Raw genomic sequence first — 112,571 nt, 5'->3', positions numbered from 1 at the left:
CGTTGTCACGACGCTCGAACCCACGGTCGTCACGACGCTCGAAGGAACGGCCACCACGGTCGTCACGACGGTCGTCCCGGCGGTCGTCACGGCGGAAGCCGCCACGGTCGTCACGACGCTCGAAGGAACGGCCACCACGGTCGTTGTCACGACGCTCGAACCCACGGTCGTCACGACGCTCGAAGGAGCGGCCACCGCGGTCGTCACGACGGTCGTCACGGCGGAAGCCGCCACGGTCGTCCCGGCGGTCCCGGTCACGGTTGAAGCCGCCCCGGTCGTCACGACGCTCGAAGGAACGGCCACCACGGTCGTTGTCACGACGGTCGTCGCGGCGGAAGCCACCACGGTCGCCACCCCGGTCGTCACGGCGCTCACGGCGCTCGTACGAGGAGGAGGACGACGCCGTACGCTCCTCGCGCTCGGCCCGGTCGACGTCCTGCGCCGCCGGCTGCTCCGGCACCGAGACCTCGGCGACGGACTGCGACGCCTCGGCCTGAGCCTCGGCAACCGCCGCCTCCGGGTCCTCGCCGCGCTCGCGGGCGACCCGGGCGACGAGGCGGTCGGCATCCTCGCGCAGCTCGGTCGCGCGGCGCTGCGCCCGCTCCAGCTCCTTGGTCAGCTGGGCGACCTCGCGCTCGGCCTGCTGGGCGGCGTTGCCCGCGGACTCGGCCTGGACCTCGGTCATCGACCGGGCGCCGGTGATCTCGGCGACCTCCGGCTCGAAGGCGGTGCCGCCCTGGATGATGTGGCGCCCGGCGTCGACGCCGGCGTCCTCCATGAGGCGGAAGATCTGGCGGCGCTGGTGCGGGAGGGAGAGGGAGACCACGGTGCCCGTGCGGCCGGCGCGGGCCGTGCGGCCGGCGCGGTGCAGGTAGTCCTTGTGGTCGCCGGCGGGGTCGACGTTGAGGACCAGGTCGATCCCGTCGACGTGGATGCCTCGCGCGGCCACATCGGTGGCGACCAGGACGTTGACGTAACCGTCCTTAAAGTCCGCCAGCGTCCGGGTACGGGCGCCCTGGGTCATGCCGCCGTGCAGCGCGTCGGCCTTCACACCGGCGTCGCGCAGCTGCTCGGCGACGCGGTCGGCCCCCAGCTGGGTGCGGACGAAGATGATCGTGCGGCCCTTGCGGGAGGCGATCGCGGCCGTGACCGGCGCCTTGTCCTTGGGCTTCACGATGAGGATGTGGTGGGACATCGTCGTGACCGCGCCCTGCGCCGCGTCGACCTCGTGGCTGACCGGGGCGTTGAGGTACCGGTCGACGAGGGTCTTGATCTCGTTCTCCATCGTCGCGGAGAAGAGCATGCGCTGACCGCCGGCCGGGACCTGGTCCAGCAGCTCGGTGACCTCGGGCATGAAGCCCAGGTCGGACATCTGGTCGGCCTCGTCGAGGACGGCGATCTGCACGTTCTCGAGGGAGCAGGCACCGCGGTTGATGATGTCGCGGAGGCGGCCGGGGGTGGCGACCAGGATGTCGACGCCGCGCTCGAGGGCGTAGATCTGGTTGCCCATCGACGTGCCGCCGCAGACGACCTTCATCTTCAGGCCGACGACGTCGCCGTACGGCTGCAGCGCGTCCGCGACCTGCATGGCGAGCTCACGGGTCGGCGTGAGGATGACGGCGCGCGGCTTGCGCTTCTCGGTGCGACCGCCGGCCAGCGTGGCCAGGGTCGGCAGACCGAAGGAGAGGGTCTTGCCGGAGCCGGTGCGGCCACGGCCGAGGATGTCCTTGCCGGCCAGGGCGTCCGGGATGGTCGCGGCCTGGATCGGGAAGGGGGTGGTCACGCCGTTCTGGGCGAGCTTGCGCACGACGCCCTCGGGGAGGCCGAGGTCCGCGAAGGTGAGCTGCGGGGCCTCGGTCGTCGTCTCGGTCTCGGCGACGGCCTCGACGGTCGTCTCGGCAACCGTCTCGACGCTCTCGGCGTCGATGGGGTTCTCGCCGTTCTCGGGCACGACGACGTGATCAGTACTGGAAATGGACATGCGAATGCGAAACCTTCCGGAGTCTCGTCGGCACGCGCCCGTCAACTCCGTGTTTCGCAAACGACCGCCTCAATGCGGTCAGCCACGGCAAGGGAGAGTACGCGCCACACGGCGCGCTCTGCATTGGCGCCGGGCAAATGGGATCAAACGATCTGCCACCATACGCACCCTCCACCCCCCAGCGCAAATCCGACCCCATAACCGCAGGTCAGGAAGGCTTCCCCGCCTTGGAAACCATGGCCATCCCGGCCGTCGTGGCCATCACGGCGCCGGCGATCCCGCCTCCGGCGCCGGTTCCCGCTGCACCATCTGCGGACCGGTCTCCTCGTGTGCCGACGACGACGGCTCCGCGATCGTCGGGTCCGGCGACACCGGCGGCTGCGGCGACGGCTCCTTGGTCGGCTCCGGCGGTGGAGTGGTCCTCGTCGGGCTCGGCTGCGCCCCGGTCGGCGACGGCTCCCCCGGCTTCACGGTCTGCCCCGGCCCGGCGTCCGCCGACGCGCCCGGGCTCGCGCCCGCCGACGGCGAGGCCGACGGGGACGAAGACTCCCCGTCCTTCCCCTTGCCGTCCTTGCCGTGCCCGTGCTCACCGCCACCCGCCGACCCGCCGTACCCGGCACCGCCGCCGGAGACGGCCTGTCCGCCGTCCGGCGCCGCACCGCCTCGCTGCCCCGCCGAGTGCGACGGCCTGGCCCGGCTTCCGTCGTCGGCCCCCACACTCATGCAGCCGGCGGCAGCGGCCACGGCCATGACCGTCACGGCCAGGCGGACGGGTACGTACAAGGGGCGCACGGGAGCCACCTCCGGGTGGGCGAAGAAGTCAAAGTGCCCAACTCCCGCCGCCCACAAGAAGACACGCGCCCACCGGCCGTACCCGAGCGGGTCCCGTCAGCCGTACCCGAGCGCGTGCAGCCGCGCGTCGTCGATGCCGAAATGGTGGGCAATGCGGCGGACGCTTGGCCCGTCGTGACCATGGCCTGGCATGAGCCGACGGCTCCCAAGCGGGTCCACGACGCTTATGCGGCCCTCCGGGAGGGTCTGGACGTGGTGGCCTCCGGGAGGAGTTCCAGGGGCTGCGGGCGGCCGACGAACGCCAGGAGCGAGAGCGGCGGGAGGCGCACGCGGCCCACCTGGCGGGTGGGCCGGCCCCCAAGGCGTACAAGCGCGCCGGGGCCGCGCCTACCCCACCACGGGCCGAGTCCAGGACAATGGCTCTGTGCTGGAAATGACGCGTGACAGGTTCGAAGAACTGGTGAGTGAGGCCCTGGACCAGATCCCGCCGGAGCTGACGCGGGTCATGGACAACGTGGCCGTCTTCGTGGAGGACGAGCCGTCCGCCGACGACCCGGAGCTACTGGGCCTGTACGAGGGGACCCCGCTCACGGAGCGCGGGGAGTGGTACGCGGGGGTCCTCCCCGACCGGATCACGATCTACATGGGCCCGACCCTGCGCTACTGCGAGACGCCGGAGGACGCGGTCCACGAAGTCGCCGTGACGGTCGTCCACGAGGTGGCGCACCACTTCGGTATCGAGGACGCCCGGCTCCACGAACTGGGCTGGGGCTGACTCCCCGGCCCACCGTGCCACCAACCCTCAGCCCTTGACCAAGGGCGATACCTGACCTGAGCGACCGGTCATCGGGTTGCCCGAAGATCAACAAAGAGGCAGCTCCGGCGGAATCCGGTCGAGCGCCCCGGCGACCAGTTCCTCGAACTCCTCGCGCGTCATCTCCAGCACACGGCCATTGTCCGGTACGACGGCCCCGTAAGCCCCGTCCGAGAGTCGCGCGCTCCTCCGCATACCCGCCCCCGGCCGTGGGCATACGGGACCAATGGTCCGCGTCCCCGTCCGCGTCCGTGTCCCCGTCGCCGCCCTGAACCGCATCCGCAGGGCGCCCCACGCCCTGTCCCGCCGCCGAACCCGCCACCGCCCCCAGCCGGTCGTCGAGCTCGTCCCCCAGCCGCGCCCCTGGGCCCGCGCCCTGGGCCTGGTGACCGTGGTCCTCGCCGGGGCCTGGCTGGGGCTGCTGATCGTGGGGAACGTGCGGGTCCCGGTGGGCCCCATGGACACCACGATGACCCTGCGCCCCTCCCTCACCGGCGGCACGAAGATCAACGTCTCCCCGCTGGGCGCGCTGAGCCTGGACAGCCATGTCGCGCCCGTCCGGCTGGACGTGAACGTCGACCAGCTCGACCCGGTCCGCTCCCAGGCCCTGGTCGACCACCCCGAGCGCATCACGGGCCTCCAGGACGAGGTCACCCGGGACGTGGAGCACGGCACGCTCGACCTGGCCGTACGCTCCTGCGTCGCCGTGGTCTCCGGCGCCACGGCCCTCGGTCTCGCGGTCTACCGCCGCCCCCGCCGCGCCCTCGCGGCCGGCGGACTGGCCCTGGCCCTGCTCGCGGCCTGCGGCGGGACCGCGTACGCCACCTGGAACCCGAAGTCGGTCCTGGAGCCGAGGTTCTCGGGCCTGCTGTCCTCCGCGCCCTCCCTGGTGGGCAACGCACGCAGCATCGTCACCGAGTTCGACGTCTACCAGCAGGAGTTGGCGCGCCTGGTGACGAACGTGACGAAGCTGTACGACGTCACGTCCACGCTGCCCACCTACTCGCCGGACCCGGGCACCATCCGCGTCCTGCACGTCTCCGACATTCACCTCAACCCGGCGAGCTGGAAGATCATCGCCTCGCTGGTGGAGCAGTACAAGGTGAACGTGATCGTCGACTCCGGCGACACCATGGACCACGGCACGGCGGCGGAGAACGGCTTCCTGGACCCGATCGCGGACCTCGGCGCTCCCTATGTGTGGGTCCGCGGCAACCACGACTCCCTCCTCACCCAGCGCTACCTGGGGCGGATGAAGAACGTGCACGTCCTCGACGAGGGCCGCGCCGAGACCGTCGCGGGCCTGCGCTTCGCGGGCATCGGCGACCCGCAGTTCACGCCGGACCGCTCGACGCAGCCGGGCGGCGGCGCGGCGGAGGAGCTGGCGGGGGCCCGACTTGCCGCGGCCCTGCGCGACCAGAAGGCCGCGGGCACCCCGGTCGACGTGGCCATCGCCCACGAGCCCTCCGCGGCCCGCGGGACGGACGGCGAGGTGCCCCTCGTCCTGGCCGGCCATCTGCACCACGAGGGGACGGAGGTCATGAAGTACGGCACCCGGCTCCGGGTGGAGGGCTCGACGGGCGGCAGCGGGCTGCGGGCCGTGGAAGGCAAGTACCCCGACCCGATCGAGGCATCGATCCTCTACTTCGACCGCGACACCCAGCGCCTCCAGGCCTGGGACGAGATCAAACTGGGCGGCCTGGGCCTGACGACGGCCGAGGTCAGCCGCCACCTCCCGGAGGAGAACCAGCCGGGGGCGATCCAGTCACCGACACCGTCCCCGAGCGAGTCCCCCAGCCCGTCCGCAACCCCCTCCGCCACCGCCCCGTAAACCGTTTTGGCGATACCTCCCGCCATCCCATATGCTTCTCACGTCCCCGACGCGCTGAGAAGCGCCCAGGCGGGCCGATAGCCCTCATCGTCTAGCGGCCTAGGACGCCGCCCTTTCAAGGCGGTAGCACGGGTTCGAATCCCGTTGGGGGCACGCAGTACGGTGTGCGACACTTACGTTCGCTGGTTCGCACACAACAGCATGGTCCTGTGGAGCAGTTTGGAGTGCTCGCCACCCTGTCAAGGTGGAGGCCGCGGGTTCAAATCCCGTCAGGACCGCTGAGGTTTCTTCGGAAGCCTCGTGGCTGGGTAGCTCAGTTGGTACGAGCGATCGCCTGAAAAGCGATAGGTCGCCGGTTCGACCCCGGCCCCAGCCACAAGCCAAGGGCCCCGTCCATTCGGATGGGGCCCTTGTCGTATACCCGCACGCCCCTTCGCACGGCGCGGCGCAAGCCCTGACCTGCGCCACGCGCCGGAGGCAATAAGGGTTCGCCACGGATTTCTCCGGGATGAGATCCTGGATCGCGTATGTCTACGCACCCTGCCCCCGCCCTCGGCGCCCTCGCCCCCCGCCTGACCGAGCTGTCCCTGCGCGACGCGCACCGGCTCGGGCGCAGGCTCGAGGGTGCGCGCAAGATCCGTAAGCCGGAGGCCCGCGCCGCCGTCCTCGCCGAGATCGAGGCGGAGGTCGCGAAGGCCGAGCAGCGGATGGGCGAGCGGCGCGCCCGCGTGCCGGCCGTCACCTACCCCGAGCAGCTGCCGGTCAGCCAGAAGAAGGACGAGATCGCGGCCGCCATCCGTGATCACCAGGTCGTCATCGTCGCCGGTGAGACCGGGTCCGGAAAGACCACGCAGATTCCCAAGATCTGCATGGAGCTGGGGCGTGGCGTGCGCGGCATGATCGGGCACACCCAGCCCCGCCGGATCGCCGCCCGTACCGTCGCCGAGCGGGTCGCCGAGGAACTGCGAGCCCCCCTCGGGGAGGCCGTCGGCTGGAAGGTCCGGTTCACCGACCAGGTGAGCCCGGACGCCACCTTCGTCAAGCTCATGACGGACGGCATCCTGCTCGCCGAGATCCAGACCGACCGCGAGCTGCGCGCCTACGACACGATCATCATCGACGAGGCCCACGAGCGGTCCCTCAACATCGACTTCCTGCTCGGCTACCTCGCCCAGCTGCTGCCCAAGCGCCCCGACCTCAAGGTCGTCATCACCTCGGCGACCATCGACCCCGAGCGCTTCTCCCGGCACTTCGGCGACGCCCCGATCGTCGAGGTCAGCGGCCGTACGTATCCGGTCGAGGTGCGCTACCGCCCCCTCCTGGAGGAGGACGGCGACGACTCCGACCGCGACCAGATCACCGCGATCTGCGATGCCGTCGAGGAGCTCCAGGGAGAGGGCAAGGGCGACATCCTCGTCTTCCTCTCCGGCGAGAGGGAGATCCGGGACACGGCCGACGCGCTGGTCAAGAAGAACTACCGGTTCACCGAGGTCCTCCCCCTCTACGCCCGGCTCTCCCACGCCGAGCAGCACCGCGTCTTCCAGCCTCACACCGGCCGCAGGATCGTTCTCGCGACCAACGTCGCCGAGACCTCGCTGACGGTCCCGGGCATCAAGTACGTCATCGACCCCGGCTTCGCCCGTATCTCCCGGTACAGCCACCGCACCAAGGTCCAGCGGCTTCCCATCGAGGCCGTCTCCCAGGCCAGCGCCAACCAGCGCAAGGGCCGCTGCGGTCGTACGTCCGACGGCATCTGCATCCGGCTGTACTCCGAGGACGACTTCCTCACCCGGCCGGAGTTCACGGACGCGGAGATCCTCCGTACGAACCTCGCCTCCGTCATCCTCCAGATGACCGCGGCCGGCCTCGGCGACATCGAGAAGTTCCCCTTCATCGACCCGCCGGACCACCGCAACATCCGCGACGGTGTGCAGTTGCTGCAGGAGCTGGGCGCCCTCGATCCCGCGCAGAAGGACGTACGCAAGCGGCTCACCGACACCGGCCGCAAGCTCGCCCAGCTGCCCGTCGACCCCCGGCTGGCCCGTATGGTCCTGGAGGCCGACAAGAACGGCTGCGTCCGTGAGGTCATGGTGATAGCGGCCGCGCTCTCCATCCAGGACCCGCGCGAGCGCCCCGCCGACAAGCAGACCCAGGCCGACCAGCAGCACGCCCGCTTCAAGGACGAGACGAGCGACTTCCTCGCCTTCCTCAACCTCTGGCGCTACATCCGCGAGCAGCAGAAGGAGAGGGGTTCCTCCGCCTTCCGTCGGATGTGCAAGCAGGAGTACCTGAACTTCCTGCGCATCCGTGAGTGGCAGGACATCTACACGCAGCTGCGCACGGTCGCCAAGCAGATGGGGATCCATCTCAACGAGGACGACGCCCCCGAGCACAGCGTGCACGTCTCGCTCCTCGCCGGCCTCCTCTCCCACATCGGGATGAAGGACGTGAAGGAGGCCGGGGGCGAGGGCGGGAGGAACACGGGCAAGAACGAGTACCTGGGCGCCCGCAGCGCCAAGTTCGCGATCTTCCCCGGCTCGGCCCTCTTCAAGAAGCCCCCGCGCTTCGTGATGTCGGCGGAGCTGGTGGAGACGAGCCGCCTCTGGGCCCGCGTCAACGCGAAGATCGAGCCGGAGTGGATCGAGCCGCTCGCCGAGCACCTCCTCAAGCGCACGTACAGCGAGCCGCACTGGGAGAAGGACCAGGCGGCCGTGATGGCGTACGAGAAGGTCACGCTGTACGGCGTGCCGATCATCGCCCAGCGGAAGGTCAACTACGGGCGGATCGATCCGGAGACGTCCCGCGAACTTTTCATTCGCAATGCCCTCGTCGAGGGCGACTGGCGCACGCACCACAAGTTCTTCGCCGACAACCGCAAGCTCCTCACCGAGGTCGAGGAGCTGGAGCACCGCGCCCGGCGCAGGGACATCCTGGTCGACGACGACACCCTCTTCGACTTCTACGACCAGCGGGTCCCCGAACACGTCGTGTCGGGCGCCCACTTCGACTCCTGGTGGAAGCACAAGCGGAACGAGCAGCCCGACTTCCTCGACTTCGAGCGGGAGATGCTCATCCGGGAGTCGGCGGAGGCTGTCACCAAGGCCGACTATCCGGACTCCTGGCGGCAGGGGCCGCTGAAGTTCCGCGTCACCTACCAGTTCGAGCCGGGCGCGGACGCCGACGGTGTGACCGTGCACATCCCGCTCCAGGTCCTCAACCAGGTCACGGACGAGGGCTTCGACTGGCAGATCCCGGGCCTGCGCGAGGAAGTGGTGACGGAGCTCATCCGTTCCCTCCCCAAGCCGATCCGCCGCAACTACGTGCCCGCGCCGAACTACGCGAAGGCGTTCCTGGAGCGGGCGGTGCCGTTGCAGGAGCCGCTCACCACCACCATGGCCCGTGAGCTGAAGCGCATGGTCGGCGTCCCCTTCGAGGCCGACGACTTCGACTGGGCCAGGGTCCCCGACCACCTGAAGATCACCTTCCGGATCGTCGACGAGCGGCGCCGCAAGCTGGCCGAGGACAAGGCTCTGGAGCCCTTGAAGCTCCGGCTCAAGCCGAAGGCCCGCCAGGCCCTCTCCCAGGCCGCGGCGGCCACCGCCGAGCGCCAGGGCGGCGGAGCCATCGAGCGGACGGGCCTGACCGACTGGACCATCGGCACGCTCACCCGCGTCTTCGAGACCCGTCGCGCCGGCCAGCCGGTGAAGGCGTACCCGGCGCTGGTCGACGACGGCGACACGGTTTCCGTACGCCTCTTCGACACGGAGGCGGAACAGGCCGAAGCCATGTGGAAGGGCACGCGGCGCCTGATCCTCCGTAACATCCCGGTGAACCCGGCGAAGTTCGCGTCCGAGAAGCTGACGAACGCCCAGAAGCTCGCCCTTTCGGCGAACCCGCACGGCTCGATCCAGGCCCTGTTCGACGACTGCGCGATGGCTGCGGCGGACAAGCTGATCGGCGACTTCGGGGGTCCGGCGTGGGACGAGGAGTCGCACCGGAAGCTGTACGACAAGGTGCGCTCCGAGATCGTCGACACGACGGTCCGTACGGTCGGGCAGGTGCAGCAGGTGCTGGCCGCCTGGCAGGCCTGTGAGCGCCGCCTGAAGGGCGTACGCAGCCCCGTCCTCCTGGCAAACCTCCAGGACGTACGCAAGCAGCTGGACGCCCTCGTGAAGCCCGGCTTCGTCACGGCGGCCGGGCTGCGGCGCCTGCCCGACCTGATGCGCTACCTGGTCGCCGTCGATCGCCGCCTACAGCAGATGCCGACCAGCGTCCAGCGGGACACGACCCGTATGGAGAAGGTCCACGAGATGCAGGACGAGTACGCGTGGCTGCTGGAGCAGATGCCCCAGGGCCGCCCGGTCCCCTCCTCGGTCCTGGACATCCGCTGGATGATCGAGGAGCTCCGGGTCAGCTATTTCGCCCACGCACTGGGCACGGCGTACCCCGTCTCCGACAAGCGGATCGTGAAGGCGATCGACGCGGAGATTCCGTGACGGCACCTGCACGCTGGGTGAGTTCGACCAGGGGGCTCACCCTCCTGTACAGTCCTTCTCGCAGCGCAACGCAGGAAAGCGCCGCGAAACCTGGTCCTGTGGAGCAGTTTGGAGTGCTCGCCACCCTGTCAAGGTGGAGGCCGCGGGTTCAAATCCCGTCAGGACCGCATAGATCGACTGAGGCCCGCGCCCAACATGGGATGCGGGCCTCAGTCATTCCCACCGCCCCCACCCGGACAGGGCGGAGGCCGCGCCCGCGGCGCAGCCGCAATCGGGGACAGCGCAACCCGTCAGGGCCGCACAGATCGACCCAGGCCCGCACCCAACATGGGATGCGGGCCTCAGTCATTCCCGGCAGTGCCGCATGGGACCCGAGGGCCCTGGTCCTGCGAGCCGGGCCCACCCTCGCGCGTCCACGTCCCGCCTTCTGGCGCGGCCGCGCAGGCCCCGGGCGCCGACGCCGTCTTGACGCCGTCACATCCGCCCAGTACCCAGGGAGCAGGGCCCCCTTCCCCGCACGGCCCCGGAGGTGGCGTATGGCGGCGTCGTCGGCCAGGCATGAGACGCGGGCGTTGCTCCGTGCGCATCTGGCGGCCGCGTCGTCCTACCGGCACCTGACCCGCCACTGCCCCGTCTGTCACCGCCTGCTGCGGCTGGCGATGGACGCGGCTCCCCAGGGCGCGGAGGACGCCACGGAGGCCGTCGAGGACGAAAGCCCTGCCACGGCATGACCAGCGCCGGCGCGCCTCCTTTAGCCCACATGAGCCAGAGGCAACAAGGAGTTCGGCGTGTGACGGGTGTCACCGCATGAGTTTTTGAAAGCGCGGTACTTACCCCGCTCCTACAACTGTTCAATTTAATATGTGCAATTGCACTGGTGTCGGCAGCCGTACACAGGAGATGCGACACGCCTCCCCAGACTCCGACAAGGCCGCTCACAGACCGGCCGTCAGCACGCGGCCCGGACATCACGCGGGCATCACCCGGGAACCACCCGGGCACTACCGGGCCACGCCAGGACACCGGCAAGGCGCCGCCGGGGCACCGCCAGAGCACAAAAAAAGATCGCGCTGGACCCGGCGGAGTCCAGCGCGATCCACGACGCACCCTGTTCAGTTGCCTGACCGCTTGGGCGGGGGGCCTGTTGGGGCAGGACCCGCGTCGCTTGGAGCTGTGGTGTCGGGCGCCTCGGCGGGTTGGGGGGCCTGCCGGTTTGCCCGGTATTCAGTTGTTCGGGCTGTTCAGGCCTCGCTGCGCTGCTGCGGGATGCCCGCGAGCAGCGCGCGGACCTCAGCCTCGCGGTAACGGCGGTGCCCGCCGAGCGTGCGGATGGACGTGAGCTTGCCGGCCTTCGCCCACCGCGTGACCGTCTTGGGGTCGACGCGGAACATGGTGGCGACCTCAGCCGGGGTCAGCAGCGGCTCGGCATCAGGGGTGCGAGCGGTCATGAGCGGCCTCCTCGGGAGAACCGAACCTTCTCGGTTCTTTCCTCTAAATTCTGCACCTTGACCCGCGTTGCCCGAAATGGCGGACGCGAGTCGAGTCGGTTATAGGACGAACGGCTTGTCCTCGGCACTACAACTACACCATCTGTCCAGCCGCGTCGGCCAAACCGATGGAATTGCCCTCCCAGGTGTTCATCAGCGACGGAAGCCGATGGACCATGCCATAGCGGACAGTCACGCCACTGTGACGATCAGTCACAGTGGCGATCAGGAGTCACCAGACCCCCTAAAGCACGCAATACCGAGAATCCGCCCACAGTGGAGCACAGTTGGACAGACGGAGCCCTCCCCGGACTCCTTGTCCTATTTTGGCACGAGGAGGGGCAAGGGATGCAAGAGACGGGTACGTGCGATCTGTCACGCTTGACACAAACGCCCGGATCGGGACCTACGTCCCGTCAGTTCCTCGAAGTCCGGTAGACCGTACGTCGTTCGCAGCGCTCTCGGGCCGTGACGTACGTCACCCGCGTAACGCCTGTCACATCGTCAGTTCGCCGAACGCCGGTCCCGTACCGACCGCCACCGCTCCACGAGCCGGACGTACGCCTCGCCCGCCGCGGCCCCGTCGCCACGCCGCAGCGCCTCGATCCCCTCGGCCACGTCCGCCGCCGAGTGGTCGCCCTCCAGCTCGCCGGCCGGCAGGACGTGCACCAGCCCGCCGTAGTCCAGCTCCACCAGCGAGCGCGGATGGAACTCCTCCAACCAGCGCCCCACGTCCACCAGCCCGTCGATGAGCGGCCCCTCGTCCATGCCCTCCTTGAGGGCGCGCAGTCCCCGTGCCACCCGGCGCCGCGCCTGCACCATCGGCGTGCGGTAACGCAGCACGGGCGACTCGTCCTCGGCGGCGCCGGCCCCCTTGTCGTACTCCCGCTCCTCGTCGGAGACGAGCACGAACCAGCTCAGCGGCACCTGCCAGGTCGCCGTGCGGATCCAGGGGCGGGCGTCGGGGTTGCGGGCGAGCCAGCGCTCGTAGTCCTGGGCGGCCTGGCCGCGCACGAGCGGCGGGAGCACGGCGTCCAGGACCGTCCTCGGCAACTCCTCGGGCAGCTCCTCCAGCGCCTGCCAGCCGCGCAGCCGGGTGCGCCAGGGGCAGACGCAGAGCACTCCCTCCACGTCGAGCACGAACCCGTCCCCGCTCTCGTGCACCGGCACCGGGATCGGCGGGGTGGGCAGCAGGTCGGCCAGCGAGCGGCGCAACTCGTCCTGGTAGGAAGGGCGCTCCGCACGCCGGGCGTAGCGCGCCCAGTGACTTCGCTCCGGTTCCGGGAAGGCGGCCAGCGGTTCGTAGACGCGTAGATAGCTCGCGTACGGGACGATCACCGAGGACACCTTGGGCACGCCTGCTCCATCCCCCACGGACCGACCGGGAAACCTGCGGAACTCGCACACAAACACGCGGGAAAACTATGCAAATGGTCGCACGGCCGTACTCCGGGGGTAGGTGATCCTCAGCACTGCGCGGCCGGCGGGCACGGGCAGGCTCTACCCTCATGCCACAGCGCCCGCCACCTGTACGGGAGCTGGTCTCCGACCGCCGCTACTTACCCAGGAGTCACCACAGTGACCGATGTAACCGGCGCGCATGCTGATGTACTGCACACCCTGTTCCACTCGGACCAGGGGGGTCATGAGCAAGTCGTGCTCTGCCAGGACCGCGCCAGCGGCCTCAAGGCCGTCATCGCCATCCACTCCACCGCCCTGGGCCCCGCCCTCGGTGGTACGCGCTTCTACCCGTACGCGACCGAGGCGGAGGCCGTCGCCGACGCCCTGAACCTCGCGCGCGGGATGTCGTACAAGAACGCCATGGCCGGCTTGGACCACGGCGGCGGCAAGGCCGTGATCATCGGTGACCCCGACAGGATCAAGACGGAGGAGCTGCTCCTCGCCTACGGCCGTTTCGTCGCCTCGCTCGGCGGCCGGTACGTCACCGCCTGCGACGTCGGCACGTACGTCGCCGACATGGACGTCATCGCGCGCGAGTGCCGCTGGACCACCGGGCGCTCCCCCGAAAAGGGCGGCGCCGGCGACTCGTCGGTCCTGACCGCCTTCGGGGTCTACCAGGGCATGCGGGCCTCCGCCCAGCACCTGTGGGGCGACCCCTCGCTGCGCGACCGCACGGTCGGCATCGCGGGCGTCGGCAAGGTCGGGCACCACCTGGTGGAGCACCTGCGGGCGGAGGGCGCCCAGGTCGTGATCACGGACGTGCGCGCGGACGCCGTACAGCGGATCCTCGACAGGCACCCGGAGGGCGTGTCCGCCGTGGCCGACACCGACGCGCTGATCCGGATCGAGGGCCTCGACATCTACGCCCCCTGCGCGCTCGGCGGGGCGCTGAACGACGCCACCGTGCCGGCGCTGACCGCCAGGATCGTCTGCGGTGCGGCCAACAACCAGCTCGCCCACCCGGGTGTGGAGAAGGACCTCGCCGACCGCGGGATCCTCTACGCGCCGGACTACGTGGTGAACGCCGGCGGGGTCATCCAGGTCGCCGACGAGCTGCACGGTTTTGACTTCGAGCGGTGCAAGGCGAAGGCCGCGAAGATCTTCGACACCACGCTGGCCATCTTCGCACGTGCGAAGGCGGACGGGATTCCGCCGGCCGCCGCGGCCGACCGGATCGCCGAGCAGCGGATGGCCGAGGCACGTTCAGCACACTGACGCGGGGGCACACTGAGAGTGTGCTCACGGGTTCGAGCGGTACCCGTCGGCGGGAACTTCGAGAGAACTCTCACGTCCACCGGCGGGTCGTGCTCGGATAAGTGGTTAAAATCGCCACTGACCAGCGAGGACAGGGCGCCTCGAAGGTCCTGCGCACACGCGCTTCCTGCGGGCGACGTACCGTATGGGCGCGGGCTCAGGTACCGTGGAAGCCCTACGGACCGGCCTCTCTACGGAGAGTCCGTTCCGGATCATGAACGCGTGTCAGACTCTGGGGCCGTCGAGCCCCGTCACCGAGGGGGTCGAGCCATGGGGCGCGGCCGGGCCAAGGCCAAGCAGACGAAGGTCGCCCGCCAGCTGAAGTACAACAGCGGTGGGACTGACCTGTCGCGTCTGGCCAGCGAGCTGGGCGCATCGACTTCGAGCCAGCCGCCGAACGGCGAGCCGTTCGAGGACGACGACGAAGAAGACGACCCGTACGCGCAGTACGCGGATCTGTACAACGACGACGATGAGGACGAGGACGACGAGTCCGGTCCTTCGTCGCAACAACGTCGCGGCGCTTGACGCAGCAGCGCCTCCTGCAGTTTCCGCGGCTCCCGTAGCAACTGCACTTCACCCGGTCCGGGGCATCAGCGCCGGACCGGGTTTCGCGCTGTCGTCTCTGGGGCTGTCGCATCTGGGCTGCCGTGGGTCCGGGACTTCCGTGTCTCGGACCCACGTCTCTTGGTCTGCCGTCGCTCGGACCGCCGTCGCGCGGACCGCCGTGCCTCAGGCCGCGTAGTCGCCGACCAGCTCGGCGCCCGTCGCGTGGTCGCCCCGGTCCGTGATCTCACCGGCGACCCAGGCCTCGACCCCACGGTCGGCCAGCGTCGCCAGGGCCACGTCGGCCGACTCCTCGGGCACGATCGCGATCATGCCGACGCCCATGTTCAGGGTCTTCTCCAGCTCCAGGCGCTCGACGTCGCCGGTCTTCCCGACGAGGTCGAAGATCGGCGCCGGCGTCCAGGTGGAGCGGTCGACGATCGCGTGCAGGCCGTCCGGGATGACGCGGGCCAGGTTGGCGGCGAGTCCGCCGCCCGTGACGTGCGAGAAGGCGTGCACGTCGACGGTGCGGGTCAGGGCCAGGCAGTCCAGCGAGTAGATCTTGGTGGGCTCCAGGAGCTCCTCGCCCAGCGTGCGGCCGAGCTCCTCGATCCGCGCGTCCAGCGACAGGCCCGCCTGGTTCAGCAGGACGTGCCGGACGAGCGAGTACCCGTTCGAGTGAAGCCCGGACGCCGCCATGGCGATCACGGCGTCACCCTCGCGGATGCGGTCCGCGCCGAGCAGCCGGTCGGCCTCCACAACGCCCGTACCGGCGCCGGCGACGTCGAAGTCGTCCGCGCCCAGCAGGCCGGGGTGTTCGGCCGTCTCACCGCCCACCAGGGCGCAGCCGGCCAGCACACAGCCCTCGGCGATGCCCTTGACGATGGCGGCCACCCGCTCGGGGTGGACCTTGCCGACGCAGATGTAGTCGGTCATGAACAGCGGCTCGGCGCCACACACGACGATGTCGTCCATGACCATCGCGACCAGGTCGTGGCCGATGGTGTCGTACACGCCCAGCTGCCGGGCGATGTCGACCTTCGTGCCGACGCCGTCCGTGGCGGAGGCGAGCAGCGGACGCTCGTAGCGCTTGAGGGCGGAGGCGTCGAAGAGGCCGGCGAAGCCGCCGATGCCACCGAGGACCTCGGGGCGCTGGGCCTTCTTCACCCACTCCTTCATCAGCTCTACGGCGCGGTCGCCCGCTTCGATGTCGACGCCCGCGGCTGCGTAGCTGGCACCAGTTGTCTCAGACATGGCGGTGAGAACTTTCGTGTCGTACGGCAGGTATGACGAGCTCTACGGGCGACGGATCGCGTCGGTCGCGGCCGTGGCGGCCGGTCCGGCGGCCAGCTCGGTCTCCAGGAGCTGCTTGCCGAGCAGTTCGGGGTCCGGGAGATCCATCGGGTACTCGCCGTCGAAGCAGGCGCGGCAGAGGTTCGGCTTGGCGATGGTGGTCGCCTCGATCATGCCGTCGATGGAGATGTACGCCAGGGAGTCGGCGCCCAGCGAGGTGCCGATCTCTTCGATGGTCATGCCGTTGGCGATGAGCTCGGCGCGGGTGGCGAAGTCGATGCCGAAGAAGCAGGGCCACTTCACGGGCGGGGACGAGATCCGGATGTGGACCTCGGCCGCGCCCGCCTCGCGGAGCATGCGGACCAGGGCGCGCTGGGTGTTGCCGCGCACGATCGAGTCGTCGACGACGACCAGACGCTTGCCCTTGATGACTTCCTTGAGGGGGTTCAGCTTCAGGCGGATGCCCAGCTGGCGGATGGTCTGCGACGGCTGGATGAAGGTCCGGCCGACGTACGCGTTCTTGACCAGGCCGGCGCCGAAGGGGATCCCGGAGGCCTCCGCGTAGCCGATGGCGGCCGGAGTGCCGGACTCCGGGGTCGCTATGACGAGATCCGCCTCGGCCGGGGCTTCCTTCGCCAGCCGGCGGCCCATCTCGACCCGGGAGAGGTAGACGTTGCGGCCGGCGATGTCGGTGTCCGGGCGGGCCAGGTACACGTACTCGAAGACGCAGCCCTTGGGCTTCGCTTCCGCGAATCGGGAGGTGCGCAGGCCGTTCTCGTCGATCGCCACGAACTCGCCCGGCTCGATCTCGCGGACGTAAGCGGCGCCGCAGATGTCCAGGGCGGCGGACTCGGAGGCGACGACCCAGCCGCGCTCCAGGCGGCCGAGGACCAGCGGGCGGATGCCCTGCGGGTCGCGGGCGGCGTAGAGGGTGTGCTCGTCCATGAAGACGAGGCTGAAGGCGCCCTTGACCTTCGGGAGGACCGCGTGGGCGGCCTCCTCGATGGTCAGCGGCTTGCCGTCGGCGTCGACCTGGGCCGCGAGGAGCGCGGTGAGCAGGTCGGTGTCGTTGGTGGCGGCCACGCGGGTGGAGCGGCCGTTGGTGTCCTTCGGCAGGTCGGCGACCATTTCGGCGAGCTGCGCCGTGTTCACCAGGTTGCCGTTGTGACCGAGCGCGATGGAGCCGTGCGCGGTGGCGCGGAACGTCGGCTGGGCGTTCTCCCACACGGAGGCGCCGGTGGTCGAGTAGCGGGCGTGTCCGACCGCGATATGACCCTGGAGCGAACCGAGCGAGGTCTCGTCGAAGACCTGGGAGACGAGGCCCATGTCCTTGAAGACGAGGATCTGGGAGCCGTTACTGACCGCGATTCCCGCGGATTCCTGACCCCGATGCTGGAGGGCGTAGAGCCCGAAGTAAGTGAGCTTGGCGACCTCTTCGCCGGGAGCCCAGACACCGAAGACGCCGCAAGCGTCCTGGGGGCCTTTCTCACCGGGGAGCAGATCATGACTGAGTCGACCGTCACCACGTGGCACGCCACCGAGTGTAGGCGAGATCGACCACTGGTCCGAATTGGGGATACCCGGCGCTCATGGATCACTCATCCGCGACCGCTTGTAGGGTTGCGCCGTTTTAGCTGGTCAGCGTGGGGGTGCGGCGATCCGGTCGGTGACCGACAGGGCCGCCCGGGGGCCTCGGCGGCGCCCGTTTCCGTATGCCCGAGTGAGGCGTCGCACATCTTCCGGTGGTGGACCGGGCCGGTTACCGCTATGCCATCAGCGGCAGTAGTCCCCCGAGGTCCGCCCGCTCCCCGCTCGCGCTGACCTTCGCCTCGTCGACCGCGTCCTTCCACGCCACCCGCCCGGTCGCCAGCCGGATCCAGGTCAGGGGGTCGGTCTCGACGACATTGGGCGGGGTGCCGCGGGTGTGCCGGGGGCCTGCCACGCACTGCACCACGGCGTACGGCGGCACGCGCACCTCGGTGGAGCCGCCGGGCGCTTTGACGGCGAGCGCGTCGGCGAGCAGCCGCGTGCAGGCGGCCAGGGCCTGCCGGTCGTAGGGGATGTCGAGTCCCGGGACGGCCGCGTCGAGGTCGTCGGTGTGGACGACCAGCTCGACGGTACGGGTGACGAGGTAGTCGTCGAGGGACATCGCGCCGGCGCTGGTGGCGAGCAGCCGGGTGCCGGGGTGTGCGGCGAGGAGGGTGCGGAGGCTGTCGTCGACGTCGGCGAGGTAGGCGTCGAGGTCGGGATGGTCGGCGGCGAGCCGCTGGGTGAAGTCGGCGATGGCCGAGGAGTTGGCGGCGGTCCTGAAGGGCCAGTCGAGCGGGGTCGCGTCCGCCGTGGCCGGCTCGGGCTGGTCCAGGGCCCGGTGGACGGCCGTGACCGCCATGCCGAGGTGGGCGACGAGGTCCCGTACGGTCCACTCGCCGAGCCGGGTGGGGAGCGCGAACTGCTCGGGGGTGAGGGTGCGGACGGCGTCCCGCACGTTCGCGAACTGGGCGAGGGCCGCCGTACGGATCCTGTCAGGGTCGTACGTCCTGGTGCGCTTCTTGGCCGGAGGCATGGGCGCGAGCCTATGCCTTGACGGCGTAGCCCCTCAGCCCGTTTTCGACCAGGTCGAAGGCGGCGCGGACGCGTTCCGGGGCGTCGGCGGCGATGGCGTCGATGTCCTCGCCCTCGGCGAGCCGGCGATGGTGTACCTCGACGAGGACGTTGCGGGCGGAGCTCAGGTTGGCGGCGGCGATGGTGGCGAGCATCAGGTCGCCGGTCTCCTCGGCAAGCAGGGCGGCCATTCCCCGGGCGCCCTTCTGCATGGCGAGGAAGGCGCGCTCCATCAGGGCGGGCGTCTCCACGACCAGTTTGCGCAGCTGGTAGGAGATCGGATCGCCGTGCAGGCCGATCCGCCACCATCGCCCCCACCCGCTGCCCCACCACCCTTCAGGGGGACCGGGTTAGGAGGCCCGTGGCCGTACGTCATCTGTGGCAATCAGAGGCAATCACCCGTGAGTGTGATCGGCGGCGAAACCCACCCAGCGCCGCCGGGACCTGGCGACACTGGCCTTTGCCTGGAAGGGGGTGCAACATGACGGTTATGGCCGAGCGCACGTCTCAGATGTCGGTGGAGGAGTTCGAAACGATCGCCTCCGCCGCTCCCGAGACCGTCACGTTGGAGTTCATCAACGGACGGATCGGGGTCAAGAAGGTGGCAGACGGAGACCACGACACCATCGTGACCTGGCTGGCCCGGCGCTGTATGCAGACCAGGCCCGACCTGGACCTGTATCAGGGCCGAGGGCTCCGGGTGGAGGCGTACCGAGAGGGACGGGTGAAACCGGATGCGGTGCTCGCGCCCGAGGCCCACTTCGCGGGACACGGTGAGTGGGCCGACCCGGACGGGGCGCTCATGGTCGTCGAGGTCACCTCGTACGACTCGGACACCGACCGACGGGACCGGCACGAGAAGCCGACCGCGTACGGCCAGTCCGGGATCCCCCTGTACCTCTTGATCGACCGGGACTCCTGCACAGTCACGGTGCACAGCGGCCCAGACCGGCAGATCGGTGGCTACCGCACCGTCCAGACCGCGAAGTTCGGCGAGAAGGTGCTCGTCCCGGACCCGATCGGTATCGAGCTCGACACGGAGATCCTCAAGAACTACGTCCGATGAGCCGAGAAGGTCCCGCCCGTTGCACACGGGCGGGACCTTCGTCGTCGTATTCGACGTCGTATTCGACCGACTACGCCAGCAGCGCCGGGATCGTCCCCTCGTGCGCCTCGCGCAGCTCCTCCAGGCCGAGGCTGAACTCGCCCTGGATCTCCACCGAGTCACCGTCCACGACACCGATGCGAGCCACCGGCAGGCCCCGCGCCCCGCACATGTCGTTGAAGCGGACCTCCTCCGAGCGCGGAACGGCGACGACCGCACGGCCCGCCGACTCCGAGAAGAGGAAGGTGAAGGCGTCGAGCCCGTCCGGTACCACCAGACGCGCGCCCTTGCCGCCGAGCAGCGCCGACTCGACCACGGCCTGGATCAGACCGCCGTCGGACAGGTCGTGCGCGGCGTCGATCATTCCGTCGCGGGAGGCGGCGATCAGGATCTCGCCGAGCAGGCGCTCGCGCTCCAGGTCGACCTTGGGCGGCAGCCCGCCGAGGTGGTCGTGGACGACCTGCGACCAGGCCGACCCGCCGAACTCCTCGCGGGTGTCGCCGAGGAGGTAGAGCAGCTGGCCCTCTTCCTGGAAGGCGACGGGCGTGCGGCGGGCGACGTCGTCGATGACGCCCAGCACGGCCACGACCGGCGTGGGGTGGATGGCCGCCTCGCCCGTCTGGTTGTAGAGCGAGACGTTGCCGCCGGTCACCGGGGTGCCCAGCTGCTGGCAGGCGTCGGCGAGACCACGGATGGCCTCCGCGAACTGCCACATGACGGCCGGGTCCTCGGGCGAGCCGAAGTTCAGGCAGTCGGAGACCGCAAGGGGCTTGGCGCCGGTGGTGGCGACGTTGCGGTACGCCTCCGACAGGGCCAGCTGCGCGCCCGCGTACGGGTCGAGCTTCGCGTACCGGCCGTTGCCGTCGGTCGCGATGGCGACGCCGAGCCCGCTCTCCTCGTCGATGCGGATCATCCCGGAGTCCTCGGGCTGGGCGAGAACCGTGTTGCCCTGCACGAAGTGGTCGTACTGGGAGGTGATCCACTTCTTGGAAGCCTGGTTCGGGGAGGCCACCAGCTTCAGGACCTGGTCCTTCAGCTCGTCGCTCGTCGCCGGCCGGGGCAGCTTGTTCGCGTCGTCGGCCTGGAGCTCGTCCTGCCAGGACGGGCGGGCGTACGGACGCTCGTAGACCGGGCCCTCATGGGCGACGGTCCGCGGGTCGACGTCGACGATCTTGCCGCCGTGCCAGTAGATCTCGAGGCGGTCGCCGTCGGTCACCTCGCCGATGACGGTGGCGATGACGTCCCACTTCTCGCAGATCTCGAGGAACCGGTCGACCTTCTCCGGCTCGACGACCGCGCACATGCGTTCCTGCGACTCGCTCATGAGGATTTCCTCGGGCGAGAGGGTCGAGTCGCGCAGCGGTACGTCGTCCAGGATGACGCGCATGCCGCCGGAGCCGTTGGAGGCGAGCTCGGACGTGGCGCAGGACAGACCGGCCGCGCCCAGGTCCTGGATGCCGACGACCAGCTTCTCCTTGAAGGCCTCCAGGGTGCACTCGATGAGGAGCTTCTCCTGGAAGGGGTCGCCGACCTGGACGGCGGGACGCTTGGACGGCTTGGCGTCGTCGAAGGTCTCGGAGGCCAGGATGGAGGCGCCGCCGATGCCGTCGCCGCCCGTGCGGGCCCCGTACAGGATGACCTTGTTGCCGGTGCCGGACGCCTTCGCGAGGTGGATGTCCTCGTGCCGCATGACACCGATGGCACCGGCGTTGACCAGCGGGTTGCCCTGGTAGCAGGCGTCGAAGACGACCTCGCCGCCGATGTTCGGCAGGCCGAGGCAGTTGCCGTAGCCGCCGATGCCGGCGACGACACCGGGCAGGACGCGCTTGGTGTCGGGGTGATCGGCCGCACCGAAGCGGAGCGGGTCGACGACCGCGACCGGGCGCGCGCCCATCGCGATGATGTCGCGCACGATGCCGCCGACGCCGGTCGCGGCGCCCTGGTAGGGCTCGACGTACGACGGGTGGTTGTGCGACTCGACCTTGAAGGTGACCGCGTAGCCCTGGCCGACGTCGACGACACCGGCGTTCTCGCCGATGCCCACGAGCAGCGCATCGGACTGGGGGGCCTTCTCGCCGAACTGGCGGAGGTGGACCTTCGAGGACTTGTACGAGCAGTGCTCGGACCACATGACCGAGTACATGGCGAGCTCGGCACCGGTGGGCCGGCGGCCGAGGATCTCCACGACCCGCTCGTACTCGTCCTTCTTCAGACCGAGTTCGGCCCAGGGCAGCTCGACGTCGGGGGTCGCGGCCGCGTGCTCGACCGTGTCCAGAGGCGTCCGGCTCATGCGTTGACCAGCTTCTTGAGGATCGAGGTGAAGAACGGGAGGCCGTCGGTGCGGCCGGACCCGATGAGCGGCTCGACGGCGTGCTCCGGGTGCGGCATGAGGCCTACGACGTTGCCGGCCTCGTTGGTGATCCCGGCGATGTCGCGGAGCGAGCCGTTCGGGTTGCCGTATCCATCAGCGGCTTCGCCGCGGACGACGTACCGGAAGACAACCCGCCCCTCCGCCTCCAGCTTGTCGAGCGTGTACTCGTCGGCGACGTACCGGCCGTCCATGTTCTTCAGCGGGATGTGGATCTCCTGGCCGGCCGTGTAGTCGGCGGTCCAGGCGGTGTCCGCGTTCTCCACCCGCAGCTTCTGGTCGCGGCAGATGAAGTGGAGGTGGTCGTTGCCGAGCATCCCGCCCGGGAGCAGGTGGGCCTCGGTGAGGATCTGGAAGCCGTTGCAGATGCCGAGGACCGGAAGGCCGGCCTTTGCCTGCTCGATGACGGTCTCCATCACCGGCGAGAAGCGGGAGATGGCCCCGGCGCGCAGATAGTCGCCGTAGGAGAAACCGCCGGGCAGCACCACGGCGTCGACCTGATGAAGGTCCTTGTCCTTGTGCCAGAGAGCAACCGGTTCGGCGCCCGCGAGGCGGATCGCGCGCTGGGTGTCCCGGTCGTCAAGGCTGCCCGGGAAAGTGACGACGCCAATACGAGCGGTCACTTCGCGGCCTCCGCGACTTCCTCCACCTTGACGGTGAAGTCCTCGATCACGGTGTTGGCGAGGAAGGATTCCGCAAGATCGTGGATGCGGGCGAGGGCGGCCTCGTCGACCGGCCCGTCAACTTCCAGTTCGAATCGCTTTCCCTGACGTACGTCGGAGATGCCTTCGAAACCCAGCCGCGGCAGTGCGCGCTGCACCGCCTGGCCCTGGGGGTCGAGGATCTCCGGCTTGAGCATGACGTCGACTACGACGCGTGCCACTGGCACTCCCGGTGTGTGGTGCTGAGCAGGTTCCTTCAGACTACCCGTACAAAATTTCTACGCGGGTAGAGTTGTAGGAAAGTACGTGACGCCCATCACGATCCCGCATCGGAGGGGTGCCCTCACGAAAATTTCCGGGAAAGATCCGGGATCTGCGCCCGGCACCTATTGCGCCAGGACACGCAGGGAGATTTAGTCGGGCTTCACATTGCAATGCCGGGCACTGTACAAATGAATTGGCAATAGCCGATACTTTGTCCAATAACAGGCGGACAGTCGGCATCTCCGAGGCGTCCTGGCACGTCATCGCAGAGATGTCGCACGAAGGGACCGATATTCGTGGCGCAGAAGGTCGTGGTCACTCTCTTTGACGACATCGACGGCTCGGAAGCGGCGGAAACGATCGCCTTCGGACTCGACGGCAAGTCGTACGAGATCGACCTGAATGAAGCCAACGCCAGGAAACTGCGCAAGGCGCTCGCCCCGTACGTGGACGCCGGCCGTAAGCGGTCGAAGTCGGGCAAGGCCTACCGGCAGACGGAGGTCGCCCCCGACCCGGCGGCCGTCCGGGCCTGGGCGCAGGCGAACAAGATGGACGTCCCCGCGCGCGGGCGGATCCCCAAGAAGGTCTACGAGGCGTTCGCCGAGGCTCAGTGAGGCCTCGGCCGACGGCCGGTCACTCGCCCCTCGGAACAACCGACTTGCGCTGCACCCCACCTGGTCAGCTAGAGTCTGGAGCACGCCGAGGGGCGAGGCCGAAAGGCCCCACCTCACGGAGTACATGCGGGTGTAGTTCAGTAGCAGAACATCCCCCTTCCAGGGGGAAGGCGCAGTGTGCAATTCCTGTCACCCGCTCTGCAGCATGGTCACAACCACCACTCTTGTGGATCAGGTAGGATGATGCTCGCGCCGATCGGTGAAAGCCGGTCGGAGGCAATGCGGACGTAGCTCAGTTGGTAGAGCGCAACCTTGCCAAGGTTGAGGTCGCGAGTTCGAGCCTCGTCGTCCGCTCCACGGAAACCCCGGTCATCGCGACCGGGGTTTTTTCGTGCCCCACCTCGCCTCCCCTCCCTCTCCCCCCGCTTCTGACATTTGCCATATGGACACCAACGAACACGAGCACGTGATCGAGGTCACCGACCGTCGAACTCTTGGAAGGGCTCACACGGCCGGCCGGGGGGCGGGTCCGCGTCCTGGGCCATGATCCCTACGCCGGCCGGGCCGCCGTACGGCCGCGGTTCGTCGCCTTCACCTCCGTCTTCTCCGTGTGGCTGCTCAACGCCGCCTACGAACTCGACGCGGCCCGCGAGACCCGCGCCCGGCTCGCCGTCGCCGAGGAACGGCTGCGGTCCGGGCAGGATCTGCACGACGTGATGGGGCGCAACCTGGCCGTGATCGCGCTGAAGAGCGAGCCGGCCGTGCAGTTGGCGCGGCACGGGCGGCCCGAGGCCATGGAGCAGATGATCGAGGTGCAGCGGATCGCGCAGGAGCCGCAGCGCGAGGTGCGGGATGTCGTACGCGGCTGTCGCGAGGCCGACCTGGGGGTCGAACTCGCGGGGGCACAGGGGGTGCTGACAGCGGCCTGGATCGCGTGCGAGGTGTCGGGGGAGACGGCCGGGCTGCCCGCCGAGGTGCAGTCGGCGCTCGGCTGAGTGGTGCGGTAGGCGACAACGAACGTGCTGCGACACGGGGACACCGGGCGGTGCACAGTGCGCCTACTGGTGCTGGAGGAACGGGTGGTGCTGACGGTGGAGAACGACGGGACGGCCACCGAGGAAGGCGGGGCCGGGGGCTCGGGACTCGCGGGGCTGCGGGAGCGGCTGCGGGCGGTGGACGGGACGCTGGAGGCGGGGCCGTCGGCGGGGACGGGTTCCGGCTGGTGGCGGAGGTGCCCCCGACCGCGGGAGCCGTGAGCGAGGTCACGGCGTGACGACTCCGGTACGGCTGCTGTTCGCCGACGACGAGCACCTCATCCGGGGCGCGCTCGCCGCGCCGCGCTCCCTGGAGGACGACCTGCCGATCGTCGCCGAGGTGGCCACCGGGCCCGAGGCGCCGGCCATGGCCCGGGCACACGAACCCGACGTCGCCGTCCTGAACCTCCGGACGCCCGGCGCCGACAATGTGAGGGTCGCCACATCGCTGCGGGCCGAACTTCCGTCCTGCCAGGTGCTGATCGTCACCAGACACGGGCGGCCCGGGCATCTGAAGCGGGCGCTTGCCGCAGGTGTGCGGGGATTCGTCCCGAAGACGGTCAGCGCGCAGCGGCTCGCGAGATCATCCGTACCGCGCACGCCGGAAACTGTTACATCGACCCCGAGTTGGCCGCCGCCGCCATCACCTCCAGGGACTTGGCGCTGACCTCGCGGGAGGCGGAGGTGCTGGAACTGGCGGCCGACGGGGCGCCCGTCGCGGAGATCGCCGAGCGGGCCGCGCTGTCGCAGGGGACCGTACGGAACTACCTGTCGTCGGCCGTCTCCGAGCCAGGGGCGGAGAACCGGCACACGCGGTGCGTCTCGCACGCGAGCGAGGTTGGGTATAGTTGGCCTCGCGCCACGGCGCACTGCGGACGTAGCTCAGTTGGTAGAGCGCAACCTTGCCAAGGTTGAGGTCGCGAGTTCGAGCCTCGTCGTCCGCTCCAGAGAAAAGCCCCCCGGCTCCGGCCGGGGGGCTTCTTTCTTTGCCGGTTCCACCGGCCTTACCAGCTGACACCCGTCAGTCGCTCGTACGCCTCCACGTACTTGGCGCGGGTCGCGTCCACGACGTGCTGCGGCAGCGCAGGCGGGGGCTGCTCGCTCCGGCGGTCCCAGCCGGACTCGGCGGAGGTCAGCCAGTCCCGGACGAACTGCTTGTCGTACGACGGCTGCGCCCGGCCCGGCTGCCACTGGTCGGCCGGCCAGAAGCGGGAGGAGTCCGGGGTGAGGACCTCGTCCGCGAGGACCAGGGTCTCCCCCTCGAAGCCGAACTCGAACTTCGTGTCCGCCAGGATGATCCCGCGGTCCCGGGCGATGTCGCGGGCGCGGCCGTAGACGGCGAGGGTCGCCTGGCGCAGCTGGGCGGCGGTGTCGGCGCCGACCTGGCGGGCGACCTCCTCGTACGACACGTTCTCGTCGTGCTCGCCGACCTCGGCCTTGGTGGCCGGGGTGAAGATCGGGGCGGGCAGTTCCGAGCCGTCGACCAGACCCTCGGGGAGGGCGAGGCCGCAGACGGTGCGGGACTCGTTGTACTCGAGCAGGCCCGAGCCGGTGAGGTAGCCGCGGGCCACGCACTCCACCGGGACCATCTGGAGGGACTTGCAGACCAGGGTGCGGCCGCGCCAGTCGGTGGGGGCGCCGGCGGGCAGTTCCGTGCTCAGGACATGGTTGGGGGCCAGGTCGGCGAGCTGGTCGAACCACCACAGAGAGAGCTGGGTGAGGATGCGGCCCTTGTCGGGGATCTCCGTGGGCAGCACCCAGTCATAGGCGGACATGCGGTCGCTGGCAACCATCACGAGGTCGCCCGCCTCGTTCTGGTACAGGTCGCGCACCTTGCCGGTGTGCAGATGTACCAGACCCGGAACCTGGATCGGCTCGGGCTTTTCGACGAATCCGGACACGGTTCCTCCCCGTGGTTCTGTCCAAGTGGCTCGATTGTCCCGTATGCGGGGACGGAGCCGGACAGCGGGTCAGCCGCGCTTGCAGATGCGGTCCAGGAGGTTGGCGGTGGCTCGCTGGACGCGGGGGTCGACGTGGCCCGGGCGGTCCAGGGCCGGTGACCAGGCGAACGTTCCCGACGCGAAGACCAGGGCGCCGGAGGGGGCGCGGTACAGGGACGTCTCCTGGTGGCGGAGGGCGCCGTCGTTGTCGGTGTACGGGGAGTGGGCGAGCAGGATGCGCTCGTCGTGGTCGGGGAGCGGGGTGCGCGGGAAGTAGCGGTCGGCCTCGCCCGCGACCAAGCCGTCGAGCTCGTCGCCCTCGTGTGCGCCGGTCGCGTCCCACAGCCAGTGGTCGGCGTTGCGGACGATCAGGGGGTGGGGCTCGGGGACCCGGCCCGCGTACTGGATGCCGACCAGCTGCTGCTCGGGGCGGTCGATCTCGCGCCACAGCGAGGGCTTGCCCGGCCCCTTGCGCTTGCGGCAGGTCAGCAGACGGTCGGGGACACCGGACGGGGAGGGGGCCAGCTCCACCTGCCAGTACATGGTGTTGGCGGAGAGGAAGACGAGCGAGGTGCCGTGCTCCCGGGCGAGTTCCACGGTGCGGCGCATGGCCGTCGACCAGTACTCGTCGTGGCCGGGGAAGACCAGGCCGCGGTAGCGGGTGGGGTCGACGCGGCCGGCGTGCAGGTCGCGGGCGTCGGCGTACGCGAGGTCGTAGCCGTAGCGCTCGGCCCAGCGGATGAAGTCGTAGGCGTGGCCGACGTGGAGCGGGAGGCCCGCGCCTGCGTACGGGCGGTCGAAGGAGACCGTCGTCGCGGCGTCGGCCTCGCCGAGGAGGCGGCCCTGCTCGTCCCAGGCGTGGTAGAGGCTGGCGCCGGTGTGGCCGTCCTCCGGATAGAGGTTGTAGGCCTGCCAGGTGATGTCGGGCAGGAGCAGCAGCAGGTCCGCGGGGTGGTGGTCGCGGACGGTGAACGGGATGTGGGAGCGGTAGCCGTCGGCGGTGGTGAGGACGGCGACGTACGCGCCGATGCTCCAGTGGGACGGGATCTGGAGCCGCCAGGACAGCCACCAGTGGTGGCAGGAGACCGTGCGGTCGGCGGTGAGCGGGGGCGGCTGGACGATGCCGGACAGCCGGGGGCTGGTGGTGATCTTGGCCGCGCCGTCACCGCTGTAGTGGCCGATGCGGTAGATGTCGACGGCGAATTCCTGGGGCGGGTCGACGGTGACATGGAAGTCGACGGCCTCGCCGGGGGTGACCGCTCCGGTGGAGATGAAGCCCTTGATCTGGCGGTGGACGTCGTCGGCGGAGCGCGGGCCGCCGACGGGGGCGGGGCGGGGGGCGGGGATCCGGGGGGTGCCCTGCTGCGCCGCGTGGCCCGGGGCCGGGTCGACGTACCAGGGGACTACGTGGCCGGTGTCGTCGAAGTACGTCTCGCTGCCTCGGAGCCAGGGAACGGGGCCCTGGCCGAAGGGGTCCGTCACGGCGTGCGCCAGTGCTCCCGACTCCCAGCGACGGATCTGCTCCGACCCCATGCCCGCTCCCCTCCCTCGCTCCCCCGGCTGTCGTATGTCGCAAGCGCATGCCATGTGCGCGTTCGGTCCCAGCACATCACATTACGCACGCATGTTGTCACTATTCGTTGCGAATTCGCCGAAAGTGGAACCGGGGGCTCCGACAGGAAAGTCAACGGCCGTCAGACCAGCCGTACCGGCTTCTCCGGCCGTATCCCGCACTCCACCAGCCACGTCCGCAGCGGTGCCGGGTTGCCGTCCTCTATGAGGCTCAGGACTCTCGGGGTCAGGTCGGTCGTGCGTTCGCCGCCGATCAGGAGGGAGGGGCCGTCGAGCCAGTCGAGGCCGGGGATCGCGCCGGCGGTGTCCATCGCGGCACAGCAGACCATCGCGGTGACGTGGTCGGCGAGAAGTTCGCGGGGGGTGCGCGGGGGCTGGAGGGGGAAGAGCGGGAGGGCGCCGTCGTCCCAGAGGGCCATGTCGGGACCCTGGCCCGCGGTACCGGCGGGCGGCTTCCGTGCCGTCGGGGTGTCGGCCTCTTCGCGGGCCAGTTCCGCGGTGAGCCCGGAGGCGAGCGCCATGCTCCGCTCGGTGCCGCCCCCCGGTGTCTCCTCGTCGCCCTCGGCGGCCATCGCCTCGTAGGGCTGCGGCGGGGGTTTCGGGGTGCTGGTGGCGCGAGTCGGGTCCGGGGCCGCCAGGTGGTCGAGTACGCGGGCCAGGGTGGGCCCGTCGCGGTGCGGTACGGTGCGGTCGGCGCAGCGGCGGACGCCCAGCGTGTCCAGGACACGGTGCAGGCGGGCGGCGTCGGTGCGCCACTTGCGGTCGACGACCTCGTCCGGGTACTCCTGCCAGTCCACCGGGGCCCAGTCCGGGCCGGGCTCGGCGGGGCCGCCGTGGAAGAGACGGGCGGCCAGCAGCGAGGCGGCCTCGTCCACCAGGCCGGGCTCTTCGAGCAGGTCGCAGGCGGGGCGCTCGCCCAGCCGGGAGGTGAAGCCCTCGGCGAGACGATCGCGGCGGGACAGCTCGGTGAGAGCGGCCACCACCCCCGCGTCCAGACGGGAGGGCCAGCGGCCCATCCGCCAGGCGGGCAGCGCGACCCGGGTCAGCAGGCGGTCCCAGCCCGCGTACGCCAGGCCCACCTGTTCCTGGGCGACGATCCTGAGTCCGTAGTCCACAGCCTGTGCACGCTCGGCGGCGGCCGCCGCCACGCCCCGCTCCATCAGCGTCGCGTGCTCCCGGCAGCCGCGCAGCAGCAGCCGGGCCACCCAGCCGATGCCCGCGCACACCACCCGGGACAGCGGGCAGCGGCCCGGGGTCGAGGCGACGGCCACCGCCGCGTCCAGGCCCCGCACGAAGCGACGGGCAGCGGCTATGTCCGGGTGCGCCGAAGGTCCCGTACCGGCGACGACCGGGGCGAGGACCGCGCGCAGTTCGCCGACACGCATCCACCACAGGAAGGGGGAGCCGATCACGAGGACGGTGGCGGCGGTGCGGCGGGGCGGCCTGCCCAGGGTGGCCATCTCGTCGCGGTCGTGGCCGTCCGGCGGCGGGGGCGGGCCGTGCGGCGGGTGGGTGCGGTCCTCCAGCCAGCTGTCGCAGTCCGGGGTGAGCGCTATGGCCGATGGCGCGGGGACGTCGAGGCGGTCGGCGAGGTCGCGCACCAGCCGGTACAGATCGGGCGCCGACTCCTCGGCGATCGGGACCGTCGGGCTGACGGCGGGACGGGCCCGGGCCACCACCAGCGCGATGACGCCGGCGGCGAGCAGCACAAGCACCGCGACGGGGGTCACGATCCAGCGGGCGAGATCCCAGCCCCGGCCCACCAGATGCCCGGTGGAACCGCCGGCCAGCAGGATCACCGCCACAGCGGCCGGCAGCAGGGCGACCGCCAGTGCCCGGCCACGGATGCGCAGCACGGCCAGGGCCCTCGAGCGCGCGGCCTGCGCGCCCACCTCCACACCGATCCCGGTCACGGCCGGACTCACCCCCTCCCCGCTGGCCTGGCTGTCCCGGCTCTCCCGGTTGTCCTGGTGAAGCTCACTCCCCCACTGTGGCACCCGCCACCGACATCGCAATGCCGGTGGGCCAAGTGCCCGAACGCTTGCGCCGCACCCTAGTTGGGGCTCCGGCCCCCGTCAGCCGGATAGGGCATCGGTCACTCGATGGAATGGCTTTGGTCAGAGGTGGATGACGGACAGCAAGGATCAGGCCCCGGATTCCTCCGGGGCCTGATTGACGGAAAAGTGATGAAAAAGGGGTGGTCAGCGGGGGTGGCCGGCGGGAGTGGTTACGCGCCCGCCGCCGCCTTCGCCGCGATGTCCGTACGGTGCTGGGAGCCGTCGAGCCCGATGCGGGAGACCGCCTGGTAGGCGCGGTCACGGGCCTCGGAGAGGTCCTTGCCGGTCGCGGTGACCGAGAGCACCCGGCCGCCCGCGCTGACCACGGCGTCGCCGTCATGCTTCGTGCCCGCGTGCAGGACGTACGCGTGGGGGGCGTCCTGGGCGGCCACCTCGTCGAGGCCGGTGATCGGGTCGCCGGTGCGCGGGGTGTCGGGGTAGTTGTGCGAGGCGACGACCACGGTGACGGAGGCGTCGTCGCTCCAGCGCAGCGGCGGCAGGTCGTGGAGGGTGCCGTTCGCCGAGGCCAGCAGGACACCGGCCAGCGGGGTCTTCAGGCGGGCCAGGACCACCTGGGTCTCGGGGTCGCCGAAGCGGGCGTTGAACTCGATGACCCGGACGCCCCGGCTGGTGATCGCGAGCCCCGCGTAGAGCAGACCGGAGAACGGCGTGCCGCGGCGGCGCATCTCGTCGACGGTGGGCTGGAGAACGGTCTCCAGCACCTCGTCCACCAGCTTCGGGTCGGCCCACGGCAGCGGGGAGTACGCGCCCATGCCGCCGGTGTTCGGACCCTCGTCGCCGTCCAGCGCGCGCTTGAAGTCCTGGGCGGGCTGGAGCGGGACGACCGTCTCGCCGTCGGTGATCGCGAAGAGAGACACCTCGGGGCCGTCGAGGAACTCCTCGATGACGACGCGGTCGCAGGCGGCCGCGTGCGCCCTGGCCGCGTCGAGGTCGGAGGTCACGACGACGCCCTTGCCGGCCGCGAGCCCGTCGTCCTTGACGACGTACGGGGCGCCGAAGGCATCGAGGGCCTCGGTCACCTCGTCGGCGGTCGTGCAGACGTAGGACCGGGCCGTGGGGACGGCGGCACCCGCCATCACTTCCTTGGCGAAGGCCTTCGAGCCCTCGAGCTGCGCGGCCTCCTTGGACGGGCCGAAGACCGGGATACCCGCCTCGCGGACGGCGTCCGCGACGCCGGCGACCAGCGGGGCCTCCGGGCCCACGACCACCAGTTCGGCGCCGAGCTCCGTGGCCAGCGCGGATACGGCCGCACCGTCCAGGGCGTCGACCTGGTGCAGCTCGGCGACCTCCGCGATGCCGGCATTGCCGGGGGCGCAGTACAGCGCCGTGACGTCGGGGTCGAGGGACAGGGAGCGGCACAGGGCGTGTTCGCGGGCGCCGCTGCCGATGACGAGGACCTTCACGGGCTCAGCCTAACGGTCGCGGGCCGGGGTGCTTTGTGCGGGCTTCCGAGGCGGAGGGGGTGGGGTGGTTGTGGGTTCCTCCAAGTCGGGGACGTGGAGGGGGTTCGGAGTCGGCTCGGGCTCGGCCCGGAGTCGGGCCCGGAGTCGGGGTTAGGCCCGGGCTAGGCCCCGGCGTCGGCCTCAGGGTCGGAGTCGGGCTCGGCCCGGAGTTAGACCCCGGCGTCGGTCTCAGGGTCGGAGTCGGGGCTCGCGGACTACTCGTTCAAGGTCTCCTCCACCACCGTCGCCCCGAGCTCCCGCACGATCAGTTCGTGCCCGGAGAGGGCCGACTCGTCGAGGTCGGGGTCGTCGTCCTCGGGGATGTCGTCCTCGGGGGCGACCGGGGGCGGCTCGGGGGCGGAGGACTGGGGGGCGGGAGCGGGGGTGGCGGCCGGGTAGGCCGACGGGTTGGCGGGAGCCGGAGCGGAGGACGCGGGCTGTGCGGGCTGCGCGGGTGCCGGGCGCTGTGCGGCGGGGGCGCCACCGCCGTAGCCACCAGCACCACCGCCGTACCCACCGGTACCGCCTCCGTAGGCGCCGCCACCGCCTCCGTAGCCGGCGGGCGTGCCCGTCACCGAGGGTGCCGAACCGCCGCCGGACGGGTCGACGACCGCCTCGATCTTCCACTGGACGTTGAACTGCTCGGCCAGCGCCTGCCGCAGTACGTCCTCGCTGCCGCTGCTCGTGAAGTTGTCGCGGGCACCGACGTTGACGAAGCCGAGCTGGAGGGTGGTGCCGTCGAAGCCGGCCACCTGAGCGTTCTGACTGAGCAGGATCCAGGTGAACCGGCGGCGGTTCTTCACCGCCTCCAGGATGTTCGGCCAGAGCATGCGGGGGTCGAGTCCACCGGCAGGGGGCGCGTAGGCGGCGGCCGCAGCCGGGGCTGCAGTCGCCGGAGCGGCGGGGGCGGGCGTCGCGGGGGCAGGCGTCGCCGGAGGCCGACTGCCGCCGCCGCTGCCCGCGGGCGCTGCGGTGGGCCAGCCGCCCGGGCGCCGGCCGCTGCCGGCGGCCGTGGCGGTGGGCCAAGCGCCGGGGGGCGGCGTCCGCGTGCTCGCGTCGGCAGCGGCGGGGGCGTCCTGCGCCGGAGGCGCACTGGTCGCCGCCGCGACAGGAGCCTGGGCCGGAGCCGGGGTCGGTGCCTGAGGGGCAGCAGCCGGAACCTGAGCGGCGGCCGGAGCACCCGAAGCCCCCGCTCCCGGAGCCTGCGCACCTGCCGCCCCCGGACCCCGCACCGCGGCCCGGGCCGCCGCGGCCCCGCCCCCCGGCGGAATCGCCACACCGTCGGAAGGCTGCTGGGCGGCAGGAACACCGACCGGCGCCGCTCCCCCATGCGCCTCGGGCCCGGGGACGTACGCCGCCGCAGGCGCGCCACCGCCCCCGGAGAAGTTCACGCCCCGCTCGACGCGGTCCAGGCGGGCCATCACCGAGCGTTCGTCGCCGTAGGCGGCGGGCAGCAGCACGCGCGCGCAGATGAGCTCGAGCTGGAGACGGGGCGAGTTGGCGCCACGCATCTCCGTCAGCCCTTGGTTGACGAGGTCGGCGGCGCGGCTGAGCTCGGCGGCGCCGAAGATGCCGGCCTGGGCCTGCATGCGCTCGACGACGTCGACGGGGGCGTCGATGAGCCCCTTCTCGGCCGCGTCCGGCACAGCGGCCAGAATCACCAGGTCCCGCAGCCGCTCCAGCAGGTCGGCGACGAAGCGCCGCGGGTCGTTGCCGCCCTCGATGATGCGGTCGACGACCTCGAAGGCGGCGGCGCCGTCACCGGTGGCGAAGGCCTCGACGACGGAGTCGAGCAGCGAACTGTCGGTGTAACCGAGGAGAGACGTCGCCATGGCATACGTCACACCGTCCGCCCCGGCGCCGGCCAGCAGCTGGTCCATGACGGACATGGAGTCACGCACGGATCCGGCACCGGACCGCACGACGAGCGGCAGGACGCCGTCCTCGACGGGGATGGCCTCCTTCTGGCACACCTCGCCGAGGTAGTCCCGAAGGGTCCCGGGCGGTACGAGCCGGAAGGGGTAGTGATGGGTCCTCGACCGGATCGTCCCGATGACCTTCTCGGGCTCGGTGGTCGCGAAGATGAACTTCAGATGCTCCGGAGGCTCCTCGACGACCTTCAGCAGGGCGTTGAAGCCGGCCGGCGTGACCATGTGGGCCTCGTCGATGATGTAGATCTTGTACCGGCTGCGGGCGGGCCCGAAGAAGGCCTTCTCCCGCAGGTCACGGGCGTCGTCCACACCACCGTGCGACGCGGCGTCGATCTCGATGACGTCGATGGACCCGGGTCCGTTCCGCGCCAGGTCACGGCACGAGTCACACTCGCCGCACGGGGTCGGCGTGGGACCTTGCTCACAGTTCAGGCACCTGGCGAGGATCCGCGCACTGGTCGTCTTGCCGCACCCGCGGGGCCCGCTGAACAGGTACGCGTGATTGACCCGGTTGTTCCGCAGCGCCTGCTGCAGCGGGTCGGTGACATGCTCCTGCCCGATGACCTCGGCGAAAGACTCCGGGCGATAGCGGCGGTACAGCGCGAGAGACGACACACATACGAGGTTATAGGCGCCGACTGACAACCAGCCCCGCCCGCGAACGCAAGCGCCCCCCACGCACCCGCCAGAGCCGACCTACCCTTGCTGCCTTCCGGCCCTGGGGGAGTTCAGTCAGATAGCGCCGCGTGAGGGGCTGCCCAAACAGTACCTGATCCCGGGGGTCGGGAACGAGTTCGCGAGCACTCCTCAACGTCTTGTATTGTTTGCCGCGGAGGATTCGCCTAGAGGCCTAGGGCGCACGCTTGGAAAGCGTGTTGGGGGCAACCCCTCACGAGTTCGAATCTCGTATCCTCCGCCAGTGCCTCACCGGGCACGATGTCGAAGGGCCCCGCTGCTTGCAGCGGGGCCCTTCGACGTTGTCCTCAGTCGCCGTTGTCCTGGTTTTTGTCCGCAGGGAGCGTCCTTGAGCATGGCGTCCGGCATGACCCGGGCGCGGCCCGGAAGACGCGGCGCCGTTCAGCGCGGAATCACCCAGCTCGGCGCCCAGGTCCCGGCGGCGTCGTGGCCGGCCGCTGTGGCGGCGAGGTGGGCGCGGAGGGTGGCCAGCGCCGGGTGGGGGTTGTCGCGGTGCCAGAGGAGCGAGTGCGGGTAGACGGGCGTCGGGTCGGTCACCGGGATGCGGCGCAGGCCGTGGCCGGCGGGCCAGACGAGGCGGGTGTGCCCGCCCATGAAGGTGGCCAGGGCCGGGGTGTCGGCGACGGTGTCCAGGAGTGCGTCGGAGCCGAAGTTGGGGCCGGTCGCCTCGATGGTGAGGCCGAACTCGGCGACGAGGTCGTCGTAGTAGGCGGCCCACTCGGTACCTGGGACGATGCCGGGCATCCAGATCCGGTGCCCGGCGAGCTGGGCGAGGCGCACCGACCGGGCGCCCGCGAGCGCGTGGGCGGGGCCGGTGAGGAGCTGGAGCGGCTCGTCGAGCACCCGGACGGACTCGATGTCCTCGGGAAGGGGCCGGCCGGGCACGGCGACGGCGCGGAAGGACGCGTCGATCGCACCGGACCGGATGGCGGCGACGGCCGTCTCGATGTCGAACAGCATCAGCACGTCGAGCTCGATCTCGGGGTGCGCGCGGTGGAAGCCGCGCATCAGGCCCGACGCGGCGCCGCGCGAGGCGATGATGTCGACGCGCAGCGGACGGCGGCCGGTGTGCACGGACCCGACCGCGCGCTCGGCGACGCGCAGCAGCTCGCGCGCGTGGGGCAGGAACGCCTGCCCGTCGATGGTGAGCTCGACGCCGCGCGCGGTGCGGGTGAACAGCCGCACGCCGAGATTGCGCTCCAGCGCGGCGATGCGCTTGGAGACGGCCTGCTGGGTGACCGCCAGCTCGGCGGCAGCCTCCTGGAACTGCCCCGAGTCGGCGGCGGCGACGAAGGTCCGGACGGCGTCGAGGTCCACGTCGACACCCTACGTGCACAACTGTTGGTTGTGGCCAGGCGGTCCTGCGGTTGTTTGACCCCTGAATAGGGCGCTCGCTTTGATGCTTCCGATCGCGAATCGGTTGTACAGGTGGGTGGCGAGGGGCGGCGAGCATGAGGAGCGGGCACCGGCTGGGACATCTGCTCGGACCCCGGCTGGGGCGGCGGTTCGGGTGGCTCTGGGGAGCGTACGGGACCAGCGCGCTCGGCACGTGGCTCGCCTTCGGCGCGTTCCCGCTGATCGCCATCCGGGTGCTGCACGCCGGACCGGCCGAGGTCGCCGCGCTCTCCTCCGTGGGGGCTGCGGTGGGCGCGGCCGTGGCGGTGCCGCTCGGCCCGTGGGTGGAGTTCCGCCGCAAGCGGACGGTGCTGATCACGATGGACCTGGTGCGGTTCGCGGCGCTGCTGACGATCCCCGCCGCGTTCGCGTTCGGCGCGCTCACCTTTCTTCAGCTCCTGCTGGTCTCGGTCGTCGTCGCGGCGGCCGACATCACCTTCCGCGCCGCCTCCGGCGCGTACCTGAAGACGCTGCTGCCGGCCGAGGACCTGCTCGTCGCCAACGCCCGGTTCGAGTCCACGACCTGGACGACCACGATCATCGGGCCGCCGCTGGGCGGCGCCGCGATCGGGCTCCTCGGTCCGGTGGCGACGGTGGTGGCCGACGCGGTCAGCTACCTGCTCTCGGCCCTGGGCATCCGCGCGACGGGCGGACACGAGCCGCGGCCCGAGCGCCAGGAGGCCGCGCGCATGCGGGCCGCGGACCTGCTCGACGGTTGGCGGTACATCCTCGCCGACGCGACACTGCGCCTGCTGTTCTTCAACACCGCCTTGTTCAACGGCCTGGTGATGGCCGCCCAGCCGCTGCTGGCCGTCCTGATGCTCGGCCGACTCGGGTTCACACCGTGGCAGTACGGCCTCGCCTTCGCCGCGCCCTCGATCGGCGGGCTGCTCGGTTCGCGGCTGGCCCGGCCGCTCGTCACCCGGTTCGGGCAGCACCAGGTCCTGGTCGTGGTCGGGACGCTGCGCGCGATCTGGCCCGTCGGCCTGGCCTTCCTGGGGCCAGGGACCGGCGGACTGCTGCTGGTGATGGGTGTCGAGCTCGGGCTCATCTTCTGCTGCGGGGTCTTCAACCCCGTCTACGCCACCTACCGCCTCGAGCGCACCGCGACCGACCGGGTCACCCGCACACTGTCCGCCTGGGCGGTGACGACCAAGGCCTCGACCGCGCTCCTGACGGCCGTCTGGGGCGTGCTGGGCGCCCTGCTCGGCCCGCGTACGGCCATCGGCCTGGCCGGCGTGCTCCTGCTGGCGACCCCTCTGCTGCTCCCCCGTCGCGCGGCAGCGCATCTCTCCGAGCCGGAGCCGGCACCGGGCCACGCCTGACGGGCCGCCACGGCCGCCAGGGCCGCCACAGCCCCCACAGCCCCCAAGCCCCCACAGCCGCCAGGGCCGCCAGGGCCGCCAGGGCCGTCACCGCGATCGGGCTGCGCCGGTGAATCGCCGGCCGGCTACGGCGCGCCGACCCGGAGGTCGACGCGCCGCGGACTGTGCCTACGGGCCGATGGGCTCCTCAGAGGTCATCAGGCGCCGGCGGTCGATCAGTGGTGGTCGCCTTGGTAGTGACGGTCGTCGCGGTCGTCGCGGCGGTCGTCGCCCTGGTGGCGGTCATCGCCGCGGTAGTGGCGGTCATTGCCCCGGTCGTCGCGGTCGTCGCCGCGGTAGTGGCGGTCATTGCCCCGGTCGTCGCGGTCGTCGCCCCAGGAGTACTCGTCGACGAAGCGGTTGCGGTCGTTCCGCAGGGTGACGGTGTCGGCTCGGTCGTCCCACACGTAGGTGCGACGGTCCTGGTAGAGGTCGGTGCGGGTGTCGCGGCCGACGCCGGTGTGGATACGGACGGTGGACCGGCCGTGCAGACGGACGTGGTGGAAGGTGTAGGTGCGGCCGTCCTCGTTCCGGAGGGTCCAGCCGTCGAGGTTGACCTCGCGGCGACTGTTGTTGGTGACCTCCACCCACTCCTTGTTCAGGGAGCGGTTGGAGCCGTACGAGCGGTCGTCACGGTCCGGAGAGGCGTAGTGCGCGTCGCTGATCTCGACCCGTGGCTGGTCCGGGCGGGCGTGGTCGGCGGCGTACGCCGGCAGTGCCACCGCTCCGGTCAGGGCGCCGGCCGCGAGCGTGGCGGCGGCCAGACGACGGGCGGTTGCGGAAGAGGTAACGGACACAGGGTCCCCTTGCGTTGTGCGGGCACCTCCCCGCCCGCGGCCGGGGGCCGTGTCGGGGGTGGTGCGGTGTGCGGGTGGCGGCCGGCCGGCCGCGCACTCACACCCTGTCCGCCGGGTGTGGATGTGGACGCGATACGCGCACCGTGTGACGAAGTATCCACATTGCCGTTACTCTCGCCTGCATTGTCCATCTATACGTAATTGGTGCGGTTTTGATGCCCCGCCGGCTCGCCGACCGTTGCGGTCACTGGCCTCCGCCACCTCGCCACCGCACCACGCCACCCCAGCGGCGACCCGGCCACCACCCGAGTGGGTAACAAACGGCCCGCCGGCCGCGTCCCCAACCTCGCAGGGCAACGCGCCTAGCGCTCGATCCGCACCTCCCGCGTCTCGCTCACCTGGTCCACCTCCGACACTCTGACCGTGACCTTCATCGTCCAGGTGCCGGGCAGCGGGAGGTTGAACGCGTCGGTCGCCCAATAGCCGCCCTTGTCGGTCACCTTGGTGTCGAGCGGGCCGATCTTCTGGCTGGGGAGGGTGAAGGAGATGCGCAATTCGGGGACCGTGGACAGGCCACCGTCGGGGCCGAAGACCACGGCCTCCACCGAGTTGTCGCCCACCCGGCCAGGGTCGAGCGTGACCTGCACCTTGCCCTGGGCGCCGGGGGTGCCGAGGTCGAAGGGGACCATGGTCACGGAGGCGACGGCGATGCCGGTGGCCGACGGCCCCGACTGCGCCGCCTCGGCCTCGGCGCGACCGGGGACGGTGCCCGTCAGCACCGTCGTGATCACCAGCACCACCACTCCGACGGCGACCTCGGCCAGCACGGAGCGGCGCAGGCCGCGCGCGCTACTGACGTCCGGCTCCAGTTCCGGCTCCAGTTCCGGTGCCGGATCCGGTGCCGGATCCGGGAGCGGCGGTCCGCCCGCCATCTCCGGCACCCGTTCCCCCACGGCCGCCGCGGCCGGCCGTGCCGTCCAACGCCGCGAGTAGGACGCCGCCGTCAGCAGCAGCGTCACCGCGGCCAGCTTGAGGAGCAGGAGGCGGCCGTACGTCGTGCCGGTGAGCGTGGTCCAGGAGCCGAGGCCGCGCCAGGACTGGTAGACGCCGGTCACCACCAGGACCGTGACGGCGGTGAAGGCGACGCGGGAGAAGCGGGTGACCACGGAGGCTGGGAGCACGGTGCGGTGAAGCAGTGTCAGCAGGGCTGTCAGGCCGCCCAGCCAGACCGCCATCGCCAGCAGGTGCAGGACCGAGGACGTGATCGCGAGCGGGACCTGGATCCCGGCCGACGCGTGCTCGGCGGCCGCCCACGTCAGGGCCAGGCCGACGGCGAGCGCGGCGGCCGACGCGAGGGTCACGCGCGAGAGGGGACGCCTGCGCGCCCGTACGAGGAGCACGGCCGCCGTGGCCAGCAGGGCCAGGCGGGCCACGAGCAGCAGGCCCGGACGGCCCGTCAGGGTGCGGGCCAGAGCGGACGGGTCGAGGGCCGTCGCCGGGCCCGTACCCGCCTCGTACGGGGCGCGCAGCACCAGCAGGACGACGGTGGACGCCACGAGGGTCCACCAGCCCGCGACGAGCGGTTTGCGCAGCGGGGCGGTGTCGGGCGGGCGGCAGACCAGGACGAACGCGGCCGTGCCGATGAAGAGGGCCGCGGCGAGGTAGGCGGCGTAACGGGCGATGTCGTAGAGGCCGGCGGTGGCCGGGTCCTGCGCCGGGCCGGGGTTCACCGCGGCCGTGGTCGGACTGGGTTTGCCGACGGAGAAGGTGAAGGCGCCGGAGACCGGGTGGCTGTCCGCCGACACCACCCGCCAGGCCACGGTGAAGGTGCCCTCGCCCAGCTCGGCGGGCAGGGTGACCCGGGCCGTGTCCGAGCGGCCCGCCGCGTGCTGCGGCTCGCCCGTGCGCACCCGGCGGTTGTCGGGGTCGAAGACGCGGAAGGAGTCGTCGAGCAGGCCGACGGACTCGGTGAAGGTCAGGGTGATGTCACGGGGGGCCGACTTGAGGACGGCGGCGTCGGCGGGGTCGGTGCCGCGGAGGGCGGCGTGGGCCGAGGCCGGTCCCGCGCCGCCGAGGAGGAGCAGGACCAGCACGGCACCCAGCAGCACCAGCCCTTGAAGCCCTCGAAGTCGCCGGTTTCCGCGCCGTGCGCCGTCCCGTCGTCCGCCATCGCGCCCTTCGCTCACGTCACCGCTCCGTCTTCGGACTCGTGTGCTCTGGGATACGTACGGACGAAGACCCCGTCGCGCTCACCACTCACCATCACGTAGGCAGGTGGTACGGGGCCGAGAAGTCGTCCGGGGTCACCCGGGGAACGCTACCTCCTGGCGCAGGAAGGCCAGTTGGGCGTGCTTCTCCGGCAGGTACACGTCCGGGAGGTCGATCTCCGGCAGGACGACGACCGGGCCCGCCTCGAAGCCCTCCCGCAGGAAGCGGTCGATCGCCTTCTCGTTGCGCACGTCGGGGTCGACCACGACCCGGTGCCGGTCCAGGCCCAGCAGGACGTACGAGACGAAGGCGCTCAGGAGCGCCGACGACCAGCCGGGGCGCGGGCCCGCGTCCCCGGCGGGCGCGAGCAGCAGGTGGAGGCCGATGTCGCCGGGCCGGACCTCGTAGCACTCGCTGACCCGGTCGGCGTCGGGCTCGTAGGTCTGGAGGAGGGCGACCGGGGCGCCGTCCTTGACGACGAGGTAGGCGTGGTGGGTGTCGAGGGTGTCCATGTGGGCGTAGATCTCCCCCACCTGGTCCTCCGTCAGGCCGTTCATGCCCCAGAAGGCGGCGCGCTCCTCGCTCACCCAGCGGTGGACGACCCCGGCGTCGGCCTGCGCGTCGAGGGGAAGGATGCGGACGGTGCCGAAGCCATCGGTCACCTGCTCGTGGACGGCTTCGCGGGCGGGGGCGGCGTACGGGTCAGTCATCGGTCGCACGGGGCTCATCGGTCTCCTTCTCCAACTGGTCCCAGTCGGTGACGACGGGGGCGAGATCTCCCGCCAGCCACAGCGGGTGCTGGTCGCGGTGGTGCGGTGCGCCGGGGACTCCCGAGGCGCCGAACGGCACCACCCAGCGGCTGTCCTCACGGCGGGCCAGGTCCCACACGTAGCGGGCCGCCGGGCCGCGCGCGGCGAGGTCGGTGAGGCCGGGCACGGCGGAGGTGCACAGCACGCAGTCGTGGTCGCCGGAGAGTGCGGGTCCGGCGTACGACGGGTCGGGCAGCGCTTGCCAGGGGGCGAGGCGGTGGGTGTCGCCCCACGGGCGGTCGGTCGTCCCGGCGGCCACCTCCTCCAGGGCCGCGCGGACGACGGCCGCGCGGTCGATGCCGTACAGCTTCTCGGCCCGCAGCAGGTGTTCCAGGGCGAAGCCGACGCGTGGGGCGAGGGCGAGCCAGGGGAGGAGGACCTCTGGGTAGGCGGGCGGGACGGTCAGGGCCGCGAGGGCGGGGTGGGCGGTGAGGCGGCGGACCACCGCGCCGCGCAGGGCCGCGTAGGCGGACGCGTCCGTGCTGGTGGCGTCCATGCGGCGGTTCCAGCGCAGGAGGCGGTCGCGCAGGTCGGCGGCTTGCGGAGTCAGGTCGTCCAGGGCCGCCAGCCGGTCCAGCAGGGGGGCGGCGGAGGCGAGATGGGTGTCCGTGTGGATGGCGGGCATGTCGGCGGCGGAGAGGGTACGGCGCTCGTCGAGCAGGGCGCGGATGCGGTCGGCGCGGTGGGGTGGGGCGAACTCGACGCCCAGGGGGGCCGCGGGACCGCGCTGGTTGGCCATCACCGCGATGCCGTCGGTCAGGCCGGCGCGGGGCGTCTCGTGCCAGCCGGTCCACTCGTGGCCGGGCTCCCAGGCGGGGACCAGGCGGGTGCGGTTGGCCTCGGCGCGCACCGGCACCCGGCCCGCGACCCGGTGCAGCAGCCCGCCCTCGGTGTCGGCGGCCTGGACGACGTTGACGGGCTCGGCCCAGGCGTCGAGGGCGCGGTCGACGTCGGCGACCCGGCGGGCCCGCAGCAGGGGAAGCAGCGCGCTGAAGCCGAGGTCGGCGGTGACGCGGGGCGGGTAGCGGAGGCTGAGGGCGAGGGGGGTGCCGTCGTCGAGGCCCTCGGGGCCGCCGGCGATGACGGGGCCACGGTCGGTCTCGATCACCTCGACCTCGACGGTCTCCTCGCCGGCCACGCGGACGAGTTCGGTGTGCCGGGCGGCCCGGTGCCAGACGCCGTCCGGGCCGAGGGCCTCGACGCCGGCGCCGGTGCGGCGCAGCCGTTCGCGGTAGAGGTCCTGGTAGTCGGCCATGGCGTTGGTGATGGCCCAGGCGACGGTGCCGGTGTGGCCGAAGTGGGCGATGCCGGGGACGCCGGGGACGGCGAGGCCGACGACGTCGAACTCGGGGCAGGCGAGGCGGATCTGCTGGTAGACGCCCGGCGCCTCGATGAAGCGGTGCGGGTCGCCGGCGATGACGGCCTGCCCGGTGGCCGTGCGCTCGCCGCTCACCAGCCAGCCGTTGCTGCCGGAGGTGCCGGGGCCGTCGGTGGCGAACAGGCCGACCGCGTCCGGGCCGAGGTGGCGTACGGCCTCCTCGCGCCACAGCTTGGCGGGGAAGCCCGCGAAGAGAATGTGGGTGGAGAGCCAGACGGCGAGCGGGGTCCAGGGTTCCCAGCGGCCGGGGGCGAGGTCCACCTGGGTGAACTCCGGCGCCGTGGTCGCCGCCGCCAGGCCCTCGGTGACGCCGTCGGCATAGGCACGGACCCAGTCGGCCGTCTCGGGGTCGCTCTCCTCCAGGGCGGCGTAACAGCGTCTGGCCGTGTCGTCGAGGCGGACGCGTCGCGCGAAGCGGTCCCAGGCCAGGGCCTCGGGGCCGAGGAAGGCGGCGGAGGTGCCCTGGGCGCGATGCCGCTCGACCTCCAGCTGCCAGGCACGGTCGAGGGCGGTGACCCGGCCCTGGGCGCGGGCGAGTTCGCGGGCGCTGCCGGCACGCAGATGCGGGATTCCCCACGCATCTCGGTAGATCTCGGTGGTCACCCCTGTGGCCCCTCTTTGTTTTAGGTTAGCCTTGCCTAAGTAGGTTGTGGTGGAATCGTACGCGATGCGTGAAGCAGCGCCATGGGGCAGGGTCGCGGATGGGAGGGCGCTGTCGTCGTACGTACGCAAGGACCTGGGCGTTGCGAAACAGCGGGTGCACGCGCTGGGGTACTGGCGCGCGTCCTGACCCCGCAGGCGCGATCATCGACCCATGGACGTCACCCTTCACCTCGCCCAGGACCCCGAGGCCGACGAGCTCCTCGGCCGCTCCCCGCTCGCCGCGCTGGTCGGGATGCTGCTGGACCAGCAGGTCCCGATGGAGTGGGCGTTCAAGGGGCCGGCGACGATCGCCCGACGGACGGGCAGCGACGACCTGGACGCGCACGAGATCGCGGCGATGGACCCGGAGGCCTTCGCGGCGCTGCTGTCCGAGAAGCCGGCCGTCCACCGCTACCCGGGGTCGATGGCGAAGCGGATCCAGCAGCTGTGCCAGTACCTCGTCGAGCACTACGACGGTGACGCCGAGACCGTCTGGCGGGACGTCGACAGCGGGCGGGAACTGCTGAAGCGGCTCCAGGAGCTGCCCGGGTTCGGCAAGCAGAAGGCGCAGATCTTCCTCGCGCTGCTCGGCAAGCAGCTCGGGGTGCGGCCCGAGGGCTGGCGGGAGGCCGCCGGTGCCTACGGCGAGCCGAAGTCCTTCCGTTCCGTCGCCGACATCACCGGGCCCGAGTCGCTGGCCAAGGTGCGGGCGCACAAGCAGGAGATGAAGGCAGCGGCGAAGGCAGCCGGCAGGTAACCGGGTAACCGTCAGTCGGCCGGCCCACCCCCGGTGGCGGTACACCGACGCCCGTTCCAAAGATGGACCATGACCGAGCCACCGAGCGGCTCCTCCTGGGGCCCGGAGTACGACGACCGCAAGGTCCACGCCAAGCACACGCCCGGCCAGCCGGGCGGCCACGAGCCCGAACCTCCGTTCGAGGGACCGCTGGGCGCCCTGTCCGAGGCCGCCTGGCAGGTCGTCCTGATCACCGGCGTCGCCTCCCTCATCCTGGGCATCCTGGTCCTGGTCTGGCCGGGCGCCTCCCTGCACGCCGCCGGCATCCTGTTCGGCGTCTACCTGGTGATCAGCGGCGTGCTCCAGCTGAGCTCCGCCTTCGGCACCCATAAGACGACCTCGCTGCGCGTGCTGGCCTTCATCAGCGGCGCCCTGTCGATCCTGCTGGGCCTGCTCTGCTTCCGCGGACCCATGCAGTCGCTCCTGCTGCTCGGGCTGTGGATCGGCATCGGCTGGCTGATCCGCGGGATCACCCAGACGCTGGCCGCCGTCCACGACCGGAGCATGCCCGCGCGCGGCTGGCAGATCTTCCTCGGGATCGTGACCTTCATCGCCGGAATCGTCCTGATCGACTCGCCGATCGAATCGGTCGCCATCCTCACGCTGGTCGCCGGGATCTGGCTGGTCGCGGTCGGCATCATCGAGATCGTCACCGCGATCCGGATCCACGGGCGGGCCCGGCGGGCCCCGCGCACCGTATGAACCCCGCCCACGCCGAACGGGCGGATCTCACCCACCGTACGAACGCCGCCCACACCGAACGGGCGGATCTCACCCACCGTACGAACCCCGCCCACACCGAACGGGCGGATCTCACCCACCGTACGAACCCCGCCCACACCGAACGGGCGGATCTCACCCACCGTACGAACCCCGCCTACGCCGAGCGGGCGGATCTCGCGCACCGCGCGATGAACGCCGTACCTCGCCCGGGGAGATGAACCTCCGTGAGCAGCAGCGCACCGCACCTCCCCTCGTACGGCCGAGGCTGGCTGCGTGCGCTCGTCCTGCTGCTCGCGCTGCTGGTGCCGGGCGCCCACGCCGAGATCCACGCCGCGCCCGCCGTCGCCGCCTCCGGCGGGACGGTCGAGTACGACGTCGTCCTCGACACCGCGCTGCGGCCACCAGCCCGTGCCGCCGCCCACCGGCCCGCAGTACCCCCGCGTCCGGCACCCCTTCAGGACCCGGCGCCCGAAGCGGCTGAAAGCCGGGCCGGCCTCGCTCCGGTCGAAACCTCATGCGCCCCGCACGCCACCCTGCGCACGGTGGTCCTGCGCTGCTGACGAGAACCGGTCCTCCCGGTCCCCTCGGTTCAGTACGACGCAAGGAACACGACAGCCATGCCCAAAGACCCGTACGCCGTCCTGCGCGCGCTGTTGCGCGCGGAGGCCGCACGCAACGCACCGAAGCCGGACGTGAGAGAAGCGAAGGCAGTGAGGGAAGCGAAGCCGCAGCCGCCATCCGTGATGGAGCGGGAGCACGGCTGCTGATCCCGTGCCGGGCCGGGCGCCTGCGCGCGTCCGGCCCGTCCTCACCGCCGGCGGCGGGTCGTGCCGAAGAGCGAGCGGGTGATCTCGCGGCCGATCTGGGTGCCGACGGAACGGGCCAGGGACTTGAACATGCCGCTGCCGACGACCTGTTCGACGACGGACGGTTCCTCCTTGGCCCGGGGAGCCCTGCGACCCGTGGGAGCCGTGCGGGTCGGCGGCTCGGGGGCCTTCTCCGGCCTCGCCGCAAGCTTCTCGTACGCCGACTCCCGGTCCACAGCCTGTGCATAACGGCCGTGGAGCGGCGAGGACCGCACCGCCTCGTCCAGGGCCGTGGCGTCGACCGGCCCCATCAGGGACTCGGGGGCGCGCAGGCGGGTCGCGGCGACCGGGGTCGGGGCGCCCTTCTCGCTCAGGACCGTGACGACGGCCTCGCCGGTACCGAGGCCGGTGAGGAGCTCCTCCAGGTCATAGGCGGAGTCCGGGAAGGTCTTCACCGTGGCCTTGAGCGCCTTCTGATCGTCGGGGGTGAAGGCGCGCAGGGCGTGCTGGATCCGGTTGCCGAGCTGGGCGAGGACGTCTCCGGGTATGTCCTTCGGGGTCTGCGTGACGAAGAAGACGCCGACCCCTTTCGAGCGAATGAGGCGGACGGTCTGCGTGATCGCGTCGAGGAACGCCCTGGACGCGTCGTTGAACAGCAGGTGCGCCTCGTCGAAGAAGAAGACCAGCTTCGGCTCGTCGGCGTCGCCGACCTCGGGCAGGTCGTGGAAGAGGTCGGCCAGCAGCCACATCAGGAAGGTGGAGAAGAGCTGGGGCTTGTCCTGGACGGCGGGGAGTTCGAGGACGGAGACGATGCCCCGGCCGTCGGACGCCGTGCGCAGGAACTCGCTCGTGTCGAACTCCGGTTCGCCGAAGAAGTCGGCCATGCCCTGTGCCTCGAAGGCGGTGAGGGAGCGCAGGATGACCCCGGCCGTGGCCGTGGACAGACCGCCGATGTTCTTCAGCTCGGCCCTGCCCTCGTCGGACGTGAGGAAGGCGACGACCGCCCTGAGGTCCTTGAGGTCGACGAGCTCCAGGCCCTTGGTGTCGGCGTAGTGGAAGATCAGACCGAGGGACTGCTCCTGGGTCTGGTTGAGCTGCAGCACCTTCGACAGCAGCACCGGGCCGAAGCTGGTGATCGTGGCCCGGACCGGGATGCCGTGCCCGAGTCCGCCGAGGGCGAGGAACTCGGCCGGGAAGCCGGCCGGCGTCCACTGCTGGTGCACCTCGGCGGCACGGGACCGCACCTTGTCATTGGACAGGCCCGGTTGCGAGATCCCGGACAGGTCGCCCTTGATGTCGGCGAGGAAGACGGGCACGCCCTGCGCCGAGAGCTGCTCGGCGATCAGCTGGAGCGTCTTGGTCTTGCCGGTGCCGGTGGCGCCGGCGACCAGACCATGGCGGTTGAGCATGGGAAGCGGGATGCGGACCTGGGCGTCGGGCAGGCAGTTCCCGTCCCAGATCAGGGCGCCCAGGTCGAGCGCGGGCCCGGCGAAGGCGTAGCCGGAGGCGATCTTCAGGGCCTCCTGCGGGAGGGCGGGAGCGCTCCCGGCGGTCTCGGGGGCGGCGGCCTGCGGCACGGTCTCGCTGTCACTCATCTCCGGCCCCTGTTCCCGTTTGCCCCGCTTTACGGCGTCTTTTCCAGCGTCGCACTCCGTCGCCATGGCTGCGCCCGGAAGGTCTGGGCCGGTAGGCTTTCCGTGTGATCTTCAAGCGCATCGGAAACGGCCGGCCGTACCCCGACCACGGCCGGGAAAGCACCCGGCAGTGGGCGGACGTCGCGCCGCGCCCGGTCCGCCTCGATCAGCTGGTGACCACCAAGCAGCAGCTCGACCTCGAGACCCTCCTCGCCGAGGACTCGACCTTCTACGGCGACCTCTTCGCGCACGTCGTGAAGTGGCAGGGCGACCTGTACCTGGAGGACGGGCTGCACCGCGCGGTGCGGGCGGCACTCCAGCAGCGACAAGTGCTGCACGCGCGCGTGCTCGAGCTGGAATGAGCTCCCACAGGTCACGGTTGGCCCTTTCGGGTCCTCCTTGCCCTCTCGGATGATCATCTATTAGTCAGGGCCGCTCAAGCGCACTACGCTGCGCTCATGAGCATGCTGACTCCTCCCGGCATGGGCGGCCAGTACCGCATCACGGGGGACAAGTACCCGCGAATGCGCCCTCCCCGGAGGCGCGGCAGGCTCGTCGTCGTGGCCGTCGCCTCCGTCGCTGTACTCGGCGTGGTCGGCTGGGGCACGCTGCAGCTCATCGACGTCTTCACGGGCGGCGGCAAAGAGGCCGCGGCGGCCGGTACCAAGGCGGACTGCTCGACCAAGGTGAGCCCCTCGGCGGGCGCGAGCGCGCAAGCGGTGCCCAAGCCGGCCCAGATCACCGTCAACGTCTTCAACGCCACGCCCCGCAGCGGGCTCGCCAAGCAGACCGCGGACGAGCTCAAGAAGCGCGGCTTCCGCATCGGCGAAGTGGGCAACGCGTCGAAGGAGTACGACAAGAAGGTCGCCGGCACCGGGATACTGCTCGGCCCCGCCTCCTCCCTGAACACCTCGCTGCCGGTGCTCGCCACCCAGCTCGGCACCGCCGAGCGCCGCACCGACGCCGCCCGCAAGGGCGACGCCATCGACCTCGTCATCGGTACCGGCTTCAAGGAGCTGACGGCCAAGGCGGACGCCGACAAGGCACTGGCCGGCCTGACAGCGCCGGAGCCGTCGTCCACCACGGCGAAGAGCGGCTGCTGAAGGGCGTAGCCACGACTGGGAGCGGCTGCCGAAGGACGTGATACGGCCGGGAGCAGCCGCTCCAGGACTACTCGAGGAGTACGGCCCGGAGCAGCGGCTGACGGCCGTACGGCGGCCTATTCAGCGGCTCCGTAGAGCCGGTCCCCCGCGTCGCCCAGGCCCGGCACGATGTAGCCGTGCTCGTTGAGGTGGTCGTCGACGGCTGCCGTGACGACCGTGACCGGGGTGCCCGCGAGTTCGCGTTCCATGAGCTCGACGCCCTCGGGGGCGGCCAGGAGCACCACGGCGGTGACATCGTCGGCGCCGCGCTTGATCAGTTCCTGGATCGCCACGACCAGCGTGCCGCCGGTGGCGAGCATCGGGTCCAGGACGTAGACCTGGCGGCCCGAGAGGTCCTCCGGCATGCGCGAGGCGTACGTGGAGGCCTGCAGCGTCTCCTCGTTGCGGACCATGCCCAGGAAGCCCACCTCGGCGGTCGGCAGCAGCCGGACCATGCCGTCGAGCATGCCGAGCCCGGCCCGCAGGATCGGCACCACCAGCGGGCGCGGGCGGGCGAGCTTGACGCCCGTGGTCGAGGCGACCGGCGTCGCGATGTCGACCTGTTCGGTGCGCACGTCACGCGTGGCCTCATAGGCGAGGAGGGTGACCAGCTCGTCGGCGAGACGGCGGAAGGTCGCGGAGTCGGTGCGCTGGTCGCGCAGCGTGGTGAGCTTGTGGGCGACCAGGGGGTGGTCGACGACGTGGAGACGCATGTCCACAACAGTAACCGCGCCGAACCGGCCCGGCGCCCCCACACACAGTGAGCCTCCGCCCCGGGCTTGGGCCATTCGCTGGCGTCGAACCGCACGTCGGGGGGAAAGTGGTGAGGACGGACCGGGGTGATGTGTCTATGCCTGAGCTGCCTGACCGCGACGCGCCGAACGCGGACGAGCCGCGGGAGACGGACGCCGAACGCCGTCGGCGACGCGCCCGGTTCCTGCGCGAACTCGCCGAGGCCCGGGAGTTGCGCGCCCGCGTCCAGCCGCGCCGCGCCAAGACGGCCCGACTGCGGCACGCGATGCGGATGCGGACCTTCCGCTGGTAGGACTCGCCCGGACCGCGGACCCGATCGAGGGGAGGCGATCAAGGGGTGGTCGTGTGTGGGCGGTGTGCAAAGCCGCGTACGATCCGCAGGTGGCGGCAACGAGTGCGCTGGTGAGTCCCGTTCGGACGCGCTTGCCCCCGTGCGATCAAAACTGCCAGACACAGGGAGCCGAAGACGTCCCCTGAACGCCTTGTTTCTGCCACGATTCCGAGTGGGTGGGGCTCGGAGCACAGCTCTCCCCGCCCACAACCTCCGCCGGGGGGATCCCCAACCGGCACGCCTATGACCAGTGGGAGAGTCACGGTGTACTTCGCCGCACTGCTCGCGCGCACCGAAGACGGGTGGGAAGCGAGCGACACAGAGCTGGACGATGTGGAGACCCTGTCGGATCTGGCCGACCTGGCCCGGGAGGCCTCTCCCGACGACGACACGGTGCTCGTGCTCATCGAGCAGGAGGACGGGTGGTTCGGGGTCGTCCGGGTGGACGGCGAGGACGACCCTCGTATCTACATCTCCGATGCCGCCGCCGCTGCCCGCAGCAGCTACGGGGAGATCCTGCTCACGGACGAGCTGCTCGGCCGTGACCCGGGTGACCCCGACGACGAGCTGGACTCGCTCGACCTCGACGGCACCGAGGACGGCGACGACGAGGACGACGAGACCGCCGGGGACAGCGGTTCCGCCGAGGCCGTGCCGCACGGCCCGGTCGGCGACCCCGGGATCCTCGACGACCTCGGCATCAGCGAGAAGGAGCTGAAGCTGCTGTCGGACGACGCGCTCACCGAGATCGCCGAGGCGCTGGGCGCCGCGGACGTCCTGGAGACCGTCCGCTGACCGCACCAGACGCGGCACGGGCACCGGACCCGGTACGCGACCGCTGGCGGGACGCGATGCGGCTCGCCCTGGAGGAGGCCGGACAGGCCGTCCGGGGCGGGGACGTCCCCGTCGGCGCCGTCGTACTGGCTCCGGACGGTACGACCGTGCTCGCTGCCGGGCACAACGAGCGTGAGGCCGGCGGGGATCCGACCGCGCACGCGGAGGTCCTCGCGATCCGGCGGGCGGCGGCCACGCTCGGCGAGTGGCGGCTGACCGGCTGCACGCTCGTCGTCACGCTCGAGCCGTGCACGATGTGCGCGGGCGCGCTCGTGCAGTCCCGCGTGGACCGGGTCGTCTACGGCGCCCGCGACGACAAGGCGGGCGCGGCCGGCTCCCTCTGGGACGTCATACGGGACCGGCGGCTCAACCACCGCCCAGAGGTCGTCGAGGGCGTCCTGGCCGAGGACTGCGCGCGACTCCTCACGGAGTTCTTCCGGGACCGCTGACCCCGGGACCCGGGGACCTCGGGAAACGGATTTCAGGGCACGGCCCACCTTGGGGTAGGGTCTCCCTCGGTAGCGTGTCCGAGCGGCCGAAGGAGCTCGCCTCGAAAGCGAGTGTGGCGCAAGTCACCGAGGGTTCAAATCCCTCCGCTACCGCTGAAGAAGGGCCCCGTCGCGAGACGGGGCCCTTCGTGCGTTCCGGGTAAGAAATGCCCGAAGATCGTTGGTCCTTAAATACGACGTGAAGTTAAACTCGCCGCCGGTAACAGGGGCCCGCGGGGCACGGCAGTCACAGGGGAGGCCGCCATGGCGGTGAACGCGAAGAAGATCGCCGTCTATGTGCTCGTGGTCTTCGCGCTGTATGTGATCATCACAGACCCGGCCAAGGCGGCGGACTACGTCCAAATAGGTTTCGAGGGTATATCGGACGCCGCCCAGGCCATCGGTGACTTCATGACCTGGCTCGCCAACGGAGCCAAGAACTAGGGAGTGCTCGTGATCCGCCACCTGGTCCTCTTCAAGCTCGACGAGGGCGTCGAACGCGACGACCCGCGCGTCGTGGAGGGCGTCGCGGCCTTCCGGGCGCTCGGCGGCCAGATCGAGGAGCTGCGTTTCTGGGAGCTCGGCTGGAACATCAGCGACCGGCCCATCGCCTACGACTTCGCGATCAACTCGGCGGTCGAGGACGCGGACGCCCTGAAGCGCTACATCGAGCACCCGGCGCACCAGGCGGGCGTCGCGCTGTGGCGGGAGTTCGCCACCTGGGTGGTCGCGGACTACGAGTTCTGAGCCGTAGGCCGTACGCCGACACGGACAGCCCTGCGGAGCCTCGCACCGGAACGAACAGCGCGAGGCTCTTTTGCGTCATATACACCAACTCGCCCTCAACACGGGGTTATGCGGTGCTTGCACACAGTGCACATGTCTTGTGATGCTATGACCGCTTTTGACGGATGGTTGAGCGACGAAGAGGTGGCGTTGACCGTGTCGGCCAGTACTGCGCCACCCCAGGAGGAGGTCCCTGCCCAGGAGGATGCCCCCGTCCCGGCTCCGGCACCGGAGAAGCGTCGCGGCGCCGACACCCGGGCTCTCACTCAGGTGCTCTTCTCCCAGCTCAAGGACCTCCAGCCGGGCACCCCGGAGCACAACCGGGTGCGCGGGGCGCTCATCGAGGCCAACCTCCCGCTCGTGCGCTACGCGGCCGCCCGCTTCCGTAGCCGCAACGAGCCGATGGAGGACGTCGTCCAGGTCGGCACCATCGGACTCATCAACGCCATCGACCGCTTCGACCCCGAGCGGGGCGTGCAGTTCCCTACGTTCGCGATGCCGACGGTCGTCGGCGAGATCAAGCGCTACTTTCGCGACAACGTCCGCACGGTCCACGTGCCGCGCCGACTGCACGAGCTGTGGGTCCAGGTCAACAGCGCGACCGAGGACCTGACGACCTCCTTCGGGCGCACCCCGACCACCGCCGAGATCGCCGAGCGGCTGCGCATCGGCGAGGACGAGGTGCTGTCCTGCATCGAGGCCGGGCGGTCGTACCACGCGACCTCACTGGAGGCCGCGCAGGAGGGCGACGGACTGCCCGGGCTGCTGGACCGGCTCGGCTACGAGGACCCGGCGCTGGACGGCGTCGAACACCGCGACCTGGTCCGCCATCTGCTGGTCCAGCTGCCGGAACGCGAACAGCGAATTCTGCTTCTGCGCTACTACAGCAATCTCACCCAGTCGCAGATCAGTGCGGAACTCGGCGTCTCCCAGATGCACGTCTCACGGCTACTCGCGCGTAGCTTCCAGCGGCTGCGCTCCGCGAACCGCATCGAGGCATAACCGCACGCGAGATCGAGTCGTCACCGCGGAGAGCGAATCGCTCACCAGGGCGGTTCCCGACAGTTGTGTGGTGAAAAACCGTCAGACCCCTTCTTTCCAGGGCCGATTCGTTACTGTCATGTCGACATGTCACTACAGCGTGTTGCCGACATGTGACATTCTGCGGGAAGAGCGTTTGCCGTGGCTCCGGCTCCGGTATTCAGGGTGCAGGCTGATGTTCCTCTCCGGGAGCGTCCGCCGCGACCGTCCCGCGACCCAAAGGGGGTGGCATGTCCGCAGACCAGGGCAGCTCGAAGGTGCTCACGCTCACGAAGAGTGCTGAGGCGCCCGTCGAGTCCGTCGTGCCCGACGCGCTCGACGACGTTACGGCCCTCGAGGCAACGCCGGCCCCGGCCCTTCCAGCCTCGGGAGCCATCGACACCCGCACCCTCTCCCGCTCCCTGTTCCTGCGGCTCGCCGCCCTCGACGACGAGAGCCCCGAGCGCGCATACGTCCGGGACACCCTGATCGAGCTCAACCTCCCGCTGGTGCGCTACGCGGCGGCACGCTTCCGCTCGCGCAACGAGCCGATGGAGGACATCGTCCAGGTCGGCACCATCGGCCTGATCAAGGCGATCGACCGCTTCGACTGCGAACGGGGCGTCGAGTTCCCGACGTTCGCGATGCCGACCGTCGTGGGCGAGATCAAGCGGTTCTTCCGCGACACGTCGTGGTCGGTGCGCGTGCCGCGCCGTCTCCAGGAACTGCGCCTGGCACTCACCAAGGCCAGCGACGAGCTCTCCCAGAAGCTGGACCGCTCCCCCACCGTGCCCGAACTCGCCGCCGTCCTGGGCGTGTCGGAGGAGGACGTCGTCGACGGCCTCGCGGTCGGCAACGCGTACACGGCGTCGTCCCTGGACTCGCCGGCCCCCGAGGACGACGGCGGCGAGGGCTCCCTGGCCGACCGCCTCGGCTACGAGGACACCGCCCTGGAGGGCGTGGAGTACCGCGAGTCCCTGAAGCCGCTCCTGGCCAAACTCCCGCCCCGCGAGCGGCGCATCATCATGCTGCGCTTCTTCGCCAACATGACCCAGTCGCAGATCGGCGAGGAGGTCGGCATCTCCCAGATGCACGTCTCCCGACTGCTCACCCGGACGCTGGCACAGCTGCGGGACGGTCTCATCTCGGACTGACCCCCAGAAGGTCGCGAGGCTTCCTATTTGACGGAGCGTCAGTCACCATGGCGCGATGCTTCGAGCGACATGGGCGACATGGACACATGGCCGCCGGGGCGCCGTACTGGGCGCGTCGGCGGCCGTCGTCTGTCTGGGCGGGGTACTGGGCGCCTTCGGGAGCGGCGGGGGCGGCGGCGACTACGTCGCGGTCGGAGCGGCCGGCGGGCCACCCCAGGCAGCGGGTACGGCGGTCGGGCCGACGGGCGGCGTGACGCTGGTACCGCTCGACGGAGCCGGCGGCGGAACGGGGGACACGCGCAACTCCCCTGACGCTGGCGGCAGTTCGGAGGCGGGCGCGGATCCCACCTCCGGGCCACGCCCTACGACCGGAAGCGTCGCCCCGGCTCCCGACGGCACCAAGTCCGTTCACACGAGCGCGAGTCCGCCGTCGCCCACGCCGGCTTCCCCTCGTACGACACCGGGTACGACACCCCGTACGCCCGCCGCCCTGAGCGTGGGCGAGCCCGTGCGTGAGGCGGCGGACGAGCGGTGGTGCGAGAACGTGACCCTCGTTTTCCGCAACACCGGGGGGACCGCGGTGCGTTCGGGCACGGTGACCTTCGGGACGCACGTCATCGGCGCGCTCGGCATCGACTGGTCGACGGTCGAGTCGGCCGTGGAGCTTCCGGCGCCGATCGAGGCCGGCGCGCGGGAAGAGAAGACCTGGACGGTGTGCGTCGACGCCTGGCGTGTACCGCTGGGGATGCACGTGGAGACGCGGGACGTGTCCGTCCAGTGGAAGTAGCGGGGGAAGTAGCGGTTCGTCCTACTTGAGCGCGAGCCAGGCCACCGCGGCGACGATCACCACGGCGACGACGACGCCCACGATCAGGCCGATGCGGGGGCCGCCCGTCGAGGCCACCGCCTGCTGCTGTCGGCCCTGAGGGGCCTCGTCGACGAACGCGCGGAACATCTGGGTGCTGCCGGCGGGGTCGTGGTTGCCCTGGGGGCCCTGGGTGTTAGCCATGGGCCAGGACACTAGCGAATTCAGGGGGTCCGGCCCAAGTGGGGGCTCCACTCCCGGGGCCCACCCGTACCGCATGCACCCACCTGCGGGTTTACGTTCGCAATACTTGCCTTTGCCAAGTTTTGGATCCGCGACCCCCTCTTTTATTTGCCTGTGGCAACCAACATCTCCTATGGTTGCCCTAAGCAACGAATACCGGGAGGTGTGATGGCCGAGCAGGCGCAGTTCCAGGAGCTGGCGCACCAGCTCAGCGCCATCGGGGCCGTGAAACGGGACCTCGGGCGGATCCTGCCGCACGACTGCCCGACCGGCTCCGCCGCCGTGCTGATGCTGCTGGTCCGTCACGGGGATATGCGCATGAGCAAGCTCGCGGAGTTGCTCGCCGTGGACATGTCGGTCACCAGCCGCCATGTCACGCACGTCGCCGAGCGGGGCTGGATCGAACGGTCCCCCGACCCTGCGGACAAGCGCTCGCGCATCCTGCACCTCACGGACGCAGGCCGCGACCAGGTCGACAAGTTGCACCAACGGAGCACCCAGCTGCTCGCCGAACGGCTGAGCGACTGGACCGACGACGAGGTCGGGCAGCTCACCCGGCTCATGACACGACTCAGGGCCAGCTTCGGGGACTGCCGTTCCGCACCCCGGCTGCCGCCTCCTGAACTAGAAACGACCACCCGTACACCCGCAAACACTTAAGAAAAGGAAGTCCATGGCAACGACCACACCAGCCGGTGTGCGGGCTCACGCCAAGAACGGGGGAGGCTCCTCCGGCGCGCCGATGACGCACCGGCAGATCATGGAGGCGCTCTCCGGGCTGATGCTCGGCATGTTCGTCGCGATCCTGTCGTCGACGATCGTCTCCAACGCCCTGCCCCGCATCATCGGCGACCTGGGCGGCGGCCAGTCCGCCTACACCTGGGTCGTCACGGCCGCGCTGCTCTCCATGACCGCGACCACGCCCCTCTGGGGCAAGCTCGCCGACCTGTACAGCAAGAAGGCGCTCGTCCAGATAGCCCTGGTCATTTATGTTCTGGGCTCTGTGGTCGCGGGTCTGTCCCAGAACCCCGGCATGCTGATCGCCTGCCGTGTCGTCCAGGGCATCGGCACCGGCGGTCTGTCCGCTCTTGCCCAGATCGTCATGGCCGCGATGATCTCTCCGCGTGAGCGGGGAAAGTACTCCGGCTACCTCGGCGCGACGTTCGCTGTTGCGACCGTCGGCGGCCCGCTGCTCGGTGGTGTCATCACCGACACCTCGTGGCTGGGCTGGCGCTGGTGCTTCTACGTCGGTGTGCCGTTCGCGATCATCGCGCTGATCGTGCTGCAGAAGACCCTGCACCTGCCCACCGTGAAGCGGGACGTGAAGGTCGACTGGGGCGGCGCGTTCTTCATCGCCGCCGCGGTCTCGCTGCTGCTGGTCTGGGTCACCTTCGCCGGTGACAAGTACGACTGGGTGTCCTGGCAGACGTACGCGATGGTCGGCGGCGCGATCGTGCTCGGGCTGCTCTTCGTGCTCATCGAGTCCAAGGCGAGCGAGCCGATCATCCCGCTGCGCCTGTTCCGCAACCGCACCATCACCCTGTCGTCGCTCGCCTCGCTCTTCGTGGGTGTCGCGATGTTCAGCGGCACGACCTTCTTCAGCCAGTACTTCCAGCTGGCCCGCGACAAGTCCCCGACGATGTCCGGCGTCCTGACGATCCCGATGATCGGTGGTCTGTTCGTCTCCTCCACCCTGTCCGGCCAGTTCATCACCCGGACCGGTAAGTGGAAGGCGTGGCTCGTCAGCGGTGGTGTGCTGGTGACGGCCGGTCTGGGTCTGCTGGGCACCATCCGGTACGACACGGACTACTGGAAGATGGCCATCTTCATGGCCCTGCTGGGTCTCGGCATCGGCATGATGATGCAGAACCTGGTCCTGGCCACGCAGAACCAGGTGGCGCCGTCCGACATCGGTTCGGCGAGCTCCACGGTCACCTTCTTCCGGTCCCTCGGCGGTGCGATCGGCGTCTCCGCGCTGGGCGCGGTCATGTCCACCCGGATCACCCACTACGTCAAGGACGGCCTGGCCGCCCTCGACCCCAAGTACGCGGCCGCAGCTTCCGGGTCCACCAGCAGCATCCCGGACATGGACACGCTGCCCGCACCGCTGCGCACCGTCATGGAGAGCGCGTACGGCCACGGCATCGCGGACGTCTTCCTGATCGCGGCCTGCACGGCGCTGCTCGCCTTCCTCATCACGCTGTTCATCAAGGAGGTCCCGCTGAAGACCAAGGGTGCCCTCGCGCAGGCCGCCGGCGACGAGTCCCCGGCGCAGGCTCCGGCCGCCGCCGCGGCTCCGGCCGAATCCCCGGCCGCGGAGAACGTCCCGAGCTGGTCCGTCGCCTCCGCCACCACGGAGGCCGGTCCCGAGGGCACGCAGCGCCTGGCCGCGGTCGCCACGGTGGCCGTCGGTGAGTCGGCGGGCGGCGGTACCCCGGTGCGCGGCTTCGTCCGCGGCGCCGAGAGCGCGCCCGTACCGCGGGCCGCGGTCACGCTGATCTCCCTGGCCGGACGTCAGCTGGGCCGGTCGGTCGCACAGGCCGACGGCTCCTACGGGGTGGACGCGCCCGGCGCGGGCTCGTACGTCCTGATCGCCTCCGCCGACGGCTACCAGCCGCAGGCCTCGACGATCGTCGTCAACGACGAGCCGGTCGCGTACGACATCCTGCTCAGCGGCACCAGCGGCCTGTCCGGTGTCGTCCGCGGCGCCGAGACCTCGCTGCCGGTCAAGGACGCGATGGTGATCGTCACCGATGTGCGCGGGGACCTGCTGGCCACCGCCGCCACCGGTGAGCAGGGCGAGTTCTCCTTCGCCGAGCTGGTGCCCGGCACGGTGACCCTCGCGGTCAACGCCGCCGGCTACCGGCCGCGCGCCCTGCCCGTCGAGGTGGGCGGCACCGGGGTCACCCGGATCGAGGTCGACCTCGACTCGGGCTCCCAGCTCCAGGGCGTCGTCCGCGCCCCGCACGGTCCGCTGGCCGACGCCCGCGTGACGCTGGTGGACGCGGCCGGCAACGTGGTGGGCACGGCCACCACCGGGACGGACGGGGCGTACGCCTTCACCGACCTGGACGGCGGCGAGTACACCGTCATCGCGACGGGCTACCCGCCGGTGGCCACCGCGCTGACGGTCGCCGGACCTGGCGTCGACGGCCACGACATCGAACTCGCCCACCCCGGCGAGTAGTTCGACCCCGGCCCGTGGCGGGCGGCGCGCTCCGAGCGGAGGCGCGTCCCCGCCGCGGGCCGGCTTCATTGCGACCAATTTCTGATGCTTTGCAGGGAGAAAACGGGATGGGACTGACCGCGAGGATCCGTACCAGGGACGGGTGGGCCGTGTCGCACGCGGTCGTCACGGTGACCGACATGACGGGCACGCAGGTGCTGCGGGTCGAGGCGGACGCCGAGGGCGCGGTACGGGACGTGAACGCGCTGGCGCCGGGGGCGTACACGGTGATCGTCACGGCCGTCGGGTACGCGCCCGCCGCCGCGAGCGCGATCGTCACCGCGAGCGGGCGGGCCGAGGTCGGGACGGTGACGCTGGCCCGGCAGGGCGGCACCGAGCTGCCCCCGCCGGGACCGTGGACCATCGACCCGGCGCACTCCACGGTGGGCGCGGTAGCCCAGCACCTGGGCATCTCCAGCGTGCGCGGCCGGTTCACGGAGTTCGCGGGCACGGTCGAGATCGCCCCGGACGACATCACCAAGTCCCGTGTCGAGGCGGTCATCCGCGCCGCCTCCATCGACACCGGCAACGGCATGCGCGACACGCATCTGCGCTCCGCGGACTTCCTGGACGTCGAGCTCTTCCCCGAGATCACCTTCCGCTCCACCGGCCTGGCGGCGGCGGGCTCCGACCGCTGGACCGTCCACGGGGAGCTGGGCCTGCACGGGGTCGTACGGCCCGTCGACCTGGACCTCGCCTACCTCGGCACCGGCGCCGACCCGTGGGGCGGCACCCGGGCCGCCTTCCGGGCGACCACGGAGCTGCACCGCGAGGACTTCGCCATGAACTACAACCAGATCGTCCAGGCGGGCATCGCGGCCATCGGTACGACCCTCAAGGTCGAGCTGGACATCCAGGCGGTCCAGGGCGAGTCGCTGCCGACGGCGTAGCCGGGGCCGGGGGTTCCGGCCCGGCCTCGTGGACCCGCCACCGGGGCGGGGGTTCCGGCCCCGGTGGCGGGTCCACCCGTGTCACGACGTCCCCGCCCTACATGAGTCCGACCGTGCGGGGCGGGGCGAACAGGTGCCGGGCGCGGTGTTCCTCGGCCACCATCACCGTGCCGAGCCGGAACTCCACGGACTCCTCCGTCTTCGCCAGGCGAGCCTGGTGGTCGGCGCAGGTGCGGCAGCCGGGGGCCCAGTCGGGCAGCAGTTCGCGGTGGGCGTCGGCCAGGTGGCGGCTGAGGCTGATCTGCGTCCCCACGATGCTGTCCATGAAGTCCCAGTCCACACCGGGGTCCTCGGCGACCAGCCCCGCGATCTCGGCCTGGATGTACTTCATCGCCTCGTACTTGCGGACACACTCCCTGCAGTCCCACATCCACGCGGGCAGCAGCGGCCACTGGTCGTCGGGGCCGAGGTCGTCGGGGCTGTTGTTCGTCACCTGGAGCATCTTCCCCGGCCGGGGGCGGGTCATGAGGGACGTCTTCATCGGGGCGTTCACCAGGAACCCCGAGCCGATCTGAGACGCTGGCCCCATGGCACCGAACATCGCGACGAACACCCCCGTGGCACTGGAAGAGTTGCTGGACTTTGTACGTCCCCGCCACCGCGCCATCCTGCTGACCCGGCGGGCCGACGGCAGCCCCCAGGGGTCGCCGCTGACCTGCGGGGTCGACGACTCGGGCCGGATCGTGGTCTCCACGTACCCGGAACGGGCCAAGACCCGCAACGCCAAGCGGGACCCCCGGGTCAGCGTCATCGTGCTCAGCGACGACTGGAACGGCCCCTGGGTCCAGATCGACGGCACGGCCGAGGTCGTCGACACGCCCGACTCCGTAGAGCCGCTGGTGGAGTACTACCGGAACATCGCCGGTGAGCACCCGGACTGGGACGAGTACCGGGCGGCCATGCTCAAGCAGGGCAAGTCGATCATCCGGGTCACGCCGGAGCGGTGGGGGCCGGTGGCGACGGGTGGGTTCCCGGCGCGGCTCGTGTCCGGGGAGTAGAGGAGCCGGAGACAGCCGGAGACGCGCCGGAGACAGGGGCGTCAGCCGCGCTTCACCATCGCCTCGATCCCCGCCACCAGCAGGTCCAGGGCGAAGGTGAAGTCGCGGTCCAGCATCTCCGCGACCGTGTCGCCGCCGCGGGCCGCCATGATGTCCTTGGACTCCTGGATGACCTCGGCGGTGTCCGGTGACTCGGTCACCGCGCTCATAGCCTGCTGGAAGTAGTCGTCCGGGGTCACACCGGCATCGGCGACACGGGCAAAGAAGTGGCCCTCGATCGTGCCGTAGCCGTACACGAACTGGAAGACGGCGGAGATGGCGCCCGTGACGCCGTGCGCGGGCAGCCCCGTGCGGCGGACAACACGCTGCACGAAGCGGGAGAAGGCCAGCGAGTTGGGGCCGATGTTGAGGTACCGGCCGGCGAGCGGCGACAGCCACGGGTGGCGCACCAGCAGCACACGGTACTCCGTGGCCAGCGTCCGCAGCTGGTCGCGCCAGTCCACCGCGACGGCGACGTCAGCGGCATCCGCGGCATCCGCGAAATCGGCAACGTCCGCGGCGCCCGTGGCGTCCGGATCGGGCAGGCGCAGCTCGCCGAAGGCCGCGTCCAGGGCGAGTTCGAGGAGGTCGTCCTTGGTGTCGACGTACCAGTAGACGGACATCGCGGTCACGTTCAGCTCTGTGGCGAGCCGGCGCATGGAGAACCTGTCGAGCCCCTCGGCGTCCAGGAGACGGACCGTGACCGCGGTGATCCGGTCCCGGTCGAGACCCGACGGCTGCCCGCCACCGCGCCCGCCCCGGCGCGCCTTGCCCTCCAGCCACACGCTGCTCCGCGCGGCCCGCTCGGCTGCCTTCACCGCCTTCACCATGGCGCACCTTCCTCGACACTCCTGCGGCCCCCGGTCACGATGCTAGGTCCAGCCACCACCGGCCGAGCTCCCGGGCCGACCGAGCCTGAGCCCGGCCTAAGCCGCCACCACCTGGGAGTCTGCCCGCTCCGCCCTGCGCAGCAACGCCGCCGCCAGGAACCCGCCGAGCAGCACGGCCACCGCCCCCACCAACTGACTGGTCTCGAGCCCGGACGAGAACGCGTCGGTGATACGCCCCCTCTCCCGCTCCCCGTCGGCAGACGCCAGCGCCGCCGGCAGCGAACTCGCCGCCACCGGAATCAGCGCGGCGAACCGCGCGTTGAGCACCGCGCCCAGTACGGCGACCCCCAGCCCGTTGCCGAACTCCGCCAGCGTGCCGTTGATTCCGGCGCCCACACCGGCCTTGTCCGGCGGGATCGCGCTCATGATGGCGTGCGCCATGGCGGGGTTCGCGACCGCGCAGCCCGCGCCGATGAGCAGCAGGCCCAGCAGCGTGCCCCCGTACCCGTGCTCCGCGAGCGTGGCGATCGACACCAGGCCCCCGGACATCAGCACCATGCCCAGCGCGATCGACACCGGCGTGCCGAGCTTCGCCGTCCACTTCGCCGACAGGCCCGAGAAGTTCAGGACGACGACGGACAGGGCGAGCGGCGCCGTCCGCAGGCCCGCCTCCAGCGGGCCGTAACCGAGCACGAACTGGAGGTGCTGGGTGAGCAGGAACAGCGCGCCGCCCATGCCGAAGGTGATCAGGACCGCGCCGGCGACGGCGCCCGTGAAGCGGCGGTCGCGGAAGAAGTGCAGGTCGAGCATCGGGTACGGGATACGGCTCTCCCAGTAGGCGAACAGGGCGAGGACGACCACCGCGACGGCCGCGCTCGCCAGTACCCGGGCCGACGTCCAGCCGTGTGCCGGGCCGGAGATGATCGCGAACACCAGCGTGGCCATGCCGATCGTCGACAGCAGGGCGCCGAGCAGGTCCGGGCGGTCGCCCCGGGGGTTCTTCGACTCGGGGACGAGCGCCACGACCGCGACCAGGCCCAGCGCCGCGACCGGCAGGTTGATCAGGAAGATCGCGCCCCACCAGAAGTGGTTCAGCATGAAGCCGCCGATGAGCGGACCGATCGCGAAGCCGAGGGCGTTGACCGCGGCCCAGATGCCGATCGCCTTGGCGTGCTCCTCGGGCGCGAAGATCTGCATCACCACGGCCAGGGTGGTGGTCAGCAGGAGTGCGCCACCGACGCCCATGCCGGCCCGCGCGGCGATCAACTGGCCGGTGGAGTCGGCCAGTCCGGCCACCAGCGAGCCGATGCCGAAGAGGGCGAGCCCCGCGATCAGCAGCTTCTTGCGGCCGTAGCGGTCGGCCGCACTGCCCGCGGTGAGCAGCAGACCGGACTGCACCAGCGAGTACGCGTTGATCATCCACTGGATGTCGGAGGTGGCCGCGCCCAGCTCACGGGTGAGCGAGGGGATCGCGACGTTCAGCACGGTGTTGTCGAGCAGCACGGTGAGCTGCGCCAGACAGATGACGCCGAGGATCAGCCAGCGCTGGGGGTGGCCTTGGGGAGCGGGAGCGGACATGCTGTACACCGTAGAACAACCCCCATACGGTGTACAACGTAGATACGTGGATACGCAGAAGGGCGGTGGCCGGAAGCCACCGCCCTTCATGCTCGGCCGAACGTCAGCCGCTCGCCGCCTGCGTGAGGTCGTAGAAGGTGGCCGAACCGACCGTGACCTTCTTGAAGTTGCTCTCGACCCACGAGGTGATCTTCGAGGAGGTCCCGGTGCTGCTGCCGCCCATGCCGCCACCGGAGCCGCTCGAGATGAAGTAGTGGATCTTGCCTTCCTCCACGTACTTCTTGAACTGCGCCAGCGTCGGGGACGGGTCGGTGCCGTTGAAGCCGCCGATCGCCATCACCGCGTCACCGGTGGAGAGCTGGTAGCTCGCGGCGTTCTGGGCGCCGATGGCCGCGGCGACCCACGTGTACTCGCCGGAGTCGGTCTCCAGCAGCTTCTTGGCCTCGGAGCTGACGCTCGCGCCGTTCAGCAGGCCGCCCATGCCACCGCCGCCGGCCATGCCGCCGCCTTCGCCCATCTGCCCGCCGCCCGGGAAGCCGTTGCCGTTCTGGGTGGTGCCATTGCCGTTCTGCTGGCCCTGGCCCTGGCCCTGGCCCTGGCCCTGGCCCGGCATGCCGCCGCCCGTGCCACCGCCGGGAAAGCCACCCGTGCCACCGGTGCCACCGGTGCCACCGCCCGGGAACCCGTTGCCGTTCTGGGTGGTGCCGTTGCCCTGCTGGCCCTGGGTGTTGCCACCGGGACCGCCGCCGTTGCCGCCGCCGAAGCCGCCCCGGCCACCGCCGCCCGGACCGCCGCCGCCCATCATGCTCGCGCCGGACGGACCGGCGGTGACGATGGAGCCGGTGTGGCCTTCCTGGAGCGTGCTGAAGGTGTACGCCGTCGGACCGGCCAGCGCCGCCACGACGCTCACGGCCGCCGCCGCGAGGGCCAGCCGGCGGTTCAGCCGGCCCGCGAAGACCAGGCCGAGCGCGCCGGCCAGGCCGCCGATCAGGACCAGCCACTTCAGCCAGGGCAGGTAGTCCGAGGTGCGGTTGAGCAGGACGTAGCTCCAGACCGCGGCCGCCACGACCGAGGCCGCGAGGGTGATCGACACCCAGATCTCGCCGCGCTTCTCCCACAGGATGCCCGCGCCCATACCGATCACGGCCGCCATGTAGGGGGCGAGGGCCACCGTGTAGTACTGGTGGAAGATGCCCGCCATGTAGCTGAAGACGACCATGGTCATCAGCAGCGAGCCGCCCCAGACGAGGAACGAACCGCGGGTCACGGACGTCCGCGACAGCTTGCGCGTGGCCACCAGGCCCGCGACCAGCAGGATCAGCGCGGCCGGCAGCAGCCAGGAGATCTGTCCGCCGATCTCGGAGTTGAACATCCGGTCCCAGCCGGTCTCACCCCACTGCCCGGTGCCGGTGCCGCCACCGCCGCCGCCGACGCTGCCGGTCTCGTCGCCGCTGAGGCGGCCGAGGCCGTTGTAGCCGAAGGTCAGCTCGAGGAAGCTGTTGTTCTGCGAACCGCCGATGTAGGGGCGGGAGGACGCCGGCCACAGCTCGACGATCGCGACCCACCAGCCGCCCGAGACGACCAGCGCGACCGTCGCCAGGGCCAGCTGCCCGAGGCGCTTCTTCAGCTTCACCGGCGCGCAGACGCCGTAGACGATCGCCAGCGGCGGCAGGATCAGGAAAGCCTGCAGCGTCTTGGCGAGGAAGGCGAAACCGATCGCCGCACCGGCCCACAGCAGCCACTTCGTACGGCCGTCCTCGAGGGCGCGGACGACGAGGTAGCAGGCGACGGCCATCAGCAGCGCCAGCATGGCGTCCGGGTTGTTGAACCGGAACATCAGCGCCGCGACGGGGGTGAGCGCGAGCACCGCACCCGCGATCAGACCTGCCTCCGGGCTGAACCGGCGGCGCACGGACGCGTACACGACGGCGACCGTCGCGACGCCCATGAGCACCTCGGGGACGAGGATCGCCCACGAGTTCAGGCCGAAGATCCGGACCGCCAGCTCCATCGGCCACAGGGAGGCCGGGGGCTTGTCGACGGTGATGGCGTTGCCCGCGTCCAGCGAGCCGAAGAAGAACGCCTTCCAGCTCTTGCTGCCGGCCTGGACGGCCGCGGAGTAGAAGGAGTTGGCGTAGCCGGAGGCGCTCAGGTTGTAGAGGTAGAGCAGACCGGTCGCCAGCAGCAGGCCGAGGAAGGCCGGGCGCGCCCAGCGGGGGTCCTCGGGGCGTCCGCGCCACAGTCTCCGTACGAAGGGCTGCTTCGGTTCGCCGGCCTCGGGGGCCGGCGCCTGCACGGCCGCCGGCTCCTGGGGCGGAGCGGTCGGGGGCGGCCCCCAGGAGGTGGCAGCACCCCCCTGATCGGTCGTCCGGTCGTAGTCGGTGGTCATCGTGAGTCCCCCGGGTCGGTGTCGTAAGGGCGCACCGGCTGGAGCTGCATGGTCGCGTCCCGCCAGGTGCCGTCCGCGGCTTCACCGGCGCGGAACTGGGTCGTGTCGTGCGTGGTCGTGCCGTGGTTCTGCTGCTGGTGCACTACCGGGCGCTGGGGCAGCGGGGTGTACGGGCCGCCGGGCTGCTGCGGGACCTGCGCCGTCGCGTACGTCGGCGAGGACGGGGTGTGGGAGGCGACCACGGTCGAGTGGGCGCCCGCGTCGGCGTCGCGCCGGTCCGGGAACACCCACGCGCGGAAGAGCAGGAAGCGGAGCACGGTCGCCGCGAGGTTGGCGGCGATCAGCACCGCGAGTTCGGTGGAGTGCGCGGGGCTGGCGGTCGCCGCGTTCAGGGCGGCCAGCGAACCGCTGGTCAGCACCAGGCCGATGCCGAAGACGACCAGGCCCTGCGCCTGGTGCCGGACGGCGCCGCCGCGGCCGCGCACCCCGAAGGTCAGGCGCCGGTTGGCGGCCGTGTTGGCGATCGCCGAGACCAGCAGCGCGAGGGCGTTGGCGATCTGCGAACCGCTGAAGTTGCGGAAGGCGCTGTAGAGCAGCAGGTAGAAGAGGGTCGACAGAGCGCCGACGACACAGAACCCGACGAGCTGGCGGGCCAGCCCCTTGGGCACGTCCTGGATGTCACGGTCGCGCGGATCGTCGCCGAACGGGCGGGCCAGCCGGTCCAGGGACAGCGAACCGGTGGCCAGGGCCTTGCCCACTCGCCACACCCCCTTCAGGTCCTCGGTCGCCGTCTTCACGATGTGCACCGTGGAGTCGGGATCGTCGACCCAGTCGACGGGCACCTCGTGAATACGGAGCCCCGCGCGCTCGGCGAGCACCAGCATCTCGGTGTCGAAGAACCAGCCGGTGTCCTCCACCAGCGGCAGCAGCACCTGGGCGACGTCACGGCGGATCGCCTTGAAGCCGCACTGCGCGTCCGAGAAGCGGGCCTGGAGGGAGCCGCGCAGGATCAGGTTGTACGCGCGGCTGATGAACTCCCGCTTGGGCCCGCGGACGACGCGCGAGCTACGGGCCAGCCGGGAACCGATCGCGAGGTCCGAGTGGCCCGAGATCAGCGGGGCCACCAGCGGCAGCAGCGCGTTGAGGTCGGTGGACAGGTCCACGTCCATGTAGGCGAGGATCGGCGCGTCCGAGGCCGACCAGACGGTCCGCAGCGCACGGCCGCGGCCCTTCTGCTCGAGGCGGAAGGCCTTCACCTCAGCGATCTCTGCCTCCAGCCGCTGAGACACCTGCGGCGTCGTGTCCGTCGACGCGTTGTCCGCGATGGTGATGCGGAACGGGTACGGGAACGTGCGCTTGAGGTGCTCGTGCAGTCTGACGACGCACGGCTGGAGGTCCTTCTCCTCGTTGTAGACGGGGATCACTACGTCCAGGACAGGCGTACCGGCTGCCGCGGCCGGGAGGTGCTCCCGCGCCGGCAGGGTGCCGGGAGAAGAGTCGGTTCGCATGGCAACGACTCTTGTCAAGCGCCCTGTTGCACCCATGTGGTGGCACTGTGCTGTACCTGTGAGTCGAGTTGCCAGTTCGTTTCGGGCGCCGGCTGGGGGACGGCCGGGGCAAGGGCGGGCAGATGCACGGTGAACACCGTCCGTCCGGGCACGCTGTCGACGGTCACGGCGCCGCCGTGCGCGGTCGCGACGGCCTGCACGATGGCCAGCCCCAGACCGGTCGACCCGGTGGCGCGCGAGCGCGCGGAGTCACCCCTCGCGAACCGTTCGAAGACATGCGGGAGCAGGTCCGGCGGGATGCCCTGGCCGTTGTCCTGGACGTCCACGCACAGCCACGGTCCGCGCCGCTGCACACGTGCGGTGACGGTCGTACCGGGCGGGGTGTGGGTGCGCGCGTTCGCCAGCAGGTTGACGAGCACCTGCTGCAGCCGGGCCGCGTCCGCGGACACGAGGGCGGGCTCGTCGGGCAGTTCGAGCCGCCAGACGTGGTCCCGTCCCGCGGCACGGGCATCGCTGATGGTGTCGACCACGAGCGGTACGAGGTCCGTCTGCCCGAACTGCAACGGCCGGCCCGCGTCGAGCCGCGCCAGCAGCAGCAGGTCCTCGACGAGCAGCGTCATGCGCCCGGCCTCGGACTCGATACGGCCCAGGGCGTGCCGGGTGTCGGGCCCGACCTGCTCCCGACCGCGCCGGGTGAGCTCGGCGTACCCGCGGATCGACGCGAGAGGCGTCCTCAGCTCATGGCTGGCGTCCGCGACGAACTGCCGTACCCGCATCTCGCTCTGCTGGCGGGAGTGCAGGGCGCCGTGGATGTGGTTCAGCATCCGGTTGAGCGCGGCACCGACCTGCCCGACCTCGGTGTGCGGGTCGGTCTCGGACTCGGGCACCCGCTCGCTGAGGTTCACCTCGCCGGTGTGCAGGGGGAGTTCGGAGACCCGGGTGGCGGTGGCGGCGACCTTGCGCAGGGGGCGGGTGGCGACGCCGACGAGGACGTAACCGGCGATGCCGGCGGCGACGAGACCGGCGGCGGTGATGCTCACCTCGACGAGGAGGAGGGTGTTGATGGTGTTGTCGACGTCCTTGGTGGGCAGCGCGACGTAGAACGCTCCGCGGCCGTTCTGGCTCTCGATGTACTTGACGAGGTAGCCGCCCAGACCGGGAATGTCCACGGTCTCGGTGCCGGTCTTCGACGCCTCGGCGAGCACGGTCTTCTGCGCCGTGCTGAGCCGCGTGGTGGTCATGCCGCCCTGGTAGCCGCTCTTCTCACGGGCGACGACCGCCTCGGCGATCCCGTTGCCGTCGTCGTTCATGACGGCGACGACGGTGCCCGGCTGCGTCGGGCCCCGGCTGGTGAACTGGAGCTTCTCGTCCGTCGTCAACGAGTTGCCGGTCGTCCCGTCGGCGTTGCCGTTGTCGTCGCCGTTCAGGCCGCCGGGAGCGTCGCCGACCAGCTTGGGGCCGCCCACGGCCCGCATGGCGACGTCGAAGACCTGGCCGTCCAGCTGGTCGTACAGATGGGAACGCAGCGCGAGCGTCGTCACCGTGCCGATCACCGCGCACACGACGGCGATCAGCGTGACCGCGGAGACGACGAGCCGCGACCGCAGGGTCCGCGGAGTCCGCTGCCTCTTCGGCTTCTGCCTCTGCTGCTGCCTCTGCATCTGCTTCTGCTGCTGTCGCTGTCTCTGCCTGCTCATCGCGCTGCCTTCACCGAAGCGTCCGGAAGGGTCTCGGGGTCGCTGCGCCGGGGCTCACGACCAGATGAAGGAGCGACACGGGGACGCTCCTCCACGACACGGGCGGCAGGCACGAAGACCGACGGCCCCACCGGGTACCCGGCCTCAGCCGGCCGGCTTGATCAGGTAACCGGCACCGCGCCGGGTGTGGATCATCGGCTCGCGCCCCGCGTCGATCTTCCTTCGCAGGTAGGAGATGTACAGCTCGACCACATTGGCCTGACCGCCGAAGTCGTACGACCACACGCGGTCCAGGATCTGCGCTTTGCTGAGCACACGACGAGGATTACGCATGAGGAAGCGCAGCAGTTCGAACTCGGTGGCGGTGAGGTGGATGTTGTCCCCGGCCCGCGACACCTCGTGGCTGTCCTCGTCGAGGGTGAGGTCACCGACGACGAGCACGGAGTCGGACCGCCGGTCGGCGGCACCGGAACGGCGGATCAGCCCGCGCAGCCGAGCCACGACCTCTTCGAGGCTGAACGGCTTGGTGACGTAGTCGTCGCCACCGGCGGTGAGCCCGGCGATACGGTCCTCGACCGCGTCCTTGGCGGTCAGGAAGAGAACCGGCACGTCGGGCAGCTCGCGGCGCAGCCGCCCCAGGACGGTCAGGCCGTCCATGTCGGGCAGCATCATGTCCAGGACGACGGCGTCGGGCCGGAACTCGCGGGCGGTCTGGATCGCCCCCGTCCCGTCACCCGCGCTGCGGATCTGCCATCCCTCATAGCGAAGGGCCATGGACAGCAGTTCGGTGATCGACAGCTCGTCGTCCACCACAAGCACTCGGACGGGGCTCCCGTCCGGCCTCAGCAGTTCGGTGCGCCCCTGGGGCGAGGTCGTGGTCATGGTGGACACCATGTCGGGGTCCTCTGAGAGCACGCTTTCACTAATCTGTGATTTCCCTAAGAAGCTCACAGGAGGCTCTCAGGGAAGCCCTGGGCAATTCCTTGCCTGGGGCAGGGCCGGCACCGCCCGTTCGAAGCCGTGGCCACTCTTCACCGCCACGGCCCACTTCACCGCGCGACCCGTCAGAAGAGCCCTTCCTGAACACTCGGTGTTCGCTTGAACTCTCGCACAGGAACGTCGAGTTCGTGTGCCCCGCTCTCCACCGGGACGAGCTCCCACCCGGTCATCAACCGTGTGTCGAGCACCACGACGGCCCCGCCGCCCTCGCCCCCGACCCCGCTCATCAGATGGAGATCAGGCCCGGCGGCAGCCACCAGCTCCCCTCTCACCACGCCCCCGGCGACGAGCTCGCTCACCTCTCCGACGGCGGCGGGCAGCCCGGCGAGCCCGAACACCCCGACGTGATCCACAGGCCGGAAGGGCTCACGCGTCAGCGACTCGGGCCACCCGCCGAGCGCCACCGCCCGCGCGTGCAGCTCCGCGATCTCCGCCGCCCGCTCGTCCTGCGTACCGGGCAGCGCGGACCGCACCGCGCGCTTACCGGCGTACGGAATCCGGTCCGGCACCCGGAGCGCGGCACGCAGCAGCTCCTCGGCCCGCCGCGCGGCCATCAACGGCCCGGCACCGAGCCAGCTGAAACAGACGGCCCCCTGCTCCAGCAGCCGCGCCGACCCCCGCTCGAGCGCCGTGATGCCGACCTTGACCATGCCGGGCCCGAACCACGCCAGATATACGTGGTACGGCCGCGGGTCGTCCGCAATGGTGTCGGCGGCCACGGAGTGCGCCCGGTCCAGCCGCGCACACTCCTCGCATCGCGCCCCCGTACTCCGCCCCGACACGACCGCCCGTACCGCACACGGATGCCCGCGCGCCCCCACACATGTCCGCACACCCCCGTCCGCGACCCCGAAGGCCACCTGCTTCCCCCACGACAGCGCGCTGCCCCGCCCGCCGTCCCACATCAGCACGGGACCGTCGGCCGACCATCGCAGTCCCGAGCACTTCCATGCCTGTGCCATCACCTTCGAGCGTAGGCGCAGCCACTGACAACGGCGGACCGTGGCCTGCACCTTGTCCGTCGCATCCCTGCCATGGGAAGGTGCACCGACTCTCCTACAAGTGGCCCTCCACAGGGCCCTACGCATGGCAAGGGACTGAAGCCAATGGCCCCGGCGTCCTCCAGCGGCCGCCGCCGGCACTGAGCCGCCCGCCTCCCAGGCGACGCGGCGACAGGTGCCGCCCCGTGTCCTCTCCTTCACGGCGGCCCGAAGCGGCGCTGCACAAGCACCGCCCACGCTTCCCTGTCCTGTCTGCCTGCTCGCCCTTTACGTGAGGTCACCATCACCGTGGACACCGACGTCCAGAACTTCGCCGTCGCCCACCTCCGCCGCCGCCCCCGGGCCACCGAAATCGGCGGCTTCGTCGCCGGGTTCGTTCCCGCGACCAGCAGCCCCTACATCAACTACGCGACCCCGTTGCCAGGCGCCCGCCCCGGCGAACGGGACGTGGCGGCACTCGTCGAGGCGTTCCGCGAGCGGGGCCTGAAGCCCCGCCTGGAATTCGCCCCGGATGCCGCTCCCGCCGTAGCACTGGCGCTTCGCCGGGCGGGCTTCACCACGGAGGCGGTGCACACCTATCTGATCTGCACGCCCGCCACCCTCACGCCCCGCGCCGCCCTCCTCGTCGAGACCCCGTCCACGGACCAGGACTACGCCTCGATCGACGCCGCCCTGTCCGAGGCGTTCGGCAACGAGTTTCCCCCGTCCGCGGAAGGCGTGGCCCGGCTGCGCCGCACCCAGGGGAACGGCGGTGCGGTCCGCTTCGTCCGGGCCCCCGACGGCAGCTGCGCCGGCGCCGCCTCCTGCTCCGCCCCCGCGGTCGCCACCTCGGAACTGGCAGGCGTCGGCACCCGCCCCGCCCACCGCGGCCACGGCATCGCCGCCGCCGTCACCGCATCGCTGGCCGAAACCATGTTCGCCCGCGGCGCCCGCTCGATCTGGCTGGAGTACTCGGGCGAGGGCTCCCGCCGCGTCTACGAACGCGTCGGCTTCCACCCGGCGGGCACCCGCCTGTACATGTCATTGGAAGACTGACCCGGGGTGCACTGCCCCTGTTGTTCGTAGCCGTTGATGTCAGCGTCGGATGCCGGCGGAAACTTGTTTGCAGCGCGACCGCTTCGTCCCGAAGCACCGTGCGTGGGTGCTCGACCTTGGGCTGGTTCAAGCCCAGATCGCCTGAGCAAGCGCCGCGCCCGTGAACGCCGCTCCCAGTCCGGCGACGACGCTGGCGACGACATTGGCGGCGGCCAGAAGCCTCGCTCCGCCGTCGGCCAGCCGTAGCGTCTCGTAGGAGAACGTCGAGTAGGTGGTCAGCGCCCCGCAAAATCCGGTGCCGATGAGCAGCTGGACCGAATGGGAGGCGGCACCGTAGGTGACGGCGCCGGCCAGCACGCCCAGGATGAGGCAGCCGATGACGTTGACGGTGAACGTGCCCCAGGGGAAGACGGTGTCGTGCCGGGCCTGGACAGCGCGGTCCGTGAGGTACCGCAGCGGTGCGCCCACCAGTGCCCCGGCGATGACCAGTGCCCAGTTCACCGGTGGTTCCCCCGCCCGACGTATCGGATCACCTCGACCACGTCGAGGGTCACCAGGCCTTCGCCGACAAGTTCATCGAGCTGCGGCAGAAACCCGCGGATGTCCTCCTCGCGGTCGACGATGACGATCGCCACGGGAAGGTTGTCGTTCAAGGAGAGCAGTCGGGCGGTGTGGACCAGCGAAGAGGCCCCGAAGCCCTCTACACCGTGGAAGACGCTGGCCCCCGCCAGGCCCGCAGCGTGCGCACGATGGACGATCTCGGTGAACAGAGGCCGGTGGTGCCAGGTGTCGTTGTCGCCGACCAAGATCGTCAACCGCATGGCGGTGCCGTGCAGCCGTGTCATTTCTGCCTCCATGCGATCAGGCGGCGCGTCGCGATGGCCGCGCCCCAAACTGCGGCGATCGCAATCAGCGGCGTGGCGGCGAGGTAGGCCAGCCCCGTCGCGGCGCGCTCACCCTGGACCAGGCTGTGGATGTCGACCGCGTACGTGGAGAAGGTGGTGAAGCCCCCGAGCACGCCGGTGCCGAAGAACGGGCGCACGAGCCGGTGTGCGGCCCACACTTCGGTGATGACCACCATGAAGATGCCGATCACGGCGCAGCCGACGGCGTTGATGCCCAGCGTGGTCCACGGGAAGGCGCCTGGCGCGGTGGGCCACAGCAGGCCGGCGCCGTAGCGAGCGCACGCTCCCAGGGCGCCGCCTATCGCGACCACTCCCACCACAGGCGCCTGATCCCGCACCCGCGCGGATCGTGGCGGGGGCGTGCGCGGCTCAAGGTCGGGGTCTACGGGCTCGGCCATCAGAAGGAGGGGCTCTGGTGAGGTCATGGGTCTCCTACTCGTGTGGCGCCCTGTGGTGGGCGCAGACGGACACAAGTAGGGACCGTTGGCGGCATTCTCACCGCGGTTCGTGTACGGCGGGCCCCACCGCCGCGCGGCAGTCACCAAGGGCTACCGCTGTTTCCAGCCTACTGCGGCCGGGCGAGCGCATCCTCGTACGAGTCGGCGATGTACTGCACGAGGCACCCGCATGGCGGCTTCCGCGCGGATGGGCATCGACGGCTCAGCATCACTGAGCCCTGGCGGAGCGCGCCGAGGGTGGAGCAGCGGTGGGATCTGGTGGAGAAGCGGCCGCGGAAGCCGAGCGTGTTCGGCGGCGCGTTGCTGGGTGGCGCGGTAGTCGGCTCGGGCCTGCCGCCAACATCCGCCGCACCATCCAGCACGACCGCGAAACCGCCCGCGAAGAACGGCACGCCAACTGAACCGGGAGGACAGCGCAACCTGACCACGACCGTGATCCAACCGAAGTGGCACACCACGTCAGAAGTCGCAGCCATGCTGGGCTTTGGCCTCTCCAAGACCACATCGAGCGCGTGACCTCTGAAGCCGGGGCGGTGTCGGCATGAGCGGCAAGCGTGCCAACGGCGAGGGCTCGATCCACGACGAGTGGATCAACCTGCACGCCGAAGCGGAAAAGGGTCCGGTGGCCACTCGGCACCGCACCCTCGCCGTGTTTTGCTGGACTTCGCTGCTGTACGCCGCTGAAACGCAAGAGGCCCCGGATCTCTCCGGGGCCTCTCATCTGTGTGCACTCGGCAGGATTCGAACCTGCAACCTTCTGATCCGTAGTCAGATGCTCTATCCGTTAAGCTACGAGTGCGTGTTTTTTTTGTTATTTCGTCTTCGCTCCCGGCCCTTCCGGCCCGCTCGCGGCGACAGGAAGAACATTACATGACTGCCGCCGACATGTGAAATCCGTTAGCCACACCCCTTGTGACCTGCGGAAACATGCTTTGGAGCGATTCTGGAGGACGTAGGGAACGACGAAGCCCCGGTCCAGTGGACCGGGGCTTCGTTGATCGCGCGGAGGCGGAGGGATTTGAACCCTCGATGGGCTTTAAGACCCAAACCGCATTAGCAGTGCGGCGCCATAGACCGGACTAGGCGACGCCTCCCGCACAACCGCTCGCGCGAGCGCGAGTGGTGCGTGCAGATGATGACACAGTCGAGCGTCGTGTCACCAATCGGCCTCTACGGTACTAGGCAGGTGGGCCGAAGGGCAAAGCCATTCGCACCGGTGAGGCGGACGCGCAACGTGCCGGCGTGCGCCGCGTTAGTCAGGTCATGTCGCAGGTCACCTCCGGCGGTCTCCGCCGGCTCGTCACCGCCGCCGCCTCCCTCGCCGCGGTCGCCTCACTGTCCGGCGCACCCACGGCCGCGTACGCGGGGGGCACCACGGAAACGGGCAGTGCCGGCCTCCGTCTCGTGCCGCCGCCCGTCCGGGACGAGGATCGGGCGGGCGGCGGCGATCACCTCACCGTCACCGTCCGCCACGCCGGTGGCGGCGCGGACGGGACGTACGAGCTGTACTGCCACCCCGGCGGCGGCAGTCATCCGGACGTGGGAGGCGCCTGTCGTACGGCGGAGCGCAACACCCGATGGGGCAGGGAGACCTTCGCGCCCGTGCCCGAGGGCAGCGTCTGCACCATGCAGTACGGCGGGCCGGCCACCGCCCATGTCACCGGGACCTGGGCCGGGCGGCCCGTCGACGCGACCTACGACCGCAGCAACGGGTGCCAGATCGCCCGCTGGGACCGATTCGTACCGCTGCTTCCCGACCTGGGTCCGTAGAGGTCCCGCCGGAGGTCCCGCCGGAGGTCCCCGTCAAAGACTCCCGTCAGAGGCCTGCCAGAGGACCACTGGAGGCCCGTTGCGGAGGGAGGTCGCTCACAGAGGTCTCCTGGTGGAGACAACGGTCCCGTAAAAGTCCCGCGAAGGTCCCGCGAAGCCCGAGGATGCGGTCACACGTTCTGTGTCACTTCGTCGTGCGAGCTCCCTCTCATCCGGCGCCGCGAGCGCAACCTCAGCCCTTAGACTCCCTCGCGTGACACGTTGCGGGCCGGTTGGCAAGATGGCCCGAGCGGTCGGCAAGGTGCGGTAACAGGGAGGAAGCGTCTCGTGAGCAGCAGGCCATCCCGAGGCGCTGCTCGCCTCGCAGCCATACTGGACGCGCTGCCCGATGCGTTGGTGCTGGTCAACGCCAACGGGACGGTCGTCAACGCCAACACCATCGCCCTGGAGGCCTTCGAGGCGCCGGGCACCGCCCTCGTCGGGCGTGGGCTGCTCGATCTGCTGCCGCAGTTCGACTCCAAGCTGATCCCGGGCTCCATGCGGCGCCCCGACCACATGGACCCGGTCGGACGGACCAAGCCGACCAGGATGATCGCCCGCCGGACGGACGGGGTGGAGTTCCCCGTCGAGGTCACCAGCGCCAACCTCGAGAACGGGCAGCAGGCCTACGACGGTTACGGCTACACCGGCGACGAGTTGCTGATGCTCGTCGTACGCGACCTGTCCGGCACCGTCGACACCGAGGCCGAGCTGGCGCGTTCGCAGCGGCAGACCGAGATGATTCTGCGGGCCGCGTCCGAGGGTGTCGTGGGGACCGACACCGACGGGCGGATCGTCCTCGTCAATCCGGCCGCCGCCCAGATCCTGGGCTACCGGGCCAGCGACCTCGGCGGCAAGGAGCTGCACGACCTCGTACTGCACTCGCGTGCCGACGGCTCGCCCTTCCCGTACGACGAGTCCCCGCTCGCCGACACCCTGCGCTCCGGGCGCAAGCACCGGGTGCGCGGGCAGGTGCTGTGGTCCAAGAGCGGCGACAAGGTGTCGGTCGACCTGACCACCGCGCCCGTGCGCGACGGCGACCAGCTCGTCGGCGCCGTGATGACCTTCAACGACAGGCGGCCGTACGACACCCTCGCGGTGGAGAAGGAGGCCGCGGACACGCAGCACGCGGAGGAGCTGGAGCGGCTCTCCGAGGAGCACGCCTCCGACCTCACCGCCCTGCGCCAGCAGCACGTCACCGAGCTCGAGGAACTGCGCGAGCAGCACGAGGAGGAGCTCGCGGCCGGTGAGGAGCGGTACGCCGCGCTCGGCGAGCGGGAGAAGGACCGGTACGAGGCACTCGCCGGGCGACACGACCAGCTGCTCACGCTGCTGGGGCAGTCGTTGCGCGGGCCCCTGGACGAGCTGCGCCGCGAGCTGGCCACGCTCGCCGCGGACGACGCCGGGCAGCTGTGGCCCGAGGCCAACCAGGTGCTCCATCACCTGTCGGCGGGCTACTCGCGCATCACCGCCCTCATCGACAACGTCCTCGGCTACCAGCTGCTCGACGCCGGGACCGAGGGCATCACTCGTACGAACGTCATGCTCGACGCCGTCGTCGCCGCCGGTGTCGACGGGGCCGTCGAGCTGATCGGGCCCGGCCGCGTGCAGTTCGCCGTGCACGCGCCGCCCATCGAGGCCGAGGTCGACGCGCGGCTCCTCGCGACCGCGCTCGCGCATCTCGTCGCGGACGTCGCCGGGGTCGACGCGACCGGCAACGCGCCCGTGTCGGCGGGCGGTTACATGGACAACACCGTCGTCGTGGCGGCGGCGCAGCGCGGCGAGGTCGTACGGATCGAGGTGCGCGGGCCGTACGCCGGGGGAGACCCGGTGCACGAGCCGATCGTGCGCGGGATCGTTCGTGCGCACGGTGGTGTGCTGCAGACGCACGAGGTGCCGGGGATGAGCGGCAGTGCGTACGTCCTGGAGGTTCCGCTCGGGGGCGGGGCGGGGGCCGTGCCCTCTCAGGCGCTGGAGCTCGGGCAGGGGCAAGGGCAAGGGCAAGGGCAAGGGCAAGGGCAGGCTCATGCCTTGGAGTCCGCTGCCGGCGGGGACCTCGGTGCCGACGACGCCGGGCCCGCGGAGGGCTCCGGCGGCGGGCGGGGGCGCCGGGCACGGCGATCCTCCGTGGACGCCTTCCTGGAGAGCGAGGTTCCGGGCAAGTCCGGTGGCGCCGAGGCGGAGGCCACGTCGCCGACCGGGCGGCGCCGCAGGCGTGCGGCCGCCGAGGAGTCGGCAGCCGCTGCCGCCGACGCCGGGGAGGTCTCCGGCGGTACCGGGCGGCGGCGCGGGCGACCGGCCGAGATCGCGGCCGCGCCCGCGGCCGGGAGCCAGGAGGCCGCCGCGAGTGTGGCCGAGGGGGCCGTCGTCACGGCCGCCGAGCATGCCGCGGGAACCGCGGCCTCGGGGACCGGTCTGGGCGGGACCGTCCCGCCGCAGGGTGTGCCCGCACCCGCCGGACAGCGCGGCCGGCGTGACTCCGACGAACAGCACGCGTTGCCGCCCGCACTGCCCGCGGCATCCGCCCCGGCCCAGCCCACCGCTGTGGACGGTACGGACCCTGACGACTCACATCCGACCGGACGCCGCCGGCGAGCCCTGGCCGCCGCGACGGAACGCGCCGCCGCGCAGGAGGCGGCCCCCCGTACGGTCTTCGCCCTTCCGCCCGCCGAGGCGGACCGCCCGTCCGACGGGGCGGGAGAAGAGGGACAGGTAACTCCCGCAACTCCCGTAACCTCCGTCCCGGCTCAGGTGCCGATGCCGGTGCCGGTACCGGGTCCTTCGGGTGATGCACTGACCGACCACGGTCAGCACGACGCCGTGCCCCACAACCAGTCCGACGACCACACCCCGCCGCAGCCGCACCCCACGAACGCGCCGACCGGCCGCCGCCGACGGGCCGTTGGCCAGCCGGCGGAAGCGGCCGAGACGCCCGGGATGCCCTCGCAGGGGGCGCCCACGGCGGCGGTTCCGGCACAGGTGCCCGCAGGGCAGCAGCCTGTCGCCGCCGCTCAAGTCGTTCCGGCAACTCCGGCACCTTCCGCACAGCCGGTCCCGCAGCAGCCGATCCCGGCGCAGGGCGTCCCCGTGCGGCCCGCCCCCGCCCAGCCCCTTCCCGCGGAGGCACCGCCCGGCCAGGCAACCCCGGCCGCCGGCACCCCCGCCCCGCAGCCGTGGCCGGCCGACGACGACGCCACCCCCGGCGCCGGGACCGCCGTACCCGTACCGCCGAACGGCGCCCCTGCGCCCCAGCCGCAGTCCCCAGCCCAGCCCCCGGCCGCCCAGCTACCGGCGGCCCCCTCCACTCCGGCGACCGGCTCCCCCTTGCCGCCCGAGAGCGCGCCCGTGCAACCGCAGCCGCGGGCGGCGCAGCCGTTGCCCGCGGAGGCGGCGCAGGCCGCGCGGGCGGCGGCGCCGGTGGACCCGAACTCGACGCAGGGGCGGGCGATCAGCGTGCGGACGCTGGGGCAGGGCGTGCCGTTCACCCGGCAGGCGGCGCAGGTGCAGCAGCCGTCGGCGGCCACCACGCCGCCCCCTCACGGACCGAATGGTTCCGGTCGGCGCCGCAAACTGGGTACGCCGCCCGACCCGGCCACGCGCCCCGAGCAGACGGGCCGGCCGCACCCGTCGGCCGAGCAGCCTGCCCTGCCACAGAAGACTGCGTCCCAGGCCGCCGCGGCCAAGACCCCCACGCCACAGCCTGCTGTTACGCACCCGTCGCTCGCGGGGCAGTCCCGGCTCGCGTCGGCCACCGAGGGCGCCGGACGCTCGTACGCCATAGGAGCACCTGACGAGAACGCCGCCGAGGGTCCCGAGCCGCTGGACGGTCCGGGCGGAGCGGTCGAGGTCGCGGACATGCCACGGCCGCAGCCGATGGACGACGAGCTGCCGCCGGAGCCGCTGGACAACCCGCGCCGGCTGCTGGTCTGGCCGGCCCCGGACGTCTCCACGCAGCAGGCGCTGAGCGACCGCGGCTACCGGCCCGTGATCGTGCACTCGCGCGAGGAGGTGGACGCGCAGATCGCCGCGTTCCCGGCGGCGCTGTTCGTCGATCCGCTGACCGGGCCGATCACGCGTACGGCACTCCAGTCGCTGCGGCAGGCAGCCGTGGCCGCCGAGGTGCCGGTGCTGGTCACGGCGGGGCTCGGGCAGGCGACGCGCGAGGCGGCGTACGGCGCCGATCCCGCCGTACTGCTGAAGGCGCTCGCGCCACGCGACAGTGAGCAGCACCCGCCGCGCGTGCTGCTCATCGAGGAGCACGCGGAGATCGCGCTGGCGCTGACCTCGACGCTGGAGCGACGCGGGATGCAGGTCGCGCGGGCGGCGAGCGACGCGGACGCGGTGGCGCTGGCGGGGCAGTTCCGGCCGAACCTGGTCGTGATGGACCTGCTCCAGGTGCACCGGCACCAGGCCGGGATCGTGGACTGGCTGCGCGCGAACGGGCAGCTCAGCCGCACCCCACTCGTCGTCTACACCGCCGCCGTCGACCAGGCCGACCTGCCGCGCCTCGCCTCGGGCGAGACGGTGCTGTTCCTCGCGGAGCGGTCCACCAGCGCCGAGGTGCAGAGCCGGATCGTGGACCTGCTCGCCCGCATCGGCACCAACTAGGACGACGTCCCAGGACAGGTCCTAGGGCGCGGTGAGGCGGCGGGCCGCCTCCTTGATCGACGCCCGCAGGCGGTCCTGGTCGGCGTCCTCGGCGCCCACCAGGACGCGGCTCATCTGCGGTACGAAGACGGCCCAGTTGGCCAGCGCGACGAGCAGGAACAGCAGGTCGCGGGCCGGGATCGCGTCGCTGACGACGCCCCGGTCCTGGCCGTCCTGGAGAGCGGCGACCTTGCGGGCGTAGTGCTCCTGGCGCTCGGCCTCGTCCGGCAGCTCGGTCGTGCCGTACTCCAGGCCCTCCCAGAAGAGCAGGCGCAGCAGCTCGGGGTGGGCGGCGTGGTAGTCCATCAGGCGGTCGATCCAGCCGTCGATGTCGTCCGGGTCCACGGGGACGGCGACGGCGAGGTCGAGCATGCGCTTGCCCAGGACCTTCGTGAACAGCTCCGCCTTGTTGCCGAAGTAGGCGTAGATCAGCTGCTTGTTGGCCTTGGCCTCGGTCGCGATGCGGTCGATACGGGCGCCCGCGATGCCGTAGCGGGCGAATTCGGCGACCGCCGCCTCGAAGATGCGGGCCTTGGTGGCCTCGGGGTCCTTTGCTGCCATGGGGACAGGGTAGCCGCTCAGGTAACCAACTGTTTGGTTGACAGCGGGGGAGGCGAGGCGCAGACTCTCTCCAACCAACCAGTTGGTTATGAAAGGAACTGTCGTGCCCCACCTGCCGTCAGCCTCCGCGCGCGAGGTCCGGGCCCCGGCCCAGGCGACGAAGACCGCCGCCTCGCCCCTCCTGCTTCCCCTCATCGCCGTCTGCACCGCCGTCACGGCCGCCAACGTCTACCTCGCCGCCCCGCTGCTCCCCCTCATCGCCCACGACTTCGGCATGGCGCCGCCGGCCGTGGCCTGGATCGCCTCCGTAGCGCAGCTCGGCTACGCCGCGGGACTGCTCTTCTTCGCCCCGCTCGGCGACAACGTGAACCGGCGCCGGCTGGTCGCCGTCCTGTCCGTGGCCACCACGGCGGCCCTGGCGCTGGCCGCGGCGGCATCCGGCACCGGCGCCCTCGCCGTCTCCGTGTTCATCGCCTCCGCCGCCACCGTCGTCCCGCAGTTGCTGGTCCCGCTGGTCGCCGAACGCGCCCCCGCCGAACGCCGCGCCCGCCATGTCGGCGCGATCATCGCCGGCCTGTTCACCGGCATCGTCGCGGCCCGCGTGCTGGGCGGGCTCGCCGGGCAGGCCTACGGCTGGCGCTGGGTCTTCGCGGGCGCGGGCGTGCTGACCCTCGCACTGGGCCTGGCCACCGCCCTCGTCCTGCCCGCGGAACGCCGTCGCCGCACCGGACCGCTGTTCGCCGGCCTCATGGCCCTGCCCGGGCTGCTGCGCAACTCGCCCGATCTGTGGCGCGCGTGCCTGCGGCAGGCCGGGATGTTCGGCGCGTGGAGCGCCCTGTGGACGTCCCTCGCCCTGCTGCTGACGGGGAAGTCCTACGGCCTGTCGACCGCGACCGCCGGCCTCTTCGGCCTCTTCGGCCTGGCGGCCGCTGCGGTGGCACCGCTCGCGGGCGGCCTGGTCGACCGCTTCGGCGCCGCGAAGGTCGTACGGAACGCGTATCTGCTGGCCGCCGTGTCCGTGCCACTGTTCTGGCTGGGCGGGCAGGTGATCGGGGCACTGTTCGTCGCGGCGGTCCTGATCCACATCGCCCTGGTGGCCTCCCAGGTCGCCAACCAGACCCTGGCCCTGACCACCACCACGGCCCCGGCCACCGCCAACACCGCCTACGTCGTCTCCGGCTTCGCCGGCGGCGCCCTCGCCTCGATCCTGGCCGGCACCGCCTTCAGCCACTGGGGCTGGGGCGGGGTGTGCGCGGTGGCGGCGGTATGGCTGGCCCTGGGGTGGGGCGCGACCACCCGCCGTACGAGGGTGAGCTGACGTCGTACGGCGGTGCGGCGATGTCGTGCGGCGGCGTCGCACCGCGCCGTGCGGCGGGCGCCGTAGGGCGGTGCGGCGGGGGCCATACGGCTGTGAAGTAGGCGCCGCACGGCCGTGAAGTGGGCGCCGCACCGCGGTGAAGCGCCGCACGGCCGTGAAGCGCCGCACGGCCGTGAAGTGGGCGCCGCACCGCGGTGCGGCCGGCGCCGTACGGCCGTGCGGCAAGCGTCCGCCGGGGCGCTGCCTCCGCCGCCGGTCAGAGCTTGGTGACGTCCAGCTCCCCGGCCGCGTACTGCCTGCGCAGCACCTTCTTATCGAACTTGCCGACGCTGGTCTTGGGCACCGCCCCGATGATCGTCCAGCGTTCGGGGAGCTGCCACTTGGCGATTCCGGCCTCGTCGGCGAGGAAGCCGCGCAGGGAGTCGAAGTCGGCGGCGGAGCCCTCCTTCAGTACGACGGTGGCCAGCGGGCGCTCGCCCCACTTCTCGTCGGGGACGGCGACGACGGCGGCCTCGGTGACGTCCGGGTGGGACATCAGGGCGTTCTCCAGGTCGACAGAGGAGATCCACTCGCCGCCGGACTTGATGACGTCCTTGGCGCGGTCGGTGAGGGTGAGGAAGCCGTCCGGGCTGATGGTGCCCACGTCGCCCGTCTTCAGCCAGCCGTCCTCGCTGAACTTGTCGGCGGGGCGCAGGGGGTCGGCGCCGGGGCCGTTGTAGTAGGCACCGGCGATCCAGGGACCGCGCACCTCCAGTTCGCCCGCGGACTCCCCGTCCCAGGGGAGGCGTTCGCCGCCGGGGCCGCTCAGGCGGGCCTCGACGCCGGCCGGGAAACGACCCTGCGTGAGCCGGTACGCGAACTCCTCCTCCGTGCCGACCGCATGGGCCGGCGGACGGGCGATCGTGCCGAGCGGAGACGTCTCCGTCATGCCCCAGGCGTGGCAGACCCGCATGCCCAGCTTGTCGAAGGCCGCCATGAGGGAGGGCGGGCAGGCCGAGCCGCCGATGGTGACCTGGGCGAGCGAGCTGACGTCGCGGGGCTTGGCGGTCAGCTCGGCGAGCAGGCCCTGCCAGATGGTCGGGACGGCGGCCGCGTGCGTCGGACGCTCGGACTCGATCATCTCGGCGAGAGGCGCGGGCTGGAGGAACCGGTCCGGCATCAGCAGGTTGACACCGGTCATGAAGGTCGCGTGCGGCAGACCCCAGGCGTTGACGTGGAACTGCGGGACCACCACCAGCGAGGTGTCCCGGTCGGTCAGGCCCATGGACTGCGCCATGTTGACCTGCATGGAGTGCAGGTAGATCGAACGGTGGCTGTAGACCACGCCCTTCGGGTCGCCCGTGGTACCGGATGTGTAACACATGGCGGCCGCCTGGCGTTCGTCCAGCTCCGGCCAGTCGTACGCGGTCGGCTTCCCGGCGATCAGGTCCTCGTACTCGTGCACCTGGACGGAGGCGGCGCCGGCGAGCAGGGCGCGGTCGCCCGGGCCCGAGACGACGACGTGTTCGACCGTCCCCAGGTGCGGCAGCAGCGGGGCCAGCAGCGGCAGCAGCGAACCGTTGACGATCACGACCTTGTCGGCCGCGTGGTTCACGATCCAGACCAGCTGCTCCGCGGGCAGGCGGAGGTTGAGGGTGTGCAGGACCGCGCCCATGGAGGGGATCGCGAAGTACGCCTCCACGTGGTCCGAGTTGTTCCACATGAGAGTCGCCACGCGGTCGTCGTCCACGACCCCGAGGTCCTCGCGCAGGGCGTGCGCCAGCTGGGCCGAGCGGGCGCCGATCTCGGCGTAGGAGCGACGCTGCGGCTCTCCCTCACCGGTCCAGGTGATCACCTGTGATGTGCCGTGGATCGTCGACCCATGGGTCAGGATCCTCGAGATCAGCAGCGGTACGTCCTGCATGGTGCTCAGCACGGCGTCCTCCCGGGCGTCATTGCCTACGCGGTGGTAACGGTTGCGCTGATTCTGCGCACATACCACGCGGTATGTCACTAGACCCGGGTGATCGATCGCGTCACGCGGGGTCCCAATGCCCCCCACGTCGGCCCACTATCGAACAAGCCCCAGCTCGGGGTCCTCGCGCAGCTTCCCCAGCGCCCGTGACACCGCCGACTTCACCGTGCCGACCGACACCCCGAGCACCTCCGCCGTCTGAACCTCGCTCAGGTCCTCGTAGTACCGCAGGACGACCATCGCCCGCTGCCGGTCGGGCAGCTTCATGATCGCCCGCCACATGGCGTCATGCAGCGCCTGCTGCTCGGCCGGGTCGTCCCCGCCGGGCACGGGCTCCGGCTCGGGCAGCTCCTCGCACGAGAACTCGTCGACCTTGCGCTTGCGCCATTGCGACGTGCGCGTGTTCACCAGCGCCCGGCGCACATAGCCGTCGAGCGCACGGTGGTCCTCGATCCGCTCCCAGGCGACGTACGTCTTGGTGAGCGCCGTCTGCAGCAGGTCCTCGGCGTCGCTCGAATTCGCGGTCAGCGACCGGGCGGTACGCAGCAGCACCGAATGGCGGGCCCTCACGTACGACGAGAACGACGGGTATGTGGGGGTCCCCCCGGTCGAGCGAAGTCGAGAGTGGGGGAGGGTCTGCCTCGCTGGTGCAGCGGCGTTCGAGGCGCTGGTGCAGACGGGTGTGGTCATGGCTCCACGCTATGAGTGAGCCCTACTCCGGCGGATCGGCCGCAGGTCCCGAAGCAGACTCCGCCTCAGGTTGTAGGGGTGGTGCTGGCTCCACCTCCTGAAGGTGGACGAGCAGCCGGGGCCTACTGCGGGATCGCCCCTGGGGGCTCAGTCGTCCGCGGCAAGGACCAGGCCTGACGTCGGCACACCGGTCCCCGCGGTCACCAGGACCCGGCCCGCGCCGGGTATTCGGTTCACGGACGTGCCGCGCAGTTGCCGTACCGCCTCCGCGATGCCGTTCATCCCATGGAGGTAGGCCTCCCCGAGCTGGCCGCCGTGGGTGTTGAGCGGGAGCCGCTCCTCGGCGACGAAGTCCGCGGCCTCTCCCGGCGCGCAGAAGCCGAACTCCTCCAGCTGCATCAGCACGAACGGGGTGAAGTGGTCGTACAGGATCCCCACGTCGATGTCGGCCGACGTGAGCCCCGACGTCCGCCACAACTGGCGGGCCACCACGCCCATCTCCGGGAGCCCGGTCAGGTCGTCGCGGTAGAAGCTGGTCATCTGCTCCTGCGCTCGGCCGGCGCCCTGGGCGGCGGCCGCGACGACGGCCGGGGGGTGCGGCAGGTCGCGGGCCCGCTCCACGGAGGTGACCACGACCGCCTGCCCGCCGTCCGTCTCCTGGCAGCAGTCCAGCAGTCGCAACGGCTCGACGATCCAACGGGAGGCCGCGTGGTCGGCGAGGGAGATGGGTCTGCCGTGGAAGTACGCCGCCGGGTTGGTCGCCGCGTACTTCCGGTCCACCACGGCCACGTGCCCGAATGCCTCTGGGGTCAGCCCGTAGGTGTGCAGATAGCGCTGGGCCGCCATCGCCACCCAGGAGGCCGGGGTGAGCAGCCCGAACGGCAGCGACCAACCGAGAGCCGCGCCTTCCGCCGACGGTTCCCGGTGCTGGACCCCCGAGCCGAAGCGGCGCCCCGACCGCTCGTTGAAGGCCCGGTAGCAGACCACCACCTCCGCGACCCCCGCCGCCACCGCCAGCGCCGCCTGCTGGACTGTCGCACAGGCCGCCCCGCCGCCGTAGTGCACACGGGAGAAGAAGGACAACTCACCCATCCCGCAGGCTTGGGCCACGGTGATCTCCGGGTTGGTGTCCATCGTGAACGTGACCAGCCCGTCCACGTCGTCCGGCGTCAGCCCCGCGTCCTCCAGCGCCGCGCGCACCGCCTCCGCCGCCAGCCGCAGCTCGCTGCGCCCCGAGTCCTTGGAGAACTCCGTGGCCCCGATACCGACGATCGCCGCCCGCCCGCCCAGGGCGTCCCGGTTCCGTACGCTCATCCCGCGCCTCCCGACGGGACGGTCACCGTCACCGTGCCGGTCACATGCCGACCGATGCCGTTCGCCCCGACCACCCGGACCGTGACGGTGTCGCCGTCGACCTCCTCCACTGTGCCGGTCAACACCATCGTGTCTCCCGGATAGTTGGGTGCCCCGAGCCGGATGGCCACCTTGCGGAGCATCGACGTGGGACCGAAGTGGTCCGTGATGTACCTGCCGACCAGGCCGTTGGTGGTCAGGATGTTCATGAAGATGTCGGGGGATCCCTTGCCGCGGGCCAGCTCCGGGTCGTGGTGCACGTCCTGGTAGTCGCGGGAGGCGATGGCTCCGGCGACGATCAGCGTGCGGGTGATCTCGATCTCCAGCGGCGGCAGTTCCGCACCCGTCGTCATGGCCTTCATGAGACCGCCTCCCTGGCGCGGAAGACCGGCAGCACCAACTCATCGTCGTAGGAATGGAATTCGAGCTGCACCGGCATCCCTATCCGCACCTTGTCGTACGGCACCCCGATCACGTTGCTGACGATCCGCACGCCCTCGGCCAGCTCGATGAGGCCGACCGCATAGGGGCCTGCCGCGTCAGCGGCGTGATCGGAAGGCGTGAAGGCCGGAAAGGGCGGGTGGTGCATGACCACGTACGAGTAGACCGAGCCCTCGCCGCTCGCCTCGACCGTGTCCCAGTCCGGACAGCCGCAGGCGTTGCAGCCGGGCAGCCAGGGGTGGCGCAGGGTCCCGCACCCCGTGCAGCGCTGGATGAGCAGCCGGTGCTGCGCCACGCCCTCCCAGAAGCCGGCGTTGTCACGGTTGACGACCGGGCGGGGGCGACGGGACTTCGGTTTCTGGCGTGCGGGCTTGTACTTGAGGATGCGGAAGCGGTGTGTGCCTACGAGCTCGGCACCCACGCGCACGTCCATCCTGGTCGTGACGAAGTACCCGGTGCCCAGCTTGGTCGTCTTCCGCTCCGAGACCGACTCGATCACCGCATCGAAGGTGACCTCGTCACCCGGGTACAGAGGCCGCAGATACTCCTGCTCGCAGTCGGTGGCGACGACCGATGTGCAGCCTGCCTCGTCGAGCAGGGCGAGCAGTTCGTCGTACGCCTCCGTCCGCCCCGTGCGCCCCGTCTCCCCTGTGTGACCGGTCTGCCCCGTGCGGCCGAGGCCGGCCATGGTCCACACCTGGAGCATGGCGGGCGGGGCGACGGCGTCAGGCCCCTCGTACGCCGGACTGGTGTCGCCCATCGCCTCGCACCAGTGCCGGATCATCGGCGCGTTGACGGGGTCCTTGCCGACACCGGCGACCGCGGCCGGCCGTCCCTCGTACGCCTTCAGTCTCACGCCCCACTCGTCGCTCATCGCTCACCACCGCCCCCTCGTCGATCCGCGCCGCGTCGCGCTGACATATCTGGTACACCGCGCCCGCCGCAGCGGTTCCCACGATCTCCGCGAAGATTTCTGACTGTCCGTCAGATCCTGTGCAGTGTCAAGGTACTGAGACAGGAACCGAGGCATTGAGACACCGAGGCACTGATGCGGCACCGCCCCCCGCCCTACGCCTCCCACCCCCTGCTCCTGCCCCTGCCGCCCTCACCTCCTCACCCCTCGCCCCCGAAAGCACCTGTGCGGCGGCGCCGAAGCACCGCCGCACAGACGCGTTACACCCCCACAGAGCACACCCGGCACGGGAGTCGAGGGGCGGGCGGCCGGAGCCGGCGCACCGGCCGCCCGACCCCTCAGATCACCACCACAGTGGCGCGAAGCTGACGGCGACGTTCTCGTTGCCCTGGTTGATGGCCGTGAACGCGGACCCGTTGACCTGGGCGGTATTGCTCTGGTTCGAGGCGCCGGAGCCGACCGCCTGCTGCTGCGTGGTGGACGAGTTGCCGTAGTTGTCGAGCCCGACCCCGCTGCCGGAGACGCTCGCGGCGCCCGCGTTCGATCCGTTGTCCGCGAGGGCGCCGTTGTCCGCCGCCGCGACCCCGGTGAACAGGGCGGCCGCGAGCGGAAGGGCGGAGACGGCGGCGAGAACGCGGGCAGTACGGATGCTTGCCATGTTGTTCCTCCAGAACCAATGACACATCCGGGCTCATGACCGGAAGTGCGTGAAGTACGGCTTCTTTCAAGGCAGTTGGCCGACCGCCTCGGCTTTGTGCACGACGTCGCGAGATCAGAGTTGCCCACCGAATCCCCGGCGAACCACCCCGGACACCGCTATTCGCCCTCAAGCGTGAGGACAAGTCGATAAACCCTTTTCGTCACCTTCCCTGCCTCAACATCCCAGCTCAGGGCAGTACGGATGCTTCCTCCCCAAGCGCCACAAGAGCTGAAGCGTTCACTCACATTTCCAGCCATTCCCCCGGGCCCGGCGCGTCGCGGCCCTCCCCTCTTCCCTTTTTCGAACGTACGTACGAGCATGAAGGTATGGCCACCACCGACCGGCAGGCCACGACGCTGGCCCTCGCACACGCCCTGTCAGCCGCCGAACGCGGCCTGGCCGTCATCCCCCTGTCCCGGACGAAACTCCCGGCCCTGCGCTCCCCCCACCGATCCGACCCGACCGCCCCGCCCTGCCACGGCGAGTGCGGCCGCTTCGGCCACGGCGTGTACGACGCCTCGACCGACCCCGCACGCATCCGCGCGCTGTTCGCCACCGCGCCCTGGGCGACCGGCTACGGCATCGCCTGCGGTCTGCCCCCGCACCACCTGATCGGCGTCGACCTCGACACCAAGTCCGGTACGGACTCCTCGGCGGCCCTGCGCGAACTGGCCCTGCGCCACCTGTTCACGATCCCGCCCACGGTCGTCGTCCTCACCCCGTCCGGCGGCCGCCACCTCTGGCTGACCGGCCCACCGGACGTCGTCGTCCCCAACTCCGCCGGCCGCCTCGCCCCCGGCATCGACATCCGCGGCGCCGGCGGCTACCTCGTCGGCCCCGGCTCCCGCACCGACCACGGCGTCTACGGCACCGCCCCGGGCTCCGCCCACCTCGCCCCCGCGCCCTGCCCGGCCGCCCTCCTACGCCTGCTGCTCCCCCCGCCCCGCACACACCACCCCACGCCCGCCTCTTCCGGCGGCCACGGCCAGGGCCTGGTCCAGTTCGTCCTCGCGGCCCACGAGGGGCAGCGCAACACCCGCCTGTTCTGGGCGGCCTGCCGCGCCTACGAGAACGGCATCGGCCCCGCCCTCGTCGCCCCCCTGATCGACGCGGCCCTGGGCACGGGCCTGACCGAACGCGAGGCCCGAGCCACGATCGCCTCGGCGGCCCGGCTGACGGGGCACCGGCCGTGAGGGGAAGGGTGCGCGTGTCCTTACGCGTGCGTGCCCTTGTGCCCAGTCGCTAGCCTGCGCGCATGACGCCCACCGATGACCGCAGCTTCCCCATCGCGCTCGCGGCTGCCATGGCGGAGCCGTTCGATTACGCCGACGGTGACGGGATCGACTTCGAGCCCTTCGATGCCTTCCTCTCCGCCGAGGAGACCACCGACTGGTTCCGGGCCTGGACCGGCAACGGGGAGGCCGACGGCGACGCCTTCCGCGTCTTCGGCAAGGACGGCTCCGGCGGCTACGCCGCGTTCTGGCTGGTCCGCCCTGAGCCGGCAGTCGCCGACCAGCCCGTCGTCTTCCTCGGCTCCGAGGGGGAGACCGGCGTCATCGCGCGTGACCTGGGCGACTTCCTGTGGCTCCTGGCCGCCGGACTCGGCCCCTGGGAAGCGGCGACCCCCTACGACAGCGACCGCGTCCCGCGCCCCGACGTGCAACTGGCAGCGGTCGCCCGACAGTTCGCCCCGGGCCGCCGACAGTCGGCCGCCACCCTGGTCGAACTGGCCGGCCGGGAGTTCCCCGACTTCGACGACGTCGTGATGGAGTTGTGCCGCTGAGTCCGGCGACACCGGCTCGGGGTCGTGCCCGAGCACACAGAAGGGGTGCCCCGAGACGGGGGCACCCCTTCTGCTCAAACGTCGATCTGCGGAGGCGGTGAGATTCGAACTCACGGTGACATCGCTGCCACGACGGTTTTCAAGACCGTTCCCTTAGGCCGCTCGGGCACGCCTCCCCGCGTCGCCGATCACGGGCGACGCGGGGACAAGAGTAACGGGTTGGCGCGCGTGTGAGTCGGTCCGTTCGTCAGCTGTCGCCCTCACGGGAGCCCAGGGTGACCTCGACGGTGTGGGTCTTGCCGTCGCGCTCGTAGGTGATTGTGACCTTGTCGCCGGGCTTGTGGGTCCAGATCTCGCCGATCAGGGTGGGGCCGCTGTCGATCACGTGGTCGTCGAGCTTGGTGATGACGTCGCCCGACTTCAGGCCCGCCTTGTCGGCGGGGCCGCCGGACTCGACGGAGGAGGCGCCGCCGGCGCCCTGGTCGGTGATCTTCGCGCCGCCCGTGGTGTCCTCCAGCGAGACGGAGGCGCCGATCTTCGCGTAGACCGGCTTGCCGGTCTTGATCAGCTGCTGGGCGACGTACTTGGCCTGGTTGATCGGGATGGCGAAGCCCAGGCCGATCGAGCCGGACTGGCTGGTGCCGCCCAGGCCGCCGCTGCCGGTGGACTGGATCGCGGAGTTGATGCCGATGACGTTGCCCTGGGCGTCGAGGAGCGGGCCGCCGGAGTTGCCCGGGTTGATCGAGGCGTCCGTCTGCAGGGCGCTCATGTAGGACGCCTGGCTGCCGGTGCCGTCGCTGGAGGCCACCGGGCGGTCCTTGGCGCTGATGATGCCCGTCGTCACCGTGTTGGACAGGCCGAAGGGGGCACCGATGGCGATGGTGGAGTCGCCGACGGCCACCTCGTCCGAGTTGCCGAGGGTCAGCGGCTTGAGGTCCGACGGGGCGTTCTTGAGCTTGATGACCGCCACGTCGTAGCCCTGAGCGTGGCCGACGACCTCGGCGTCGTACTTCTTGCCGTTGGGGAAGGTGGCCGTGAGCTTGCCGCCGTCGACCGCGTCGGCGACGACGTGGTTGTTGGTGACGATGTGGCCCTCGGTGTCGAAGACGAAGCCCGTGCCCGTGCCGCCCTCGCCGCTGGTGGACTCGGCCTCGATCGTGACAGTGCTCGGCAGCGCCTTGGCGGCCACGGCCGCGATCGTGCCCGGGTCGCGCTTGACGGCGCCACCGCTGGTCGAGGAGGAGACGGTCGTCGAGCCGCTGGTGTCGTCGTTCTTGGCCAGCGTGTAGCCGAGGCCGCCGCCCAGGCCGCCCGCTACGAGCGCGGCCACCAGGATCGCCGCGACCAGGCCGCCGCGCCCGCCGCCGGACTTGGGCGCGGGCGGCTGCTGGTACGAGGAGCCCCAGCCGGATCCCGCACCGGCGCCGCCGTCGGCGTACGCGGGCGTGGCGGGCGGCGGGGGCGGCCAGCCGCTCTCGGGGGCGGATCCGGTGTTCTGAGCGCCGTCGTGCGGGCCCGCCGAGGCGTACGCGGGCGCGTGCCCGGCGTGCACAAGGTCCTGTTCCGGGGCGCCGGTGGCGTCCTGCGTCGGCGCCTGCGCGGGCGTCGGCGCCGGAGTCGTGGGTGCCCCGCCCTCGGGCGCGGCGGCCTGCGGGGAAGCCGCGGGAGATGCCACCGGCACGGGGGGTGCAGACGGGGCCGGGGGTACCGGGGTGCCCTCGTTCTCGGTGCTCACAGCTCTTCTCCTCGATCCACGGCTGTTGTTCTCGGTCGCACTCGGTCACGCTCGTTCACGCTTGTCGTCGGCCCGGCGCGCTGCAGCTGTGCATGTGCATTTGTATGCCGTCAGCTTTTCCCACGGGCCGTCAGAGCACCATAAGCGGTGGCTGTGGATACCCGACCATTCTTTATATGCGACATTCTGCTCTGAACGGACACTTTTTCGGATCCCTCCGGCCCGACGCACACCCCGTGCCGGTGGCACCATGACGCGGTGACCCACGCACGGCAGCACCACATTCAAGTCGTCGCCCACCGAGGGGCCTCCGAGGAGGCTCCCGAGCACACCCTTGCCGCGTACAAGAAGGCGATCGAGGACGGCGCGGACGCTCTCGAGTGCGATGTCCGGCTGACCGCGGACGGCCATCTCGTCTGCGTGCACGACCGCCGCATCAACCGTACGTCCAACGGCCGCGGGGCGGTGTCCGCCCTGGAGCTCGCCGAGCTCTCGGCACTGGACTTCGGCTCCCGGAAGAAGCGGGACCTCTGGCACACGCGCGACGAGGAGCCCGACTGGGAGTTCCGGCCCGAGGATCCCGAGGACACCTCCGTTCTCACCCTGGAACGGCTGCTCGAACTCATCGCCGACTCGGGACGGCGGGTGGAGCTGGCCATCGAGACCAAGCACCCCACGCGCTGGGCCGGGCAGGTCGAGGAGCGCCTCCTGCTGCTCCTGAAGCGGTTCGGCCTGGACGCACCGGCCGCCGACGTCGAGTCGGCGGTACGCGTCATGAGCTTCTCGGCGCGCTCGCTGCATCGCGTCCGGGCCGCCTCGCCGACGCTGCCCACGGTGTACCTGATGCAGTTCGTCTCGCCCCGGCTGCGCGACGGACGGCTGCCGGCGGGTGTCCGGATCGCGGGCCCCTCGATCCGGATCGTGCGCAATCACCCGGCGTACATCGAGCGTCTGAAGCGGGCGGGCCACCCGGTGCACGTGTGGACCGTGAACGAGCCCGAGGACGTCGATCTCTGCGTCGACCTGGACATCGACGCCATCATCACCAACCGCCCGCGCGCGGTGCTTGATCAGCTGGGTCGCTGACACAGCGCTGACACAGCTGCCCCATGAAACGAACCTTGACCCAGGCGTTTCACTGAAGCATCCTCCGATCTCAGCCATACCGACGAAATCCAGCCACTCGATAACAGGGAGTGCTCCGGCGCGTTCGGTCCGTGTTCGATCGTTGCGAATGCGTCACCGGACGTGGATTGGCCGGTTTCCGGTACAGGCCGATGGGGCATCCACACCGTGGCGTGGGGCGAAGGAGGTCTCGGGGGTGGCGTTGGTGGTGGCACAGGAGGTGCCCACGTCGTCGAGCATGGCCGTACCCCATGGCCCTGCGGGCGTGGGGGTAGCAAGACACCGGATGCGTGATCAGTTGCGCAGTGGTGGCGTGTCGGAACCGGTCATCGACGACGCCGTACTGATCCTTTCCGAACTTTTGAGCAATGCGTGCAAGCACGGTCGGCCGCTGGGCGACGCGCCGGCCGGGGACGGCGATGTCCGAGCCGCGTGGCGCGTGGACGCGGGCGGCCGGCTGGTCGTCGAGGTGACGGACGGCGGCGGTCCGACCCGCCCGGCTCCGGCCACCCCTTCGGTCACCGCGCACGGCGGCCGAGGACTGAACATCATCACGGCACTGGCCGACGACTGGGGCGTCCGGGACGACGCCCGAGGCGAGGTCACCGTGTGGGTCGTCGTCCACGACGACGTCCATGATCCCGACGCCGGGTGCCGACGCGCCGACTTCGCCGCGCGCGTCACAGCGCCGTCCGTGTCGGCGTCCGTACCGCCGTCCGTGTCGGAGTCCGTGTCGCCGTCCGTGCCGGCGATGCGGGAGCTTTCCTTCGCGGACGCGTTCGACGACCTGGACCAGGACCAATGGCGGTGACTTAAGGACTCGCCAGGACTCGCCGGGACCTGCCAGACCCCTCAGGACCCGCCTTTCGGATCGGAGGCTGCGGGGCGGGCACGGCACCGGTCGCGGGACACCGCTCCCGTGCGTCGTCCACAGGGTCCCGTGGGTTCTCGTACGAGCGGCTAGGCTCCCGCCCGTACAGACGAGCCGTAATCGGGAGACACCCACGATGGCCAAGAAGCGACCCCAGACGACGGCCAAGCGGCCGCAGCTCAGTGATGCGGAGATCCCGGTCGTCGGCGCCCGCGAACCCTGCCCCTGCGGCAGCGGCCGCCGCTACAAGGCGTGCCACGGCCGGGCCGCCGCACAGGCCGCGGCCGAGCTGGTGCACCGCCCCTTCGAGGGACTGGCGGGCGAATGCGACTGGGTCGCGCTGCGCGAGCTGGTGCCCGCGGCCACGGTCGAGCTGACGTTGAAGGACGGCCTGCCCGAGGACGTCCCCTCGGTCACGCTGGCCACGGTGCTGCCCATGGCGTGGCCCGCCCTGCGTCGTGACGACGGCTCGGTGCTGCTGGGCCTGCAGAACGACACGGCGTCGGGCGACATCAGCCGCGACCTCGCCGACACGCTCCTGCGCGCGCTGGAAGCGCAGCCCGGCACCCCGGTGCAGGGCCGCCGCGCCCCGGCGGACGGTCCACGACTGCAGGATCTCCTCGACCCCGAAGGCGCGTTCGAGCCAGTTGTGCACGACGGCTTCGGATTCTGGGTCCCGGACGCGGAGAACGCCACTCCGGAGGTGACCGCCTCCCTGGAGCGGGCCAACGCCGCGGCCATCCCGACCGTGAAGCTGACCAGCGTGGACGCCGCCTACTGGTGCGAGACCCCCGAGAAGAACCACCTGCGGTGGGTCCTGCCGCACGCCGAGGAACGTCTTCTGGACGCCCTGGCGCGGCTGCACGCGGCGGGCAGCTCCAGCCTCGGCGAGGGCACTCGTCTGGTGGGTTCCTTCCGCGCTCACGGCCTGACAGTGCCTGTCTGGGACCTGCCGAGCGGTGTCGGCGCGGAGGACGTCGAGAAGCCGGCGGCCGAGTTCGCCGAGCGCCTCGCAACGGCCCTGGCCTCGGACGCCCCGCTCACCCCCGACGAGCGTCGCGCGCGTGGCGGACTCACCAACCGACAGGTGACGCTCAGCTGACACACAGGCCCGGCATCCCCTCGGGCTGACCGACCGGTCAGCCCGAGGGGGCCATAGGAAAATCGTGACTCCAGTCACAACTCCCATCAACGGCAGGCCAGTCGGTGTCCGAACAGCCCCGCCACGGAGTGCCGACCGGTGTCCGAATAGCCGAGGGAAACAAGAGATCGAATTTGCGTAGGGCCGATCTCTTGTTACCGTTCCAGTAGCCCGGTTGCTGGTGCATCCCCCGTCGCCAGCAACCGGGCCTTTCCATGCACGGCGCCGTTCACCTAACGCCGCCGCGCATCAACTGCCCGTGCGCAAGCCGGAGTTGCCCTCCGGGTCGCTCGCCGGACCGCCCGCCGGACCGCTCTCGGTGTCGCTCCCGGAGCGAAGCAGCAGCGGGCCGCGCCCGGACCGGCCCGCGAACTCCGCGACCGCCGTGTAGCCGTCCAGTGCCCCCCGGGTGCGCTCGCGGGGCGTCTCGCAGGTCCCCGGCTCGTCCTCGGCGCCCACCGCGCAGTTCATCTGCACCGTGCGCCCGCCGGGCGCCATGACGCTCAGCGCGGCGTCCAGGTCGTCGCCGGTCGCGTTGCGGTAGTAGGTGCGCGCCCAGGTGTCCTCGCCCTGCGTCAGGACACAGGTCTGCGCCTCGATGCCGTCCGGGGAGGTGAGTTCAGGGCCGCAGCGGACGGCGGTGGCCAGACCCAGGCCGAGCAACAGCGGGGAGCGGCCAGGACCGGCGGACGGCGCTTTCTCGTCGCCGACGGAACCGACGGACCCTGAGGAACCGACGGACCCTGAGGAACCGACGGAACCGGAGGAACCGACGGAACCGGAGGAGTCAGAAGAGCCGGCCGCGGGACCGTCACCGTGCGCTGACGAACGTACGACCGACCGCCCCTCGTCCGCGCGCCCCACCGGCCCCGCTGACGCCACGGCCAGCGGCAGCGCCACTGCGCCTGCCACGACGCCCGCGAGGGCGAGGAGACGAACATTCATAAAGGGAAGATAACGACCCGAGGCGGGCGCCCCGTCCGGCGCGCGCCCGACACCCCTACAACTCGGGCGCGCTCACACCCGTACGAGTGAGAGCCTCAACCACCGCGCCCACCACGGCCTCGACGTCGGGCACCCAGGGCGAGGCGGAACCGGGCAGCGGCGCACGCTCCCAGTGGATGGCACCCTGGCCGGTCTCGGACGGCGGCAGGGCGAGATAGCCGCCCTCGCCGTGGAAGCGGAGGGAGCCGGGGACGAAGTCCTGGGCGTACAGCAGTTCGCCCAACTGCTCCATGGAGTAGGGCCGTACGAGCAGCGCCCAGCGGGTGGGCGAGGCGACGACCGGGCCGAGGCGCATGCCCTTGCGGTCGAGTGCGGCGAGGGCGTGCGCGGCCGCGAGGGCTGGGAGGCTGACCGCGCAGGGGGCCTTACCGCCGGTGGCGAGGACGATCGGCGCCGTGGGGCGGTTGGTCCACCACCAGCGCACCATGCGCGCGTCGGTGGTGGCCGCGAGGAGGCCGGGATCGAAGGGATGCGCACCGGGCACCGTGCACTCCGGGTCGGGGCAGCCGCAGCGGGCACGCCCCTGCGGGTCCGCCGCCACACCCGGGAGTACGGGCCACTGCCATTCCGTCGCGAAAGTCAGGGCCGTGCTGATCAACTCAGGCCCCCCGTCGCCGCGCGGGGACAGGAGCCTGCGTCGCCTTCCGAGGATCTCGCGCATGAGCGCTCGTTCCTTTCCGTTGCACGCCTGGCAACACCGTGGGCCACATCACACCATGTGTCGATCACTTCACTGTGCGTACCTGTTGGCGCATCACACCCTTGTCGGAGACAAGGGGAACCCCTATGGGCCGAACGTTGGCTGCGTCCGCGGCCGTTCCGTCCACACTGCGTCTATCAAATGCATGGGCGTGGCGTGGGGTGGCGAAGTCTGGCGTTTTGCCGTCGCGCGTTTTTCTCTCCGCCTCCGCCACGGGAGGATGGGGTTCGGTCGTCGGTGGCTAAGACGCCCGGGTCGGTCACCAGGTTCCGGATGGTTCCCAACCGCCCCTGGCCCTTACCGAGTACGTACCCATCACGACCGCTGTGACGCTCCGTGGAGCAAGCCCAGTCGACCGCAATCACCCGTTACCCGAGGCAGTTTTAAGCCAACTTTGCCTTTCCGCAAGGGGTGCAGGAGGAACTCATCAGAAGTCACCCAGAACCCCATGGACACCAGGAATCCCAGCAGGACAATGCTGGACATCCCCTCACGAGTGCGTGTACATGTGGAGACACTGCTAGCGGCGCAGAATGACATGGGGGTTTGCGATGCTTTTCAGCAATACGCACCGGTCGGAAAGCCGGATGACATGAATGCCCCTCACCCTCCGAAAGTGGCCGGAATCGATTCAACGGTTCCCTCACCCGCACACACTGTCGCGCCCGCGCCCGCCGTCCCGGGCGCCTCTCCCGTCTCCTCTCCCGTCCCCTCCCCCACTCCGCCCGGCACCCTGCTCCAGGACCGGCTCGCCGGCTGGGTCTCGGACCTCACCACGCTGCACGAGCTCACCGAACGTCTGGTCCGTACGGACTCGCTCTCCGACGCGCTCCAGGAACTGCTGCGCGCCGGCACCGCCCTGGTGGGCGCCCGGCGCGGACTCGTCGTGCTGGAACCCGCCGACGGACTCGGCCCCGACACCACCATCGGCCTGGGCCTCGCCCGCGCCGACCTCGGTCACATGGAGACCGTGCCGCGCAGCGCCATGCCCCACGGCACGCTCCTCGACACCGACGCCGGACTGCCCGGCGGCAAGAGCGAGATCGTCCGGCCCGACCTGTTCGCCGAGGACGGACTGGACCCCCGCCACCGCGAGGTGGCCGCCCGCCTCGGCTACGCCGCCAGCTACGCGCTCCCCCTGTCCACCGAGACCGCGGGCCGCCTCGGCGCTGCCGTGTGGCTCTACGACGAGCCCGCCGAGCCGGTCGAGCGCCAGCGCCACCTTGTCGGCCTGTACACCCGCTACGCCACCGAACACCTCGCCCGGCTCGTCGAGGTGGAGCGCACGCGCGCGTGCATGGCGACGATGTCCGAGGAGCTGCTGCCCTCTCGGCTGCCCCGGGTCTGCGGCGTCCAGCTCGCCGTCCGGCACCGCACCGGCCCGCGCGGCGGCGGCGACTGGTACGACGCGCTGCCGCTGCCCGACGCCGCGCTGGGCCTGGCCGTCGGGTCGGTCACCGGGTCCGGGCCGAGCGCGATCGCCGCGATGGGCCGGCTGCGCGCGTCCTTGCGGGCGTACGCCGTGATGGAGGGCGAGGACCCCGTCGCCGTCCTGTCCGACCTGGAGCTGCTGCTCAGGCTCACCGAGCCCGCCCGCTCCGCCACCGCTCTGTTCGCCTACTGCGAACCCGCGCTGCGCAAGATCACCCTGGCCGGCGCCGGGCACTGCCCGCCGCTGGTGCTCGGCAAGCGGCGCACGGAGTTCGTGGAGACCTCCGTCTCGGCGCCGCTCGGGATGCTCGCCTGCTGGGAGGCGCCCGGAGTGGAGTTCCAGCCGGAGCCGGGAGAGACGGTTCTGCTCTACACCGACGGGCTGCTGCACCGTACCGGCGACTCCGTGGACCGGGCCTTCGCCCGGCTGCACGCGGCGGCGGCGGGCGTCCCCAGGGGACTGCGGCACGCCCCGGACGCCGTCGCCGAGCACGTGCTGCGCACCATGCTGCCGGACGGGCTGGACGTGGCGGACAGCGCGGAGGACGTGGTGCTGCTGGCGGCTCGCTTCGAGTGATCTCCTGGCGATCTCCCCGGCGATCCGTCGGCTTTCCGTCGGCGATCCGCCCGGTGTTCCGTCGGCGATCCCCCGGGGATCCGTCGGCGATCCGCCCGGTGTTCCGTCGGTGATCCCCCGGCGAGCCGTCGGCGATCCCCCGGTAACAGGCCCTTGGGCCCTGGGCTCTCCTACGTCCGACCGTACGATGGAGGAGGTCCAGTGCCGTATCAAGGAGGATGACCGTGGCGGACGAGCTCACCCCGGAGACCCCGGAGACTGAGTCGGAAGAGCCCATCAAGCAGCGTAAGAACGGCCTGTACCCGGGCGTGTCCGACGAGCTCGCCGAGAACATGAAGTCCGGCTGGGCCGACACGGAGCTGCGCGGCCTGGAGCCGATCCCGCAGGCCGCCGAGACCGCCGCCCGCCGTGCCGCGCTGTCCGCGCGTTTCCCCGGCGAGCGTCTGGTCGTGCCCGCGGGCAATCTGAAGACCCGCTCGAACGACACCGAGTACGCCTTCCGGGCGTCGGTCGAGTACGCGTACCTCACCGGCAACCTGATCGAGGACGGCGTCCTGGTTCTGGAGCCCACCGCGGAGGGCCACCAGGAGACGATCTACCTCCTGCCGCGCTCGAACCGCGAGGACGGCGAGTTCTGGCTCTCCGGGCAGGGCGAGCTGTGGGTCGGCCGCCGCCACTCCCTCACCGAGTCCGAGGCGCTGTACGGCATCCCCGCATCCGACGTGCGCGAGCTGCCGGACGCGCTGCGCGAGGCCACCGGCCCGGTCCGCGTCGTGCGCGGCTACGACGCCGGCATCGAGGCGGCCCTGACCGACAAGGTCACCGCCGAGCGCGACGAGGAACTGCGCGTCTTCCTCTCCGAGGCCCGTCTGGTCAAGGACGAGTTCGAGGTCGGCGAGCTGCAGAAGGCGGTCGACTCGACCGTGCGCGGCTTCGAGGACGTCGTGAAGGTCCTCGACAAGGCCGAGGCCACCAGCGAGCGCTACATCGAGGGCACGTTCTTCCTCCGCGCGCGCGTGGAGGGCAACGACGTCGGCTACGGCAGCATCGCCGCCGCCGGACCGCACGCCTGCACGCTGCACTGGGTGCGCAACGACGGCCCGGTCCGCTCCGGCGACCTGCTCCTGCTGGACGCGGGCGTCGAGACGCACACGCTGTACACCGCCGACGTCACGCGCACGCTGCCGATCAACGGCCGCTTCAGCGAGATCCAGAAGAAGATCTACGACGCCGTGTACGAGGCCCAGGAGGCCGGTATCGCGGCCGTGCAGCCGGGCGGCAAGTACCGCGACTTCCACGACGCCGCGCAGCGCGTGCTGACCGAGAAGCTCGTCGAGTGGGGCCTGGTCGAGGGCCCGGTCGAGCGGGTTCTGGAGCTCGGTCTGCAGCGCCGCTGGACGCTGCACGGCACCGGTCACATGCTCGGCATGGACGTCCACGACTGCGCGGCCGCCCGGGTCGAGTCGTACGTGGACGGCACGCTGGAGCCCGGTATGGTCCTCACCGTCGAGCCCGGCCTGTACTTCCAGGCCGACGACCTGACGGTTCCCGAGGAGTACCGCGGCATCGGCGTGCGCATCGAGGACGACATCCTGGTCACCGAGGACGGCAACCGGAACCTGTCGGCGGGGCTGCCGCGCCGCTCCGACGAGGTCGAGTCCTGGATGGCGTCGCTGAAGGGCTGATACGACGGCGATGGCCGGGTACCGGTGAGGTGCCCGGCCATTCGCGTGCGCGGAAGCATTCGCGCGCGGGGGATTTCGCGTGCCCAGGGGGAGGGTTCTCGTGAACGACTTCTGGTCCGGTGTCGGCGTCGACCTGCATCTGGAGCCCGACGGAGCGGAAGGGCGGCGTGCGGGCCTCGAACGGGCGCTGCGGGACGCAGTGTGGGACGGGCGGCTGGCGCCCGGGACGCTGCTCCCGGCGACCCGGCGGCTCGCGGCCGAACTGGGGATCTCGCGCAACACCGCGAAGGCGGCCTACGACCAGCTCGTCGCCGAGGGCTATCGCACGGCGCGGCAGGGGTCGGGCACCCAGGTCGCCTCGCTGCCCTCGGCCGACGCCGCGGCTGTGGACGTGGCGGCACGCACGCGTGCGCCCCGTCTCGATCTGCGGCCCGGCAGCCCGGACGTCGGGACGTTCCCGGCGGCGGCCTGGCTTCGGGCGCTGCGCCGTGCCATCGCGACGGCGGCCTCACCTGCCTTGGGCGCAGCCACCCCGGGCAGGGCCTGTCTCAGGCGCGTCCCACCACGGCACACCCTGGCGTCAGGCGCGGGAACCGACGGGTAGCGCGTCCAGGAACAGGGCGCCCGTCAGCAGGCCCGCGCTACCGCGTGGGCTCCATCCGCGGGTATGGAGGTCGGTGTCGAGGGCGGACAGAGCGTCGCGGCCCGTCTGCGTCGCCGTACCGCCGGCCTCCAGGATCGCGCGGGCGCCTGCCTGGACATGGCGCAGCCCCATCGGGCCCGCGGTGTGGAGCAGTTCGGTGTCCTGGAGGGTGGACATCACCGTCAGCAGGGCGTCGAGACGGGCCTGTTCCTCGGTGGCGCCGGCCGAGCGTGCGGCGGCGAGCGCGTCCAACGCCCTTCGCACGTGCGGGAATCCGGCCTTCGCCTCACCCCGGGCCCCGGCCGCACCGTACTTCGCCGACACCGACGATCCCCGCGACGGCCGCCGCGGGCCGCCGCGGTCGGTGTGCGCGGCGATCCGCTTGGCGGTCGCGGCCACCTCGCGCGCCCCCGCGCGGGGGTCGAGGGCGGCCGCCGCGACCAGCAGGCCGAGCGCCCACAGGGCGCCCCGGTGCCCGCCGCCGGCGAGGCCCACCGAGTGCTCGGTGCAGCGCCCTATCGCGCCCAGCTCCGCACGGAGCTGGGGCGTGGGCTCGCCGATGCGGCGGGCGGCGGCGGCCATCGCCGCGAGGCCGGGCGCGAGCGCCTTGGCCGACCAGCGCAGGGAACAGTGGTCCCGGCGTGTGGTCCGAGCGGCGAGATCGCGCGGATCGGGCAGCCCGGGCTTCGGAGCCAGCGCCAGCTGTCCGGTCAGTGCGTCCACCGCGGCCTGCGCCAGCGTCTCGTCCTCGCGGCTCCTCATGGCCGTACCTTACGAAGAAGCGGACGACGAAGGGGAGGCGCCGTCGCTCGGGGCGTCACTCGGCGGGGTGCCCGTCGGGGCGTCGCCGGGCGCGCCGCTCGGGGGCGTACCACCGCCGCCGCTGCCCGCGCCGGTGCTCTCGGCGTCGGGGTCGATGCCGAGGGTGATGAACCCCTTGTAGCCCTTCGACGGGTCCTTCTTGTGCACGGGCTCGAGGGTCAGCAGACCGCTGGACGCGCCGCCGCCGTCGTAGACCATGTCGTTGTCGAGCGTGGTGTAGCTGCCGCTGTGCTTCGAGTACGGCTCGAGCGCGAAGATCGCCTCGGCGGCGTCGTCGTCGAAGAACAGCTGGCCGGTGTAGTTGATCTTGCCGCCCTCGTACGTGCCGTCCTCCTTCGCGCCACCCGTGTGCACCCGCACGTGGATGTGGCAGGTACGCGGGGTGTACCAGCCCGGGAAGATCGTCTCGAACTTGACGACCCCGTTGCCGTTGGCGATCTGGTAACCGCGCAGGTAGGTGTTGTCGTTGGCGGTCGAGCCGTCCTCGCTCTCCGCGGGCGCGGAGCCGCCGGGGTTGGCGGTGGTGTAGCCCGAGTAGTAGCCCCAGGCGTCGCAGTGCCAGATCTCCACGGCCGCGCCGGCGACGGGGTTGCAGGAATCGGTGGTGTCCTGGACCGTGATGCGCAGGGTCAGCGGAACGCCACTCTTGCCCTCGGTGATGTCCTTACGCACCAAGGCGCCATCGAGGTAGTACGGACCTTCCGTGACGCTCGACATCAGCACGCACGCACCGCTGTTGGTCGAGGTCGCCGAGGCGGTGGCGCTCGCGTCCGCCTCGGTCGTCGTGTCGGCGAACGCCGACTGGTAACCGGCGACGGCCAGACCGCCCGCCGCCACAGTGCCTCCGGTCACCGCGATGGCGCGACGCCGGGTGATGGATTTGTTCTTGTGGTTTCCCGTCATGGCCGCGAACGTAGGAACGCAGGCCGTCAGGGACATGGGATGACGGTAAGAACAAGCTGTGAATGCTGAGGAAGCTGAAACCCCGGTCAGGGTTCTCGGAACGCTCAGGACGCCGTCACCAGCGGAGCGTTCTTGCGCCACTTGAGGATCTTGTCGAAGCTCACCACCGCGCCGCCCCGGCCCGGCCTGTTGCCGATGTGCACATGGTCGGCGAGCTCCTGGATGAGATACAGCCCCCGTCCGTGTTCCGCCTCGGCGTAAGCCCCGTCGGCGAAAACCGCGTCGGCGTAAGTCCCGTCGGCGTACGCGGCGCGGGCACTGCGGTCGCCGACGAAGCCCGGGCCCGAGTCGGCGACCTCGATGCGGCACTTCTCGCCGTCGAGGTAGGCGGTGACGCGGTACGCCTCCGAGTGGCCCCCCTGCGCGGTGCCGCCGCCGTGCTCGACGGCGTTGGCACAGGCCTCGCTCAGGGCGACGGAGAGGTCGTACGAGACGTCGGGATCGACGCCCGCCGTCTCCATCGTGCCGAGCAGCAGGCGCCGGGCGAGCGGAACGCTCGCGGCTTCGCGCCGCAGATGGAGTGACCACCAGATGCTCATGCTCCAGCCTCCTGGCTGCGGCTCGACATACCGTTACGTATTGCCCCGACGGCCCTTGCGTAAGCGCGGATTTGATGTGATGCCGCCCATTTAGGGGATGCGCTCGAGGGGTTAATCGGTGTATGAGGGACTCATCTGCACCAGTTGTCACAGAAGGTGATCTTCCGGTTTCCGTGGAATCCAGGTCATCTTGCGGACCTGCCGTATGAAGCCGATAAGGCCAGTGCAATGATGAGCCCGCCATGTCTGCCCCCCACCCGCGCACGGCGCGCTCCGGAAGCGATCTCCGGCTGTTGCGGGCCGCGGTGTTCGCCGCGGTCTGTGTCGTGCTGGCCGCGGCCGGTCACGTCCTCGCCTCCTGCGCCACCGTTCCGCTGTGGACGCTGGGCGCGGGATTCCTGGGGACCCTGGCGGTCGTAGTGCCGCTTGCCGGACGGGAACGCTCGCTGCCGGGGATCGCGGCGCTGCTCGCCGTCGGTCAGACCGTGCTGCACGCGTTGTTCGGGCTGGGGCAGCACACTGCCATGACATCGGCATCGACGTCCGGTGCGACGTCCATGGGATCCATGAGCTCGATGGGCTCGATGTCCGACGCCGCGCTCATCGAGCGGGCCGCCCGAATCCTGTGCGGAAGCACCGCATCGGCACTCAGCCCCGTCCAGGCCCAGCGGATCCTCGCCGACGCGCGGATCTACCCGGGAACGGGCACCGGCACGAGCGCCACCGCCATGCACGACCCGGCGGACGCCCTGTCGACCGCCGTCGGCTCCACGGCGTCCCTGCTGCCCTCCCTGCCGATGCTGCTCGGTCACCTCGTCGCGGCCCTCGCCGCCGGCTGGCTGCTACGCCGCGGCGACACCGCTCTGCTGCGGATCGTCGAACTCTCGGCGGAGGGGGCGCTCGTACGGTCCCTGCGCGGCGCGCTCGCTCTGGTGCGCGCCCTGCTCGCCGGACTGCCGGCCGCGCCGGAGGCGGGCCCGCGGCCGGCGCGCACCGCCTCGCACACCGCGCCGAAACCACGCACCGCCGCACTCCAGCACACGGTGATCAGGCGCGGCCCGCCGGCCGCCGCCGCACTCGTCCTCGCTGCCTGACACGACGCGACCAGCCGAGCCACTCCGCGGGAGTTCCGCGAGGAGGGGGCTGCCGCCGTCGTGCGGCACACGCGCGTGCACGTGATTCCGTCCGAAGGATCACCCACCGCACGCGTATCCCTCTTCATCGCCTGAATTCGTTGCCGGAATCCGGTGTCGGAATCCGGTGCCGGAAACGGTCGCCGGAATCCGTTGTCGGAATCCGCTGCCGGAATCCGGTGCCGGGATCCGCACAGGACTCCGCACCGGAACCACACTCGAAGTGGAGTGCACCCTTCATGAAGGCTTCCCGTATCGCCGCCGCCGCTGCCGTCGCCGGCTCGGCCGTTCTCGCCCTGTCCGCCCCGGCCTTCGCGCACGTCAGCGTGCAGGCGGAGGGCACGGCCGCCAAGGGCGGCTACGCCGTCGTCGACTTCAAGGTCCCCAACGAGCGCGACGACGCCTCGACCACCAAGCTCGAGGTCACCTTCCCGACCGACCACCCGCTGGCCTCGGCGATGCCCGAGCCGATCAACGGCTGGGACGTCAAGGTCACCAAGTCCAAGCTCGACAAGCCGCTCGAACTGCACGGCGAGAAGATCACCGAGGCCGTCTCCAAGATCACCTGGACCGCCACCGGCGACGGCATCGAGGCCGGCTTCTTCCAGAAGTTCCCGGTCTCCGTCGGCGCGCTGCCCGAGGACGCCGACGAACTCGTCTTCAAGGCGATCCAGACGTACTCCAACAAGGAGGTCGTGCGCTGGATCGAGGTGCAGGAGGACGGCGCCGAGGAGCCCGAGAACCCGGCTCCGGTGCTGGAGCTGTCCGCCGCCTCCGCGGACGAGCACTCCCACGGCTCGTCCACCGCCGAGGACGCCTCCGCCGAGACCGACGACGCCAAGGCCACCGCGAGCAGCGGCAGCACGGAAGCCGCCGACTCCGCCGACAGTTCCGACACCACCGCCCGCGTCCTGGGCGTGGTCGGCATCGCCGTCGGCGTGGCGGGCGTGGCGTACGGCGTGACCGCCGGCCGTCGTCGCGGCGCCGACAGCAACGCCTGAGCCTGATCGTTCGCGGTGCGCATCGGGGGTGTCCGGCACCCTGCCCGGCCCCCCGGTGCGCACCGGAGTTCACACATCTGGGACATTTCTCTATGCGCAAGAAGACGTTCGCCGCGGCCGCGCTGCTGGCCGCCGCCACGATGACCCTCTCCGCCTGCGGCAGCGGCGACGACAGCAACAGCCCCGTCGCCGTCGTCTCCGAGGACACCTCGCAGCAGGCCGCCACCGTCCTCGACCAGCCCTTCGAGAAGCCGGATCTCGTCCTCACCGACACCCAGGGCAAGAAGTACGACCTCCGCACGGAGACCGCGGGGAAGCCGACGCTGATCTACTTCGGCTACACCAACTGCCCCGACATCTGTCCGCTGACGATGAACAACCTCGCCGTCGCCAAGAAGCAGCTGTCCAAGGCCGACCAGGACAAGCTGCGGATCGTGTTCGTCACCACCGACCCGGACCGGGACACCCCGTCCGCGCTCGGCAAGTGGCTCAAGGGCATCGACCCCCAGGTCGTCGGCCTGACCGGCGACTTCGACACCATCCAGGCCGGCGCCCGCACCCTCGGCATCTCCATCGAGCCGCCGCACAAGGACAAGAACGGCAAGACCGTCTCCACGCACGGCACCCAGGTCATCGCCTTCTCGCCGAAGACCGACGGTGGTTACCTGCTCTACGGCGAGGACGCCACCGTCGACGACTACACCAAGGACCTCCCCAAGATCATCAAGGGGGAGAAGCCGTGAGGCTGCTCGGTACGGCGGCCGTGGTGACGGCCGGGGCACTGGCCCTGGCCGGTTGCGGCGGCTCCGACTCCGGTTCCGGGGCCTCGGGGTCCGAGCTGACCGTCAGCTCCGCCTACATGCCGCAGCCGGTCTCCGACTCGATGGCCGCGGGCTTCCTGACGATCGCCAACAAGGGCGGCACGAAGGACGAGCTGACCTCCGTCACCAGCGATGTCGCGGGCAGTGTCACCGTCCACGAGACCGTCGGCTCGTCGATGGAGGAGGTGACGTCCCTCGCCGTCCCCGCACACGGTCAACTCGTGTTCAAGAGCGGCGGAAACCACCTGATGTTCGAGAAGCTGAAGCGCAAGCCGATGCAGGGCGAGAAAGTGACCGTCGAACTGCACTTCGCCGAGTCCAGCCCCGTCACGGTTGAGATACCGGTGAAGTCAGCCACGTACAACCCGAAGACCGGGCACTGAGGGAGGGACCACCTTGACGCAGACCATCGCTCCGCGCGTCCGCACCCTGGTGCTGCTGTTCCTGGCCGTCACCGGCGCACTGCTCGTCGGCGCCGGTCCGGCTTCCGCGCACGCCGCGCTGACCGGCAGCGACCCCGCGCAGGGGGTGGTGGTCGACAAGGCCCCGACGCAGGTCTCGCTCACCTTCTCCGAGCAGGTCGCGATGTCGGACAACGCACTGCGCGTGCTCGACCCCAAGGGCAACCGCGTCGACAGCGGCAAGCCCGCCAACGTGAGCGGCACGACGTACGCCGTGCAACTGCACAGCGGACTGCCCGACGGCACCTACACCGTCACCTACCAGGTCGTTTCGGCGGACAGCCATCCCGTCTCCGGCGCGTACACCTTCTCCGTCGGCTCGCCGTCGCAGACCACCGTCTCCGTGTCCCAGCCGACGGCGGGCGGCGGAGTGGTCGGCTGGCTGTACGGCTTCGGGCGGTACATGTCGTACGCCGGCTTCATCGTCCTGGTCGGCGGGGCCGCCTTCGTCCTCGCCTGCTGGCAGCGCGGCTCCGGGGTGCGGGCCGTGCAGCGGCTCGTCGTCTCCGGCTGGGTCGCGCTCACCGCGGCCACCTTCGCGCTGGTGCTCCTGCGCGGCTCCTACACCGGCTCCGGGAAGGCCGGCGACATCTTCGACCTGGACCTGCTCGGCGAGGTCCTCCAGACCAAGACGGGCGCGGCGCTGGTCTCCCGGCTGCTGCTGCTCGCCGCGGCCGCACTGTTCATCGCCGTGCTCTTCGGGGCGTACGACAAGCGGGACGACGAGGAGAAGCAGGACCTGACGTTCGGGCTCGCGATCGGCGGGACGGTCGTGGCAGCCGGGCTCGCGGCGAGCTGGGCCATGGCCGAGCACGCCTCGACCGGGCTCCAGCCAGGCATCGCGATGCCGGTCGACGTCGTCCACCTGCTGGCCGTGGCCACCTGGCTCGGCGGGCTCGTCGCCCTCCTCGTCTCGCTGTACCGGGCCCCCACCGACACTCCCGTCGACGCGTCGGCCGTACGCCGCTTCTCGACCGTCGCCTTCGGCAGCGTCGTCACGCTGGTGGCGACCGGGGTGTACCAGTCGTGGCGCCAGCTGGGCTCCTGGTCGGCGTTCACCGACACCACCTACGGCCAGCTGCTTCTCGTCAAGATCGGTCTGGTGGCGCTGCTCGTCGGCGTCGCCTGGATCTCACGGCGGTGGACGGCGAGGCTGTCGGACCCGGCGGCGGCCAAGGAGTTGGTGAAGCCGCACGCGGACGAGGACGAGGGCGAAGAGGAGAGGGAACCCGCGGGCGTACGGAAGGGTTCGGCGTCCGCGGCCGGGGAGTCGGCGTCCGGCACAAAGACGTCGGCGGCCGAGAAGGCTACGTCCGGCACAAAGACGTCGGCGGCCGAGAAGGCTACGTCGGGCGCGAAGGCGTCGGCAGCGGGTGACACCGAACGTGCCGCCCAGCTCGCGCGCCAGCGCGCCGCCGTCGACGCCGCCCGGCAGAAGCAGCTGCGCGACGCCGACCCGGACCGCCACGGACTGCGCCGCTCGGTGCTCGCCGAGGCGGGCGTGGCCGTCGTTCTGCTGGCCGTCACCACCGTGCTGACGCAGACCGAGCCCGGCCGCACCGAGCAGGAGGCCAGGGCCGCCACGTCGTCGTCCTCGTCGTCCTCATCCTCGTCCTCGGACACGTCCGCCTCGGGCGCCCTGACGCTCGACATGCCGTTCGACACCGGCGGCAAGGACGGCAAGGGCGTCGTGAGCATCGACCTCGACCCCGCGCGGGTCGGCGCCAACGAGATGCACGTCTACGTGGAGCGGCCCAACGGCCGCGGCTTCGACGTCCCCGAGGTGAAGGTCGCCTTCACCCTCACCGCCAAGGACATCGGGCCGCTGCCCGTCGTCCCCGACCACATCACCACTGGACACTGGGCCGCGAGCGGAGTGCAGATCCCCATGGCCGGCGACTGGAAGATCGCCGTGACCGTGCGGACCTCCGACATCGACCAGGTGACCGTCTCCAAGAACGCGCAGATCGGCTGAACCACACCATGGCTGACCAGTCCATCCCGGACGCCCGTACTCCGGAGACGCCCCTCGATGGGGGCGCTTCGGAGAAGGCATCCCCCCTGGAACGCCCCTCCCAGGGGGGCCTCACGCGGCGCACGCTGCTCGGCACCGCCGGTGCCACCGGGCTCGTCCTCGGCGCGGCGGGCGGAGCCGTGGGCTATGCCGCCGCGCCCGCCCCGGCCACCCCGCTCGCCTCGCTGGGCGCCGACCGGGCGATGTTTCACGGGAAACATCAGCCCGGCATCACCGAGGGTCTCCAGGCCCGTGGCCATCTCGTCGCCTTCGACCTGGCGGCCGGCGCGGGCCGCAAGGAGTCGGCCGCGCTGCTGCGCCGCTGGTCGGCCACGGCCCAGCGGCTGATGGCGGGCGAGGCTGCCGCGCACGACGACACGGATGTGGCCCGGGACGCCGGCCCGTCCTCCCTGACGATCACCTTTGGCTTCGGATACAGCTTCTTCGCGAAGACCGGGCTGGAGAAGCAGCGCCCGGTCGCCCTCGACCCGCTGCCCGACTTCTCCTCCGACCATCTCGACAAGGCCCGCAGCAACGGCGACCTGTGGGTGCAGATCGGCGCCAACGACGCCCTCGTGGCCTTCCACGCCCTGCGCGCCGTCCAGCAGGAGACGGGCAGCGCGGCGCGCATCCGCTGGCAGATGAACGGCTTCAACCGCTCGCCCGGCGCGACCGCCCACCCCATGACCGCCCGCAACCTCATGGGCCAGATGGACGGCACCCGCAATCCCAAGCCGACCGAGTCCGACTTCGACCAGCGGATCTTCGTGCCCGCGTCCGGCGCGAAGGACCCGGCATGGATGGCCAACGGCTCCTACGCCGTCGTACGCCGTATCCGCATGCTCCTCGACGACTGGGAGCAGCTCTCGGTCAAGGCCCAGGAGCAGGTCATCGGGCGTCGCAAGTCCGACGGCGCCGCGCTGTCCGGGGGCACCGAGACGACCGACATGGATCTGGAGAAGCGGGACTCCAACGGGGACCTGGTCGTTCCCCTCGACGCACACGCCCGTATCACCCGGCCCGACCGGAACGGCGGCGCGGCGATGCTCCGGCGACCCTTCTCGTACCACGACGGTTTCGACACGGACGGGGTGCCGGACTCGGGGCTGCTCTTCATCTGCTGGCAGGCCGACCCGCTGCGCGGCTTCGTGCCCGTGCAGCGCAAGCTCGACCGGGGCGACGCGTTGTCGAAGTACATCCGCCACGAGGCCAGCGGACTGTTCGCCGTGCCGGGCGGGGCGGCCGAGGGCGAGTACGTGGGGCAGCGGCTGCTGGAGGGATGAGGGTCGCCCCTGGTCGCCCCTGGTCACCCTGGGGGCGCCTGGCGAGCGACAGTCAGCGGCTGAGAGCGGCTGACAGCGGCTGACAGCGGCTCGGATGAGATACGCACGCCGGGCTCGGCAAGGCCCATTAGGGTGAGGTCATGCCAGCCAGTTATGCGTATCTCGGTCCCGAAGGCACCTTCACCGAAGTCGCCCTGCGCACGCTTCCGGAGGCGGCGACCCGGGAACTGATCCCGTACGTGTCCGTGCAGTCCGCGCTCGACGCGGTGCGCACCGGCGAGGCCGAGGCCGCGTTCGTGCCGATCGAGAACTCCGTCGAGGGCGGCGTCACCACCACCCTCGACGAGCTGGTCGCGGGCGCGCCGCTGATGATCTACCGCGAGGTGCTGCTGTCCATCACCTTCGCGCTGCTGGTCAGGCCGGGTACGAAGCTGTCCGACATCAAGACGGTCACCGCCCATCCGGTCGCCCAGCCCCAGGTGCGCAACTGGCTGAAGGCGAATCTCCCGAACGCGGTCTGGGAATCGGCCGCCTCGAACGCGGACGGCGCCCGCCTGGTCCAGGAGGGCCGCTACGACGCCGCCTTCGCGGGCGAGTTCGCGGCCGCCCGTTACGGCCTCGAGCCGCTGGAGACCGGGATTCACGACGCCGAGAACGCGCAGACCCGGTTCGTGCTGGTCGGCCGGCCCGCCCGGCCCGCGGCACCGACCGGCGCGGACAAGACGTCCGTCGTGCTCTGGCAGCGCGACGACCACCCCGGCGCCCTGCGCGACCTCCTGGGCGAGTTCGCCACTCGCGGCATCAACCTCATGCTGCTCCAGTCCCGCCCGACCGGCGCCGGCATCGGCAACTACTGCTTCTGCATCGACGCCGAGGGCCATATCTCCGACCGACGGGTGGCGGAGGCCCTGATGGGGCTGAAGCGGATCTGCCTGGAGGTGCGGTTCCTCGGTTCGTACCCGCGTGCGGACGTGAGCGTCGAGGACGTGCGCACGCTGCGGCGCGGGACGTCGGACGAGGAGTTCGTGTCGGCGGCGGACTGGGTGGCGCGGTGCCAGGACGGCCGGTTCTGACCGGTCTTACCTGCCGCCTTTCGTTATCCACAGAAGTTATCCACAGGGCCGCTTCTCGACCTGGGGACAAGTCGACAGTGAAGCGCCACCTAGTCGACAAATCGCCCTAGGGGTCTTAATCCTGTCCACAGCCCCCCACGTCACCCTTCGTCCACCCGTTTCCTTCGATCAATCCTTTGGGGCGACTCATTTCCACTCGAAAGTGGGCGTGAAGTTGGCTTGAGGCGGGAATTCCTCGCCCGGCATGCCCGATTCGGAATGATCACTTCCGACGTCCACAGATCTTTCGCACAGCCTGTGGATAACCCTCCGGAAGGATCTCCCCCTGTGGACAACCCCGCCCCCAAGTCCCGTTCTCCACAAGGGGATCGAGTCAACCCACCGCTGCCGGGCTGCCCTGTTCCAGGGAGTGAGACGCCTTTTATTGACACGCTGGAACACACAGGGCGATTGACCTGTAACGGAACGTTCGTCGTCATTCGGAATAGTGAGTCGTGGGCCGTCCCCCTGCACCGGTAGCCTTGACCGCGTGATTGACCTTCGCCTGCTCCGTGAGGACCCCGACCGTGTGCGCGCCTCCCAGCGCGCCCGTGGAGAGGACGTCGCGCTCGTCGACGCTCTCCTGTCTGCCGACGAGCGGCGCAGGTCGTCCGGCGTCCGCTTCGACGAGCTCCGTTCCGAGCAGAAGGCGCTCGGCAAGCTCATCCCCAAGGCCTCGGGTGACGAGAAGGCCGAGCTGCTGAAGAAGGCGGGCCAGCTCGCCGCCGACGTCAAGGCGGCCGACGCCGAGCAGCATGAGGCGGACGAGGAGACCAAGCAGCTCCTCCTCCAGCTCGGCAACCTCATCCACCCCGACGTCCCGGTCGGCGGCGAGGAGGACTTCGTCGTCCTGGAGACGCACGGCACCATCCGCGACTTCGGCGCCGAGGGCTTCGAGCCCAAGGACCACCTGGAGCTCGGCGAGGCGCTCGGCGCCATCGACGTCGAGCGCGGCGCAAAGGTGTCCGGCTCGCGCTTCTACTACCTGACGGGTGTCGGCGCGCTCCTGGAGCTCGCTCTCGTCAACGCAGCGATCGCCCAGGCCACCGAGGCCGGCTTCACGCCGATGCTGACCCCGGCACTGGTCCGCCCGCGCGCCATGGAGGGCACCGGCTTCCTCGGTCAGGCCGCGGAGAACGTGTACCACCTGGAGAAGGACGACTACTACCTGGTCGGCACCTCCGAGGTCCCCCTCGCGGCGTACCACATGGACGAAATCCTCGACGCCGACAAGCTCCCGATGCGGTACGCGGGCTTCTCGCCGTGCTTCCGCCGCGAGGCCGGTACGTACGGCAAGGACACCCGTGGCATCTTCCGGGTGCACCAGTTCGACAAGGTCGAGATGTTCTCGTACGTCGCTCCCGAGGACGCGGAGAACGAGCACAAACGGCTCCTGGAGTGGGAGAAGCAGTGGCTGACCGGCCTCGAGCTGCCCTTCCAGGTCATCGACGTGGCGTCCGGCGACCTCGGCGCCTCCGCCTCCCGCAAGTTCGACTGCGAGGCGTGGATTCCGACCCAGGGCAAGTACCGCGAGCTGACCTCGGCGTCCAACTGCGACGGCTTCCAGGCCCGCCGGCTGTCCGTGCGGATGCGCGACGGCAAGAAGGTCCAGCCGCTGGCGACGCTCAACGGCACGCTCTGCGCGGTACCGCGCACGATCGTGGCGATCCTGGAGAACCACCAGCTGGCCGACGGCTCGGTGCGCGTGCCCGAGGTGCTGCGCCCCTACCTGGGAGGCCGTGAGGTCCTCGAGCCGGTCGCCAAGTGAGCACGGGCTTCCCCTACCGGCTCGTTGCCACCGACCTCGACGGAACGCTCCTGCGTTCCGACGAGTCGGTCTCGCGGCGCACCCGTGACGCGCTCGCCGCGGCCACCGCGGCGGGCGCCGCGCACATCGTCGTGACGGGACGCGCCGCCCCCTGGACGCGGCACATCCTCGACGACCTCGGCTACCGGGGCCTTGCGGTCTGCGCTCAGGGCGCGCAGGTGTACGACGCCGGCGAGCACCGTCTGCTGACGTCGGTGACCCTGGACCGGCAGCTGGCGGGGGTGGCTCTGGCCAAGATCGAGGCCGAGGTGGGTCCCCTGTTCCTGGCAGCGAGCCGCGACGGCCTGGACGGCGAGGTGCTGGTGGGCCCCGGCTACGCGGTCACGGGCGCGCTTCCCGCCACTCCGTTCACGGACGCGTCCGACCTCTGGACCGCTCCTCTGAACAAGATCTACATACAGCATCCGACGCTCACGGACGACGAGCTCGCCGAGGCGTCCCGCCAGGCCGCAGGCGGTTTCGTCACGGTCGCGATGGCGGGCGCGGGCATCGTGGAACTGCTCCCGCTGGGTCTGTCGAAGGCGACCGGCCTGTCGCTGGCCGCGCGCCGCCTGGGCCTGAAGGCCGCGGACACGATCGCCTTCGGCGACATGCCCAACGACATCCCGATGTTCGCCTGGGCCTCACGGGGCGTGGCGATGGCCAACGCCCACGAGGAACTGAAGGCGGTCGCCGACGAGGTGACGTCCTCCAACGAGGACGACGGGATCGCCGTGGTACTGGAGCGGTTGCTCACTCGGTAGCAACCGCGTCCGGCGGAGGATGCACGGATCGAACGTGCGCGGGGGTGACCCCGACCACGACTTGCTTTCCTTGAACACAGCGCAAGGAACACAGCGCAAGCCGGTGCCTTACCACTCGGCCAATCCTCCGGGTGGGCGGCCCACGCGAGAGCGAATCGCGTGCTCGAAGCGGCCGCCCCGGACAGCTCCCCATACGAGGCGGGCTCGACGGAGCGTAGCTACTCCGGAGTCCGCCGCGGGCTGCCCTGTCGGGAGCTGGACGTACTGTCGTGCATGGACATCGCCCGGCTCCTCTCCCAGAACGTGGCGCCGGCTCGTACCCGGCGGCGTGAACACAACCACTGTGCCTGGCCGCCGAGTTGGGCGCCACTGAATATCGGGTGGCCGCAGGGCTGCTACCGGCGCCGCCACCTGCGCCGGCGGGCCTTGCTGAAGAACCATCCGGCGGGCGGCTCGTCGGAGCGCCAGGGCTGTGGCTCGGGCCCCTGCGCACGCCAGCGGGCGGCGAGCATACGGGCCCGTGCGGACGGCTCGGCCGTCCCGGCGGCCCGTATGAACTCCTCGTCCAGGACGAGGTCGTCCCACACGTCCTCGCCCGGCCCGCCCTGCCCACGGCCGTCGCTCCGCGGCGTCTCCTCTGCCATCCCCGGCCTCCTAGCCGTGCATCCGCTTTGCCCAGTGTGCCCGGACAGAGATGAAGCCCCTGTCAAGACCGGGCACCGCTACTCCTCCCCGGCCAGCGTCAGCGAGCGCAGCTTCTGGCCCGCGTACCAGGTGGCCAGCACC

At 71.0% G+C, this 112,571-nt stretch carries 98 protein-coding genes, 13 tRNA genes, 1 other RNA gene and 6 pseudogenes (2 of these 118 running past the window's edge); 62 read left to right on the top strand and 56 right to left on the bottom strand.

Annotated features, from left to right (window positions below):
* Together ABT114_RS07185 and ABT114_RS07180 are read right to left on the bottom strand one after the other, a co-directional pair.
* A protein-coding gene (locus ABT114_RS07185; protein ID WP_351139436.1) for a DEAD/DEAH box helicase crosses the window boundary here: on the bottom strand, positions 1 to 1,981 show its 5' portion. It extends 254 nt beyond the left edge of the window; the window shows 1,981 of its 2,235 coding nt (coding positions 1-1,981); it begins with the start codon at positions 1,979 to 1,981; its stop codon lies beyond the left edge, outside the window.
* Between the two features lie 261 nt (positions 1,982 to 2,242).
* Complete coding sequence (locus tag ABT114_RS07180; RefSeq protein ID WP_351139434.1) at positions 2,243 to 2,773, bottom strand: hypothetical protein; 531 nt, start codon at positions 2,771 to 2,773, stop codon at positions 2,243 to 2,245.
* A 424-nt stretch (positions 2,774 to 3,197) separates the two neighbouring features.
* Here ABT114_RS07180 and ABT114_RS07175 point away from each other — a divergent pair, with 424 nt between their 5' ends.
* A complete protein-coding gene (locus tag ABT114_RS07175) occupies positions 3,198 to 3,548 on the top strand; it encodes a metallopeptidase family protein (RefSeq protein WP_351139432.1) in 351 nt (116 codons plus the stop codon).
* A gap of 99 nt (positions 3,549 to 3,647) precedes the next feature.
* Here ABT114_RS07175 and ABT114_RS50550 read toward each other — a convergent pair.
* A pseudogene (locus tag ABT114_RS50550) lies at positions 3,648 to 3,719 on the bottom strand (metallopeptidase family protein); the annotation flags it as partial.
* Positions 3,720 to 3,813: 94 nt separating this feature from the next.
* On the opposite strand from ABT114_RS50550, the gene ABT114_RS07170 reads away from it, so the two are divergent.
* The 7 genes from ABT114_RS07170 (at position 3,814) to ABT114_RS07140 (ending at position 10,645) form a co-directional block, all read left to right on the top strand.
* On the top strand, positions 3,814 to 5,418 hold the full coding sequence (locus ABT114_RS07170; protein ID WP_351139430.1) for a metallophosphoesterase family protein: 1,605 nt from the start codon (positions 3,814 to 3,816) through the stop codon (positions 5,416 to 5,418).
* 80 nt (positions 5,419 to 5,498) lie between these two features.
* Positions 5,499 to 5,571 (top strand) — tRNA-Glu (locus ABT114_RS07165).
* Positions 5,572 to 5,621: 50 nt separating this feature from the next.
* A tRNA-Asp gene (locus ABT114_RS07160) sits at positions 5,622 to 5,696 on the top strand.
* 24 nt (positions 5,697 to 5,720) lie between these two features.
* A tRNA-Phe gene (locus tag ABT114_RS07155) sits at positions 5,721 to 5,794 on the top strand.
* A 151-nt stretch (positions 5,795 to 5,945) separates the two neighbouring features.
* Positions 5,946 to 9,914 (top strand): ATP-dependent RNA helicase HrpA, encoded by a 3,969-nt coding sequence (gene hrpA / locus ABT114_RS07150; RefSeq protein ID WP_351139428.1) that lies wholly within the window; start codon positions 5,946 to 5,948, stop codon positions 9,912 to 9,914.
* A 92-nt stretch (positions 9,915 to 10,006) separates the two neighbouring features.
* Positions 10,007 to 10,081, top strand: a tRNA-Asp gene (locus tag ABT114_RS07145).
* A gap of 369 nt (positions 10,082 to 10,450) precedes the next feature.
* Positions 10,451 to 10,645, top strand: a complete 195-nt coding sequence (locus ABT114_RS07140) for a DUF6274 family protein (RefSeq protein ID WP_351139426.1) — start codon at positions 10,451 to 10,453, stop codon at positions 10,643 to 10,645.
* Between the two features lie 510 nt (positions 10,646 to 11,155).
* Here ABT114_RS07140 and bldC read toward each other — a convergent pair.
* Positions 11,156 to 11,362, bottom strand: coding sequence for a developmental transcriptional regulator BldC (bldC, locus tag ABT114_RS07135; protein WP_003949541.1), 207 nt, complete (start codon positions 11,360 to 11,362; stop codon positions 11,156 to 11,158).
* Positions 11,363 to 11,905: 543 nt separating this feature from the next.
* Complete coding sequence (locus ABT114_RS07130) at positions 11,906 to 12,757, bottom strand: DUF8083 family protein (protein WP_351139424.1); 852 nt, start codon at positions 12,755 to 12,757, stop codon at positions 11,906 to 11,908.
* 222 nt (positions 12,758 to 12,979) lie between these two features.
* Here ABT114_RS07130 and ABT114_RS07125 point away from each other — a divergent pair, with 222 nt between their 5' ends.
* Positions 12,980 to 14,077 carry a Leu/Phe/Val dehydrogenase gene (locus tag ABT114_RS07125; protein WP_351139422.1) on the top strand — a complete coding sequence of 366 codons (1,098 nt, stop codon included), beginning with the start codon at positions 12,980 to 12,982 and terminating at the stop codon, positions 14,075 to 14,077.
* A gap of 309 nt (positions 14,078 to 14,386) precedes the next feature.
* The gene (locus ABT114_RS07120; RefSeq protein ID WP_351139419.1) at positions 14,387 to 14,644 is read left to right on the top strand and encodes a DUF3073 domain-containing protein; all 258 of its coding nucleotides are present in this window, start codon (positions 14,387 to 14,389) and stop codon (positions 14,642 to 14,644) included.
* A gap of 204 nt (positions 14,645 to 14,848) precedes the next feature.
* Here ABT114_RS07120 and purM read toward each other — a convergent pair whose 3' ends face one another.
* The 4 genes from purM to ABT114_RS07100 all read right to left on the bottom strand — a co-directional run bounded on the left by purM (position 14,849) and on the right by ABT114_RS07100 (position 18,807).
* The gene (purM, locus tag ABT114_RS07115; RefSeq protein WP_351139417.1) at positions 14,849 to 15,916 is read right to left on the bottom strand and encodes a phosphoribosylformylglycinamidine cyclo-ligase; all 1,068 of its coding nucleotides are present in this window, start codon (positions 15,914 to 15,916) and stop codon (positions 14,849 to 14,851) included.
* Between the two features lie 42 nt (positions 15,917 to 15,958).
* Positions 15,959 to 17,488: an amidophosphoribosyltransferase gene (gene purF / locus ABT114_RS07110; protein ID WP_351139415.1), complete on the bottom strand. Its 1,530-nt coding sequence runs from the start codon at positions 17,486 to 17,488 to the stop codon at positions 15,959 to 15,961.
* Positions 17,489 to 17,720: 232 nt separating this feature from the next.
* Positions 17,721 to 18,518, bottom strand: coding sequence for a maleylpyruvate isomerase family mycothiol-dependent enzyme (locus tag ABT114_RS07105; RefSeq protein ID WP_351139413.1), 798 nt, complete (start codon positions 18,516 to 18,518; stop codon positions 17,721 to 17,723).
* Positions 18,519 to 18,528: 10 nt separating this feature from the next.
* Positions 18,529 to 18,807 carry a hypothetical protein gene (locus tag ABT114_RS07100; protein ID WP_351139411.1) on the bottom strand — a complete coding sequence of 93 codons (279 nt, stop codon included), beginning with the start codon at positions 18,805 to 18,807 and terminating at the stop codon, positions 18,529 to 18,531.
* Between the two features lie 230 nt (positions 18,808 to 19,037).
* On the opposite strand from ABT114_RS07100, the gene ABT114_RS07095 reads away from it, so the two are divergent.
* On the top strand, positions 19,038 to 19,622 hold the full coding sequence (locus tag ABT114_RS07095) for a Uma2 family endonuclease (RefSeq protein WP_351139409.1): 585 nt from the start codon (positions 19,038 to 19,040) through the stop codon (positions 19,620 to 19,622).
* Positions 19,623 to 19,692: 70 nt separating this feature from the next.
* Here the strand turns inward: ABT114_RS07095 and purL are convergent, their stop codons facing one another.
* From purL to purS, 3 genes are read right to left on the bottom strand one after another with little or no spacing between them, the layout of a single operon-like run.
* Complete coding sequence (gene purL, locus ABT114_RS07090; RefSeq protein WP_351139407.1) at positions 19,693 to 21,951, bottom strand: phosphoribosylformylglycinamidine synthase subunit PurL; 2,259 nt, start codon at positions 21,949 to 21,951, stop codon at positions 19,693 to 19,695.
* Positions 21,948 to 22,652, bottom strand: coding sequence for a phosphoribosylformylglycinamidine synthase subunit PurQ (purQ, locus tag ABT114_RS07085; protein ID WP_351139405.1), 705 nt, complete (start codon positions 22,650 to 22,652; stop codon positions 21,948 to 21,950). Before purQ ends, purL begins: the two co-directional genes overlap by 4 nt.
* Entirely contained in the window at positions 22,649 to 22,912 is a 264-nt protein-coding gene (gene purS, locus ABT114_RS07080; protein ID WP_015659417.1) for a phosphoribosylformylglycinamidine synthase subunit PurS, read from the bottom strand. Before purS ends, purQ begins: the two co-directional genes overlap by 4 nt.
* 339 nt (positions 22,913 to 23,251) lie before the next feature.
* Between purS and ABT114_RS07075 the strand changes: the two genes are divergently transcribed.
* The 6 genes and pseudogenes from ABT114_RS07075 to ABT114_RS07050 all read left to right on the top strand — a co-directional run bounded on the left by ABT114_RS07075 (position 23,252) and on the right by ABT114_RS07050 (position 25,550).
* Positions 23,252 to 23,569 carry a histone-like nucleoid-structuring protein Lsr2 gene (locus ABT114_RS07075; protein WP_351139402.1) on the top strand — a complete coding sequence of 106 codons (318 nt, stop codon included), beginning with the start codon at positions 23,252 to 23,254 and terminating at the stop codon, positions 23,567 to 23,569.
* Positions 23,570 to 23,695: 126 nt separating this feature from the next.
* Positions 23,696 to 23,767, top strand: a tRNA-Gly gene (locus ABT114_RS07070).
* Between the two features lie 83 nt (positions 23,768 to 23,850).
* A tRNA-Gly gene (locus ABT114_RS07065) sits at positions 23,851 to 23,926 on the top strand.
* A 224-nt stretch (positions 23,927 to 24,150) separates the two neighbouring features.
* A pseudogene (locus tag ABT114_RS07060) lies at positions 24,151 to 24,842 on the top strand (sensor histidine kinase); the annotation flags it as partial.
* Positions 24,839 to 25,451, top strand: a pseudogene (locus ABT114_RS07055) (response regulator). The pseudogenes ABT114_RS07060 and ABT114_RS07055, both read left to right, overlap by 4 nt.
* Before the next feature lie 23 nt (positions 25,452 to 25,474).
* Positions 25,475 to 25,550 (top strand) — tRNA-Gly (locus ABT114_RS07050).
* 57 nt (positions 25,551 to 25,607) lie between these two features.
* Here ABT114_RS07050 and ABT114_RS07045 read toward each other — a convergent pair.
* The 6 genes from ABT114_RS07045 to ffs form a co-directional block, all read right to left on the bottom strand.
* A complete protein-coding gene (locus tag ABT114_RS07045; protein WP_351139400.1) occupies positions 25,608 to 26,504 on the bottom strand; it encodes a phosphoribosylaminoimidazolesuccinocarboxamide synthase in 897 nt (298 codons plus the stop codon).
* A 69-nt stretch (positions 26,505 to 26,573) separates the two neighbouring features.
* Complete coding sequence (locus tag ABT114_RS07040; RefSeq protein WP_351139398.1) at positions 26,574 to 28,076, bottom strand: N,N-dimethylformamidase beta subunit family domain-containing protein; 1,503 nt, start codon at positions 28,074 to 28,076, stop codon at positions 26,574 to 26,576.
* A gap of 161 nt (positions 28,077 to 28,237) precedes the next feature.
* Positions 28,238 to 30,028 (bottom strand): hypothetical protein, encoded by a 1,791-nt coding sequence (locus tag ABT114_RS07035; protein ID WP_351139396.1) that lies wholly within the window; start codon positions 30,026 to 30,028, stop codon positions 28,238 to 28,240.
* Positions 30,029 to 30,342: 314 nt separating this feature from the next.
* The gene (purD, locus tag ABT114_RS07030; protein WP_351139394.1) at positions 30,343 to 31,596 is read right to left on the bottom strand and encodes a phosphoribosylamine--glycine ligase; all 1,254 of its coding nucleotides are present in this window, start codon (positions 31,594 to 31,596) and stop codon (positions 30,343 to 30,345) included.
* Between the two features lie 254 nt (positions 31,597 to 31,850).
* The gene (locus tag ABT114_RS07025) at positions 31,851 to 34,181 is read right to left on the bottom strand and encodes a DNA polymerase III subunit gamma and tau (RefSeq protein WP_351139392.1); all 2,331 of its coding nucleotides are present in this window, start codon (positions 34,179 to 34,181) and stop codon (positions 31,851 to 31,853) included.
* A gap of 45 nt (positions 34,182 to 34,226) precedes the next feature.
* Positions 34,227 to 34,325, bottom strand: an RNA gene (ffs, locus tag ABT114_RS07020) — signal recognition particle sRNA small type.
* A gap of 72 nt (positions 34,326 to 34,397) precedes the next feature.
* Between ffs and ABT114_RS07015 the strand changes: the two genes are divergently transcribed.
* A tRNA-Ser gene (locus ABT114_RS07015) sits at positions 34,398 to 34,485 on the top strand.
* Positions 34,486 to 34,643: 158 nt separating this feature from the next.
* Here the strand turns inward: ABT114_RS07015 and ABT114_RS07010 are convergent.
* Positions 34,644 to 35,579, bottom strand: a complete 936-nt coding sequence (locus ABT114_RS07010) for a LysR family transcriptional regulator (protein WP_351139390.1) — start codon at positions 35,577 to 35,579, stop codon at positions 34,644 to 34,646.
* 134 nt (positions 35,580 to 35,713) lie between these two features.
* Here ABT114_RS07010 and ABT114_RS07005 point away from each other — a divergent pair, with 134 nt between their 5' ends.
* The gene (locus ABT114_RS07005; RefSeq protein WP_351139388.1) at positions 35,714 to 36,982 is read left to right on the top strand and encodes an MFS transporter; all 1,269 of its coding nucleotides are present in this window, start codon (positions 35,714 to 35,716) and stop codon (positions 36,980 to 36,982) included.
* 215 nt (positions 36,983 to 37,197) lie between these two features.
* Here the strand turns inward: ABT114_RS07005 and ABT114_RS07000 are convergent, their stop codons facing one another.
* The 4 genes from ABT114_RS07000 to ABT114_RS06985 all read right to left on the bottom strand — a co-directional run bounded on the left by ABT114_RS07000 (position 37,198) and on the right by ABT114_RS06985 (position 42,816).
* Complete coding sequence (locus tag ABT114_RS07000; protein ID WP_351139387.1) at positions 37,198 to 37,818, bottom strand: lamin tail domain-containing protein; 621 nt, start codon at positions 37,816 to 37,818, stop codon at positions 37,198 to 37,200.
* A gap of 362 nt (positions 37,819 to 38,180) precedes the next feature.
* The gene (locus ABT114_RS06995) at positions 38,181 to 39,926 is read right to left on the bottom strand and encodes a copper resistance CopC/CopD family protein (RefSeq protein ID WP_351139552.1); all 1,746 of its coding nucleotides are present in this window, start codon (positions 39,924 to 39,926) and stop codon (positions 38,181 to 38,183) included.
* 195 nt (positions 39,927 to 40,121) lie between these two features.
* Positions 40,122 to 40,736 (bottom strand): GNAT family N-acetyltransferase, encoded by a 615-nt coding sequence (locus ABT114_RS06990; RefSeq protein ID WP_351139550.1) that lies wholly within the window; start codon positions 40,734 to 40,736, stop codon positions 40,122 to 40,124.
* Positions 40,729 to 42,816: a penicillin acylase family protein gene (locus ABT114_RS06985; protein ID WP_351139385.1), complete on the bottom strand. Its 2,088-nt coding sequence runs from the start codon at positions 42,814 to 42,816 to the stop codon at positions 40,729 to 40,731. Before ABT114_RS06985 ends, ABT114_RS06990 begins: the two co-directional genes overlap by 8 nt.
* A 94-nt stretch (positions 42,817 to 42,910) precedes the next feature.
* Here ABT114_RS06985 and ABT114_RS06980 point away from each other — a divergent pair.
* From ABT114_RS06980 to ABT114_RS06955, 6 genes and pseudogenes are all read left to right on the top strand, one after another.
* A pseudogene (locus ABT114_RS06980) lies at positions 42,911 to 43,003 on the top strand (siderophore-interacting protein); the annotation flags it as partial.
* Positions 43,004 to 43,027: 24 nt separating this feature from the next.
* Positions 43,028 to 43,612 (top strand): HhH-GPD-type base excision DNA repair protein, encoded by a 585-nt coding sequence (locus ABT114_RS06975; RefSeq protein WP_351139383.1) that lies wholly within the window; start codon positions 43,028 to 43,030, stop codon positions 43,610 to 43,612.
* Positions 43,613 to 43,681: 69 nt separating this feature from the next.
* Positions 43,682 to 44,353: an HdeD family acid-resistance protein gene (locus ABT114_RS06970; RefSeq protein WP_351139381.1), complete on the top strand. Its 672-nt coding sequence runs from the start codon at positions 43,682 to 43,684 to the stop codon at positions 44,351 to 44,353.
* The gene (locus ABT114_RS06965) at positions 44,350 to 44,592 is read left to right on the top strand and encodes a hypothetical protein (RefSeq protein ID WP_351139379.1); all 243 of its coding nucleotides are present in this window, start codon (positions 44,350 to 44,352) and stop codon (positions 44,590 to 44,592) included. The genes ABT114_RS06970 and ABT114_RS06965 overlap by 4 nt, the downstream gene beginning before the upstream one ends.
* Positions 44,593 to 44,598: 6 nt before the next feature.
* The gene (locus ABT114_RS06960) at positions 44,599 to 44,934 is read left to right on the top strand and encodes a hypothetical protein (protein WP_351139377.1); all 336 of its coding nucleotides are present in this window, start codon (positions 44,599 to 44,601) and stop codon (positions 44,932 to 44,934) included.
* A gap of 57 nt (positions 44,935 to 44,991) precedes the next feature.
* Positions 44,992 to 45,141, top strand: coding sequence for a hypothetical protein (locus ABT114_RS06955; RefSeq protein WP_351139375.1), 150 nt, complete (start codon positions 44,992 to 44,994; stop codon positions 45,139 to 45,141).
* 41 nt (positions 45,142 to 45,182) lie between these two features.
* On the opposite strand, the gene ABT114_RS06950 is transcribed toward ABT114_RS06955, so the two are convergent.
* Positions 45,183 to 46,775 carry a helicase HerA-like domain-containing protein gene (locus ABT114_RS06950; protein ID WP_351139373.1) on the bottom strand — a complete coding sequence of 531 codons (1,593 nt, stop codon included), beginning with the start codon at positions 46,773 to 46,775 and terminating at the stop codon, positions 45,183 to 45,185.
* 104 nt (positions 46,776 to 46,879) lie between these two features.
* Between ABT114_RS06950 and ABT114_RS06945 the strand changes: the two genes are divergently transcribed.
* Positions 46,880 to 47,176 (top strand): type II toxin-antitoxin system VapB family antitoxin, encoded by a 297-nt coding sequence (locus ABT114_RS06945; RefSeq protein WP_010352268.1) that lies wholly within the window; start codon positions 46,880 to 46,882, stop codon positions 47,174 to 47,176.
* 120 nt (positions 47,177 to 47,296) lie between these two features.
* Positions 47,297 to 47,917 carry a LytR C-terminal domain-containing protein gene (locus tag ABT114_RS06940; protein WP_351139548.1) on the top strand — a complete coding sequence of 207 codons (621 nt, stop codon included), beginning with the start codon at positions 47,297 to 47,299 and terminating at the stop codon, positions 47,915 to 47,917.
* Between the two features lie 116 nt (positions 47,918 to 48,033).
* Here ABT114_RS06940 and upp read toward each other — a convergent pair whose 3' ends face one another.
* Complete coding sequence (gene upp / locus ABT114_RS06935; protein WP_351139371.1) at positions 48,034 to 48,669, bottom strand: uracil phosphoribosyltransferase; 636 nt, start codon at positions 48,667 to 48,669, stop codon at positions 48,034 to 48,036.
* A 137-nt stretch (positions 48,670 to 48,806) separates the two neighbouring features.
* Here upp and ABT114_RS06930 point away from each other — a divergent pair, with 137 nt between their 5' ends.
* The 9 genes from ABT114_RS06930 to ABT114_RS06890 all read left to right on the top strand — a co-directional run bounded on the left by ABT114_RS06930 (position 48,807) and on the right by ABT114_RS06890 (position 54,109).
* Positions 48,807 to 49,001: a hypothetical protein gene (locus ABT114_RS06930; RefSeq protein ID WP_351139369.1), complete on the top strand. Its 195-nt coding sequence runs from the start codon at positions 48,807 to 48,809 to the stop codon at positions 48,999 to 49,001.
* Between the two features lie 303 nt (positions 49,002 to 49,304).
* The gene (locus ABT114_RS06925; RefSeq protein ID WP_351139546.1) at positions 49,305 to 49,835 is read left to right on the top strand and encodes a tRNA adenosine deaminase-associated protein; all 531 of its coding nucleotides are present in this window, start codon (positions 49,305 to 49,307) and stop codon (positions 49,833 to 49,835) included.
* 56 nt (positions 49,836 to 49,891) lie between these two features.
* Positions 49,892 to 50,323 (top strand): tRNA adenosine(34) deaminase TadA, encoded by a 432-nt coding sequence (gene tadA, locus ABT114_RS06920; protein ID WP_351139367.1) that lies wholly within the window; start codon positions 49,892 to 49,894, stop codon positions 50,321 to 50,323.
* A gap of 68 nt (positions 50,324 to 50,391) precedes the next feature.
* A tRNA-Ser gene (locus ABT114_RS06915) sits at positions 50,392 to 50,476 on the top strand.
* 150 nt (positions 50,477 to 50,626) lie between these two features.
* Complete coding sequence (locus ABT114_RS06910) at positions 50,627 to 50,806, top strand: hypothetical protein (protein ID WP_351139366.1); 180 nt, start codon at positions 50,627 to 50,629, stop codon at positions 50,804 to 50,806.
* Positions 50,807 to 50,815: 9 nt separating this feature from the next.
* Positions 50,816 to 51,109, top strand: coding sequence for a Dabb family protein (locus ABT114_RS06905; RefSeq protein ID WP_351139365.1), 294 nt, complete (start codon positions 50,816 to 50,818; stop codon positions 51,107 to 51,109).
* A gap of 147 nt (positions 51,110 to 51,256) precedes the next feature.
* Complete coding sequence (locus ABT114_RS06900) at positions 51,257 to 52,150, top strand: RNA polymerase sigma factor SigF (RefSeq protein WP_351139363.1); 894 nt, start codon at positions 51,257 to 51,259, stop codon at positions 52,148 to 52,150.
* Between the two features lie 269 nt (positions 52,151 to 52,419).
* Positions 52,420 to 53,322: an RNA polymerase sigma factor SigF gene (locus tag ABT114_RS06895; RefSeq protein ID WP_351139361.1), complete on the top strand. Its 903-nt coding sequence runs from the start codon at positions 52,420 to 52,422 to the stop codon at positions 53,320 to 53,322.
* A gap of 55 nt (positions 53,323 to 53,377) precedes the next feature.
* Positions 53,378 to 54,109 carry a hypothetical protein gene (locus tag ABT114_RS06890; RefSeq protein WP_351139359.1) on the top strand — a complete coding sequence of 244 codons (732 nt, stop codon included), beginning with the start codon at positions 53,378 to 53,380 and terminating at the stop codon, positions 54,107 to 54,109.
* 21 nt (positions 54,110 to 54,130) lie between these two features.
* Here ABT114_RS06890 and ABT114_RS06885 read toward each other — a convergent pair whose 3' ends face one another.
* Positions 54,131 to 54,331 (bottom strand): hypothetical protein, encoded by a 201-nt coding sequence (locus ABT114_RS06885; protein WP_351139357.1) that lies wholly within the window; start codon positions 54,329 to 54,331, stop codon positions 54,131 to 54,133.
* 207 nt (positions 54,332 to 54,538) lie between these two features.
* Between ABT114_RS06885 and ABT114_RS06880 the strand changes: the two genes are divergently transcribed.
* From ABT114_RS06880 to ABT114_RS06870, 3 genes are all read left to right on the top strand, one after another.
* A complete protein-coding gene (locus ABT114_RS06880; protein ID WP_351139355.1) occupies positions 54,539 to 55,030 on the top strand; it encodes a MarR family winged helix-turn-helix transcriptional regulator in 492 nt (163 codons plus the stop codon).
* A gap of 82 nt (positions 55,031 to 55,112) precedes the next feature.
* Positions 55,113 to 57,557, top strand: a complete 2,445-nt coding sequence (locus ABT114_RS06875; RefSeq protein ID WP_502987839.1) for an MFS transporter — start codon at positions 55,113 to 55,115, stop codon at positions 57,555 to 57,557.
* 107 nt (positions 57,558 to 57,664) lie between these two features.
* The gene (locus ABT114_RS06870) at positions 57,665 to 58,486 is read left to right on the top strand and encodes a YceI family protein (RefSeq protein ID WP_351139351.1); all 822 of its coding nucleotides are present in this window, start codon (positions 57,665 to 57,667) and stop codon (positions 58,484 to 58,486) included.
* A gap of 97 nt (positions 58,487 to 58,583) precedes the next feature.
* Here the strand turns inward: ABT114_RS06870 and ABT114_RS06865 are convergent, their stop codons facing one another.
* Complete coding sequence (locus ABT114_RS06865) at positions 58,584 to 59,075, bottom strand: hypothetical protein (RefSeq protein WP_351139349.1); 492 nt, start codon at positions 59,073 to 59,075, stop codon at positions 58,584 to 58,586.
* On the opposite strand from ABT114_RS06865, the gene ABT114_RS06860 reads away from it, so the two are divergent.
* Positions 59,074 to 59,544 carry a PPOX class F420-dependent oxidoreductase gene (locus tag ABT114_RS06860; protein ID WP_351139347.1) on the top strand — a complete coding sequence of 157 codons (471 nt, stop codon included), beginning with the start codon at positions 59,074 to 59,076 and terminating at the stop codon, positions 59,542 to 59,544. The genes ABT114_RS06865 and ABT114_RS06860 overlap by 2 nt on opposite strands.
* A gap of 41 nt (positions 59,545 to 59,585) precedes the next feature.
* Here ABT114_RS06860 and ABT114_RS06855 read toward each other — a convergent pair whose 3' ends face one another.
* The 7 genes from ABT114_RS06855 to ABT114_RS06825 all read right to left on the bottom strand — a co-directional run bounded on the left by ABT114_RS06855 (position 59,586) and on the right by ABT114_RS06825 (position 69,546).
* Entirely contained in the window at positions 59,586 to 60,413 is an 828-nt protein-coding gene (locus ABT114_RS06855; protein ID WP_351139345.1) for a TetR/AcrR family transcriptional regulator, read from the bottom strand.
* Positions 60,414 to 60,509: 96 nt separating this feature from the next.
* Positions 60,510 to 61,991, bottom strand: a complete 1,482-nt coding sequence (locus ABT114_RS06850; protein ID WP_351139343.1) for an MFS transporter — start codon at positions 61,989 to 61,991, stop codon at positions 60,510 to 60,512.
* 103 nt (positions 61,992 to 62,094) lie between these two features.
* Positions 62,095 to 64,380: a glycosyltransferase family 39 protein gene (locus tag ABT114_RS06845; protein ID WP_351139341.1), complete on the bottom strand. Its 2,286-nt coding sequence runs from the start codon at positions 64,378 to 64,380 to the stop codon at positions 62,095 to 62,097.
* On the bottom strand, positions 64,377 to 65,888 hold the full coding sequence (locus ABT114_RS06840; RefSeq protein WP_351139339.1) for a bifunctional glycosyltransferase family 2/GtrA family protein: 1,512 nt from the start codon (positions 65,886 to 65,888) through the stop codon (positions 64,377 to 64,379). The genes ABT114_RS06845 and ABT114_RS06840 overlap by 4 nt, the downstream gene beginning before the upstream one ends.
* Positions 65,889 to 65,902: 14 nt before the next feature.
* Positions 65,903 to 67,549, bottom strand: coding sequence for a sensor histidine kinase (locus tag ABT114_RS06835; RefSeq protein WP_351139545.1), 1,647 nt, complete (start codon positions 67,547 to 67,549; stop codon positions 65,903 to 65,905).
* 180 nt (positions 67,550 to 67,729) lie between these two features.
* Entirely contained in the window at positions 67,730 to 68,467 is a 738-nt protein-coding gene (locus ABT114_RS06830) for a response regulator transcription factor (protein WP_152894310.1), read from the bottom strand.
* A 182-nt stretch (positions 68,468 to 68,649) separates the two neighbouring features.
* Positions 68,650 to 69,546, bottom strand: coding sequence for a DUF2797 domain-containing protein (locus ABT114_RS06825; protein ID WP_351139335.1), 897 nt, complete (start codon positions 69,544 to 69,546; stop codon positions 68,650 to 68,652).
* 327 nt (positions 69,547 to 69,873) lie between these two features.
* On the opposite strand from ABT114_RS06825, the gene ABT114_RS06820 reads away from it, so the two are divergent.
* Positions 69,874 to 70,620: a GNAT family N-acetyltransferase gene (locus ABT114_RS06820; RefSeq protein ID WP_351139333.1), complete on the top strand. Its 747-nt coding sequence runs from the start codon at positions 69,874 to 69,876 to the stop codon at positions 70,618 to 70,620.
* 126 nt (positions 70,621 to 70,746) lie between these two features.
* Here the strand turns inward: ABT114_RS06820 and crcB are convergent, their stop codons facing one another.
* From crcB to ABT114_RS06805, 3 genes are read right to left on the bottom strand one after another with little or no spacing between them, the layout of a single operon-like run.
* Complete coding sequence (gene crcB / locus ABT114_RS06815) at positions 70,747 to 71,121, bottom strand: fluoride efflux transporter CrcB (RefSeq protein WP_351139331.1); 375 nt, start codon at positions 71,119 to 71,121, stop codon at positions 70,747 to 70,749.
* Positions 71,118 to 71,465, bottom strand: coding sequence for a DUF190 domain-containing protein (locus ABT114_RS06810; protein WP_351139329.1), 348 nt, complete (start codon positions 71,463 to 71,465; stop codon positions 71,118 to 71,120). Before ABT114_RS06810 ends, crcB begins: the two co-directional genes overlap by 4 nt.
* A complete protein-coding gene (locus ABT114_RS06805) occupies positions 71,462 to 71,950 on the bottom strand; it encodes a fluoride efflux transporter FluC (RefSeq protein WP_351139327.1) in 489 nt (162 codons plus the stop codon). The genes ABT114_RS06810 and ABT114_RS06805 overlap by 4 nt, the downstream gene beginning before the upstream one ends.
* A 453-nt stretch (positions 71,951 to 72,403) precedes the next feature.
* Between ABT114_RS06805 and ABT114_RS06800 the strand changes: the two are divergent.
* Positions 72,404 to 72,484 (top strand): annotated as a pseudogene (locus ABT114_RS06800) (DNA-binding protein); the annotation flags it as partial.
* A 225-nt stretch (positions 72,485 to 72,709) separates the two neighbouring features.
* Here the strand turns inward: ABT114_RS06800 and ABT114_RS06795 are convergent.
* Both ABT114_RS06795 and ABT114_RS06790 read right to left on the bottom strand, forming a co-directional pair.
* Positions 72,710 to 72,782 (bottom strand) — tRNA-Arg (locus ABT114_RS06795).
* Between the two features lie 204 nt (positions 72,783 to 72,986).
* Positions 72,987 to 73,077: transfer RNA gene (locus ABT114_RS06790), tRNA-Ser, on the bottom strand.
* 169 nt (positions 73,078 to 73,246) lie between these two features.
* On the opposite strand from ABT114_RS06790, the gene ABT114_RS06785 reads away from it, so the two are divergent.
* Positions 73,247 to 73,753, top strand: coding sequence for an SSI family serine proteinase inhibitor (locus tag ABT114_RS06785; protein WP_351139543.1), 507 nt, complete (start codon positions 73,247 to 73,249; stop codon positions 73,751 to 73,753).
* 327 nt (positions 73,754 to 74,080) lie between these two features.
* A complete protein-coding gene (locus ABT114_RS06780; protein ID WP_351139325.1) occupies positions 74,081 to 78,400 on the top strand; it encodes a hybrid sensor histidine kinase/response regulator in 4,320 nt (1,439 codons plus the stop codon).
* A 21-nt stretch (positions 78,401 to 78,421) separates the two neighbouring features.
* Here ABT114_RS06780 and ABT114_RS06775 read toward each other — a convergent pair whose 3' ends face one another.
* Complete coding sequence (locus tag ABT114_RS06775; RefSeq protein WP_351139323.1) at positions 78,422 to 79,000, bottom strand: TetR/AcrR family transcriptional regulator; 579 nt, start codon at positions 78,998 to 79,000, stop codon at positions 78,422 to 78,424.
* A gap of 112 nt (positions 79,001 to 79,112) precedes the next feature.
* Here ABT114_RS06775 and ABT114_RS06770 point away from each other — a divergent pair, with 112 nt between their 5' ends.
* Positions 79,113 to 80,318 (top strand): MFS transporter, encoded by a 1,206-nt coding sequence (locus ABT114_RS06770; protein WP_351139541.1) that lies wholly within the window; start codon positions 79,113 to 79,115, stop codon positions 80,316 to 80,318.
* Positions 80,319 to 80,574: 256 nt separating this feature from the next.
* Here ABT114_RS06770 and ABT114_RS06765 read toward each other — a convergent pair whose 3' ends face one another.
* The 6 genes from ABT114_RS06765 to ABT114_RS06740 all read right to left on the bottom strand — a co-directional run bounded on the left by ABT114_RS06765 (position 80,575) and on the right by ABT114_RS06740 (position 86,327).
* The gene (locus ABT114_RS06765) at positions 80,575 to 82,233 is read right to left on the bottom strand and encodes a long-chain fatty acid--CoA ligase (RefSeq protein ID WP_351139321.1); all 1,659 of its coding nucleotides are present in this window, start codon (positions 82,231 to 82,233) and stop codon (positions 80,575 to 80,577) included.
* Between the two features lie 135 nt (positions 82,234 to 82,368).
* Positions 82,369 to 82,962 carry a SigE family RNA polymerase sigma factor gene (locus ABT114_RS06760; protein WP_351139319.1) on the bottom strand — a complete coding sequence of 198 codons (594 nt, stop codon included), beginning with the start codon at positions 82,960 to 82,962 and terminating at the stop codon, positions 82,369 to 82,371.
* Positions 82,963 to 83,109: 147 nt separating this feature from the next.
* A complete protein-coding gene (locus ABT114_RS06755; RefSeq protein WP_351139317.1) occupies positions 83,110 to 84,276 on the bottom strand; it encodes a lipid-transfer protein in 1,167 nt (388 codons plus the stop codon).
* The gene (locus ABT114_RS06750; RefSeq protein ID WP_351139539.1) at positions 84,273 to 84,668 is read right to left on the bottom strand and encodes a MaoC family dehydratase; all 396 of its coding nucleotides are present in this window, start codon (positions 84,666 to 84,668) and stop codon (positions 84,273 to 84,275) included. The genes ABT114_RS06755 and ABT114_RS06750 overlap by 4 nt, the downstream gene beginning before the upstream one ends.
* Positions 84,669 to 84,673: 5 nt before the next feature.
* A complete protein-coding gene (locus ABT114_RS06745) occupies positions 84,674 to 85,630 on the bottom strand; it encodes a bifunctional MaoC family dehydratase N-terminal/OB-fold nucleic acid binding domain-containing protein (protein WP_351139315.1) in 957 nt (318 codons plus the stop codon).
* Between the two features lie 382 nt (positions 85,631 to 86,012).
* Positions 86,013 to 86,327, bottom strand: a complete 315-nt coding sequence (locus ABT114_RS06740; RefSeq protein ID WP_351139313.1) for a hypothetical protein — start codon at positions 86,325 to 86,327, stop codon at positions 86,013 to 86,015.
* Positions 86,328 to 86,695: 368 nt separating this feature from the next.
* On the opposite strand from ABT114_RS06740, the gene ABT114_RS06735 reads away from it, so the two are divergent.
* Positions 86,696 to 87,562, top strand: a complete 867-nt coding sequence (locus ABT114_RS06735) for a bifunctional DNA primase/polymerase (protein ID WP_351139311.1) — start codon at positions 86,696 to 86,698, stop codon at positions 87,560 to 87,562.
* 62 nt (positions 87,563 to 87,624) lie between these two features.
* Entirely contained in the window at positions 87,625 to 88,152 is a 528-nt protein-coding gene (locus ABT114_RS06730) for an SMI1/KNR4 family protein (RefSeq protein WP_351139309.1), read from the top strand.
* 89 nt (positions 88,153 to 88,241) lie between these two features.
* Here the strand turns inward: ABT114_RS06730 and ABT114_RS06725 are convergent.
* Both ABT114_RS06725 and ABT114_RS06720 read right to left on the bottom strand, forming a co-directional pair.
* A tRNA-Ser gene (locus tag ABT114_RS06725) sits at positions 88,242 to 88,328 on the bottom strand.
* 71 nt (positions 88,329 to 88,399) lie between these two features.
* Entirely contained in the window at positions 88,400 to 89,887 is a 1,488-nt protein-coding gene (locus tag ABT114_RS06720) for a S1C family serine protease (protein ID WP_351139307.1), read from the bottom strand.
* Between the two features lie 258 nt (positions 89,888 to 90,145).
* Here ABT114_RS06720 and ABT114_RS06715 point away from each other — a divergent pair, with 258 nt between their 5' ends.
* From ABT114_RS06715 to ABT114_RS06705, 3 genes are all read left to right on the top strand, one after another.
* Positions 90,146 to 90,973, top strand: a complete 828-nt coding sequence (locus ABT114_RS06715; protein WP_351139305.1) for a glycerophosphodiester phosphodiesterase — start codon at positions 90,146 to 90,148, stop codon at positions 90,971 to 90,973.
* A gap of 148 nt (positions 90,974 to 91,121) precedes the next feature.
* Entirely contained in the window at positions 91,122 to 91,823 is a 702-nt protein-coding gene (locus ABT114_RS06710; protein WP_351139303.1) for an ATP-binding protein, read from the top strand.
* A gap of 196 nt (positions 91,824 to 92,019) precedes the next feature.
* Positions 92,020 to 92,985 carry a DUF5926 family protein gene (locus ABT114_RS06705; RefSeq protein ID WP_351139301.1) on the top strand — a complete coding sequence of 322 codons (966 nt, stop codon included), beginning with the start codon at positions 92,020 to 92,022 and terminating at the stop codon, positions 92,983 to 92,985.
* 288 nt (positions 92,986 to 93,273) lie between these two features.
* Here the strand turns inward: ABT114_RS06705 and ABT114_RS06700 are convergent, their stop codons facing one another.
* On the bottom strand, positions 93,274 to 93,969 hold the full coding sequence (locus ABT114_RS06700) for a hypothetical protein (protein WP_351139299.1): 696 nt from the start codon (positions 93,967 to 93,969) through the stop codon (positions 93,274 to 93,276).
* Positions 93,970 to 94,024: 55 nt separating this feature from the next.
* Entirely contained in the window at positions 94,025 to 94,690 is a 666-nt protein-coding gene (locus ABT114_RS06695; RefSeq protein ID WP_351139297.1) for a bifunctional DNA primase/polymerase, read from the bottom strand.
* A gap of 514 nt (positions 94,691 to 95,204) precedes the next feature.
* Here ABT114_RS06695 and ABT114_RS06690 point away from each other — a divergent pair.
* The 3 genes and pseudogenes from ABT114_RS06690 to ABT114_RS06680 all read left to right on the top strand — a co-directional run.
* Complete coding sequence (locus ABT114_RS06690; protein ID WP_351139537.1) at positions 95,205 to 96,737, top strand: PP2C family protein-serine/threonine phosphatase; 1,533 nt, start codon at positions 95,205 to 95,207, stop codon at positions 96,735 to 96,737.
* 218 nt (positions 96,738 to 96,955) lie between these two features.
* Positions 96,956 to 98,422, top strand: a complete 1,467-nt coding sequence (locus ABT114_RS06685; RefSeq protein ID WP_351139295.1) for an aminopeptidase P family protein — start codon at positions 96,956 to 96,958, stop codon at positions 98,420 to 98,422.
* A 100-nt stretch (positions 98,423 to 98,522) separates the two neighbouring features.
* Positions 98,523 to 98,975: pseudogene (locus ABT114_RS06680) on the top strand (GntR family transcriptional regulator); the annotation flags it as partial.
* A gap of 27 nt (positions 98,976 to 99,002) precedes the next feature.
* On the opposite strand, the gene ABT114_RS06675 reads toward ABT114_RS06680, so the two are convergent.
* The 3 genes from ABT114_RS06675 to ABT114_RS06665 all read right to left on the bottom strand — a co-directional run bounded on the left by ABT114_RS06675 (position 99,003) and on the right by ABT114_RS06665 (position 101,389).
* Complete coding sequence (locus ABT114_RS06675; RefSeq protein ID WP_351139293.1) at positions 99,003 to 99,827, bottom strand: triphosphoribosyl-dephospho-CoA synthase; 825 nt, start codon at positions 99,825 to 99,827, stop codon at positions 99,003 to 99,005.
* A 9-nt stretch (positions 99,828 to 99,836) separates the two neighbouring features.
* Positions 99,837 to 100,790: an intradiol ring-cleavage dioxygenase gene (locus tag ABT114_RS06670; RefSeq protein ID WP_351139291.1), complete on the bottom strand. Its 954-nt coding sequence runs from the start codon at positions 100,788 to 100,790 to the stop codon at positions 99,837 to 99,839.
* A gap of 104 nt (positions 100,791 to 100,894) precedes the next feature.
* The gene (locus ABT114_RS06665; RefSeq protein WP_351139289.1) at positions 100,895 to 101,389 is read right to left on the bottom strand and encodes an ATP-binding protein; all 495 of its coding nucleotides are present in this window, start codon (positions 101,387 to 101,389) and stop codon (positions 100,895 to 100,897) included.
* Positions 101,390 to 101,631: 242 nt separating this feature from the next.
* Here ABT114_RS06665 and ABT114_RS06660 point away from each other — a divergent pair, with 242 nt between their 5' ends.
* The 9 genes from ABT114_RS06660 (at position 101,632) to ABT114_RS06620 (ending at position 111,785) form a co-directional block, all read left to right on the top strand.
* Positions 101,632 to 102,483 carry a hypothetical protein gene (locus ABT114_RS06660; protein ID WP_351139287.1) on the top strand — a complete coding sequence of 284 codons (852 nt, stop codon included), beginning with the start codon at positions 101,632 to 101,634 and terminating at the stop codon, positions 102,481 to 102,483.
* Positions 102,484 to 102,761: 278 nt separating this feature from the next.
* Positions 102,762 to 103,523 carry a YcnI family copper-binding membrane protein gene (locus ABT114_RS06655; protein WP_351139285.1) on the top strand — a complete coding sequence of 254 codons (762 nt, stop codon included), beginning with the start codon at positions 102,762 to 102,764 and terminating at the stop codon, positions 103,521 to 103,523.
* Positions 103,524 to 103,615: 92 nt separating this feature from the next.
* Positions 103,616 to 104,266, top strand: coding sequence for an SCO family protein (locus tag ABT114_RS06650; protein ID WP_351139283.1), 651 nt, complete (start codon positions 103,616 to 103,618; stop codon positions 104,264 to 104,266).
* On the top strand, positions 104,263 to 104,727 hold the full coding sequence (locus ABT114_RS06645) for a copper chaperone PCu(A)C (protein ID WP_351139281.1): 465 nt from the start codon (positions 104,263 to 104,265) through the stop codon (positions 104,725 to 104,727). Before ABT114_RS06650 ends, ABT114_RS06645 begins: the two co-directional genes overlap by 4 nt.
* Positions 104,728 to 104,740: 13 nt before the next feature.
* On the top strand, positions 104,741 to 106,780 hold the full coding sequence (locus ABT114_RS06640) for a copper resistance CopC/CopD family protein (RefSeq protein WP_351139279.1): 2,040 nt from the start codon (positions 104,741 to 104,743) through the stop codon (positions 106,778 to 106,780).
* A gap of 8 nt (positions 106,781 to 106,788) precedes the next feature.
* Positions 106,789 to 108,102: an iron uptake transporter deferrochelatase/peroxidase subunit gene (gene efeB, locus ABT114_RS06635; protein WP_351139277.1), complete on the top strand. Its 1,314-nt coding sequence runs from the start codon at positions 106,789 to 106,791 to the stop codon at positions 108,100 to 108,102.
* A 140-nt stretch (positions 108,103 to 108,242) separates the two neighbouring features.
* Positions 108,243 to 109,175 carry a prephenate dehydratase gene (pheA, locus tag ABT114_RS06630; protein WP_351139275.1) on the top strand — a complete coding sequence of 311 codons (933 nt, stop codon included), beginning with the start codon at positions 108,243 to 108,245 and terminating at the stop codon, positions 109,173 to 109,175.
* A gap of 529 nt (positions 109,176 to 109,704) precedes the next feature.
* Positions 109,705 to 110,982: a serine--tRNA ligase gene (gene serS, locus ABT114_RS06625; RefSeq protein ID WP_351139273.1), complete on the top strand. Its 1,278-nt coding sequence runs from the start codon at positions 109,705 to 109,707 to the stop codon at positions 110,980 to 110,982.
* The gene (locus tag ABT114_RS06620) at positions 110,979 to 111,785 is read left to right on the top strand and encodes an HAD family hydrolase (RefSeq protein WP_351139271.1); all 807 of its coding nucleotides are present in this window, start codon (positions 110,979 to 110,981) and stop codon (positions 111,783 to 111,785) included. The genes serS and ABT114_RS06620 overlap by 4 nt, the downstream gene beginning before the upstream one ends.
* Positions 111,786 to 111,798: 13 nt before the next feature.
* Here ABT114_RS06620 and ABT114_RS06615 read toward each other — a convergent pair.
* From ABT114_RS06615 to ABT114_RS06605, 3 genes are all read right to left on the bottom strand, one after another.
* Positions 111,799 to 111,914: transfer RNA gene (locus ABT114_RS06615), tRNA-OTHER, on the bottom strand.
* Positions 111,915 to 112,180: 266 nt separating this feature from the next.
* Positions 112,181 to 112,429 (bottom strand): SGM_3592 family protein, encoded by a 249-nt coding sequence (locus tag ABT114_RS06610; protein ID WP_351139269.1) that lies wholly within the window; start codon positions 112,427 to 112,429, stop codon positions 112,181 to 112,183.
* Between the two features lie 78 nt (positions 112,430 to 112,507).
* A protein-coding gene (locus tag ABT114_RS06605) for an ABC transporter permease subunit (RefSeq protein WP_351139267.1) crosses the window boundary here: on the bottom strand, positions 112,508 to 112,571 show its 3' end. It continues 656 nt past the right edge of the window; 64 of the gene's 720 nt are visible here — the last part of the coding sequence; its start codon lies beyond the right edge, outside the window; the stop codon is at positions 112,508 to 112,510.

The organism is Streptomyces sp. NPDC002088 (genome assembly GCF_040296605.1).
Classification (GTDB): domain Bacteria; phylum Actinomycetota; class Actinomycetes; order Streptomycetales; family Streptomycetaceae; genus Streptomyces.
Note: the sequence above shows the minus strand (reverse complement) of the source record. Positions and strands in the feature narration are given on the sequence as shown.

Coding starts and splice junctions, on each gene's coding strand:
- purL (WP_351139407.1), bottom strand. CDS start 21,951: ATGAGCCGGACGCCTCTGGACACGGTCGAGCACGCGGCCGCGACCCCC.
- ABT114_RS06855 (WP_351139345.1), bottom strand. CDS start 60,413: ATGGTGAAGGCGGTGAAGGCAGCCGAGCGGGCCGCGCGGAGCAGCGTG.
- ABT114_RS06735 (WP_351139311.1), top strand. CDS start 86,696: ATGGCCACCACCGACCGGCAGGCCACGACGCTGGCCCTCGCACACGCC.
- upp (WP_351139371.1), bottom strand. CDS start 48,669: ATGCGTCTCCACGTCGTCGACCACCCCCTGGTCGCCCACAAGCTCACC.
- ABT114_RS06685 (WP_351139295.1), top strand. CDS start 96,956: ATGACCGTGGCGGACGAGCTCACCCCGGAGACCCCGGAGACTGAGTCG.
- ABT114_RS06835 (WP_351139545.1), bottom strand. CDS start 67,549: ATGCAGAGGCAGCAGCAGAGGCAGAAGCCGAAGAGGCAGCGGACTCCG.
- ABT114_RS06990 (WP_351139550.1), bottom strand. CDS start 40,736: ATGACTGACCCGTACGCCGCCCCCGCCCGCGAAGCCGTCCACGAGCAG.
- ABT114_RS06825 (WP_351139335.1), bottom strand. CDS start 69,546: ATGGCACAGGCATGGAAGTGCTCGGGACTGCGATGGTCGGCCGACGGT.
- ABT114_RS06650 (WP_351139283.1), top strand. CDS start 103,616: ATGCGCAAGAAGACGTTCGCCGCGGCCGCGCTGCTGGCCGCCGCCACG.
- ABT114_RS06965 (WP_351139379.1), top strand. CDS start 44,350: ATGAACCCCGCCCACGCCGAACGGGCGGATCTCACCCACCGTACGAAC.
- ABT114_RS06690 (WP_351139537.1), top strand. CDS start 95,205: ATGCTGGACATCCCCTCACGAGTGCGTGTACATGTGGAGACACTGCTA.
- ABT114_RS06870 (WP_351139351.1), top strand. CDS start 57,665: ATGGGACTGACCGCGAGGATCCGTACCAGGGACGGGTGGGCCGTGTCG.
- ABT114_RS06755 (WP_351139317.1), bottom strand. CDS start 84,276: ATGAGCGTACGGAACCGGGACGCCCTGGGCGGGCGGGCGGCGATCGTC.
- pheA (WP_351139275.1), top strand. CDS start 108,243: ATGCCAGCCAGTTATGCGTATCTCGGTCCCGAAGGCACCTTCACCGAA.
- ABT114_RS06745 (WP_351139315.1), bottom strand. CDS start 85,630: ATGAGCGACGAGTGGGGCGTGAGACTGAAGGCGTACGAGGGACGGCCG.
- ABT114_RS06665 (WP_351139289.1), bottom strand. CDS start 101,389: ATGAGCATCTGGTGGTCACTCCATCTGCGGCGCGAAGCCGCGAGCGTT.
- efeB (WP_351139277.1), top strand. CDS start 106,789: ATGGCTGACCAGTCCATCCCGGACGCCCGTACTCCGGAGACGCCCCTC.
- ABT114_RS06930 (WP_351139369.1), top strand. CDS start 48,807: ATGCCTGAGCTGCCTGACCGCGACGCGCCGAACGCGGACGAGCCGCGG.
- ABT114_RS06875 (WP_502987839.1), top strand. CDS start 55,113: ATGACGCACCGGCAGATCATGGAGGCGCTCTCCGGGCTGATGCTCGGC.
- ABT114_RS07140 (WP_351139426.1), top strand. CDS start 10,451: ATGGCGGCGTCGTCGGCCAGGCATGAGACGCGGGCGTTGCTCCGTGCG.
- ABT114_RS06840 (WP_351139339.1), bottom strand. CDS start 65,888: ATGCGAACCGACTCTTCTCCCGGCACCCTGCCGGCGCGGGAGCACCTC.
- ABT114_RS06700 (WP_351139299.1), bottom strand. CDS start 93,969: ATGAATGTTCGTCTCCTCGCCCTCGCGGGCGTCGTGGCAGGCGCAGTG.
- ABT114_RS06610 (WP_351139269.1), bottom strand. CDS start 112,429: ATGGCAGAGGAGACGCCGCGGAGCGACGGCCGTGGGCAGGGCGGGCCG.
- ABT114_RS07120 (WP_351139419.1), top strand. CDS start 14,387: ATGGGGCGCGGCCGGGCCAAGGCCAAGCAGACGAAGGTCGCCCGCCAG.
- ABT114_RS06695 (WP_351139297.1), bottom strand. CDS start 94,690: ATGCGCGAGATCCTCGGAAGGCGACGCAGGCTCCTGTCCCCGCGCGGC.
- ABT114_RS06805 (WP_351139327.1), bottom strand. CDS start 71,950: ATGACCTCACCAGAGCCCCTCCTTCTGATGGCCGAGCCCGTAGACCCC.
- ABT114_RS06890 (WP_351139359.1), top strand. CDS start 53,378: ATGCTTCGAGCGACATGGGCGACATGGACACATGGCCGCCGGGGCGCC.
- ABT114_RS06885 (WP_351139357.1), bottom strand. CDS start 54,331: ATGGCTAACACCCAGGGCCCCCAGGGCAACCACGACCCCGCCGGCAGC.
- ABT114_RS07040 (WP_351139398.1), bottom strand. CDS start 28,076: ATGGGGTCGGAGCAGATCCGTCGCTGGGAGTCGGGAGCACTGGCGCAC.
- ABT114_RS06940 (WP_351139548.1), top strand. CDS start 47,297: ATGGGCGGCCAGTACCGCATCACGGGGGACAAGTACCCGCGAATGCGC.
- ABT114_RS06970 (WP_351139381.1), top strand. CDS start 43,682: ATGACCGAGCCACCGAGCGGCTCCTCCTGGGGCCCGGAGTACGACGAC.
- ABT114_RS06950 (WP_351139373.1), bottom strand. CDS start 46,775: ATGAGTGACAGCGAGACCGTGCCGCAGGCCGCCGCCCCCGAGACCGCC.
- ABT114_RS06955 (WP_351139375.1), top strand. CDS start 44,992: ATGCCCAAAGACCCGTACGCCGTCCTGCGCGCGCTGTTGCGCGCGGAG.
- ABT114_RS06670 (WP_351139291.1), bottom strand. CDS start 100,790: ATGACGGGAAACCACAAGAACAAATCCATCACCCGGCGTCGCGCCATC.
- purM (WP_351139417.1), bottom strand. CDS start 15,916: ATGTCTGAGACAACTGGTGCCAGCTACGCAGCCGCGGGCGTCGACATC.
- ABT114_RS06675 (WP_351139293.1), bottom strand. CDS start 99,827: ATGAGGAGCCGCGAGGACGAGACGCTGGCGCAGGCCGCGGTGGACGCA.
- ABT114_RS06775 (WP_351139323.1), bottom strand. CDS start 79,000: ATGGCAGCAAAGGACCCCGAGGCCACCAAGGCCCGCATCTTCGAGGCG.
- ABT114_RS06655 (WP_351139285.1), top strand. CDS start 102,762: ATGAAGGCTTCCCGTATCGCCGCCGCCGCTGCCGTCGCCGGCTCGGCC.
- ABT114_RS06740 (WP_351139313.1), bottom strand. CDS start 86,327: ATGGCAAGCATCCGTACTGCCCGCGTTCTCGCCGCCGTCTCCGCCCTT.
- ABT114_RS07105 (WP_351139413.1), bottom strand. CDS start 18,518: ATGCCTCCGGCCAAGAAGCGCACCAGGACGTACGACCCTGACAGGATC.
- ABT114_RS06845 (WP_351139341.1), bottom strand. CDS start 64,380: ATGACCACCGACTACGACCGGACGACCGATCAGGGGGGTGCTGCCACC.
- ABT114_RS06730 (WP_351139309.1), top strand. CDS start 87,625: ATGACGCCCACCGATGACCGCAGCTTCCCCATCGCGCTCGCGGCTGCC.
- ABT114_RS06785 (WP_351139543.1), top strand. CDS start 73,247: ATGTCGCAGGTCACCTCCGGCGGTCTCCGCCGGCTCGTCACCGCCGCC.
- ABT114_RS06860 (WP_351139347.1), top strand. CDS start 59,074: ATGGCACCGAACATCGCGACGAACACCCCCGTGGCACTGGAAGAGTTG.
- hrpA (WP_351139428.1), top strand. CDS start 5,946: ATGTCTACGCACCCTGCCCCCGCCCTCGGCGCCCTCGCCCCCCGCCTG.
- tadA (WP_351139367.1), top strand. CDS start 49,892: ATGCGGCTCGCCCTGGAGGAGGCCGGACAGGCCGTCCGGGGCGGGGAC.
- ABT114_RS07095 (WP_351139409.1), top strand. CDS start 19,038: ATGACGGTTATGGCCGAGCGCACGTCTCAGATGTCGGTGGAGGAGTTC.
- ABT114_RS07170 (WP_351139430.1), top strand. CDS start 3,814: ATGGTCCGCGTCCCCGTCCGCGTCCGTGTCCCCGTCGCCGCCCTGAAC.
- ABT114_RS06810 (WP_351139329.1), bottom strand. CDS start 71,465: ATGACACGGCTGCACGGCACCGCCATGCGGTTGACGATCTTGGTCGGC.
- ABT114_RS06705 (WP_351139301.1), top strand. CDS start 92,020: ATGGCCAAGAAGCGACCCCAGACGACGGCCAAGCGGCCGCAGCTCAGT.
- ABT114_RS06850 (WP_351139343.1), bottom strand. CDS start 61,991: ATGTCCGCTCCCGCTCCCCAAGGCCACCCCCAGCGCTGGCTGATCCTC.
- ABT114_RS06760 (WP_351139319.1), bottom strand. CDS start 82,962: ATGACCACACCCGTCTGCACCAGCGCCTCGAACGCCGCTGCACCAGCG.
- ABT114_RS07005 (WP_351139388.1), top strand. CDS start 35,714: ATGAGGAGCGGGCACCGGCTGGGACATCTGCTCGGACCCCGGCTGGGG.
- ABT114_RS06830 (WP_152894310.1), bottom strand. CDS start 68,467: ATGACCACGACCTCGCCCCAGGGGCGCACCGAACTGCTGAGGCCGGAC.
- ABT114_RS06750 (WP_351139539.1), bottom strand. CDS start 84,668: ATGACGACGGGTGCGGAACTGCCGCCGCTGGAGATCGAGATCACCCGC.
- ABT114_RS06895 (WP_351139361.1), top strand. CDS start 52,420: ATGTCCGCAGACCAGGGCAGCTCGAAGGTGCTCACGCTCACGAAGAGT.
- ABT114_RS06880 (WP_351139355.1), top strand. CDS start 54,539: ATGGCCGAGCAGGCGCAGTTCCAGGAGCTGGCGCACCAGCTCAGCGCC.
- ABT114_RS06910 (WP_351139366.1), top strand. CDS start 50,627: ATGGCGGTGAACGCGAAGAAGATCGCCGTCTATGTGCTCGTGGTCTTC.
- bldC (WP_003949541.1), bottom strand. CDS start 11,362: ATGACCGCTCGCACCCCTGATGCCGAGCCGCTGCTGACCCCGGCTGAG.
- ABT114_RS06975 (WP_351139383.1), top strand. CDS start 43,028: ATGGACGTCACCCTTCACCTCGCCCAGGACCCCGAGGCCGACGAGCTC.
- ABT114_RS06900 (WP_351139363.1), top strand. CDS start 51,257: ATGACCGCTTTTGACGGATGGTTGAGCGACGAAGAGGTGGCGTTGACC.
- ABT114_RS06660 (WP_351139287.1), top strand. CDS start 101,632: ATGTCTGCCCCCCACCCGCGCACGGCGCGCTCCGGAAGCGATCTCCGG.
- ABT114_RS06865 (WP_351139349.1), bottom strand. CDS start 59,075: ATGGGGCCAGCGTCTCAGATCGGCTCGGGGTTCCTGGTGAACGCCCCG.
- ABT114_RS06710 (WP_351139303.1), top strand. CDS start 91,122: ATGCGTCACCGGACGTGGATTGGCCGGTTTCCGGTACAGGCCGATGGG.